At 70.4% G+C, this 112,375-nt stretch carries 108 protein-coding genes (2 of these 108 cut by a window edge); 68 read left to right on the plus strand and 40 right to left on the minus strand.

Annotation, left to right across the window (positions count from 1 at the left end; translation table 11 throughout):
• The 9 genes from ACFWYW_RS26670 to truA form a co-directional block, all read left to right on the plus strand.
• Window positions 1-117, plus strand: partial view of a class F sortase gene (locus tag ACFWYW_RS26670; RefSeq protein WP_379614511.1) — the 3' end only. 492 nt of this gene lie to the left of the window's left edge; the window shows 117 of its 609 coding nt (coding positions 493-609); its start codon lies beyond the left edge, outside the window; it ends in the stop codon at window positions 115-117.
• A 195-nt stretch (window positions 118-312) separates the two neighbouring features.
• The gene (gene infA / locus ACFWYW_RS26675) at window positions 313-534 is read left to right on the plus strand and encodes a translation initiation factor IF-1 (protein WP_012887858.1); all 222 of its coding nucleotides are present in this window, start codon (window positions 313-315) and stop codon (window positions 532-534) included.
• 88 nt (window positions 535-622) lie between these two features.
• Window positions 623-736, plus strand: coding sequence for a 50S ribosomal protein L36 (gene rpmJ, locus ACFWYW_RS26680; protein ID WP_003956441.1), 114 nt, complete (start codon window positions 623-625; stop codon window positions 734-736).
• Window positions 737-929: 193 nt separating this feature from the next.
• On the plus strand, window positions 930-1,310 hold the full coding sequence (gene rpsM / locus ACFWYW_RS26685) for a 30S ribosomal protein S13 (protein ID WP_379614509.1): 381 nt from the start codon (window positions 930-932) through the stop codon (window positions 1,308-1,310).
• Window positions 1,311-1,354: 44 nt separating this feature from the next.
• Window positions 1,355-1,759 carry a 30S ribosomal protein S11 gene (rpsK, locus tag ACFWYW_RS26690; protein WP_020542285.1) on the plus strand — a complete coding sequence of 135 codons (405 nt, stop codon included), beginning with the start codon at window positions 1,355-1,357 and terminating at the stop codon, window positions 1,757-1,759.
• Between the two features lie 20 nt (window positions 1,760-1,779).
• Window positions 1,780-2,406: a 30S ribosomal protein S4 gene (gene rpsD, locus ACFWYW_RS26695; RefSeq protein ID WP_379614507.1), complete on the plus strand. Its 627-nt coding sequence runs from the start codon at window positions 1,780-1,782 to the stop codon at window positions 2,404-2,406.
• 101 nt (window positions 2,407-2,507) lie between these two features.
• A complete protein-coding gene (locus ACFWYW_RS26700) occupies window positions 2,508-3,524 on the plus strand; it encodes a DNA-directed RNA polymerase subunit alpha (RefSeq protein WP_184958053.1) in 1,017 nt (338 codons plus the stop codon).
• Between the two features lie 134 nt (window positions 3,525-3,658).
• Entirely contained in the window at window positions 3,659-4,207 is a 549-nt protein-coding gene (rplQ, locus tag ACFWYW_RS26705; RefSeq protein ID WP_379614504.1) for a 50S ribosomal protein L17, read from the plus strand.
• A 102-nt stretch (window positions 4,208-4,309) separates the two neighbouring features.
• Window positions 4,310-5,158, plus strand: a complete 849-nt coding sequence (gene truA / locus ACFWYW_RS26710) for a tRNA pseudouridine(38-40) synthase TruA (RefSeq protein ID WP_379614502.1) — start codon at window positions 4,310-4,312, stop codon at window positions 5,156-5,158.
• A gap of 313 nt (window positions 5,159-5,471) precedes the next feature.
• Here truA and ACFWYW_RS26715 read toward each other — a convergent pair whose 3' ends face one another.
• From ACFWYW_RS26715 to ACFWYW_RS26725, 3 genes are all read right to left on the minus strand, one after another.
• On the minus strand, window positions 5,472-7,811 hold the full coding sequence (locus tag ACFWYW_RS26715; RefSeq protein ID WP_379614500.1) for a hypothetical protein: 2,340 nt from the start codon (window positions 7,809-7,811) through the stop codon (window positions 5,472-5,474).
• 103 nt (window positions 7,812-7,914) lie between these two features.
• Window positions 7,915-8,730 (minus strand): hypothetical protein, encoded by an 816-nt coding sequence (locus ACFWYW_RS26720; RefSeq protein ID WP_379614498.1) that lies wholly within the window; start codon window positions 8,728-8,730, stop codon window positions 7,915-7,917.
• 17 nt (window positions 8,731-8,747) lie between these two features.
• A complete protein-coding gene (locus tag ACFWYW_RS26725) occupies window positions 8,748-9,488 on the minus strand; it encodes a CAP domain-containing protein (protein ID WP_379614496.1) in 741 nt (246 codons plus the stop codon).
• Between the two features lie 311 nt (window positions 9,489-9,799).
• Here ACFWYW_RS26725 and rplM point away from each other — a divergent pair, with 311 nt between their 5' ends.
• The 3 genes from rplM to glmM are packed head-to-tail and all read left to right on the plus strand — an operon-like array spanning window position 9,800 to window position 12,144.
• Window positions 9,800-10,243 (plus strand): 50S ribosomal protein L13, encoded by a 444-nt coding sequence (gene rplM, locus ACFWYW_RS26730; RefSeq protein WP_184958047.1) that lies wholly within the window; start codon window positions 9,800-9,802, stop codon window positions 10,241-10,243.
• A gap of 26 nt (window positions 10,244-10,269) precedes the next feature.
• The gene (gene rpsI / locus ACFWYW_RS26735) at window positions 10,270-10,794 is read left to right on the plus strand and encodes a 30S ribosomal protein S9 (protein WP_379614493.1); all 525 of its coding nucleotides are present in this window, start codon (window positions 10,270-10,272) and stop codon (window positions 10,792-10,794) included.
• The gene (gene glmM, locus ACFWYW_RS26740) at window positions 10,795-12,144 is read left to right on the plus strand and encodes a phosphoglucosamine mutase (protein WP_379614491.1); all 1,350 of its coding nucleotides are present in this window, start codon (window positions 10,795-10,797) and stop codon (window positions 12,142-12,144) included.
• Window positions 12,145-12,184: 40 nt separating this feature from the next.
• On the opposite strand, the gene ACFWYW_RS26745 is transcribed toward glmM, so the two are convergent.
• From ACFWYW_RS26745 to ACFWYW_RS26775, 7 genes are read right to left on the minus strand one after another with little or no spacing between them, the layout of a single operon-like run.
• Complete coding sequence (locus tag ACFWYW_RS26745; RefSeq protein WP_379614489.1) at window positions 12,185-13,396, minus strand: hypothetical protein; 1,212 nt, start codon at window positions 13,394-13,396, stop codon at window positions 12,185-12,187.
• The gene (locus ACFWYW_RS26750; protein WP_379641088.1) at window positions 13,311-15,248 is read right to left on the minus strand and encodes an NACHT domain-containing protein; all 1,938 of its coding nucleotides are present in this window, start codon (window positions 15,246-15,248) and stop codon (window positions 13,311-13,313) included. Before ACFWYW_RS26750 ends, ACFWYW_RS26745 begins: the two co-directional genes overlap by 86 nt.
• Before the next feature lie 13 nt (window positions 15,249-15,261).
• Window positions 15,262-15,981 (minus strand): ABC transporter permease subunit, encoded by a 720-nt coding sequence (locus tag ACFWYW_RS26755; protein ID WP_379614485.1) that lies wholly within the window; start codon window positions 15,979-15,981, stop codon window positions 15,262-15,264.
• Complete coding sequence (locus ACFWYW_RS26760; protein ID WP_379614483.1) at window positions 15,981-16,895, minus strand: ABC transporter ATP-binding protein; 915 nt, start codon at window positions 16,893-16,895, stop codon at window positions 15,981-15,983. The genes ACFWYW_RS26755 and ACFWYW_RS26760 overlap by 1 nt, the downstream gene beginning before the upstream one ends.
• On the minus strand, window positions 16,892-17,749 hold the full coding sequence (locus ACFWYW_RS26765; RefSeq protein WP_379614481.1) for an ABC transporter permease subunit: 858 nt from the start codon (window positions 17,747-17,749) through the stop codon (window positions 16,892-16,894). The genes ACFWYW_RS26760 and ACFWYW_RS26765 overlap by 4 nt, the downstream gene beginning before the upstream one ends.
• Entirely contained in the window at window positions 17,739-18,650 is a 912-nt protein-coding gene (locus ACFWYW_RS26770) for an ABC transporter ATP-binding protein (protein WP_379614479.1), read from the minus strand. Before ACFWYW_RS26770 ends, ACFWYW_RS26765 begins: the two co-directional genes overlap by 11 nt.
• Window positions 18,651-18,690: 40 nt before the next feature.
• The gene (locus ACFWYW_RS26775; protein WP_379614477.1) at window positions 18,691-19,617 is read right to left on the minus strand and encodes a DUF389 domain-containing protein; all 927 of its coding nucleotides are present in this window, start codon (window positions 19,615-19,617) and stop codon (window positions 18,691-18,693) included.
• Window positions 19,618-19,679: 62 nt separating this feature from the next.
• Here ACFWYW_RS26775 and ACFWYW_RS26780 point away from each other — a divergent pair, with 62 nt between their 5' ends.
• Window positions 19,680-19,826: a hypothetical protein gene (locus tag ACFWYW_RS26780; RefSeq protein ID WP_379614475.1), complete on the plus strand. Its 147-nt coding sequence runs from the start codon at window positions 19,680-19,682 to the stop codon at window positions 19,824-19,826.
• Here ACFWYW_RS26780 and coaA read toward each other — a convergent pair.
• Window positions 19,798-20,700 (minus strand): type I pantothenate kinase, encoded by a 903-nt coding sequence (gene coaA, locus ACFWYW_RS26785; protein WP_379614714.1) that lies wholly within the window; start codon window positions 20,698-20,700, stop codon window positions 19,798-19,800. The two genes, ACFWYW_RS26780 and coaA, sit on opposite strands and share 29 nt — an antisense overlap.
• A gap of 211 nt (window positions 20,701-20,911) precedes the next feature.
• Here coaA and ACFWYW_RS26790 point away from each other — a divergent pair, with 211 nt between their 5' ends.
• The 13 genes from ACFWYW_RS26790 (at window position 20,912) to tsaD (ending at window position 32,083) form a co-directional block, all read left to right on the plus strand.
• Window positions 20,912-22,321, plus strand: a complete 1,410-nt coding sequence (locus ACFWYW_RS26790) for an alkaline phosphatase PhoX (RefSeq protein ID WP_379614473.1) — start codon at window positions 20,912-20,914, stop codon at window positions 22,319-22,321.
• Between the two features lie 86 nt (window positions 22,322-22,407).
• On the plus strand, window positions 22,408-23,133 hold the full coding sequence (locus tag ACFWYW_RS26795; RefSeq protein ID WP_379614471.1) for a TetR/AcrR family transcriptional regulator: 726 nt from the start codon (window positions 22,408-22,410) through the stop codon (window positions 23,131-23,133).
• Between the two features lie 9 nt (window positions 23,134-23,142).
• Window positions 23,143-23,496 (plus strand): holo-ACP synthase, encoded by a 354-nt coding sequence (locus ACFWYW_RS26800; RefSeq protein WP_379614469.1) that lies wholly within the window; start codon window positions 23,143-23,145, stop codon window positions 23,494-23,496.
• Between the two features lie 9 nt (window positions 23,497-23,505).
• Window positions 23,506-24,945, plus strand: coding sequence for an NAD(P)H-hydrate dehydratase (locus ACFWYW_RS26805; protein WP_379614467.1), 1,440 nt, complete (start codon window positions 23,506-23,508; stop codon window positions 24,943-24,945).
• A gap of 71 nt (window positions 24,946-25,016) precedes the next feature.
• A complete protein-coding gene (alr, locus tag ACFWYW_RS26810) occupies window positions 25,017-26,141 on the plus strand; it encodes an alanine racemase (protein WP_379614465.1) in 1,125 nt (374 codons plus the stop codon).
• Window positions 26,138-27,181 carry an alpha/beta fold hydrolase gene (locus ACFWYW_RS26815; protein ID WP_379614463.1) on the plus strand — a complete coding sequence of 348 codons (1,044 nt, stop codon included), beginning with the start codon at window positions 26,138-26,140 and terminating at the stop codon, window positions 27,179-27,181. The genes alr and ACFWYW_RS26815 overlap by 4 nt, the downstream gene beginning before the upstream one ends.
• Complete coding sequence (gene tsaE, locus ACFWYW_RS26820) at window positions 27,181-27,642, plus strand: tRNA (adenosine(37)-N6)-threonylcarbamoyltransferase complex ATPase subunit type 1 TsaE (protein WP_379614461.1); 462 nt, start codon at window positions 27,181-27,183, stop codon at window positions 27,640-27,642. Before ACFWYW_RS26815 ends, tsaE begins: the two co-directional genes overlap by 1 nt.
• A 207-nt stretch (window positions 27,643-27,849) precedes the next feature.
• On the plus strand, window positions 27,850-28,485 hold the full coding sequence (locus ACFWYW_RS26825) for a hypothetical protein (RefSeq protein ID WP_379614459.1): 636 nt from the start codon (window positions 27,850-27,852) through the stop codon (window positions 28,483-28,485).
• A 2-nt stretch (window positions 28,486-28,487) separates the two neighbouring features.
• Window positions 28,488-29,015, plus strand: a complete 528-nt coding sequence (locus ACFWYW_RS26830) for a class F sortase (protein ID WP_379614457.1) — start codon at window positions 28,488-28,490, stop codon at window positions 29,013-29,015.
• Window positions 29,016-29,046: 31 nt separating this feature from the next.
• Complete coding sequence (locus tag ACFWYW_RS26835) at window positions 29,047-29,922, plus strand: phosphotransferase family protein (protein WP_379614455.1); 876 nt, start codon at window positions 29,047-29,049, stop codon at window positions 29,920-29,922.
• Between the two features lie 25 nt (window positions 29,923-29,947).
• Window positions 29,948-30,619 (plus strand): tRNA (adenosine(37)-N6)-threonylcarbamoyltransferase complex dimerization subunit type 1 TsaB, encoded by a 672-nt coding sequence (gene tsaB / locus ACFWYW_RS26840; RefSeq protein ID WP_379614453.1) that lies wholly within the window; start codon window positions 29,948-29,950, stop codon window positions 30,617-30,619.
• Between the two features lie 11 nt (window positions 30,620-30,630).
• On the plus strand, window positions 30,631-31,065 hold the full coding sequence (gene rimI, locus ACFWYW_RS26845; RefSeq protein WP_379614711.1) for a ribosomal protein S18-alanine N-acetyltransferase: 435 nt from the start codon (window positions 30,631-30,633) through the stop codon (window positions 31,063-31,065).
• Window positions 31,058-32,083: a tRNA (adenosine(37)-N6)-threonylcarbamoyltransferase complex transferase subunit TsaD gene (tsaD, locus tag ACFWYW_RS26850; RefSeq protein ID WP_379614451.1), complete on the plus strand. Its 1,026-nt coding sequence runs from the start codon at window positions 31,058-31,060 to the stop codon at window positions 32,081-32,083. The genes rimI and tsaD overlap by 8 nt, the downstream gene beginning before the upstream one ends.
• 497 nt (window positions 32,084-32,580) lie before the next feature.
• Here the strand turns inward: tsaD and ACFWYW_RS26855 are convergent, their stop codons facing one another.
• The 4 genes from ACFWYW_RS26855 to ACFWYW_RS26870 all read right to left on the minus strand — a co-directional run bounded on the left by ACFWYW_RS26855 (window position 32,581) and on the right by ACFWYW_RS26870 (window position 36,638).
• Window positions 32,581-34,137, minus strand: a complete 1,557-nt coding sequence (locus ACFWYW_RS26855) for a hypothetical protein (protein ID WP_379614449.1) — start codon at window positions 34,135-34,137, stop codon at window positions 32,581-32,583.
• A gap of 173 nt (window positions 34,138-34,310) precedes the next feature.
• Complete coding sequence (locus tag ACFWYW_RS26860; RefSeq protein ID WP_379614447.1) at window positions 34,311-35,483, minus strand: methyltransferase domain-containing protein; 1,173 nt, start codon at window positions 35,481-35,483, stop codon at window positions 34,311-34,313.
• Between the two features lie 24 nt (window positions 35,484-35,507).
• Window positions 35,508-36,107, minus strand: a complete 600-nt coding sequence (locus ACFWYW_RS26865; protein ID WP_379614445.1) for a Uma2 family endonuclease — start codon at window positions 36,105-36,107, stop codon at window positions 35,508-35,510.
• Window positions 36,108-36,140: 33 nt separating this feature from the next.
• Window positions 36,141-36,638 (minus strand): MarR family winged helix-turn-helix transcriptional regulator, encoded by a 498-nt coding sequence (locus tag ACFWYW_RS26870; RefSeq protein WP_379614443.1) that lies wholly within the window; start codon window positions 36,636-36,638, stop codon window positions 36,141-36,143.
• Between the two features lie 105 nt (window positions 36,639-36,743).
• Between ACFWYW_RS26870 and ACFWYW_RS26875 the strand changes: the two genes are divergently transcribed.
• The 4 genes from ACFWYW_RS26875 to ACFWYW_RS26890 all read left to right on the plus strand — a co-directional run bounded on the left by ACFWYW_RS26875 (window position 36,744) and on the right by ACFWYW_RS26890 (window position 41,188).
• On the plus strand, window positions 36,744-37,604 hold the full coding sequence (locus ACFWYW_RS26875; protein WP_379614441.1) for an NAD-dependent epimerase/dehydratase family protein: 861 nt from the start codon (window positions 36,744-36,746) through the stop codon (window positions 37,602-37,604).
• Window positions 37,605-37,762: 158 nt separating this feature from the next.
• On the plus strand, window positions 37,763-38,077 hold the full coding sequence (gene groES, locus ACFWYW_RS26880; RefSeq protein WP_197093639.1) for a co-chaperone GroES: 315 nt from the start codon (window positions 37,763-37,765) through the stop codon (window positions 38,075-38,077).
• A gap of 81 nt (window positions 38,078-38,158) precedes the next feature.
• On the plus strand, window positions 38,159-39,778 hold the full coding sequence (gene groL / locus ACFWYW_RS26885) for a chaperonin GroEL (RefSeq protein WP_379614439.1): 1,620 nt from the start codon (window positions 38,159-38,161) through the stop codon (window positions 39,776-39,778).
• 774 nt (window positions 39,779-40,552) lie between these two features.
• Complete coding sequence (locus tag ACFWYW_RS26890; RefSeq protein ID WP_184958018.1) at window positions 40,553-41,188, plus strand: sigma-70 family RNA polymerase sigma factor; 636 nt, start codon at window positions 40,553-40,555, stop codon at window positions 41,186-41,188.
• Between the two features lie 520 nt (window positions 41,189-41,708).
• On the opposite strand, the gene ACFWYW_RS26895 is transcribed toward ACFWYW_RS26890, so the two are convergent.
• Complete coding sequence (locus tag ACFWYW_RS26895; protein WP_379614437.1) at window positions 41,709-42,086, minus strand: DUF5319 domain-containing protein; 378 nt, start codon at window positions 42,084-42,086, stop codon at window positions 41,709-41,711.
• A 236-nt stretch (window positions 42,087-42,322) separates the two neighbouring features.
• Here ACFWYW_RS26895 and ACFWYW_RS26900 point away from each other — a divergent pair, with 236 nt between their 5' ends.
• A complete protein-coding gene (locus ACFWYW_RS26900; protein WP_379614435.1) occupies window positions 42,323-42,487 on the plus strand; it encodes a hypothetical protein in 165 nt (54 codons plus the stop codon).
• 79 nt (window positions 42,488-42,566) lie between these two features.
• On the opposite strand, the gene ACFWYW_RS26905 is transcribed toward ACFWYW_RS26900, so the two are convergent.
• A complete protein-coding gene (locus ACFWYW_RS26905) occupies window positions 42,567-43,577 on the minus strand; it encodes a helix-turn-helix domain-containing protein (RefSeq protein ID WP_379614433.1) in 1,011 nt (336 codons plus the stop codon).
• A 450-nt stretch (window positions 43,578-44,027) separates the two neighbouring features.
• Here ACFWYW_RS26905 and guaB point away from each other — a divergent pair, with 450 nt between their 5' ends.
• Window positions 44,028-45,509 (plus strand): IMP dehydrogenase, encoded by a 1,482-nt coding sequence (gene guaB, locus ACFWYW_RS26910; RefSeq protein WP_379614431.1) that lies wholly within the window; start codon window positions 44,028-44,030, stop codon window positions 45,507-45,509.
• A 3-nt stretch (window positions 45,510-45,512) separates the two neighbouring features.
• Window positions 45,513-46,631: a GuaB3 family IMP dehydrogenase-related protein gene (locus tag ACFWYW_RS26915; RefSeq protein ID WP_379614429.1), complete on the plus strand. Its 1,119-nt coding sequence runs from the start codon at window positions 45,513-45,515 to the stop codon at window positions 46,629-46,631.
• 56 nt (window positions 46,632-46,687) lie between these two features.
• On the opposite strand, the gene ACFWYW_RS26920 is transcribed toward ACFWYW_RS26915, so the two are convergent.
• Window positions 46,688-47,263, minus strand: coding sequence for a dihydrofolate reductase family protein (locus ACFWYW_RS26920; protein WP_379614427.1), 576 nt, complete (start codon window positions 47,261-47,263; stop codon window positions 46,688-46,690).
• 69 nt (window positions 47,264-47,332) lie between these two features.
• Here ACFWYW_RS26920 and ACFWYW_RS26925 point away from each other — a divergent pair, with 69 nt between their 5' ends.
• Window positions 47,333-47,905: a TetR/AcrR family transcriptional regulator gene (locus ACFWYW_RS26925; protein ID WP_379614425.1), complete on the plus strand. Its 573-nt coding sequence runs from the start codon at window positions 47,333-47,335 to the stop codon at window positions 47,903-47,905.
• 30 nt (window positions 47,906-47,935) lie between these two features.
• Entirely contained in the window at window positions 47,936-48,319 is a 384-nt protein-coding gene (locus ACFWYW_RS26930; protein WP_379614423.1) for a hypothetical protein, read from the plus strand.
• Here the strand turns inward: ACFWYW_RS26930 and ACFWYW_RS26935 are convergent.
• Window positions 48,297-49,388, minus strand: coding sequence for a sensor histidine kinase (locus tag ACFWYW_RS26935; RefSeq protein ID WP_379614421.1), 1,092 nt, complete (start codon window positions 49,386-49,388; stop codon window positions 48,297-48,299). The two genes, ACFWYW_RS26930 and ACFWYW_RS26935, sit on opposite strands and share 23 nt — an antisense overlap.
• Window positions 49,385-50,038 (minus strand): response regulator transcription factor, encoded by a 654-nt coding sequence (locus ACFWYW_RS26940; protein ID WP_379614419.1) that lies wholly within the window; start codon window positions 50,036-50,038, stop codon window positions 49,385-49,387. Before ACFWYW_RS26940 ends, ACFWYW_RS26935 begins: the two co-directional genes overlap by 4 nt.
• Window positions 50,039-50,149: 111 nt before the next feature.
• On the opposite strand from ACFWYW_RS26940, the gene ACFWYW_RS26945 reads away from it, so the two are divergent.
• Complete coding sequence (locus ACFWYW_RS26945; RefSeq protein WP_379614417.1) at window positions 50,150-50,347, plus strand: hypothetical protein; 198 nt, start codon at window positions 50,150-50,152, stop codon at window positions 50,345-50,347.
• A gap of 228 nt (window positions 50,348-50,575) precedes the next feature.
• Here the strand turns inward: ACFWYW_RS26945 and ACFWYW_RS26950 are convergent, their stop codons facing one another.
• Window positions 50,576-51,346 (minus strand): DeoR/GlpR family DNA-binding transcription regulator, encoded by a 771-nt coding sequence (locus ACFWYW_RS26950; protein ID WP_379614415.1) that lies wholly within the window; start codon window positions 51,344-51,346, stop codon window positions 50,576-50,578.
• Window positions 51,347-51,475: 129 nt separating this feature from the next.
• Between ACFWYW_RS26950 and ACFWYW_RS26955 the strand changes: the two genes are divergently transcribed.
• From ACFWYW_RS26955 to ACFWYW_RS26970, 4 genes are all read left to right on the plus strand, one after another.
• Window positions 51,476-52,351 (plus strand): SIS domain-containing protein, encoded by an 876-nt coding sequence (locus ACFWYW_RS26955; protein ID WP_379614413.1) that lies wholly within the window; start codon window positions 51,476-51,478, stop codon window positions 52,349-52,351.
• A complete protein-coding gene (gene nagA, locus ACFWYW_RS26960; protein ID WP_379614411.1) occupies window positions 52,348-53,493 on the plus strand; it encodes an N-acetylglucosamine-6-phosphate deacetylase in 1,146 nt (381 codons plus the stop codon). The genes ACFWYW_RS26955 and nagA overlap by 4 nt, the downstream gene beginning before the upstream one ends.
• Window positions 53,493-54,503: a 1-phosphofructokinase family hexose kinase gene (locus ACFWYW_RS26965; RefSeq protein WP_379614409.1), complete on the plus strand. Its 1,011-nt coding sequence runs from the start codon at window positions 53,493-53,495 to the stop codon at window positions 54,501-54,503. Before nagA ends, ACFWYW_RS26965 begins: the two co-directional genes overlap by 1 nt.
• Window positions 54,504-54,577: 74 nt before the next feature.
• Window positions 54,578-55,408, plus strand: a complete 831-nt coding sequence (locus tag ACFWYW_RS26970) for a ketose-bisphosphate aldolase (RefSeq protein WP_379614407.1) — start codon at window positions 54,578-54,580, stop codon at window positions 55,406-55,408.
• Here the strand turns inward: ACFWYW_RS26970 and ACFWYW_RS26975 are convergent.
• Window positions 55,392-56,228: an alpha/beta fold hydrolase gene (locus ACFWYW_RS26975; protein ID WP_379614405.1), complete on the minus strand. Its 837-nt coding sequence runs from the start codon at window positions 56,226-56,228 to the stop codon at window positions 55,392-55,394. The genes ACFWYW_RS26970 and ACFWYW_RS26975 overlap by 17 nt on opposite strands.
• A 133-nt stretch (window positions 56,229-56,361) precedes the next feature.
• Between ACFWYW_RS26975 and ACFWYW_RS26980 the strand changes: the two genes are divergently transcribed.
• The 3 genes from ACFWYW_RS26980 (at window position 56,362) to ACFWYW_RS26990 (ending at window position 61,531) form a co-directional block, all read left to right on the plus strand.
• Window positions 56,362-58,083: a glycerol-3-phosphate dehydrogenase/oxidase gene (locus ACFWYW_RS26980; protein ID WP_379614403.1), complete on the plus strand. Its 1,722-nt coding sequence runs from the start codon at window positions 56,362-56,364 to the stop codon at window positions 58,081-58,083.
• The gene (locus ACFWYW_RS26985; RefSeq protein ID WP_379614401.1) at window positions 58,080-58,580 is read left to right on the plus strand and encodes a DinB family protein; all 501 of its coding nucleotides are present in this window, start codon (window positions 58,080-58,082) and stop codon (window positions 58,578-58,580) included. Before ACFWYW_RS26980 ends, ACFWYW_RS26985 begins: the two co-directional genes overlap by 4 nt.
• A gap of 86 nt (window positions 58,581-58,666) precedes the next feature.
• A complete protein-coding gene (locus tag ACFWYW_RS26990; protein ID WP_379614399.1) occupies window positions 58,667-61,531 on the plus strand; it encodes a M36 family metallopeptidase in 2,865 nt (954 codons plus the stop codon).
• 43 nt (window positions 61,532-61,574) lie between these two features.
• Here ACFWYW_RS26990 and ACFWYW_RS26995 read toward each other — a convergent pair whose 3' ends face one another.
• The 3 genes from ACFWYW_RS26995 to ACFWYW_RS27005 all read right to left on the minus strand — a co-directional run bounded on the left by ACFWYW_RS26995 (window position 61,575) and on the right by ACFWYW_RS27005 (window position 67,146).
• Complete coding sequence (locus ACFWYW_RS26995) at window positions 61,575-62,759, minus strand: AAA family ATPase (protein WP_379614397.1); 1,185 nt, start codon at window positions 62,757-62,759, stop codon at window positions 61,575-61,577.
• Window positions 62,760-62,824: 65 nt separating this feature from the next.
• Window positions 62,825-64,918, minus strand: a complete 2,094-nt coding sequence (locus ACFWYW_RS27000; protein WP_379614395.1) for a beta-propeller domain-containing protein — start codon at window positions 64,916-64,918, stop codon at window positions 62,825-62,827.
• A 32-nt stretch (window positions 64,919-64,950) separates the two neighbouring features.
• On the minus strand, window positions 64,951-67,146 hold the full coding sequence (locus ACFWYW_RS27005) for a protein kinase (protein WP_379641090.1): 2,196 nt from the start codon (window positions 67,144-67,146) through the stop codon (window positions 64,951-64,953).
• A 75-nt stretch (window positions 67,147-67,221) separates the two neighbouring features.
• Here ACFWYW_RS27005 and ACFWYW_RS27010 point away from each other — a divergent pair, with 75 nt between their 5' ends.
• The 3 genes from ACFWYW_RS27010 to ACFWYW_RS27020 are packed head-to-tail and all read left to right on the plus strand — an operon-like array spanning window position 67,222 to window position 71,135.
• Window positions 67,222-68,712: a succinic semialdehyde dehydrogenase gene (locus tag ACFWYW_RS27010; protein WP_379614391.1), complete on the plus strand. Its 1,491-nt coding sequence runs from the start codon at window positions 67,222-67,224 to the stop codon at window positions 68,710-68,712.
• Window positions 68,709-70,391 carry an FAD-dependent oxidoreductase gene (locus tag ACFWYW_RS27015; protein WP_379614389.1) on the plus strand — a complete coding sequence of 561 codons (1,683 nt, stop codon included), beginning with the start codon at window positions 68,709-68,711 and terminating at the stop codon, window positions 70,389-70,391. The genes ACFWYW_RS27010 and ACFWYW_RS27015 overlap by 4 nt, the downstream gene beginning before the upstream one ends.
• Before the next feature lie 6 nt (window positions 70,392-70,397).
• Window positions 70,398-71,135, plus strand: a complete 738-nt coding sequence (locus ACFWYW_RS27020; protein ID WP_379614387.1) for an MBL fold metallo-hydrolase — start codon at window positions 70,398-70,400, stop codon at window positions 71,133-71,135.
• On the opposite strand, the gene ACFWYW_RS27025 is transcribed toward ACFWYW_RS27020, so the two are convergent.
• The 3 genes from ACFWYW_RS27025 to ACFWYW_RS27035 form a co-directional block, all read right to left on the minus strand.
• Window positions 71,119-72,609, minus strand: coding sequence for a DUF885 family protein (locus ACFWYW_RS27025; protein WP_379614385.1), 1,491 nt, complete (start codon window positions 72,607-72,609; stop codon window positions 71,119-71,121). The two genes, ACFWYW_RS27020 and ACFWYW_RS27025, sit on opposite strands and share 17 nt — an antisense overlap.
• 10 nt (window positions 72,610-72,619) lie before the next feature.
• Entirely contained in the window at window positions 72,620-73,873 is a 1,254-nt protein-coding gene (locus ACFWYW_RS27030) for an MFS transporter (protein WP_379614383.1), read from the minus strand.
• Between the two features lie 98 nt (window positions 73,874-73,971).
• Complete coding sequence (locus tag ACFWYW_RS27035; RefSeq protein ID WP_379614381.1) at window positions 73,972-74,961, minus strand: LacI family DNA-binding transcriptional regulator; 990 nt, start codon at window positions 74,959-74,961, stop codon at window positions 73,972-73,974.
• 68 nt (window positions 74,962-75,029) lie between these two features.
• Here ACFWYW_RS27035 and ACFWYW_RS27040 point away from each other — a divergent pair, with 68 nt between their 5' ends.
• On the plus strand, window positions 75,030-75,728 hold the full coding sequence (locus ACFWYW_RS27040; RefSeq protein WP_379614379.1) for an alpha/beta fold hydrolase: 699 nt from the start codon (window positions 75,030-75,032) through the stop codon (window positions 75,726-75,728).
• A gap of 240 nt (window positions 75,729-75,968) precedes the next feature.
• On the opposite strand, the gene ACFWYW_RS27045 is transcribed toward ACFWYW_RS27040, so the two are convergent.
• Window positions 75,969-77,297 (minus strand): pyridoxal phosphate-dependent decarboxylase family protein, encoded by a 1,329-nt coding sequence (locus tag ACFWYW_RS27045; RefSeq protein ID WP_379614377.1) that lies wholly within the window; start codon window positions 77,295-77,297, stop codon window positions 75,969-75,971.
• A 91-nt stretch (window positions 77,298-77,388) separates the two neighbouring features.
• Between ACFWYW_RS27045 and ACFWYW_RS27050 the strand changes: the two genes are divergently transcribed.
• The 4 genes from ACFWYW_RS27050 to guaA all read left to right on the plus strand — a co-directional run bounded on the left by ACFWYW_RS27050 (window position 77,389) and on the right by guaA (window position 81,128).
• Window positions 77,389-77,877, plus strand: a complete 489-nt coding sequence (locus tag ACFWYW_RS27050) for an Lrp/AsnC family transcriptional regulator (protein WP_379614375.1) — start codon at window positions 77,389-77,391, stop codon at window positions 77,875-77,877.
• An 11-nt stretch (window positions 77,878-77,888) separates the two neighbouring features.
• Complete coding sequence (locus ACFWYW_RS27055; RefSeq protein WP_379614373.1) at window positions 77,889-78,629, plus strand: N-acetyltransferase; 741 nt, start codon at window positions 77,889-77,891, stop codon at window positions 78,627-78,629.
• A 39-nt stretch (window positions 78,630-78,668) separates the two neighbouring features.
• Complete coding sequence (locus ACFWYW_RS27060) at window positions 78,669-79,499, plus strand: SDR family NAD(P)-dependent oxidoreductase (RefSeq protein WP_379614371.1); 831 nt, start codon at window positions 78,669-78,671, stop codon at window positions 79,497-79,499.
• An 81-nt stretch (window positions 79,500-79,580) separates the two neighbouring features.
• Window positions 79,581-81,128 (plus strand): glutamine-hydrolyzing GMP synthase, encoded by a 1,548-nt coding sequence (guaA, locus tag ACFWYW_RS27065; protein ID WP_379614369.1) that lies wholly within the window; start codon window positions 79,581-79,583, stop codon window positions 81,126-81,128.
• Between the two features lie 439 nt (window positions 81,129-81,567).
• On the opposite strand, the gene ACFWYW_RS27070 is transcribed toward guaA, so the two are convergent.
• A complete protein-coding gene (locus ACFWYW_RS27070; protein WP_379614367.1) occupies window positions 81,568-82,680 on the minus strand; it encodes a DUF6461 domain-containing protein in 1,113 nt (370 codons plus the stop codon).
• A gap of 555 nt (window positions 82,681-83,235) precedes the next feature.
• Here ACFWYW_RS27070 and ACFWYW_RS27075 point away from each other — a divergent pair.
• Together ACFWYW_RS27075 and ACFWYW_RS27080 are read left to right on the plus strand one after the other, a co-directional pair.
• Window positions 83,236-84,645, plus strand: a complete 1,410-nt coding sequence (locus ACFWYW_RS27075) for an FAD-dependent oxidoreductase (protein WP_379614365.1) — start codon at window positions 83,236-83,238, stop codon at window positions 84,643-84,645.
• A gap of 44 nt (window positions 84,646-84,689) precedes the next feature.
• A complete protein-coding gene (locus ACFWYW_RS27080; RefSeq protein WP_379614363.1) occupies window positions 84,690-85,076 on the plus strand; it encodes a metalloregulator ArsR/SmtB family transcription factor in 387 nt (128 codons plus the stop codon).
• A gap of 55 nt (window positions 85,077-85,131) precedes the next feature.
• Here the strand turns inward: ACFWYW_RS27080 and ACFWYW_RS27085 are convergent, their stop codons facing one another.
• Genes ACFWYW_RS27085 through ACFWYW_RS27095 form a run of 3 tightly spaced genes read right to left on the minus strand, consistent with a single transcriptional unit; the run spans window position 85,132 to window position 86,933 of the window.
• Complete coding sequence (locus tag ACFWYW_RS27085; RefSeq protein ID WP_379614361.1) at window positions 85,132-85,527, minus strand: arsenate reductase ArsC; 396 nt, start codon at window positions 85,525-85,527, stop codon at window positions 85,132-85,134.
• Window positions 85,520-86,587 (minus strand): ACR3 family arsenite efflux transporter, encoded by a 1,068-nt coding sequence (arsB, locus tag ACFWYW_RS27090; RefSeq protein WP_379614359.1) that lies wholly within the window; start codon window positions 86,585-86,587, stop codon window positions 85,520-85,522. The genes ACFWYW_RS27085 and arsB overlap by 8 nt, the downstream gene beginning before the upstream one ends.
• Before the next feature lie 4 nt (window positions 86,588-86,591).
• Window positions 86,592-86,933 carry an ArsR/SmtB family transcription factor gene (locus tag ACFWYW_RS27095; RefSeq protein WP_379614357.1) on the minus strand — a complete coding sequence of 114 codons (342 nt, stop codon included), beginning with the start codon at window positions 86,931-86,933 and terminating at the stop codon, window positions 86,592-86,594.
• A gap of 187 nt (window positions 86,934-87,120) precedes the next feature.
• Between ACFWYW_RS27095 and ACFWYW_RS27100 the strand changes: the two genes are divergently transcribed.
• Window positions 87,121-87,882: a DinB family protein gene (locus ACFWYW_RS27100; protein ID WP_379614355.1), complete on the plus strand. Its 762-nt coding sequence runs from the start codon at window positions 87,121-87,123 to the stop codon at window positions 87,880-87,882.
• Window positions 87,883-88,101: 219 nt separating this feature from the next.
• Here the strand turns inward: ACFWYW_RS27100 and ACFWYW_RS27105 are convergent, their stop codons facing one another.
• Together ACFWYW_RS27105 and ACFWYW_RS27110 are read right to left on the minus strand one after the other, a co-directional pair.
• Window positions 88,102-89,334: a GNAT family N-acetyltransferase gene (locus ACFWYW_RS27105; RefSeq protein WP_379614354.1), complete on the minus strand. Its 1,233-nt coding sequence runs from the start codon at window positions 89,332-89,334 to the stop codon at window positions 88,102-88,104.
• 8 nt (window positions 89,335-89,342) lie between these two features.
• Window positions 89,343-89,672, minus strand: a complete 330-nt coding sequence (locus ACFWYW_RS27110; protein ID WP_379614353.1) for an ArsR/SmtB family transcription factor — start codon at window positions 89,670-89,672, stop codon at window positions 89,343-89,345.
• Window positions 89,673-89,786: 114 nt separating this feature from the next.
• Here ACFWYW_RS27110 and ACFWYW_RS27115 point away from each other — a divergent pair, with 114 nt between their 5' ends.
• From ACFWYW_RS27115 to ACFWYW_RS27125, 3 genes are all read left to right on the plus strand, one after another.
• Entirely contained in the window at window positions 89,787-90,290 is a 504-nt protein-coding gene (locus tag ACFWYW_RS27115; RefSeq protein WP_379614352.1) for a VOC family protein, read from the plus strand.
• A gap of 130 nt (window positions 90,291-90,420) precedes the next feature.
• Entirely contained in the window at window positions 90,421-91,386 is a 966-nt protein-coding gene (locus ACFWYW_RS27120; protein WP_379614351.1) for a fibronectin type III domain-containing protein, read from the plus strand.
• A 150-nt stretch (window positions 91,387-91,536) separates the two neighbouring features.
• Window positions 91,537-92,775: an SGNH/GDSL hydrolase family protein gene (locus tag ACFWYW_RS27125; protein WP_379641091.1), complete on the plus strand. Its 1,239-nt coding sequence runs from the start codon at window positions 91,537-91,539 to the stop codon at window positions 92,773-92,775.
• A gap of 39 nt (window positions 92,776-92,814) precedes the next feature.
• Here the strand turns inward: ACFWYW_RS27125 and ACFWYW_RS27130 are convergent, their stop codons facing one another.
• Entirely contained in the window at window positions 92,815-93,669 is an 855-nt protein-coding gene (locus ACFWYW_RS27130) for a haloalkane dehalogenase (protein WP_379625160.1), read from the minus strand.
• An 82-nt stretch (window positions 93,670-93,751) separates the two neighbouring features.
• Here ACFWYW_RS27130 and ACFWYW_RS27135 point away from each other — a divergent pair, with 82 nt between their 5' ends.
• Window positions 93,752-94,183 carry a MarR family winged helix-turn-helix transcriptional regulator gene (locus ACFWYW_RS27135; RefSeq protein WP_379625158.1) on the plus strand — a complete coding sequence of 144 codons (432 nt, stop codon included), beginning with the start codon at window positions 93,752-93,754 and terminating at the stop codon, window positions 94,181-94,183.
• Here ACFWYW_RS27135 and ACFWYW_RS27140 read toward each other — a convergent pair.
• A complete protein-coding gene (locus ACFWYW_RS27140) occupies window positions 94,161-95,546 on the minus strand; it encodes an MFS transporter (protein ID WP_379625156.1) in 1,386 nt (461 codons plus the stop codon). The two genes, ACFWYW_RS27135 and ACFWYW_RS27140, sit on opposite strands and share 23 nt — an antisense overlap.
• Before the next feature lie 77 nt (window positions 95,547-95,623).
• Here ACFWYW_RS27140 and ACFWYW_RS27145 point away from each other — a divergent pair, with 77 nt between their 5' ends.
• The gene (locus ACFWYW_RS27145; protein ID WP_379625154.1) at window positions 95,624-96,094 is read left to right on the plus strand and encodes a winged helix-turn-helix transcriptional regulator; all 471 of its coding nucleotides are present in this window, start codon (window positions 95,624-95,626) and stop codon (window positions 96,092-96,094) included.
• Here the strand turns inward: ACFWYW_RS27145 and ACFWYW_RS27150 are convergent.
• Both ACFWYW_RS27150 and ACFWYW_RS27155 read right to left on the minus strand, forming a co-directional pair.
• Window positions 96,019-97,386: a hypothetical protein gene (locus ACFWYW_RS27150; RefSeq protein ID WP_379625152.1), complete on the minus strand. Its 1,368-nt coding sequence runs from the start codon at window positions 97,384-97,386 to the stop codon at window positions 96,019-96,021. The two genes, ACFWYW_RS27145 and ACFWYW_RS27150, sit on opposite strands and share 76 nt — an antisense overlap.
• Window positions 97,387-97,437: 51 nt before the next feature.
• Window positions 97,438-98,136 (minus strand): polysaccharide deacetylase family protein, encoded by a 699-nt coding sequence (locus ACFWYW_RS27155; protein ID WP_379625150.1) that lies wholly within the window; start codon window positions 98,134-98,136, stop codon window positions 97,438-97,440.
• Between the two features lie 194 nt (window positions 98,137-98,330).
• Between ACFWYW_RS27155 and ACFWYW_RS27160 the strand changes: the two genes are divergently transcribed.
• From ACFWYW_RS27160 to ACFWYW_RS27200, 9 genes are all read left to right on the plus strand, one after another.
• A complete protein-coding gene (locus ACFWYW_RS27160) occupies window positions 98,331-100,268 on the plus strand; it encodes an arabinofuranosyltransferase (RefSeq protein ID WP_379625148.1) in 1,938 nt (645 codons plus the stop codon).
• 16 nt (window positions 100,269-100,284) lie between these two features.
• Window positions 100,285-101,022, plus strand: a complete 738-nt coding sequence (locus tag ACFWYW_RS27165) for a glycosyltransferase family 2 protein (protein WP_379625146.1) — start codon at window positions 100,285-100,287, stop codon at window positions 101,020-101,022.
• The gene (locus tag ACFWYW_RS27170) at window positions 101,019-101,357 is read left to right on the plus strand and encodes a DUF2304 domain-containing protein (RefSeq protein ID WP_379625144.1); all 339 of its coding nucleotides are present in this window, start codon (window positions 101,019-101,021) and stop codon (window positions 101,355-101,357) included. The genes ACFWYW_RS27165 and ACFWYW_RS27170 overlap by 4 nt, the downstream gene beginning before the upstream one ends.
• Window positions 101,358-101,359: 2 nt before the next feature.
• Window positions 101,360-101,785: a GtrA family protein gene (locus ACFWYW_RS27175; RefSeq protein WP_379625142.1), complete on the plus strand. Its 426-nt coding sequence runs from the start codon at window positions 101,360-101,362 to the stop codon at window positions 101,783-101,785.
• Window positions 101,748-103,208 (plus strand): hypothetical protein, encoded by a 1,461-nt coding sequence (locus tag ACFWYW_RS27180; RefSeq protein ID WP_379625140.1) that lies wholly within the window; start codon window positions 101,748-101,750, stop codon window positions 103,206-103,208. Before ACFWYW_RS27175 ends, ACFWYW_RS27180 begins: the two co-directional genes overlap by 38 nt.
• 100 nt (window positions 103,209-103,308) lie before the next feature.
• The gene (locus ACFWYW_RS27185; RefSeq protein WP_379625138.1) at window positions 103,309-106,683 is read left to right on the plus strand and encodes a CDP-glycerol glycerophosphotransferase family protein; all 3,375 of its coding nucleotides are present in this window, start codon (window positions 103,309-103,311) and stop codon (window positions 106,681-106,683) included.
• Window positions 106,684-106,764: 81 nt separating this feature from the next.
• Window positions 106,765-110,259, plus strand: a complete 3,495-nt coding sequence (locus tag ACFWYW_RS27190; RefSeq protein WP_379641092.1) for a CDP-glycerol glycerophosphotransferase family protein — start codon at window positions 106,765-106,767, stop codon at window positions 110,257-110,259.
• A 35-nt stretch (window positions 110,260-110,294) separates the two neighbouring features.
• Window positions 110,295-111,089, plus strand: a complete 795-nt coding sequence (locus tag ACFWYW_RS27195) for a CDP-alcohol phosphatidyltransferase family protein (protein WP_379625134.1) — start codon at window positions 110,295-110,297, stop codon at window positions 111,087-111,089.
• A 21-nt stretch (window positions 111,090-111,110) separates the two neighbouring features.
• The gene (locus ACFWYW_RS27200) at window positions 111,111-112,154 is read left to right on the plus strand and encodes a sulfotransferase family protein (protein WP_379625132.1); all 1,044 of its coding nucleotides are present in this window, start codon (window positions 111,111-111,113) and stop codon (window positions 112,152-112,154) included.
• 39 nt (window positions 112,155-112,193) lie between these two features.
• Here the strand turns inward: ACFWYW_RS27200 and ACFWYW_RS27205 are convergent, their stop codons facing one another.
• On the minus strand, window positions 112,194-112,375 hold the 3' end of the coding sequence (locus ACFWYW_RS27205) for a Uma2 family endonuclease (RefSeq protein ID WP_379625130.1). It continues 439 nt past the right edge of the window; 182 of the gene's 621 nt are visible here — the last part of the coding sequence; its start codon lies beyond the right edge, outside the window; it ends in the stop codon at window positions 112,194-112,196.

Below are 112,375 nucleotides of genomic sequence, written 5' to 3' on the forward strand. Positions count from 1 at the left end.
TGGTTGCGCCTGGTGACCTGTGGAGGCAGCTTCGACCGGGTGCGGCGTACCTATAGCGACAACGTGATCGTGCACGCGCGCTTCCGAGCGGCGTACGCGAGCGCGGACTTGCGCTAAACTGGCGCATGGTTGTGTCAGGACACCTGGCACGCGTTTCGCGTTTTTAGCTCAGGTGTCGTACACTCCTTAGTCGGCTCACTTTGACTGTCACGCGTCGGCGATCCTTGCCGGTCGCCGCTCTCTTCGAAGCGTGATGTCGCGGCTGCAGTGAACCGAAACCTCAGACGACCGATCAGTGAAACGCGAGGGATTTTGGCCAAGAAAGACGGCGCCATCGAGATCGAGGGCACTGTGGTTGAGTCGCTCCCGAACGCCATGTTCCGGGTGCAGCTCGACAACGGCCATAAGGTCCTGGCCCACATCAGCGGCCGGATGCGGATGCACTACATCCGAATCCTGCCTGACGACCGGGTAGTCGTTGAACTGAGCCCCTACGACCTCAGTCGTGGGCGGATCGTCTACCGATACAAGTAACGACGGAACCCGCCGCTCCGCGGGGATGTTCCGGCGTTAGGCGCGGGTTTCGGCCCGCGAGGAAACACGTCTGAGGATACGAAGGACAATGAAGGTTAAGCCGAGCGTCAAGAAGATCTGCGACAAGTGCAAGGTGATTCGCCGGCACGGTCGCGTCATGGTGATCTGCGACAACCTGCGCCACAAGCAGCGTCAGGGCTAGTCGCGGTAAGGCTTCTCCGAGTCCGACACCCGTCAAGGGGTGGCGGGCTCGACGCATGAGCAGCCTGAAGTAATCGCGTGCCACACCCACATCAGTGGGACACCCTCGGTCGGAGGCCGAGGCCCTCACCCCGGGCATGGGGAGGGGCAGTGGAGCGCAAGACCTCCGCCACAGAGAAGGAGAATGCCCGACCATGGCTCGCCTGGTTGGCGTCGATCTCCCCCGCGAAAAGCGGCTGGAGATCGCTCTCACCTACATTTTCGGAATCGGCCGCACCCGGGCCCTTGAGATCCTCAAGGCCACCGGCGTCAGCGGCGACCTTCGCGTGCACCAGCTCTCCGACGCTGAGCTCGTCCCGATGCGTGACTACATCGAGTCGAACTACAAGATCGAGGGTGACCTGCGCCGCGAGGTCCAGGCCGACATCCGTCGCAAGATCGAGATCGGTTGCTACCAGGGCATCCGTCACCGCAAGGGTCTTCCCGTCCACGGCCAGCGCACGCAGACCAACGCGCGCACCCGTAAGGGCAAGAAGAAGACCGTCGCCGGTAAGAAGAAGCCCGGTAAGAAGTAGTTCGCGCAGCCGCGGACCGAAGACCTCAGGAGTAATGGCTAACAATGCCTCCTAAGAGCCGTCAGGGCGCACCGAAGAAGGTGCGCCGCAAGGAAAAGAAGAACGTCGCTCACGGGCACGCCCACATCAAGAGCACGTTCAACAACACGATCGTCTCGATCACCGACCCCAACGGGAACGTGATCTCCTGGGCCAGCGCCGGCCACGTGGGTTTCAAGGGCTCCCGTAAGTCCACCCCGTTCGCCGCCCAGATGGCCGCCGAGAACGCCGCCCGCCGCGCCATGGAGCACGGTATGCGCAAGGTCGACGTCTTCGTGAAGGGCCCCGGCTCCGGCCGTGAGACCGCGATCCGTTCGCTGCAGGCGACCGGGCTCGAGGTCGGCTCCATCCAGGACGTGACCCCGGTTCCGCACAACGGCTGCCGTCCGCCGAAGCGCCGCCGCGTCTGACACCCAGGAGATATTGAGAAATGGCTCGTTACACGGGCGCGGACTGCAAGCTCTGCCGTCGGGAGAAGACCAAGCTCTTCCTCAAGGGCAGCAAGTGCGAATCCGCCAAGTGCCCCATCGAGATCCGTCCTTACCCGCCGGGTGAGCACGGTCGCGGTCGTCCCAAGGAGTCTGAGTACCAGCTCCAGCTTCGTGAGAAGCAGAAGACCCGCCGCATCTACGGCGTCCTCGAGAAGCAGTTCCGCAACTACTACGAGGAAGCCAGCGCCAAGACCGGCAAGTCCGGTGAGGTGCTTCTCCAGATTCTGGAGAGCCGTCTCGACAACGTCGTCTTCCGCGCCGGGTTCGCCCAGTCGCGTGACGCCGCCCGCCAGCAGGTGCGCCACGGCCACATCCTGGTGAACGGCAAGAAGGTCGACATCCCGTCGTACCGCGTTCGCGAGCACGACATCGTCGAGGTCCGCGAGAACAAGCGCAACCTGATGCCGTACGAGGTGGCCCGCGCCACCGCCGGCGAGCGCACCGTTCCGCCGTGGCTCGGCGTCGTGCCGGAGAAGCTCCGCGTCCTGGTTCACCAGCTGCCCGTCCGCGGTCAGATTGACACCCAGGTCCAGGAGCAGCTGATCGTCGAGTACTACTCCAAGTAGTCACTCGCCTCTAAGTGGAGTACGGCCTGCCGTACTCCACTTAAGCTGTTATGGAGAGCGGCGTCATATAGCGGTCGCCGCACTACAAGGGGAGATCCCACATGCTGATCGCTCAGCGTCCGACTCTTCTCGAAGAGTCGCTCGACGAGACCCGGTCCCGATTCGTCATCGAGCCGCTGGAGCCGGGTTTCGGCTACACCATCGGCAACGCGGTGCGGCGTACGCTGCTGTCGTCCATTCCGGGCGCGGCCGTCACCAGCATCCGCATCGAGGGCGTGCTCCACGAGTTCTCGACCGTGCCGGGGGTCAAGGAGGATGTCACCGACATCATCCTGAACCTCAAGGAACTGGTCGTCTCCTCCGAGCACGACGAGCCGGTCGTCATGTACCTGCGCAAGCAGGGCCCGGGTGAGGTCACCGCCGCCGACATCGCGCCTCCGGCCGGTGTCGAGGTGCACAACCCCGAACTGCGCATCGCCACCCTCAACGGCAAGGCGAAGCTGGAGATGGAGCTGACCGTCGAGCGCGGTCGCGGCTACGTCTCCGCCGCGCAGAACAAGCAGCCCGGCCAGGAGATCGGCCGCATTCCGATCGACTCGATCTACTCGCCGGTCCTCAAGGTCACCTACAAGGTCGAGGCGACCCGAGTCGAGCAGCGTACCGACTTCGACCGTCTGATCCTGGACGTCGAGACCAAGGCCGCCATGAAGCCGCGCGACGCCGTGGCGTCGGCCGGCAAGACGCTGGTCGAGCTGTTCGGCCTGGCCCGCGAGCTGAACGTCGAGGCCGAGGGCATCGACATCGGCCCGTCGCCGACCGACGCGGCCCTGGCCGCCGACCTCGCGCTGCCGATCGAGGAGCTGAACCTCACGGTTCGTTCCTACAACTGCCTCAAGCGCGAGGGCATCCACACTGTGGGCGAGCTAGTCGCCCGCAGCGAGCAGGACTTGCTCGATATAAGGAATTTCGGCGCCAAGTCCATCGAAGAGGTCAAGCAGAAGCTCCACGAGATGACGCTTGCTCTCAAGGACTCCCCGCCCGGGTTCGACCCGAGCGCGGTGGCCGGCGGCGGTTACGACGACGACGACTCCGCGTACGTCGAGACCGAGCAGTACTGAGCACGTCCCCGGCGCCCCTCTCGGGGTGACCGGGGTTCGCACTGGTTGATCGCGGGCGCCCCTGCGGGGGCGTCTGGCGGCCCGACTCCGGTACCTCGTACGGCCGTGGCGGGTTCATTCTCAAGGAGAACGTAATGCCCAAGCCCACCAAGGGTGCACGTCTTGGCGGCAGCCCGGCTCACGAGCGGCTGATCCTGGCGAACCTCGCCACCGATCTGTTCCGCTACGGCCGGCTCACCACCACCGTGACCAAGGCCAAGCGCGTCCGCCCGCTGGCGGAGCGCCTGATCACCAAGGCCAAGAAGGGCGACATTCACAACCGTCGCCAGGTGCTGACCGTCGTCAAGGACAAGGGCGTCGTCCACCACCTGTTCACCGAGATCGCCGTGACCTTCGCGGAGCGTCCCGGTGGCTACACCCGGATCACCAAGATCGGTAACCGTAAGGGCGACAACGCGCCCATGGCGGTCATCGAGCTGGTCACCGAGCAGCTGAACCCGGTCACCGTCTCGCGTACCACCCCGGCCGCCGAGGCTGCCGCCGCTCCCGCGGCCGCCGCCGAGGTCGTCGAGGACGTCGCTGAGGAGACCGCCGAGGCCGAGACCACTGAGGCCGAGGCCCCCGAGGCCGCCGACGACGAGGCTCCCGCCAAGGAGACCGAGGCGAAGAAGGACGAGGCCTGATCTTTCAGGCCGTCAACGGGCCCGGACCCCTCTTGCGGGGGTGCGGGCCCGTTGCGCATTCAGGAGATGACATTCAGGAGATGACATTTAGGAGATGACATCGTGGTACGGCTCCGCCTCGACCTCGGCTACGACGGCACCGACTTCTCCGGATGGGCGCGTCAGCCGGGGCGGCGTACGGTGCAGGGCGAGATCGAGGAAGCGCTGACGCGGATCCTGCGGCTGCCGGAGCCGGCCTCGCTGACGGTCGCCGGGCGGACGGATGCCGGGGTGCATGCCCGGGGGCAGGTGGCGCACGTCGACCTGGACGAGGAGTCGCTGGGGCAGCTGGATCCCCGGGGCGGCACGCCTGCGGGACGGGCTGAGAGGCTTGCTGCGCTTGTGCGGAGGTTGGCAGGGATCCTGGCGGCAGATGTACGGATATTTCGCGTCTCGGTGGCTCCTGAGGGCTTTGACGCGCGATTTTCGGCTATGTCCCGGCGGTATGCGTACCGGGTTTGCGACGCTCCGGGGGGAGTGGACCCGTTGGTGCGGCGGGAGGTGGTCTGGCACGCCAGACCGCTGGACGTCGAAGCCATGAACGCCGCGGCCGCGCGGTTGCTGGGTGAGCACGACTTCGCGGCGTTCTGCAAGAAGCGCGAAGGCGCCACGACGATTCGGGAACTGCAGCGGCTCGAGTGGGTGCGGGACGGACGGGGGCTGCTGGTCGCCACCGTGGTCGCGGACGCGTTCTGCCATTCCATGGTCCGGGCGCTGGTCGGGTCGTTGATGGCGGCAGGGGACGGGCGCCGGCCGGTGGAGTGGCCGGGGGAGGTGCTGGCGGCAGCCGTACGGGATTCGGGGGTGCATGTGGCGCCCGCCCACGGGCTGTGCCTGGAGGAGGTCACCTACCCGGAGCCCGCAGACCTCGCCACAAGAGCAGCCACCACCCGCCGCATCCGGACCCTCTAGTTCACCCCATCTGGCGGTACGGCTCGCGCCCACCCATGCCACGCGGCGCCCCGTCTCGGGCCGCCGCGCGACGGGCCCCGGGGCCAGCCGGTCGTGCCCGCACCCGCGGCTCGGGGTGGCGTCATGCGCGGAGCCACACCCGCACGCGCGCCTGCCGGTCCGGGCCATGCCGGGAGCCATGCCGGGAGCCACGCCCGCACGCGGGCCCGCGGCTTCGGCAGGTGTCTTGCCTGGAGTCGCACCCACACCCCCAGCGTTATGGCCGGACCATGCGATGGCATGGGTTTCCGTTGGCGGCGACGTCCTATGCGGGTCAGCTGGCGGCGATTCGGCGTTCCAGGACCTTGGCGGTTTGGTCGCGGAAGCCGCCGCTGATCTTGCCCAGGCCGGTTTCCTTTTCGGTCGGGGTGTGGCCGTCGGCGTAGGTGGCGTAGCTGAAGACGATGTAGCGGCCCCAGACCAGGCCGGCCGCGTAGCCGCCGGCGATGTGGATGCGGTCGCCGCCGCTGCCCGCCGAGCCGGGCAGGGCGCGGAACCAGAGGTTGCGGCTCAGGTTCTTGGCCTGGTCGGCTTCGACGGCCGCCTCCTTCGTGGGCAGGACCGCGAGGCCGGTGGTGACGGCGTAGCGGCGCTTGCTGTCGACGTAGGTGGCGCGCAGGACGCGGCTGCAGTCCTGCTTGCGCAGCGCGTCGGCGAACGGGCCCGCGGCGACCTTCTCGCAGTTCTCGGCCATGCTGGTCTTGACCCTGGTGAACGACCTGCCGCCGATCTTGATCTTCTTGGCGGGGAAGGCCTCGGTGAGGGCGAGCTTCTTGGGGTCGGTCTGCTCGGAGTTCAGGACCGAGGCGCCCGCGGTGTCGTCCGGGGGGTCGGTGGTGGCGGAGGTGGGGGGCTGCGAGGTGGCCGGGGGTTGTGAGGCTGCCGCGTCGGCGGGCTTGGAGCTGTTGATCGACCGGTAGGCGAAGAACGCGCCGGTCGCCACGCCTGCCAGGACCAGCACGCCCAGCGCGGCCAGGAGGACCTTCTTGCCCTTGGCCGGTGGCTGCGGGGGCCCTGGTTGTGGGGGCGCGGTGGGGCCGCCCGGGGTGAACAGGCTGCCCGGCTGGGTGTGCGCCTGCTGGCCTGCGAAGGGCTGGTTGCCGAAGGCCTGGCGGGCCGGGGGCTGGAAGTTGGTCGGCGGGGCTGGTACCGGTGCCGGTGGGCGTGCGGCGTCCGGGTGGGGGCTGTCCGTCGCCGGAGGGCGGGGGCCGGGGAAGGCGGGGATGCCGTGGGGTGGGGTGTCCGAGTCGGCCGGGGGCAGCGCCATGGGCTGCCTCGGCGCGGGCAGCGCGGGCTTCGGGCCCCAGACCTCCGGTGGGAACGGGAGCTCGGGCAGCTGGTGCGGGCCGGTGTCGTCGGACTGCTTCATCGGCCACACCGGGATGTCACCGGGCTCGGCCTGGCGAGCCACCGGAAGGGTGAGGCCGGGGTCGGACGGCTGGCCCGGTCCGGCGCCCTGGTGTCCGGGCTGCTGGTGTGGGGCGGTGCTTTGGTGTCCGGGTGGATGGAGCGGGCTGCCAGGGGGCTGGGGTGGGTTGCTTTGAGGGGCCGTGGCGGGGTGCTGGACGTCCTGGGGGTTTGCGGGTACGGCGGGCGTACCCGGCCACGGCGCCGGGGGTTCCAGGGCGTCGTAGTCGGCGCCGGGGATGGGTTCGCCGGTCGCCGCGGGCCACGGGGGTACCGCCGGGTCGGTCACCGGGGACGGCCACACCTGCATGCCTGCCGCCGCGGCGGTGAAGCCGGGCGGGGGTTCCCACGTGGGCTCGCCGGGAGGCGGGGTGTCGGACGGGAGTTCCGGCTTGGGCCAGGAGGTCCGGGTGAGCTGGGGGTCGTCGGGCTCGGGGTCGGCGAACCAGTCGTACTCGGCTTCCTCGCCGGGGACCTCCCACGGCTTCGCGCCCGGGAAGGCGGGCAGCTCGGGCAGGTCAGACAGCTCGGCGGTGGGCACGGGCTCGGGGGCCGGGGCCGCAACGTTCCACGGCTGAACGTCGGCCCCTGGCAAGGGGTTGGCCGGGTTGGTGTCGGCGGCGCCGAAGTCCGGGACGGGACCGGGCGGTGGTGGGTACCCGAGCGCGTCCGTCGGCGGCGGCTGAGGGCCGCTGTCGAGCGGGTGTCCGGGCATCGGCCTGGTGGGGTCGTGGCGGGGGTCCGGGGTGGTGGCGCGGGGGGCCTCGGGCCAGGACGGGGGCTGGGGCAGGGAGGACTGGCCCGGCAAGAGTGGCTGGCCCGGCGGGGGTGGTTGCCCCGGCAGGGGTGGCTGGTCCGGCAGAGGTGGTTGGCCCAGCAGGGGTGGGTCGCCGGGCAGAGGGGGCTGGCCCGGCAGAGGGGGCTGGGTCGGGAGGGGTGGCTCGGGGAGCGGGAGGTTGGGGGGCGGGCCCGGGTAGACGGGGATGGGGGCGCCGCCGGCACTTGGCCACGGCAGGCGCTCCGCCGTCTCCTGCTGGTCGCCCTCGCCACCATCCTGTACGGCGTCGCCGTACAGGATGGGCGGGGTTGTTGGGTCGTCGGCGGGTGAGAGGAGCTGGCCGAAGCTCGGCGGCGGTGTCGTCGCCGGAGCGACCGAGCTGTCGGTCTCGGCGCGCTCGTGCTCGGACCCGGGTTCCTGGCCACGCATAAGGGGGAGCCTAGCGAGAAGGTCGAGATCGTCATGCCGGTATGGGCGTTCCCGGCCGGATCGACCGCCTTGTTTGTCCGCTTATGGGGGTTTTTGGGGTGGTTCAGTTTCCGGGGTATCCGCTGAGCGAGCGGGCGTCCAGGGCCTTGAAGGCGGTCGTCTTCGCGATGTCGTCGGCTGCCTGGGCGAGGACCTTGGAGGTCTTCTTGGTCGGTTCCGAGCCGTCCTTGTTCTGGAACCAGACCATGATCGCGTAGTGGCCGTGGACCCAGATCTCGGCGGCGCCGGAGCCCGATCCGATGTACTTGGTGACCGCGTCCTTGCCGGGCAGCGCCTTCACGTACACCGAACGCTTGTCCTTGCCGCCCGCGGCGGCGACCTTCTTGGCCGAGCCGGTGGTGTTGAGGTTCGCGACGCCGACGGTGCCGATGACCTTGCCGGCCTTGTCGCGGAAGCTGGCGCGGACCACCTGGTTGCACTTGCCGGACTTCAGGGCCTTCGCGAGCTTGTCGCCGTTGGCGGCGTCACCGCACTTCTTGTCGTGCTTGGTGATGGTCATCTCGTAGGAGCGCCCGTCCACCGTGAACTTCTTCTGGGGGAAGAGCTCCTTGACCGACAGCGGTTCCGGGTCGGTCTTGCGCTCGCCGGCGAAGCCGAACTCGCCGGGCGGCGCCGACGGCAGCGGCGCGGAGGTACGGCGCGCCGTCTCGGCCTGGCCGGGAGTCTCGGTGTTCCACATGATGACGAGGCCGCCGGCGAGCAGTCCGAGCACGGCCAGCCCGCCCAGGGCGAACCACAGCGGCCCCCGGGAGCGCGGTCCCTCGTCATAGGGGCTCCACATGGTGCTCTGCCGTGTGGTCTCGGTCGTGGCCGAGGCCTCGTCTTCGCCGCCGGTCGATCGCTTTTTGGGGAAACCCATGCCGGGAGATTACCGCGTCAGCGGTAGCCGAAGTCCTGGGTCCACCACAGGCCGGTCGGCCCGTTGGCGACTCCGACGCCGATGGCCACGATGTCGCAGTTGAGGATGTTGCCGCGGTGGGAACGGTTGGTCAGCCACCCGCTGACCGCCTCGCCGGGGGTGGTGTAGCCGCTGCCGATGTTCTCGGCGGCGCCCTGGCGGTAGCCCGCGCGCTCCATCCGCTCCCAAGGTGAGGAACCGTCGGGCGAGACGTGGTCGAGCTTGCCCTCGGTGGCCATCTCCATCGAGTGGGCGCGGGCCGATCGGGTCAGGCGCGTGTCGACCCGCAGCGGCCGGCAGCCCTTCTTGACCCTGGCGCTGTTGGTGAGGACGACCACGCGACGGGCGAACTCGGGCTCCAGCCGTACCACCGGATCGCCGAGGATCTGCGTGGGGTGGTCCTGCGGGAAGAAGCCGGAGATCTCGCTCGACGGCGAGGGCAGCGGCTTGGCGGTCGCGCGGCCGTGCGGCTGCGACGGGGTGGTCTCGCGCGGGATCGGGGCCGCGAACGGCTGCTTCTTTGGCGTCGGTACGGCTGTCGCCGCCGCGGGCGGCACGCTTTCGTTGAGGTAGAGCTGCTCGGCCGGCGGCTCGGCGTCGGTCAGGCGGCCGATCAGCACACCGGCGAAGACCGCGGCAGAGAGGCACGCCAGCACCCCCAGGTGGTTCCGGCGCCGGAAAGTCCGCTGGGTCAGCCGGGTGTGAATGCTCTGCCACATGCCGGAGCCAACGATAGGGATGAGCGGTGGTGGTAAAGAAGGGATTGCCGGGAAACGAAATAGAACCGTTCTGTGTCGGGTAGACTCGGCGCTGGTTACCGGTAGCTCTTGAAGTGAGGTAGCCTAGTCAATCGTTGTGTGCATAGGTCCAGAGCGACCGATGCGCGGCGCGTCCGGCGTCATCTCCCATGAAGCCTGCTGAGGCAGGGAGACGGAAGGTCCGGGCTGTCGTGCGCCCGCACCGACCGACAAAGGCGCTGACCGATTCCGGCAGCGGTAAGAAGACGCCGAGCAAGATAAGGCTAACGACCGTGCGCACGTACTCACCGAAGCCCGCTGACGTCGAACGTCAGTGGTACGTCATCGACGCGACCGATGTCGTGCTGGGCCGGCTGGCCAGCCACGTCGCGACCCTGCTCCGCGGCAAGCACAAGCCGATCTTCGCCAACCACGTCGACACCGGTGACTTCGTCATCGTCATCAACGCGGAGAAGATCGCGCTGAGCGGTAACAAGCTTGAGCAGAAGAAGGCTTACCGCCACTCGGGCTACCCGGGCGGTCTGCGTTCCGTGACCTACGGCGAGCTCATGGAGAAGCGCCCCGACAGGGCGGTCGAGAAGGCCGTCAAGGGCATGCTCCCCAAGAACTCCCTCGGCCGGAAGATGGCGAAGAAGCTCAAGGTCTACGCGGGTTCCGAGCACCCGCACCAGGCCCAGCAGCCCGTGCCGTTCGAGATCACCCAGATCGCCCAGTAGTAGTTCGAAAGATTTAGAGGAGAACCGTGGCTGAGCCCACCGGTGTCGAGACGGCCGTCGTCGAGGCCGAGCAGGAGGACTTCTCCACCGAGGAGTTCCCGTCCGAGTACACCACCGAATCCGCCGCCAGCGCCGACGCCCCCGTGCGTAAGCCCGTCACCACGGGCAACTCGTACGGCACCGGCCGCCGCAAGGAGGCGATCGCCCGCGTGCGCATCGTCCCCGGCACCGGCAAGTGGACGATCAACGGTCGTTCGCTGGATGCCTACTTCCCCAACAAGGTCCACCAGCAGATCGTCAACGAGCCCTTCGTGGTGCTCGGTGCCGAGGAGGCCTTCGACGTCATCGCCCGCATCGACGGTGGCGGCGTGACCGGCCAGGCCGGTGCCCTGCGCATGGGCCTGTCCCGCGCGCTGGCGGTCCTGGACGTCGAGAACAACCGTCCGCCGCTGAAGAAGGCCGGCTTCCTCACCCGTGACGCCCGCGCCACGGAGCGGAAGAAGTACGGCCTCAAGAAGGCCCGCAAGGCTCCGCAGTACAGCAAGCGCTAAGTGGGGCGCCTTTTCGGCACCGACGGGGTACGTGGGGTCGCGGGTCGCGACCTCACGGCCGAGCTCGCCATGGACCTTTCGGTCGCGGCGGCTCACGTCCTCGGCGATGCAGGCGCGTTCGCCGCGACCGGCCACAAGAGGCCTGTCGCGGTCGTAGGCCGGGACCCCCGGGCTTCAGGTGAATTCCTGGAGGCCGCGGTGGTCGCCGGCCTCGCGTCGTCCGGAGTGGATGTGCTGCGCCTCGGCGTGCTGCCCACCCCGGCCGTCGCCCACCTCACGGCCGCGCTCGGCGCCGACATCGGCGTCATGCTGTCGGCTTCGCACAACCCGGCGCCGGACAACGGCATCAAGTTCCTGGCCAAGGGCGGCTTCAAGCTGTCCGACGCGGTCGAGGACGAGATCCAGCGGCGGCTCGGTGAGGCGTGGAACAGGCCCGTCGGCTCGGCCGTCGGCCGGGTCAGAGACGCCTACGGCGAGGCCGACCGCTACATCTCCCACCTGCTGACCACCGTCCAGGGCAGCCTTGACGGGCTGAACGTGGTGGTCGACTGCGCGCACGGCGCGGCGCACATGGTGGCGCCGGAAGCGCTCGTACGCGCGGGCGCCCGGGTGGAGGCGATCGGCGCCAGGCCCGACGGGCTCAACATCAACAACGGCTACGGCTCGACCCACCTGGACAAGCTCCAGCAGGTGGTCATCTCGCGCGGCGCCGACCTCGGGGTCGCCTACGACGGCGACGCCGACCGCTGCCTCGCGGTCGACCACACCGGCGCGATCGTCGACGGCGACCGCATCATGGCGGTGCTGGCCAGGGCGATGCACGACGAGGGCACGCTGGCCCACGACACCGTGGTCGCGACCGTGATGTCGAACCTCGGCTTCAAGCTGGCCATGCGTGAGGCCGGGATCAACGTGATCGAGACCGCGGTGGGCGACCGCTACGTTCTCGAGCGCATGAAGGCCAACGGCTACAACCTCGGCGGTGAGCAGTCGGGCCACGTCATCATGCTCGACCACGCCACCACCGGCGACGGCCTGCTGACCTCGCTCCACCTGCTGTCGGTGGTCGCGCGGACCGGCAAGACGTTGCGCGAACTGTCCTCGGCGATGACGGCGCTGCCGCAGATCCTCATCAACGTCAAGGACGTCGACAAGGGCAAGGCGTCGGTGCCGGAACTGGTCGCCGCCGTGGCCGCGGCGGAGGCGGAACTGGGCGAGACCGGCCGGGTGCTCATCCGGCCGAGCGGCACGGAGCCGATGATCCGGGTCATGGTCGAGGCCTCATCGGAGGACCAGGCCTCGCAGGTCGCGGGCCGCCTGGCCGATGTGGTGCGCACGTCCTGCTCGTAGAGGTTTTCAAGGGGGTACGGCGGTGCCGTGCCCCCTTTCTTCATTCCACGCGCCCGTCGGGATAGACGCGCACCTGGGCGCGTCTGCTCACCTCGGCCAGCGCCTCCGTCGCGGCGTCGGGGTCCCAGGCGAGGCCGGGCTCTTCGATGACCTTCAGGAGCTCGTGCACGGTCTCCACGTCCTCGCCCACCTCGCCGATCCGGGTGGTCAACCCTCGCGTGTCGTCGATGGCCCAGCGGGGGAGGTTCACCGCCCGGACGCGGCGGAGCATCTCGGCGGTGAGCGAGGCGGGCAGAGCGATCGCGAGGTTGTCCACCACGCTGCGGTAGTACAGCTCGCCGGTGATGCGGGGCAGGCTTTCGATCAGGGCGGCCAGGCGCCGGCTGATCTGTTCCGGGGCGATTTCGATGAGGGCGTCGACCAGGTCGTCGCACTCCTCGGGGAGACTGGGGTCGTTGGGTGTGGGTGGTGTCTGCGCGGCGAGCTGGTCGAAGCGGGAGAACAGCGCCTGGATCGCGGCCGGGTCGCCGGTTTTGGCCAGGCAGGTGTACACCCGTCTACGTAGCAGGGTCCGGCGACGGAGAATGGCGAGCCGGTGGCCCGGATAGGCGGATGTGGGCGATTGGGCGACTCCGTGGGGCACCATCGCGAGCAGCAGCGGGACCCCTTCGCGGTGGCCGTTGTCGGCGAGCGTGGCCGCGGCTCCGGCTCTGACCATGGGGTGAACTCCCTTGTCGGCGAGCACGTTGAGGAGTTCGGAGTCGGCGGCGGCGAGCAGTTCGGTCAGCAGCCAGCGGATTGGCCAGGCGATTTTCTCGTCGCGCAGATGGCCGATCACGGGCGCGACGAGCGCCTTGGCCAGACTTCCTCGCAGGTTGGCGGCGACTCGCAGGTTGGCAGCGAACTGCGAGTGGTTTCCGGTCTCCGTGCGCGGGTCGAGGAGCGCGTTCAGCCAGCGGTCTTGGTCGCTGACCTGCACGAGCAGGTTGACGAGATCGGGGTCGCGTCCGCTCAGTGCGAGTGCCTCCCACAGTTCGTCCTCGGTGATCTCGCCCAGTTCGAGCAGCGCGTGGCGGCAGTCGTTGAGCGCGTGGTCGGCCCGGGAGTCCTCCCTGCCCAGGTCGTGGAGCTTCCACAACACCGGGACGGCGGCGTGGACCTCCAGCTCACGTGCCTTGTCGACGAGAAGCTCCAGCGGCTTCTCGCTGTCGGGATGGGTGGCGTGCGGGGTCAGGCGTTCCAGCCACTCCACGATGAGCGCCGGTTCGTGCGGGACCTCTGTCCAGTCCTTGAGGAAGTCGGGGGGGCGTGCTGAGGTCGGCCAGGCCCAGGGTTTTGGCGACGGCCTTGCGGTGGCTGGGGTCGAGGTCCTTCAGGCGGGGTTCGATCTGGGAGATCCTCGTCGCCCCGATCTCCTTGAACAGCTCGGTCGCCGACTCGTCCGGCGCGGCCAGCACGAGCTCGCCTATCTCCTCGACGATCCGGCCCCGCAGCCACGCGGCCTTGATCCGCGGCGTGCTGACCAGGCAGCGTCCGGCCAGCAGCAGGTCGTTGTGGAACATGTCGTCGTCGCGGGCCACCGGCCCCTCGATGGCGGCGGTGTCCTGGTCGTGGCCGAGCACGGCCAGCAGCAGCGGTGTCGCGTCGTGGAGCCGGCCGGCGAGCAGCAGGATGACCTCCTCCCACCACGGGTCGTGGCGGACCTTGGCGATCTCCGCGATGGCCGGGGCGCCGATCCTGGCGGCGACCTCGGCGGCGAAGTACTCCTGGATGGTCAGGTGCAGGAAGCCGTACACCTCCTGCGCCTGCTCCTTGAGCATCCCGTAGTGCTCGCAGATCTCGCCGAGGATGGCGGGGGCGTCGGCGGGGTCGAGGTCGACGGTGGGCAGGAAGCCGGCGATCACGCCGAGCAGCTCGTCCTTGGCGAAGTAGGCCAGGCCGGCGCGCTGGTAGTGCCAGGCGATCTCTTCCAGGAGGTCGCGTTTGCGGTCGGCGGTGAAGCGGGGGAAGCGCTTGATGTCGCGCTTGCTGTCCCACTCCGTCAGCAGGACCTCGATGGTGCGGGCGTAGAGCTTGGAGCGGCGTTCGGGCAGTTCGAGGTCGGACTCGAAGACGATGGCGATGAGGGAGAGCAGCAGGGGGTTGGCGCTCAGGGTCTGGATGCGGCTGCTGCGGCGTAACGCGGCGGTGAGCTTGTCGCGCTTGTCGTGGTCGTCCTGGAACCAGTTGCCGACGAACTCCTCGATCTGGGAGTCGTCGAAGTCGAGCACCTCCAGCGTCCTGAAGGCGGGCAACTGGCCGCGCCAGCCCGCGCGGCGGCAGGTGACGGCGATGCGGGCGCCGGGGTAGCGGGCGGCCAGGCGGTCGATCTCCTGGATGACGCGCTGGTAGGTGGCGTCGGCCTCGTCGGCGCTCTCGCCGCCCAGGACCTCGTCGAGGCCGTCGATCAGCAGGACCGCGCTGCCGGTGGTGAGGGCGTGGTCGATGAGGTCGGCGGCCTGGAGTTCGCCGTAGCGCTCGGCCCAGCGGGTGCTGACGTAGTCCAGGAGGCCGCCTTCGGCGCGTACCAGGCGGCGCAGTTCGACGAAGACGGGCAGGATCTCGTCGGTGGCGGCCTTGAAACCCAGGTAGCGCAGCATCGTGGTCTTGCCCGCGCCGGGGTCGCCCAGGACGACCATGCGGCGGAAACGGGTGAAGGCCTCTTCCGGGGTGAGGATCTCGGCCTGCTGGTCCTTCTTGCGGGCTCTGGTGAGTCTGACGAGGTCGCCCGGGGCGCGGCCGCGTAGTTCCTGGAGTTCCTCGTGGTGCATGAAGCGCAGCGGCTGCTGGTCGTGGACGCGCAGCTGCACGTACAGGCTCTCGATGTTGAGGGGTTTGGGGTGGTTGAGGAGGTTGATGTGGCGCATGTCGTCGGTCAGCCGGTCGAGCAGGCCGCTGCGGCGGCGGCCGAGCGCCTTCTCCTCGGAGCGGGAGAGTTTGCCCGGCGGGGGCGGGCCCGGGGTGGTCGCGGCCTGGTGGCTCTTGCGCCATTGGTAAAAGCCGAGGCCGGCGGTCAGCAGACCGCCGGCCAGGCTGATCAACGCGACGATGATCTCCGTCCCCATGCAGGGGAGTGTCTCACTCGTCCCCGGTGAGGGAGAAGGCGCGCAGCCGCAGCCCCGCCCAGACGACCGCGCCGACCGTGACGATCGCGATCGCCGGTATGGCCCAGCCGATCGTCACCGCGGTCTGGTCGATGAACGCCGAGGTGGAGATCTGGTCGGCGATGGCCTGGGCCCACTGCTGGATGGAGAAGTTCTGGGCGCCCTTGACGAAGCTGCCGACCATGCCTTCCCAGATCAGCGCGTAGATGATGCCGATCGTGACCGCGTGGCGGGTGAGGACGCCCAGCAGCAGGAAGAGCGCCGCGTACGCGATGCCGCCGAACAGGGAGCCCAGGGCGAACCCGAAGGCGATGCCGTCCTCGTTGCGCACCAGCAGCCAGGCGGCGAGGTAGGTGGGGACGGCGGCGAAGACGGCCAGCATGGAGGCGGCCACGAGGAACTTCGTTTGGGCGATCACCGGCCGGGAGATCGGCTTGGACATCAGATGGATGATGGTGCCGTCGTCGATCTCGGGTGCGATGACGCCGGTGCCGGCGATCAGGCCGAGCAGCGGCAGCATGGTGGCGATCGCGAAGTTCTGCATGAGCAGGATGGCCGAGCGCTGGTCGGCGCCGCCGGTCAGGCGCAGCAGGACGGCCAGCCCGATGAGCGCGAGCGGCAGCAGGAGCAGCAGCAGGATGCGCCGCCTGCCGAGCAGCGCGCGGTAGGTGATCCCGGCAACCACGGTGTTCATCAGGTGCTCCGGTTGATCAGGTAGGAGAAGACGCTCTCCAGGTCCTCGTCGACGGGGGAGACCTGGTGCAGGTTGATGCCCTCGGCGCGGGCGACGCGCGGCAGCAGCCAGGCGAAGCGGCGGAACTCCACCGCCTGCACCTCCAGGCCGTCGGGGCCGAGCGTGACGCCGCCGGAGGAGGCGTCCACGATGAGCGCGGCGGCCAGCTTCCTGTCGTCGCTGGACTTGATGCGGAACAGGTGGGGGCGGTCGGTCATCAGGCGGCGGATCTGCCGGAAGTCGCCGGAGGCCGCGTGTCGACCGGCGACCAGCACCTCGATGTGCTGGGCGACCCGCTCGACCTCTTCGAGGATGTGCGAGCTGAACAGGATGGTCTTTCCGGCGGTGCCCATGGCGCGGATGAGGTCCATCAGGTGCATGCGCTGGCGCGGGTCCATCCCGTTGAACGGCTCGTCGAGCAGCAGCACCTCGGGGTCGTGGACGAGCGCGGCGGCGACCTTGACGCGCTGGCGCATGCCCTTGGAGTAGGTCTCGACGCGGCGGTCCTTCGGCCCTTCCATCTCGACCGTGGCCAGCGCTTTCTGGGCGGCGCTCACGGGGTCGGACAGGCCGTGGAGCTTGGCGGCCGACAGCACGAACTGCCAGCCGGTGAGGAAGCCGTACACGCCCTCGCGCTCGGGCACCAGACCGATGTTGCGGTAGATGTGGTGGTTCTTCCACACCTTGGTGCCGTCGAGCGTGACGCTGCCTCCCGACGGGCCCAGGAACCCGGCCATCAGGTGCAGGAGCGTCGACTTGCCCGCGCCGTTGGGCCCGAGCAGGCCGGTCACGCCGGGCCCGATCGTCATGGTGACGTCGTTGACCGCCACCACGTTGCCGTACCAGCGCGAGACCTGGGAGAGCTCGAGTTTCATTGGGCCGCCGCCTTCCGGTAGCGCAGGGCCAGCACGCCGAGGGCGAAGGCGATCAGCGCGAGCGTGATCAGCGCGGGCGCGGGGCCCGGCGGGTATCCGCCCTCGGAGTTGGGCGTGGTGCCGAACAGCCACACCTGGACCGCGTCCACCAGCCAGAACGGGTTGAGCAGCCACGCCCACTTGGCCGCGGCCTCCTCGTTCAGCGACAACAGCGTGCTGTAGATGACCGGTACGGCGGCCAGTGACAGCAGGTAGACGGCGATGACCGAGGCCACGCCGAGCCCGCGCCGGGGCGTGAGCGAGGCCAGCGCCAGGCCGAACGCGGTCAGCAGCACCGCCAGCAGCAGCGCCATGGCCATCGCGCCCAGGTACTCCTTGGTCTGCGGCGGCCCCGGCAGGTCGATGAGCAGCTCGCCGGCGTAGATGAGCGTGAGCGGCACCGCCACCAGCATGAACAGCGCGACCGTCATCGAGATGACCTTGGCGCTGACGTACTGCGCGACCGCGACCGGCCGCGAGAGGTAGAGCGGCAGCACGCGGTAGCGCAGGTCGGGGGCGACCACGGTGGGCGCCTGCGCGGCCAGGAAGATGGCGATCACCGCCTGCATGATCACCGCGAACGCGCTGTAGGCCATGCCGCGCTGCTGGAGCAGGGCCATCATGGCGATGCTCACGACCGCGGGCAGCAGCATGATGATGGCGAGCAGGAACGGCATGATCTTGCTGCGGGCCGTACGGCCGAGGCCGAAGATGCCGCGCAGGCTGTGCAGCGTCAGCGCCCGCGTCGCGTAGCCGGGGCCCAGTCGCGGCCCGTCGTAGTGGCGGTAGCCGATGTCATAGATCTCAGACGACATCCGCGGCCTCCTCCCTGAAGACGTCCTCGATGCGGTGGCGGCCCTGCTCCATCCGGATGAGGCACAGGTCGAGGTCGACCACGGCGTCGCGGATGGCGTCGAACGTCTCCGGGCCGCTCACCTTGACCAGCAGCAGGCGGCCGTGCTGGGTGACCTGCTGGCCGTGCTCCGCCAGCCGTTCCGCCAAGGGCTGGACGCCCTCCTCGACCTCGACGGTGAGGCTCTGCGTGGCCTGGGTGAACTCGGTGATGGCGGAGGAGCGCAGCAGGCGGCCGGCGTCGATGACGATCACGTGGTCGCAGATGCGCTCCAGCTCGCCGAGCAGGTGGCTGGTGACCAGGACGCTGATACCGAACTCGGTGCCGATGCGGCGGATCAGCGCGAGCATCTCGTCGCGCCCGCGCGGGTCGAGGCCGTTGGTGGGCTCGTCGAGGAAGATCATTTTGGGATCGTGTACGAGCGCCTGCGCCAGCTTGACCCGCTGCTTCATGCCGGTGGAGTAGCCGCCCATGGCACGGTAGCGCTCTTCGGCCAGTCCCACGTGGCGCAGGACGTCGGCGGCGCGTTCGCGGGCGGCCGTGCGCGGCAGCCCGGACATCTGGGCGAGGTGGACGACGAACTCGGTGGCCGACACGTCGGGCGGCAGGCAGTCGTGCTCGGGCATGTAGCCGACGAGGCGGCGAATCTGCGTGCCCTGCGTGGTCACGTCGAGATCGAGCACCTTGGCGCCGCCCGCGGTGGGCGGCAGCAGGCCCAGGAGGATCTTGATCAGTGTCGACTTGCCCGCGCCGTTGGCGCCGACCAGGCCGGTGACGCCGGTTCCGACGTCCACCGTGAGCCGGTCGAGCGCGGTGACGGTCGGGAAGCGTTTGGTCAGCCCCTCGGTAGCGAGGATGTGCATGATCCGGACACTACCCTCCGTGGCCGCCGGGTGGCCTCCTTCAATGGGAGGAGGGGCGTCCTACTTGAGGCCAGACTCTGCGCTGGATCAGGAGGGTGACGGTCCCGGCGAGGACCATGCCGAAGATGTTGACCGCGAGCTGCCAGACCGGCCCCGCCACCTCCGCCCAGTCACCCACCGCGAGCGCCACGGCCAGGTACCCGGCGGCGGGGATGGTGGTGACCGAGATGAAGACGCCGATCAGCGCCGAGGACTTGCCTGAGGTGATCGACAGCACGCCCGCGACTCCGGCCAGCAGCGCGACGATGAACGACCAGCGGTCCGGCTTCACGATGAACTTCACCTCGTCGTTGATCTTGAGGTTCTCGATGTCGATCCAGCCGAGCCAGTGGGAGACCAGCGCGCAGGCGAAGGTGATCGCGATCGCGATGGTGAAGCCGATGAACAACGTCCGCAGCGCCTCGATCACCAGGCGCCATCGCCGGCGCAGGAGCCCGAAGCAGATCGCCGCGACCGCCCCGAACTCCGGCCCGAGCACCATCGCGCCGACGATGAGGATGGGCGAGTTCTGCAGGGCGCCGATGCCCGCGAGCTGCGTGGCGATGGCCAGGAAGGCCACGTACGCCCAGGTGATGCGGGAGTCGTTGTGCACCCGGTGGGCCAGTTCCTCCCACACCACGGCGTCGTCGGGGTCGCCCGGCGCCTCCTCGATCGCCTCCGTGGCGACCTTCGACAGGGCCAGGTCGATGTGCTCGATCGCGATCGACCCCTCGTCCTCCAGCCACTTGAGCTTGGACAGGGTCTCGTTGGCCGACTCCCGCGCGGTGTCGCAGAAGACGAGGTCGCCGGCGGGTTCGCGGGCGGCGCCGGGCAGCACCACGATGTTGGTGATGCCCGGACACTCTTCCAGCACCGTCAGCACTTCGTCCGTGCGGCCGGGAGGGCAGATCAATCGAAGATGTAGCACGGGGCCATTGTCGTAGATTCGACGTTGACGTTCTGTTGAACGGGTCCCTTCAGGCTGTGGCCATGTCAATACGCATCTGCCACGTCGACGGCGAGGACTGCTGGTTCGCCGACATCGACGACCAGGGCTGCCAGGGCCGCTTCGCCGTCTACGTGCTGGGGGAGAGCGGGGGCGGGGATCTCACGTACGGCGCAGCCGTACCCGCCTGATCGAGTGGTCGGCGCCCTTCTGCAGGACCAGGTCGGCGCGGCCGCGGGTGGGGGCGATGTTCTCCACCAGGTTCCGCTCGTTGATGTCGCGCCAGACGTTGACGGCGAAGTCGGTGGCCTCTTCGTAGGAGAGTTCGGCGATGTACTTGAAGTAGGACTTGGGGTCTTCGAAGGCGGTTCTGCGCAGTTTGTGGAAGCGGTCGACGTACCAGGACCTGATGTCCTCGACCTTCGCGTCCACGTAGATGGAGTAGTCGAAGTAGTCGTTGACCGCCAGCGAGGTCGGGGGAGCGGGCTGCAGGACGTTCAGCCCTTCGATGATCAAGATATCGGGGTTTTTCACGATCTGGTGGGCCCCGGGGACGATGTCGTACTCAAGGTGGCTGTAGACGGGGGCGCGTACCTCGCCCATGCCCGCCTTCACCTCGGCCACGAACCGCACCAGCGCCCGCCGGTCGTAGCTCTCCGGGAAGCCCTTGCGGTGCATGATGCCCTTGGCTTCGAGGACTTTGTTGGGGTAGAGGAAACTGTCGGTGGTCAGCAGCCCGACGTTGGGGTGCTCCGGCCAGCGGGCCAGCAGCGTGTGCAGCAGCCGCGCCGTCGTCGACTTGCCGACCGCGACGCTTCCGGCGATCCCCAGCACGTACGGCACGCGCGGCCCCGGTTTGCCGAGGAAGGAGCTCAGCACGTTGCTGCGCTCCTGGGACCCGGTGTAGTGCAGGTTGAGCAGCCGGGTGAGGGGGAGGTAGATGTCGGTGACCTCGGCGAGGTCGATGGGATCATCGACGCCGCGAAGGGCTTCCAGCTCGTCTGCGGTGAGAGTCAAGGGCGTGTTTCTGCGGAGATCGCTCCACTGCTCCCTGCTCAGTTCCACGTAGCCGTTGTTCACGTTGGCAGCGTAGCGACGGCGTACAAACCGGGTCCCCAGGGGTGCCCGCGAATCACTCCACAGCCTGTGGACAAAACACGGGGATTACCGGAGCTTGGCGCGGGGAATGATGTACTGCCTTGGCGAGGTCTGACATAGGCCACGATCTTCCGCGCACCTTAACATCCGGTGAACAACGTCACGGAAGGTCAGCACCATGGATCGACGTCGCTTTCTCACCGGAGCGGGAGCCGTCGCGGCGGGTGTCGCCGGGCCGTTCGCCGGAGTCGCCGAGGCCGGCGCCCGGGGCGGCGTACGGCCGGTGCCCGGGTACGGCCCGCTCAGGCCGGTGCCCGACGCCCGGGACGGCCAGGTGCGGCTCTTCCTGCCGGACGGCTTCCGCTACCGCTCGTTCAACGCGGCGGGCGAGACGTTCTCCGACGGCAGCGGGGTGCCGGGCAGGCACGACGGCATGGCCGCCTTCCGCGGCCCGCGCGGCAGCACGATCCTGGTCCGCAACCACGAGGTCAACGGGCCCGTCGGCGCGTTCGGCGATCCGGCCAAGGCCTACGACCCGGCCGCCGGCGGTGGCACCGCGACCCTGCGGGTGACCCCGTACGGGGAGGTGCTGGCCAGTGGGCCCTCGCTCAACGGCACCATGATGAACTGCTCGGGCGGCCCGATGCCGTGGGGCGCCTGGGTGACCTGCGAGGAGACGGTCAACGGCCCCGACGTGGGCAACGACTTCTCCGGCGGCGACAACTCCAAGCTCACCCAGAAGCACGGTTACGTGTTCGAGGTGCCGATCACCGGTGTCGCGCGGCCGGTGCCGATCCGGTCGGCGGGGCGATTCGCGCACGAGTCCGCGGCCTTCGACCCGGTCAGCGGGGCCCTGTACCTCACCGAGGACAACTTCGGCTTCCCGTCCGGCTTCTACCGCTACCTTCCGCCGAGGCATCCGCTCAAGGCCGGGCGCATCCTGGACGGCGGGCGGCTGGAGATGCTGGCCGTACGGGATGAGGACGGGAAGGATCTGTCGGCGGGCCAGCCCGCCGGCGCCGTCTACCGGACTCGATGGGTGGAGATCGCCGAGCCCGACCCGCGGTTCACCGGCAGGCCGGACAACGACACGGCGATACGGGCGGTGAGCCGGCAGGGGCTCGACCAGGGCGCGGCGATCTTCTCCAGGCTGGAGGGCGCCGTCCACCACCACGGCACCGTCTACTTCGTCTCCACCCAGGGTGGCGCCACCGGCGACACGCCGCCGTCCGGGTTCGGAAAGGGCCGCGGGCAGGTCTGGGCCTACGAGACGTGGAGCGGGCGGCTGAGGCTCGCCTACGAGTCGCCCGGCTCGACCGTCCTGGACCTGCCCGACAACGTCACCGTCAGCCCGCGCGGCACGCTGGTGCTGTGCGAGGACGGCGGCGGCGACAACTTCCTGCGCGGCCTGACCAGGCGCGGTGAGATCTTCGACTTCGCCCGGCTGGCGCCCGTGGCCGGCGACCCGGGTGCGGAGTTCGCCGGTTCGACCTTCGGCCCCGGCGGGCGGACCCTCTACGTCAACATCCAGTCGACCCAGGGCGTGTCGTTCGCCATCTGGGGGCCCTGGCATCGGGGCGGCTTCTGACGTGAACGACGTGCGCGGGCATCCGGAATGTTCGCATTTCGCGTACGTCGTGCGCTATGCTGGCGGGCACGTGAGAGGAGCTTCGCATGCCCGCCCAGAAGCAGCCCATTCCCTCGGTGTGGACCCGTCCGCGCCGCCAGCAGCAGCAACCCGCCCTCAGCCGTGAGCGCATCGTCGCCGAGGCCGTGAAGCTCCTCGACGAAGAGGGCATGGACAACCTCAGCATGCGCACGCTCGGCACCCGGCTCAACGCGGGCGCCACCTCCCTGTACCGCCACGTCGCCAACAAGGACGAGCTCATCGAGCTCGTCGTCGACGAGGTGTACGGCGAACTGCGCGTGCCCGAGGCGGAAGGCGACTGGCGGGCGGCGGCGACCGAGTGCGCCGGCAGCCTGCGCTCGATGATCCTGCGCCACCCGTGGGTGGCCTCGGTCCTGGGCCAGGTCGGCCTGGCCGAGCTCGGCCCCAACCTGATGCGCCAGACCGACCGCATGCTGGCCATCTTCACCCTGGCCGGATTCGAGCTCGACGAGGCCAGCCAGGCCATGAGCACGCTCATCTCCTACGTCATCGGCATGTCGACCTCCGAGGCGGCGCTGCTGTCGATGCTGTCCAGGCTCGGCCAGACCGAGGAGGAGCTGGAAGCCCAGATCCGCGCCGCTGCCGCGGAGACCAACCGGGAGCTGCCCCGGCTCCAGGCGCTCGACGAGCACATCCTGAAGAGCGGCGGCGGCCCCGCGGCGATGCGCGACCGGGACTTCCGCTACGGCGTGGACCGCATCCTCGACGGCCTCGCGACCCGCCTGCCCTAGCCTGGGGACATGATCCTGGGCATCGGCGTGGACGTGGTCGACGTCAAGCGGTTCGCGGCGGCCTTGGAGCGCACCCCGGGGCTGCGCGGCAGGCTGTTCACCGAGGACGAGCAGGAAGGCCGGGCCGTCCACTCCCTGGCCGCGCGCTTCGCCGCCAAGGAGGCCGTCGCCAAGGCGCTCGGCGCGCCGCCCGGCCTCGGTCACCTGGAGGCCGAGGTCGTCTGCGACGAGAACGGCCGGCCCGAGCTCCGCGTGCGCGGCAAGGCCGCCGACGTCGCCTACGGCCTGGGCGTCAAGCGCTGGCACCTCTCGCTCTCGCACGACGCGGGTGTGGCGATGGCCTACGTGATCGCGGAGGGATAGCTTCTGATCATGCTTACCGCCTACACCGCCGATCAGATCAGGGCCGCCGAGCAGGCGCTCATGGCGCGCCTGCCCGACGGGACGCTGATGGAGCGCGCCGCCGCCGGGCTGGCCGCCTGCTGCGCCGCGATGCTCGGGCGCGTCTACGGGGCGCGGGTGGTCCTGCTCGTCGGCAGCGGCGACAACGGCGGTGACGCCCTCTATGCCGGCGTACGGCTGGCGCGGCGCGGCGCCCAGGTCGAGGCGGTCCTGGCGGGCAGCAGGGTGCACGAGGCCGGGCTGGCGGCCCTGCGGCAGGCCGGCGGGCGGGTGCGCGGCATCGAGGCCGTGGACCGGGCGGACCTGGTCGTCGACGGGCTGGTCGGGATCGGGGTGGCGGGGGCGCTGCGGGAGCCGTACGCGCGGGCCGTGGCGCGGGTGAACCAGGGGCCGGGGCTGGTGGTCGCCGTGGACGTGCCGTCCGGGGTCGACGCGAGCACGGGACGGGTGCCGGGGCCCGCGGTACGCGCGCAGGTGACGGTCACGATGGGCGCCTGCAAGACCGGGCTGCTGATCGACCCCGGCGCCGGTCACACCGGGCGGCTGGAACTGGTCGACATCGGGCTGGGCGCGTACCTGCCGGATCCGGACGTCGCGGCGCTCACCGACGGGGACGTCGCCGATCTGCTGCCGGAGCCGGGCGCGGAGTCCGACAAGTACCGGAGAGGCGTGGTGGGCGTGGCCGCGGGCAGCGAGGAGTACACCGGGGCCGCGGTGCTGGCCGTCGGCGGGGCGCTGCACGCCGGGGCCGGCATGGTGCGCTACGCCGGCACCGCCGCGCCGGTGGCGCAGGTGCGCTCCCACTGGCCAGAGGCGGTCATCACCGAACTGCGCGAGCCCTCGCTCGACGGCGTCGGCCGCGTGCAGGCCTGGGTGCTCGGCCCCGGGCTCGGCACCGGCGACTTCGCCCACGAGCTGGCCAGGAGGGTGCTGGCCAGCGACGTGCCCGTGCTGGTGGACGCCGACGCGCTCACGCTGGTCTCGCGCGACGCCACGCTGCTGCGCCGCAGCGCGCCCGTGCTGATCACGCCGCACGCCGGGGAACTGGCGCGGCTGATGCGGGTCCCGCGCGAGCGGGTCGAGGCGGGCAGGCTGGAGCACGCCCGCAGGGCGGCGGCCGACCTCGGCGTGACGGTGCTGCTCAAGGGCTCAACGACGCTGGTGGCCGAGCAGGACAGGCCGGTGCGGGTCAACCGTACGGGCACCGCGCGGCTGGCCACGGGCGGCACCGGCGACGTGCTGGCCGGGGTCGCGGGGGCGCTGCTGGCCCAGGGGCTGAGCTGCTACGACGCCGGGTCGTGCGGGGCGTACCTGCACGGGCTGGCCGGACGGCTGGCCGCCGACGGGGCGCCGCTGGTCACCGCGGACGTGGCCGCCGCGATCCCGGCGGCGATCAGGTCGCTGTCGTAGCCGCCCCCGGCTGCAAGCGGGCTGCTATCGAACCTCGCTCAAGCATCGAGTCCAGCTGACACACTGGAAAGATGACATCTCCGGCCGAGGCCCGCATCGATCTGTCCGCCATCAGGCACAACGTCGCCGTGCTCACCGAGCGCGCCGACGGCGCCGCGTTGATGGGCGTGGTCAAGGCGGACGCCTACGGGCACGGGCTGGTGCGGGTGTCGCGGACCCTGCTCGACGCGGGGGTGAGCCGGTTGGGCACCGCCACGCTGAGCGAGGGGCTGGCGTTGCGGGCCGCGGGGATCACCGCTCCGGTCACGTCGTGGCTGCTGACGCGGGGCGGGCCGTACGAGGAGGCGTTGCGCGCGGACGTCGAGCTGTCGGCGGCGGAGACGGGGCTGCTGGGGGAGATCGCCACCGCGGCGCGCGCCACCGGCGTCACCGCGAAGGTGCACCTGGAGGCCGACACGGGCATGAGCAGGGGCGGCGCGCCACTCGCCGCCTGGCCCGAGTTGCTGGCCACCGCGGCGGCGCTGCAGGCCGAGGGCGCCGTCGAGGTCGTGGGCCTGTGGTCCCACTTCGCCTGTGCCGACATCCCCGGCCACCCCTCGATCGAGGCGCAGCTCGACGCCTTCGACCAGGCGCTCAAGATGGCCGACCAGGCCGGCCTCAGCGGGTCCCACGTGATCAGGCACATCGCCAACTCCGCCGCGCTGGTCAACGTGCCGCGCGCCCGCTTCGATCTGGTACGGCCGGGCATCGCCCTCTACGGCCTGAGCCCGATCCCCGAGCTGGGTGATTTCGGTCTGCGCCAGGCGATGACCCTCGTGGCCAGGCTCGCCCTGGTCAAGCGCATGCCGGAGAATTCCGGAGTGTCCTATGGGCACCTTTATGTCACAGATCGCGAGACAACGCTTGGCCTGGTTCCCCTCGGGTACGCCGACGGGATCCTCAGACACGCGACGGGGCGGGTCGAGGTGCTGGCAGGAGGCCGCCGCAGGGCGATCGCCGGCCGGGTGTGCATGGATCAGTTCATGATCGACGTCGATGACGACGTCATCGACGCAGGGGACGAGGTCGTCCTGTTCGGTCCTGGCAAGGACGGCGAGGCCACCTTGCAGGAATGGGCGGATAACCTCGGCACGATCACGCATGAGATCGTGACGAAGATCGGCGCACGCGTGCCGAGAGTTTATGAGGGGACATGACGACGACAACACGGCGGAAGGTTGGGATCGCCGGCGCGATCGTCGGCGCCGCTTCGGCGGGCGTCGCGGGGCTGGCCCTGGCCAAGCGCCTGGCGGTGGGCCGGATCAGGCTGCGCCCCGACTCCGAGGCCAGCGAGCCCTTCGGCGAGCTACGCGGCAGGGAGCGCACCCACACCACCTCCGACGGCATCGACCTGCACGTGCAGATCGACGGCCCCGAGGACGCGCCGCTGACGATCGTGCTGTGTCACGGCTACTGCCTCAACCTGGAGTCCTGGCACTACCAGCGCCGCGACCTGCGCGAGGACTACCGCCTGGTGCTGTGGGACCAGCGCTCCCACGGCCGCTCGCAGCGCGCCGCCCCCGAGGACAGCACGATCGACCGGCTCGGCGATGACCTGGCCGAGGTGCTGGAGCGCTTCGTGCCTGGCCCGTGCGTGCTGGTGGGCCACTCGATGGGCGGCATGACCATCATGGCGCTGGCCGACCGCCACCCCGAGCTCTTCGGCGACAAGATCCGCGCCGTCTCGCTCATGGCCACGAGTGCCGGAAAGCTGGCCGAGCTGACGCTGGGCCTGCCCGCGATGGTCTCCAAGGCGGTCCACAAGATCGCACCGGGCACGATCTCCCTGCTCGGCAAGCGGGGCTCCCTGGTGGACAAGACCCGCCACGCCGGCAGCGACATCGCCTTCCTGATCACTCGCTTCGTCGGCTTCGGCGACTCCAAGAACGTCAGCCCGACCCTGGTCGACTTCGCCGAGTCGATGATCCGCGCCACCCCGACCGAGGTGTTCGCGAACTTCTACCCGGCGCTCATGGACCACGACAAGCTCTCGGCGCTGCACGTGCTCGACCCGGTGCCGACCGCGATCCTCGTGGGCGACAAGGACTGGCTCACCCCGCCCGAGCACGGCAGGGCGATGGCCGAGGCCCTGCCCAGGGCGAGCTTCACCGAGGTGCCCGACACCTCGCACCTCATCCAGTTGGAGCGCCCGGCCGTGGTCAACGAGGCGCTGCGCGATCTGATCAAGGAGATCTAGTGGAAAGGCTCGCCACCGCCGAGGACATGCGCGCGTACGGCACGCGGCTGGCGACCCGGCTGCGCGCGGGAGACCTGCTGGTGCTGTCCGGCCCGCTGGGCGCCGGGAAGACCACGATGGTCCAGGGAATCGCCGAAGGTCTGAAGGTCCGCGGCCCGATCACCTCGCCCACGTTCGTCATCGCCCGCGTGCATCCGTCGCTGTGCGAGGGTCCGCCGCTCGTGCACGCGGACGCGTACCGGCTGGGTGGGGATCTGGAGGTCGACGACCTCGACCTGGACGCCTCGCTGGAGGAGTCGGTCACGGTCGTCGAGTGGGGCGAGGGCCTGGTGGAGGGCCTGTCGGAGGACCGCCTGGAGATCCACATCGACCGGGAGGGCGGCGACGACGTCCGCCTGGTCACCCTGCGCGGGGTCGGCGAGCGCTGGGCCGACACGCCGTCTGATCGCGTAGAAGAGTAAAACGCTCCTCAGGCCCCGGCAACCCTGGCACCCTTGACGAGTATCGACATTGGCGTAAATCATGATCATTGGTCATGGATTTACCTAGATTTTCTGGGTATCAGGTGGGGCGGTATCCGCAATTCTGGTGGATGCTGAGGGAAGTCGGCGGAGTGGGGTGCGGCCGTGCTCAGGGTCAGGCAAGTCGCGTACGCAGGTGCCATCGTCATGATCGGAGTCGTCGGCTGCACAGCCGACGCCTCGACCGATCCCACGGCGACGCCCTCGGCGAGCCTCACGAGCCCCACGACGACCGCGACCACCTCACCACAGGCCACCGCGAGCGCCACCCGGGCGCCCATCGACGTCCAGCTCAACCCCGACCGCGTCACCGCGGGCGAGACCTCCAAGGTCTGGATCCTGGCCAACTGCCCGGTGCCCACCGGCGGCCCCGCGCACGTCGGCACCGCCTCCTCCAACGCGTTCCTGTCCGGCGTCACGCTCAACCCGGTGCCGCCCGCCACACCGTCGGCCACCCCGGCCAACGCCACGGCCACCCCCGCGCCCGTCCCCTGGGTACGCGGGCAGGCGTCGGTCTCCGGCACCGTCAAACGCGGCAACTACACCGTCGACGTCAAGTGCGACGGCACCAGCCACACCGGCAAGGCCACGCTGCGCGTGGTCAGGGCCACCGACGACACGCCCACCGGCGTGCCCACCAAGGCGCCCAGGGCGGGCGGCGGCGGCACGTTCGGCCAGGACGCCGGTGACGACTCCTCGATGCCGATCGGCCCCGTAGGCGTGATCATCGGCCTGGCCCTGGCGGGCGGCGCCGTACTGATCCTCAAGCGCCGCCGGGCCTGAGCATGGCCCGTGCGGGACGGATCGTGCTGGCGGGCGCGATCACCGGCCTGGTGCTGGTGGCGTTCGGCAAGACCGTGGAGAAGAAGGCCGAGGCCGTCGTCCCGGAGAGCATCGGCATCCCCTCGATCGACGTGGACGCCCCGCTGATGAAGCTCGGGCTGACGAAGGACGGCGAGGTCGAGCTGCCGCCGTACGAGAAACCCAAGCTGGCCGGCTGGTACGAGAAGAGCGCCGTCCCGGGGGAGAAGGGCGCCTCCGTCATCGTCGGCCACGTGGACACCAAGACCGCGCCGGCCGTCTTCTACAAGCTGCGGCACCTGCGCAAGGGCCAGCTCGTCCGCGTGGAGCGCAGCGACGGCAAGACCGTGGAGTACAAGGTCGACTCGGTCGAGCAGGTGCACAAGAACGACTTCCCGGCCAAGCGCGTCTACGTCGAGGACGGGCTCAAGCTGGTCACCTGCGGCGGAAAATTCGATTACGCCAAGGGCGAGTACGACGATAACGTCATCGTCTATGCCTCCCCCGCCTGATGCCTCCGGAGTAAGAGTTCCCTGGTCGGACGTGGCCGCGCCGGTGCGCGCCCGGGTCGAGGACCTGCTCGGCGGGCACGTGACCGAGGCCGTCACCCAGACCGGCGGCTTCTCGCCCGCCACCGCCGCGCGGCTGCTGCTCGACACCGGCCGCCGCGCCTTCGTGAAGGCGGTCGGCCCCGGCGTCAACGACCGCGCCACCGCCCTCTACCGCGACGAGGCCCGCGTGGCCGCCGCGCTGCCGCCCAGCGTCCCCGCGCCGCGCATGCTCACCTCCTTCGAGCAGGACGGCTGGGTGGTGCTGCTCTTCGAGGACGTCGACGGCCGCCCGCCGGCGATGCCGTGGCGGCGCGACGAGCTCGACCGCGTCCTGGCCGCCGCCGACGAACTCGCCGCCTCGCTCACCCCCGCGCCCATCGACGCGCCGCCCATCGCCGAGCTCTTCGGCCAGATGTTCCGCGGCTGGCGCCGGCTGCTCGAAGAGGACCACGACGGGCTCGACCCGTGGATCGCCGGCAACCTCGGCGCCCTGGCCGAGCTGGAGTCCGGCTGGGAGCGCGCCGCCGCCGGCGACACGCTCGTCCACGCCGACCTGCGCGCCGACAACGTCCTGCTCACCGACGAACGCGTCTACGTCGTCGACTGGCCCTACGCCTGCCTGGGCGCCGCCTGGTTCGACCGGCTGGCCATGCTGCCGTCCGTCGCCATGCAGGGCGGCCCCCGCCCCGGTGAGCTGCTCGCCGACCCCGACCCGGCCCTGACCTGCGTCATCGCCGCACTGGCCGGCTATTTCGTACGGCAGAGCCGCCAGCCGCCGCCACCCGGCATCCCCACCGTCAGAGCCTTCCAGGCGGCGCAGGGCGAGGTCGCCGTCGACTGGCTTCGCGAACGGACAGGATGGTCATGACGCGGGGCCGGTAGGCTCATTGTTCGTGCTGGTCCTGGCTTTCGATACCGCGACACCCGCCGTCACCGCCGCTCTCCACGACGGTGACCGCGTGCTCGCCGAGTCCACCACGGTCGACGCGCGCCGCCACGGCGAGCTGCTCGTGCCCACCATCGAGAAGGTGCTGGCCGAGGCTCGGGTACGGCTGCGCGACGTGACCGCCATCGTCGCCGGCACCGGCCCCGGCCCCTACACCGGGCTGCGGGTCGGGCTGATGACCGCCCAGGGGCTCGGCACCGCGCTCGGGCTGGCCGAGGTCTACGGCGTCTGCACGCTCGACGCCCTCGCCTACGGCACCCGCAGGGACGAGCCCTTCCTCGTGGTGACCGACGCGCGACGCAAGGAACTGTTCTGGGCCCGCTACGACGACGCGCGCACGCGGGCCGAGGGGCCGTTCGTGGACAAGCCGGCCGACATCCCGCGCGACGGGCTGCCGGTCGCCGGGGCCGACCTCTACCCGGAGGTGCTGGGGGCGGCGGTGGCGCCGCCGTACCCCTTGGCGGGGTTCGTGGCCGCGCTGGCGGCCGAGCGCATCGCGGCGGGGCAGCCGCTCGACGAGCCGCGCCCCATCTACCTGCGGCGGCCCGACGCGGTCGAGCCCAAGGCGCCCAAGAAGGTGACCGACAGGGAGCCCAGGCGGACCAGGGAGCGGGCGTGAGACTGCGGCAGATGACCGACGCGGACCTGCCCGCGGTCATGGCCATCGAGCGCGCGACGTTCCCGCTGGACGCGTGGAGCGAGGGGATGATGCGCGGCGAGCTGGCCGACCAGCCGCGTACCCGGCACTATGTCGTCGCTTTGCGCGACGACGGCGAGATCGTCGGCTACGCGGGGCTCGCCGCGGCCGGCGACCAGGCCGACGTGCAGACCATCGCGGTACTACAGGACCACCAGAGCCGCGGCATCGGCGGCGCGATGCTGACCGAACTGCTCGGCGAGGCGCGCCGGCGCGGGGCCAGGGAGATCTTCCTGGAGGTCAGGTCCGACAACCCGCGGGCCAAGGCGGTCTACGAACGGTTCGGTTTCGAGGAGATCGGCCTGCGCCGGCGCTACTACGACGACGGCACCGACGCGGTCATGATGAGAAGGAAGCTGGATGGCTGACAAGCACGAACCCCTGGTGCTCGGCATCGAGACCTCGTGCGACGAGACCGGGGTGGGGATCGTACGCGGGCACACGCTGCTGGCCAACACGATCGCGTCCAGCATGCACGAGCACGCCAGGTTCGGCGGCGTGGTGCCGGAGGTGGCCTCGCGGGCGCACCTGGAGGCGATGACGCCGGTCGTGGAGGGGGCGCTGGCCGAGGCGGGCCTGACGTTCTCCGACATCGACGCGATCGCGGTCACCGCCGGTCCGGGGCTGGCCGGGGCGCTGCTGGTGGGCGTGGCCGCCGCCAAGTCCTACTCGCTGGGCCTGGGCGTCCCCCTCTACGGCGTCAACCACCTGGCCGCCCACGTCGCCGTCGACCAGCTCGAACACGGGCCGCTGCCCAAACCCTGCATCGCCATGCTGGTGTCCGGCGGTCACTCGTCGCTTCTCCTGGTCCCCGACGTGGCCCAGGACGTGATCTCCCTCGGCTCCACCGTCGACGACGCCGCCGGTGAGGCCTTCGACAAGGTCGCCCGGGTCCTCGGCCTGCCCTTCCCCGGCGGCCCCCACATCGACCGCGCCGCCCGCGAAGGCTCCGCCACCGCGATCGGCTTCCCCCGCGGCAAGATGGACGACGGCACCCTCGACTTCTCCTTCTCCGGCCTGAAGACCGCCGTGGCCCGCTGGGTCGAGGCCCAGGAGTCGATCCACGTGCCCGACGTCGCCGCCTCCTTCCAGGAGGCCGTGGTGGACGTGCTGACCCGCAAGGCCCTTCAGGCGTGCAAGAAGTACGACGTGAAGGACCTGCTCATCGGCGGCGGCGTCGCGGCCAACTCACGGCTGCGCGCGCTGGCCCAGGAGCGTTGCGACAAGGCGGGTGTACGGCTGCGCGTGCCCCGCCCCGGGCTCTGCACCGACAACGGGGCCATGGTCGCCGCGCTGGGTTCTGACCTGGTGGCGGCCGGGATCACCCCGTCGGCGCTGGACATCCCCGCCGACTCGTCACTGCCCATCACGACCGTCCACGTGTAAGGCGACCCCCACTCCACACACCGCTTCCCACCACCTGCGCGCCCCGGGCCTCCGCGTGTTGTGAGGTTCCGGGTTCCCAGGCGTGCCGCGTTGCTGGGTTTCAGGCGCCGATTCCCTCCGGGGCTTTAGGTGTGATGCCAGGCCCGGGGGTTTCGGGTGTGACGGTCCCGGGGGCCTCAGGTGTGATGCCGGGCCCGGGGGTTTCGGGTGTGACGGTCCCCCGGGGTTTCAGGTGTGATGCCGGGTCCGGGGTTTCGGTGTGGCGGTCCCCGGGTTTTTCCGGCGCCGCGCGGTGGGGTGTTGGGCGGTGGGGTTCGGCGCCGCGCTGGACGGCGGCCAGCGCGGCGCACGGAACCCGGTCAAGAGCGGAGTTGTTACGGCGAGCACCCCGTGAGCCCTCACGACCATCGCTCGACGGACGGTCAGGGGTATGGCGGGGCGGGTAGGTGGGCTCTGCCGTAACGGCTCCGGGAGCTTTTGAGGTTTGAAAAGAGCAATCAGTCCTTGGATCGGGTGGGGCGGAGGAGCGCCTCGGCGAGGGCGAGCATGGTCTCCTCCAGGGCGCCGAGGCGCTTGGTGAGGTCGGTGGAGGCGTCGGTGACGGACTGGGTCAGCTCGTCGCGGTCCGGGCGGGCCTCGATCGTGGCCGAGAGTTCGGCGGCGGCGGTGGCCAGGCGTTCGTCGATGGCGTCGAAGCGCTTGACCTGCTCGGTCGTCTGCGAGTCGAGCAGTTCGCCCACCCGCTCGGCGATCGCCAGCGTCGCGGGGAGCTGGCCGACGCGCTGGTTGACCGCCTCGACCCGGTCGTCGACGCCCTCCAGTTGCTCGGTGCCGCGGGTGAGCTGCGTGTCGACGCCGTCGAAGCGGGCGACCACGTGCTCCTCGACCTCGCCGAGGCGCTCGTCGAGGGATTCGAAGGCGTTGTCGAGCTTGTTGAAGCGGCCTTCGGTGCGCGTGGCGGTGTCGGAGCGGTGCTGGTCGGCGGTGGCCAGCCACTCGTCGACGATGGTGACCCGCCCGTCGAGCGTCTCGAAGCGGGCCTCGACCCGGCCGTCGAGGTCGCCGATGCGCTTGCCCATGTGGTTGTCGAGGTCGCCGATGTGGGTGTCGAGCTCGCCGACGCGCTTGTCGAGGCCGACGAGACGGCTGTCGACGCCGCCGACCCTGCCGTCGATGCCGTCGAGGCGGGTGTCGATGTCGGCCAGGCACTCGTCGGCGGTCTCGATGCGGCCGTCGACGCTGGTGAGCCGGCCGTCGACGGCGATGAGGCGGCCGTCGACCCGGTCGACCCGGCTGTCGAGGCCGTCGAGGCGGCCGGACAGGCGCTCCTCCGCCGTCTCGACCCTCGCGCCGACCTGCTCGACGGCGCCCTTGAGCTCCTCGCCGACCGCGCCGATGCGGGCGGTGAGGGTGCCGGACAGGTCGGCCATGCCGCCCTCGACCCGCTCGGTGCGGCCCGTGAGCTCGCCGATGGACTTGTCGAGCCTGGTGAAGCGGTTGGCCGCCGCCTCCATGCTGGCGTTGAGCTGGCCGAGCTTCCCGGCGAAGTCGCCGAGCCGCTTGGCGATGCCCTCGGTGCCGTCGAGCACCGTCTGCAGCCGCTTGAGCGCCTCGTCGACGCTCTCGCCGACCGTGCCGACGTCCGCCCACAGGCTGGGCAGCTCGATGACGGGGCTGACGCGCTGGCTGACGTTCTCGACGCGGGCGTCGACGTTGCCGATCTGCTCGCCGACGGCGTCGACGTGGTCGCGTACCGCCTCCACGTGCTGGGCGAGCCCTTCGGCCCAGGTCGGCGGCTTGGCGGAGATGTCGTCGAGGCGGCCGCTCACGGACTCGAGCGTGCCGCTCAGCCCGCCGAGCTCGCGCTCGCGCACCTCGCGCAGCAGCCACTCCATGCCTTCGAGCCGCTGGCGGATCTCGTCGAGTACGGCCCCTTGGGTGCGCTGCTCGTAGACGTGGTCCTGGGCGGCGCGCGCGAGTAGTTCCCGCATCCTGTCGGATATGGCGGTCTGGCCGCCTGCCTGCAAAAGGGTGGTGTGATTGGAATGATCCACCGAAAGCTCCTTCACTCGCCGACGGAGTGCCGCGCAGCGGTGGGATAGGTCCGGTATGCAATGACTGAAGGAGAACGCGGTAATCCGCTATAGGGGGGAGAACTCCCGCGCGTCCACCTTAGCCTTTGGATCAAGGTCCGTCGGGGTGACTGGAAAAGATCCTGTTTTGTCATTTATGCAGGTGGGAGCCCCAGGCAGATGAGAACAAAAGGTTGGTTCATAATCCGCGTGAGGATGATTACTCCGGACTTGTCACCGGAAAGTCTCAGGTCTCGCCGCAATCGTTCGATGTCCACGGCGGAGCCGCGCTTCTTGATGGTGACATTTCCTATTTCGCGGGCCCGGAGTGCCGCCCGCAGCCGCTTCAGCGAGAACGGCAGCGCCTCGTCCACCTCGTACCTGGCCGCCCAGGGCGTGTCCACCGGCTCGTCCCCGGTGATATAGGCGATCATCGGATCCGCCAGCCGCCCGCCCACCATCTCGGCCACCTCGCCCACCAGATGGGCCCGGATCGCCGCCCCGTCCGGCTCGTAGACGTACCGCCCGAGTTCACCCACCGCGGCATGCACGCCCGTGGGCGTGAGCGTCTGCCCGCCCGGCAGCAGCGTCGCCCTGCGTCCCGCCTGCCCGGGAGTCCAGAGCGCCGCCTCCTTGACCTCCCCCTTGTACGAAACCCACTCGGCCTCGGCCGCCTCCGGTATGTACTCGTACGGAATCCCCGGCGCCACCTTCAGACACGACCCCCGGGCCCGCCCCGCCAGATCCATGACCACCGGCCAGGGCGGCGAGTAGGCCTGCGGGTCGAACGTCCTCCCCCTGGCGGTACGGCGGGCCGGATCGGCGAACAACGCGTCGTACTCCTCCGGGGCCACCTCCGCCGCGTCCCCCACCCGCACGCGTACCCGCTCCGCGACCCCCAGCGCCTCCGCGTTGGCCCGCGCGACGGCGGCGGTGAGCGGATCGAGCTCGACGGCGTCCACGTGATGTCCGGCCCGCGCGAGCTCCAGCGCGTCCCCGCCGATCCCGCAGCAGGCGTCCACCACCCGCGCGGGCCCGTGGGTCATCGAAGTCAGCCGCCGCGCCCGATGCGCCGCTACCTCGGCCCGGGTGGACTGCTCCAGCCCGTGCGGCGTGAAGTACATGAGCCGGGCGTCGTCCCCGAACTTCGCCACCGCCCGCGCCCTGAGCCCGGCCTGGGTGAGGGCGGCCGAGGTGAGCGCGCTGTCGTAGGTCTTCCTGAGCCGCGTGGCCGCCTTGACCGGATCGCTCCCGCTCAGCTCGACCGCCTCGTCCAGAGCTTTGCGGCCACGGGGGGTCAGCAGGTCGAGAAAGGCGTCGAGGTCCACGTCATCCGACGTTAGTGCACGCGGTCAGTCCAGCAGGTCGGCGAAGTCGACCTCGACGGGGAACGGGGACTTGGCGGCAAGCTTGCCGTGGTGGGTGGCGTCGGCGCGGTAGAAGTGCGTGACCTCGTCAAGCACGTAGCTGTGGATGACGGGTTTGCCTTCCTCTTCTTCGACCAGCCAGAAGTGTTTGATGCCGGCGTCGGCGTAGATCCGGGGCTTGACCTTCCGGTCCCGATGCTCGGACTCGGGGGAGACCACCTCGACGACCAGATGGACCGCCTCCTTGGGGTAGGAGGTGGCGTTGTAGTCGTCGGACGCGTCGATCACCACGAGATCGGGACAGGGGCGCTGGTGCTTGGCGATCTTGACGTCCATATGTGTGGCCACGGCCAAGGACTCGGGAGCCTGTGCCTTGAGGACGGAGTGCAGGTTCGAGATGACGCATCCGTGGAAGCGACGCTGGAGGGACCTGAGGATGAGGGTTCCGTCAATGAGTTCGACACGCTTGAAGAGGTCCAGTTCGCCGTTGGGCCCGTCCTCAGGCAGGAGATCGAGGTCGTCGGCCGTCCAGCCTCCGTCAGGTGGGTACGGCCAGTTGGCCAGAACGTCTCGCGTGGCGGTCACGTCACTCACTGTAGCGTTCGTGGTGGTAGGAAATCACAGCTCCGTGTCGCCCAGGGAGACCAGGAGTTTGCGGAGGGTTTCGGCCAGGGTCTTCTGGTCGGCGGGGGTGAGGGCGGACAGGAGCCTCGCCTCGTTGGCGACGTGGAGGGCCAGGAGGTCGCCGGCCAGGCGTTCGCCCTCCTCGGTCAGCGCCACCAGGACCATGCGGCGGTTGCTCTCCAGCGGCCAGCGCCGTACCAGGCCGCGCTCCACCAGACGGTCCATGCGGTTGGTCAGGGCGCCGGGGCTGACCAGGGCGGAGGCGGCCAGGTCCTTCATGCACATGGTGTGCTCCGGGTTGCCGCGCAGCAATGTGGCGAGCATGTCGAACTCCCACGGCTCCAGCCCGTGCTCGGCGAAGAACTCCTTGATGCCCCGCTCCAGCAGGCGCGAGGCACGGGACAGGCGGCCCACCACGCCCATCGGGCTCACGTCCACGTCGGGGCGGGTGGCGGCCCACTGCTTCGTGATCGCGTCCACTGCGTCTCGCATGGTGCGCACACTATCAAAAATTTCGAGGTTGAAATGTTCGAGGGTCCGGGCTACTGTCCACCACGTCGAAAGTTTCGATGTCGAAGTGTTTGGGGTGGAAGAGCGATGAAGGTTCTGGTGCTGGGCGCGACGGGGTACGTCGGGGGCGCGCTCGTCGAGGAGCTCGCCGGGCGCGGTCACGAGGTCGTGGCCCTGGTACGGCCGGCCGCCGACGGGGGCAGGCGGCTGCCCGCCGTACCGGAGGAGAGGTATGGGGACCTGTCCGACGCGGCGTCGATCACCGCGGCCGTGACGCCGGACGTCGACGCGGTCGTGCACGCGGCGCAGCTCACCGGCGACGAGGGGACCGACCTTCAGGTGATCGGGGCGCTGCTCGGCGCGGGCAGGCCGGTGGTGTACGTGAGCGGCGTGTGGGTCCTCGGCGCGACCGAGGACGGGCACGAGGAGAGCGCGGCCGACCCGATCCCGATCGTGGGGTACCGGCCGAAGGTGGAGGATCTGGTGCTCGGCGCGGGCGGCGTGGTGGTACGGCCGGGGCTGGTGCACGGGCGCGGCGGCGGGATCCCGGCGATGTTGCGCGGCTGGGCGGCCGAGCGCGGGAGCGGGGTGCACGTGGGCGAGGGCGGGGAAGGATCGTCGTTCGTGCACGTGGACGACCTGGCCGAGCTGATCGCGACGGCGGTGGAGAAGGGGCGGCCCGGCGCGGTCTACCACGGGATCGCCGAGGAGCACGTGCCGCTGGCGCGGGTGGCCTCCGCCGCGGCGTGGTCGGTGGGGGTCGGCGAGGGCGTGGACGTGCTGTCATGGCCGGTGGCGGAGGCGGCGGGGGTCGTGGGCCTGCCGTTCGCCGAAGCGCTCGCGCTCAGCCAGCGTGTCAGCTCTGCGCGAACCCGTGCGGCGCTCGGATGGGCCCCCAGCAGGCCGGGTATCGTCTCCGAGCTGCGGGAAGGCTCTTACGCGCGCTGAGCCGGTTCGTGTTGACTGTCAAGCCCCTCTTGCATATGTTTCGTGTTGGCACTCTCCCCTTGAGAGTGCCAACGTGCGACGAGGCAGGTCTACCACCCGCGACGGCAGGCCCCGCTGGTCGCCTCTTCTAGATCATTCAAATCTGAAGGGGAGGTCCGATCGTGACGACCGCCACTAAGGTTCCCGTTAAGCCGCTCGGCGACCGCATTGTGGTCCAGCCGCTTGAGGCCGAGCAGACCACCGCTTCCGGCCTGGTCATCCCAGACACCGCCAAGGAGAAGCCGCAAGAGGGCAAGGTCCTCGCGGTGGGCCCGGGCAACTGGGACGAGGACGGCGACAAGCGGATTCCGCTTGACGTCTCCGAGGGCGACATCGTCCTCTACAGCAAGTACGGCGGCACTGAGGTCAAGTACGGCGGCGAGGAGTACCTCGTGCTCTCCGCCCGCGACGTTCTCGCGATCATCGAGAAGTAAGCCGGTATGTGTCGGGCCCCGGACGCAGCTCTCAGCAGAGGCGACCGGGGCTTTCGACGCTAGGAGAGGACTTTCAACCAAATGGCGAAGATCCTGGAGTTCGACGAGGACGCGCGGCGCGCTCTTGAGCGCGGCGTCAACGCCCTCGCGGACGCCGTGAAGGTAACCCTCGGCCCGCGTGGCCGTAACGTCGTCATCGACAAGAAGTTCGGTGCTCCGACGATCACGAACGACGGCGTGACCATCGCTCGCGAGGTCGAGCTGGAAGACCGCTACGAGAACCTCGGCGCCCAGCTCGCCAAGGAAGTGGCCACCAAGACCAACGACATCGCGGGTGACGGCACCACCACCGCGACCGTCCTGGCCCAGGCCATGGTCCGCGAAGGTCTGCGCAACGTCGCCGCCGGCGCCTCGCCGCTGTCGCTGAAGCGCGGGATCGACAAGGCCGCCAAGGCCATCAGCGACAAGCTGATCGCCAGCGCCCGCGAGGTCGGCGACAAGAAGGAGATCGCCAACGTCGCGACGATCTCCGCCCAGGACGCCAAGATCGGCGATCTCATCGCCGAGGCGTTCGACAAGGTGGGCAAGGACGGCGTCCTCACGGTCGAAGAGTCCAACGCCATGGGCATGGAGCTCGAGTTCACCGAGGGCATGCAGTTCGACAAGGGCTACCTGTCGCAGTACATGGTGACCGACCCCGAGCGCATGGAGGCCGTCCTGGAGGACGCCTACGTGCTGCTCACCCAGAGCAAGATCGCCTCCATCGCGGACTTCCTGCCGCTGCTGGAGCAGGTCGCGCAGACCAAGAAGCCGCTGTTCGTGGTCGCCGAGGACGTCGAGGGCGAGGCCCTGGCCGTCCTGGTCACCAACAAGATCCGCGGCACGTTCACCTCCGTGGCCGTCAAGGCCCCGGGCTTCGGTGACCGTCGCAAGGCGATGCTCCAGGACATGGCCATCCTCACCGGCGGCCAGGTCGTCGCCGAGGAGGTCGGGCTCAAGCTGGAGCACGTCGGTCTCGAGGTGCTCGGCACGGCCCGCCGCATCGTCGTCACCAAGGACGCCACCACCATCGTGGACGGCGCCGGCGACGCGCAGGCGATCGAGGACCGGGTCAAGGAGATCAAGCTCGCCATCGAGCAGTCCGACTCAGACTGGGACCGCGAGAAGCTGCAGGAGCGCCTGGCCAAGCTGGCCGGCGGTGTGTGCGTGCTGCGTGTCGGCGCCGCCACCGAGGTCGAGCTCAAGGAGAAGAAGCACCGTCTCGAGGACGCGATCTCCGCGACGCGCGCCGCGATCGAGGAGGGCATCGTCTCCGGCGGCGGCACCGCGCTGATCCACGTCGGCAAGGAGCTGGACGACCTCGGCCTCACCGGCGACGAGGCCACTGGCGTGGGCGTCGTCCGCCGCGCGCTGGTCGAGCCGACCCGCTGGATCGCCGAGAACGCCGGCCTCGAGGGCTACGTCGTCACCCACAAGGTGGCGGAGCTGGCCGCCGGCCACGGCCTCAACGCCGCGACCGGCGAGTACGGCAACCTGATCGACCAGGGCGTCATCGACCCCGTCAAGGTCACCCGCTCGGCGGTGCAGAATGCGGCGTCCATCGCCGGCATGCTGCTCACGACGGAGGCCCTGGTGGTCGAGAAGCCCGAGGAGGAGGCCCCCGCCGCCGCCGGCGGGCACGGTCACGGCCACGGCCACTGATCGTTTCTCCTGGATCGTCACCTCCCGAGGCCGCCAAGGCCCGCTGAGGTCGCCACGGCCCGCACCGCTCGCCGGTGCGGGCCGTTTCGCGTCCGTGGGTGCCGTTTCCCGTGTGCGGGTTGTCTTCGTGCGTGCCGTTTCGCGTCCGTGCGGTCCTCTGTGCGTGTCGTCTTCTGTGCGTGCGGTCTTTCAGGGCTTGGGTCCGTCTTCTTGCGGGTCCGTTTCGAGGGTGCGTCGGCGGCGGGGGCGATCGTTCGGGCTGAGGGGCGGGTTCTCGGGGGTGGGCGTCTGTGCTGGGGACGCCCCTGGCGGGGCTGGGGTGCGTTCTGCGGCCCTTCCGTTACGGCCCAGCCGTCCTACCCCCACCCGCCGCACAGGGCCGGGCTCCGTCCAGGGTGACGCTCCTCCGGTGATGCGGGGCCGGGCGCCGTTACGCGCGCATCGTGCCCGCCTGGGTGGTTTATGCCTTTGTGCGAGTTTTTATGGGCATGAGGCGTATGTAGCGCATGAGGTCCGGTGGGCGATCTCATGCGTAGGGGCGGCGACCGGTGGATGTCCAGATGTGGAAAGTTGGGTTATTGCGGTAAACCAACCTATGGAGTAAAGCGTCTCGCGCCCGTGACAATTTTCGCGCATTTCGGGGAATCTGGTGAAATATTCCGACTCCATAGAAAGGCTTAGTGTGGTCGTCCGATTACGGGTAGTTATCGTCTCTTCAATGTGACCAATCCGTAGCCGTTCGCCATGACGACAGGCCGGACCAGGGCGGGCATCATGCCTAACGTGAGCGAGGGAAGCGTCGCCGACGCCAAAATTGGGGTAAGGCTCGCGTCGAGACTTCCGGCACGGACGGATGACTCCGACCTAAGAGAACTGACGAGCCTCGCCGTTGCGGGCGATCGTTCTGCGATCGAATCCCTGCTCGGCGAGTTGCGGCCGATGGTGGTGCGCTATTGCCGCGCCCGGCTGGGCCGGGTTTCCGGGCAATATCACATTGCAGATGACGTGGCCCAGGAGGTCTGCATCGCGGTGCTGTCCGCACTGCCGCGCTACCGGGACATGGGCCGGCCCTTCGCCTCCTTCGTCTTCGGCATCGCCTCGCACAAGGTGGCCGACGCGTTGCGGAGTTCGGTGCGCTCCGCCGTACCCACGCAGGATCTTCCTGACGGGCCCGACGAGGGCCCGGGGCCGGAAGAGACCGTGGTCCGCTACATCGAGGTCGAGCACGCGCGCAGGCTGCTGGCCCGGCTGCCCGCCAACCAGCGCGAACTCCTGCTGCTGCGGGTGGTGTCAGGACTGTCGGCCGAAGAGACCGGTAATGTACTCGGCATGTCACCAGGAGCGGTCCGCGTCGCCCAGCATCGGGCGCTGGCCAGGTTGCGGCAGATGGCCGAGCTGGAGTCGGCTTGACGCCGGAGGAACACGTGGAGGGCGCGGTCGCGTACGGCGACCGGACGCCCCCGAGCTCAACCGGCCCGTCGCCCCACGTCCCGGCCGATCCGTCATCCGGCGGCTCGGCCCGTGTGACGGCTGACGGACCTTCACCCAAGCTCTCGGATGGTCCTGTGCCCGAGGGCTGGTCGGTACGTGGGGGTTCGGCGGCTGAGGATTCCGCTGCGGCCGGCAGGTCTTCTGGGCCGGAGGAGTCCGTCTTGCCGGGGGCCGAGCCCTGTGGGGCGGTGGCCGACGAGGGGGCATCCGGGGCGCCGGCGGTCGGGGAGCGGGTGTCTCGTGCTCTGGCGGATTCCGTGGAGTCGGCGGCACGGGAACGGCAGCCTGGCAGGGCGGTGGGCGGGGAGTGGGAGCTTCAAGGGTTGACGGCTGAGGAGCAGACGGACGCGTTTCTGGATGCTCTGGCGCTCGGGTATCAGCCTGACGCGACGGATCCGGCGCTACGGCTGCTGGCGGCGTTGCGGCACGACCTCGACGATCAGCGGCGCTCTTCGGTGTCCATGACGCCGTCGACGTAGCCCCTCGCGTACTCCCAGGTCACGTAGTCGGCGGGGTCGGGGTGGAAGGCGGGCTCGTGTACCTGCGGGCGGCCCTTGTCGATCATCTGGCGGAGGTTGCCGCGGAGCAGTTCCCAGTCGAAGAAGTGCTGTTCGCCGCATTCCGGACAGTCGAGGACCAGTCCGAGGACGCCCTGAGGCTCCAGCAGCGAGCGAAAGACTTCCACGTCGGCGAGGTCGGTGATGGCCTCGTCGCGCTCGGCCGCCGTCAGCGGCTCCGGGTCGTCGAATTCGCCCATGGCCGAGGAAGGATCGTTCGGATCGTCCGCGAACGGGTCGCGGGGGACGTCTTCCAGCACCTTTCCACCATAGTGACCTAACGCAGCCTGGGCACTAATAAGCACCGCACCGACCCCTTGTGCCGCATTCACCCCGGGACCACAGCTCCCGAAATACCGGCAAACTCCCTGCCAAAACCCTGGCCAGGCCCCGGGTCCACCTTCCCGACCACGCTCAGGTCCGCTGGTTCGCCCCTCCGGGTTCGGGGCCCGCCGCCTTGGGTCGGCCGGCTCGGGTCGGCTGCTCGGATCGGGCTGTGCTCGGGCTGCTTGTCGGACGGCACTTCGAGGTGGCCGCCTCGGGTTGGTCGGCCGGAGTGGGGCTGCGCTCGGGTGGGGCTGTGCTCGGCCGCTTGCCGGACGGTGCCTGGGAGCGCACCGCGCGGCCCCGGGGCCGCTGCTTCGCCGCGTGGGTGCGCTGAGGTGTGCCGGCCGGGGTCCGGGACGGTGGCGCGGGTGATACCGGGGGGTGAGGGGCGGGGCCGTACCGGAAAGGTGGGGTTAGCCGAGCCAGCCGCGGCGGGAGGCTTCGACGCCGGCGTGGAAGCGGGACTGTGCCCCCAGTTCGGCCATCGCGTCGGCGAAGCGGGCGCGGACGGTGCGGACCGAGACGCCGAGGTGGCGGGCGATCGAGTCGTCGCACATGCCCTGCGCGGCCAGCCGCAGCACCTGGACCATGCCGTCGCCCCGCCGCCCCCACGGCAGGGGTACGGAGCGGCTCCACAGTTCCTCGAAGAGCGAGCGCAGGACGCCGACCACGATGGGCGCGCGGACGAGGTAGAAGTTGTAGGCGTGGTCGGGCAGGCCGCCGCCCCACAGCGCGGGCAGGCCGGCGGCTTCGGGGCCCGCGGTCATGAACCAGCTGGGCACCCGGTCGAGCGTGCGGACCCTTCCGCCGGACTCCAGCAGGCGCGTGAGCTGGTCGCGGACGCCTGGCAGGGCCAGGGTGGTCACCGGGATCACCGCGCGCATGCTGAGCAGGCGGCGTCGCTGGGCGTCGATCCAGGGGTCGGCGAACTTGTGGACGAAGTCGGTCATGGTGCGTTCGTCGGGGATGGCGATCAGCAACTCCAGCGGAGGAGCCTGTACGGCCATGCCGACCACGCTCTCGTAGAGCACGTCGGCCCCGCTGACCAGTTCGACCGGGAAGGGGCCGCTCTGGTAGTGGCGGCCGGCGTCGTAGTCGTGGATGAGGCCGCGGATCGAGCCCAGGGCGGAGTCGATGCGCCGGCTCTCCTCGGCCAGCCGGTCCAGTCGTTCGGCGATCAGCCGGCCGAGGGCGGCGGCCGGGTGCCGGGCGAGGTACTCGCCGGACCGCTCGTCCACCACGCCCAGCCGGACGAGGTCCTCAAGCTGCCTGCCGACCCTGTCGGCGGGGCCGTCCATGGCCTCGGCGAGCTCGGCCAGCGTGGCGCGGTGCAGGCGTAGGACCGCGGTGTACAGCGCGGTCTGTGCCGGGTCGAGGCCCAGCGTCTCGAGTGGATCGGAAACGGTGGTGGGCTCGTTACGCATGTGGGGGGCTCCGTAGGGGGGACACGGGCGTGCGGCGAGGATAACCCGGCACCGGACCTCTGTCCGGGTGTTGCTCTGACTCCTTCGGCGGGGGTGCAACTTCGTGCAATTGCACGTTTTCACATTGCGGTGTGCCCATGAGTAACGCAGGCTTAACCCAGCGTCGGCATCAAGGGTCGGGCGACGCGGCCATCAGGACGCGGAGGGGGGTTCGGTGGCGTAGAGCGCGTCCGACCAGATGCCGGTGGCCGGAGGAACCGGGCGGATCACCGACCGGCCGGTTCCTCCGGCACTTTTGTGCCTCTCCGGGGGCGCCGGGGAGACGGCGGTCCGTGGGGGTCATCGTCCCCCCGGCGCATTCTCACCCCCATCTTGCGGACCCGCGCGGTTCCGTTTGCAGGCAGGCCCTAAACTTGTCGCATCAGCGCATAGGCAGGAGGGGGCCGCAGCATGTCCAAATTCACCCAAACGGGGTTGACCTTCGATGACGTGCTGCTCGTGCCGGGATATTCGGATCTCCAACCGGGGGAAGCGGAGACCGTCACACAGCTGTCGCGCAACATCACGCTCGCCATCCCGCTGGTCTCCGCGGCCATGGACACGGTGACAGAAGCGCGCATGGCGGTGGCCATGGCCCGGCAGGGCGGCATCGGCATCCTGCACCGCAACCTGTCGATCGAGGAGCAGGCCCAGCAGGTCGACCTGGTCAAGCGGTCGGAGGCCGGGATGGTGACGAATCCGGTCACCTGTACTCCGGACGACACACTGGCCGACGTCGAGAGGCTGTGCGCGACGTACCGGATCTCGGGCGTGCCCGTGACCGACCGCGACGGCATCCTCGTCGGCATCGTCACCAACCGTGACATGCGCTTCGAGACCGACCAGAGCCGCCCGGTGCGCGAGGTCATGACGCCGATGCCGCTGGTGACCGCGCCGGTGGGCGTGTCGCGTGACGACGCCTTCTCGCTCCTGCGCAACAACAAGATCGAGAAGCTGCCGCTGATCGACGGCGACGGCCGGTTGCGCGGGCTCATCACGGTCAAGGACTTCACCAAGAGCGAGCAGTACCCGCTGGCTACCAAGGACGCGGGCGGCCGCCTGGTCGTGGGCGCGGCCGTGGGCGTGGGCCCCGACGCAGAGCTGCGGGTCAAGGCGCTGATCGAGGCCGGAGTCGACGTCGTCGTGGTGGACGTGGCCCACGGCCACTCCAAGGGGCTGGCCGACATGATCGCCACGGTCAAGGCCAACAGCAAGGTCGACGTGATCGGCGGCAACATCGCCACCAGGGCGGGCGCGCAGATGCTCGTCGACGCGGGCGCCGACGCGGTCAAGGTGGGCGTGGGCCCCGGCTCGATCTGCACCACCCGCGTCGTGGCCGGGGTGGGCGCGCCGCAGGTCACCGCGATCCATCAGGCCTCGCTTGCCTGTGGTCCCGCGGGGGTTCCGGTGATCGGCGACGGCGGCCTGCAGTACTCGGGCGACATCAGCAAGGCCATCGCGGCGGGTGCCGACGCGGTCATGCTGGGTTCGCTCCTGGCCGGGTGCGAGGAGTCCCCGGGCGAGCTGATCTTCATCAATGGCAAGCAGTTCAAGTCCTACCGCGGCATGGGTTCCCTCGGCGCGGTCCGCAACCGCGAGCGCGGCGGCATGTCCTTCAGCAAGGACCGCTACGCGCAGGCGGACGTGGGCGGCGAGGACAAGTACATCCCCGAGGGCATCGAGGGCCAGGTGCCCTACCGCGGCCCGGTCTCGGCGGTGGCCCACCAGCTGGTGGGCGGTTTGCGCCAGGGTATGTGGTACTCAGGATGCCGCACGATCGCGCAGATGCACTCCGACTGCGAGCTCATGCCGATCACCGCGGCGGGCCTCAAGGAGAGCCACCCGCACGACATCCAGATGACCGTTGAGGCTCCCAACTACCACAGAAGGTAAAACATGACTCAGGTGGAGATCGGCCGGGGCAAGACGGGCCGCCGGGCGTACGCGCTCGACGAGATCGGCCTCGTGCCCTCGCGGCGTACCCGTGACCCGGAAGAGGTCTCGATCGCCTGGCAGATCGACGCTTACCGGTTCGAGCTGCCTGTCGTGGTCGCGCCCATGGACAGTGTCGTCTCGCCGGCGACCGCGATCGAGATCGGCCGCCTCGGCGGCCTGGCGCCGCTCGACCTCGAAGGGCTCTGGACTCGTTACGAGGACCCGTCGCCGCTGCTGGAGGAGTGCGCCGCGCTCGACTCGGCCGCGGCCACCAAGCGGCTCCAGGAGATCTACGCGGCGCCGATCAAGGAAGAGCTGATCGGCCGGCGTATCGAGGAGATCCGCGCCTCGGGCGTCACCGCCGCCGTGCGCCTGTCGCCGCAGCGCACCGTGCAGTACCACAAGACGGTCATCGACGCGGGCGTCGACATCTTCGTCATCCGCGGCACCACCGTCTCGGCCGAGCACGTCTCGGGCAAGGCCGAGCCGCTCAACCTCAAGCAGTTCATCTACGAGCTCGACGTCCCGGTGATCGTCGGCGGCTGCGCCACCCACACGGCGGCGCTGCACCTCATGCGGACCGGCGCGGCCGGCGTGCTGGTCGGCTTCGGCGGCGGCGCCTCCCACACCACCCGCAACGTGCTGGGCGTGGCGGTGCCGATGGCCACGGCCATCTCCGACGTGGCCGCCGCCCGCCGCGACTACATGGACGAGTCCGGCGGCCGGTACGTGCACGTGATCGCCGACGGCGGCATGGGCACCTCCGGTGACATCGCCAAGGCGATCGCCTGCGGCGCCGACGCGGTCATGGTGGGTTCGCCGCTGGCCAGGGCGGCCGAGGCGCCGGGCCACGGGTTCCACTGGGGCTCGGAGGCCCACCACCCCGACCTGCCGCGCGGGCGGCGGGTGGAGTTCGGCACGGTGGGCACGTTGGAGCAGATCCTCCACGGTCCCTCCAGCGTGGCCGACGGCTCGATGAACCTCATGGGCGCGCTGAAGCGCACGATGGCCTCCACCGGCTACTCCGACATCAAGGAGTTCCAGCGCGTGGAGGTCGTGGTCGCGCCGGTGCAGCGCTGACGTCCGCGACACGAAGGACCCGCCCCCTCGGGGTGCGGGTCCTTTTCCGTGTACGGCTAGCCACGGGTGAACCAGGTGACCTGGGCCCCGTTGTCGAAGCTCTCGCGATGGGTGGGCGTGAACAGCGTCGGGTCGAAGCCGCCGGAGAAGGCGGCCACGCCGTCGCCGGCCACGACCGGGTAGCTCTTGATGATCAGCTCGTCGATCTCCGGGAGCACGCTGGCCGCGATCTTGCCGCCGCCGGCCAGCCAGACGTCCATTCCGGTGTCCTCGGCCTTGAGGCGCCTGACCAGCCCGATGGGGTCCTCGGTGACCAGCTCGACGGTGGGGTCGTCGATCTTTCCCAGGGTGGTGGAGACGACGTACTGGCGCAGGTGGGCGTACGGGCTGGTGACATTGATCTCCAGGGCGGGGTCGTAGGTGCCGCGGCCCATCACGAGGGTGTCGAAGCGCTGGTTGGGTGTGCCTTCGAGGCCGACGTGGGCGCGTACGTGCGTGGGCAGGGTCTCGGGGTAGCGGGCGTTGATCCAGGCCGACATCTGGTCGGAGAGCGGGTAGAAGTCCCACTGGTTGGCGGGGCCGGCGATGTAGCCGTCGATGGAGACGCCGACGTAGTAGACAAGCTTTCGCATCTTTAACTCCGTGTGTAGTACTCTGTTTGAAGTGGTTTCAACGTAGTACTACAGATGGAGTGGTGTCAAGTGCGGAAGAATCCGGAGCGGCGGCAGGCGTTGGTCGACGCCGCCATCGAGGTGCTGGCCAAGGAGGGGGCGCGCGGGCTGACGTTCCGCGCGGTCGACGCGGCGGCCGAGGTGCCGACGGGCACCGCGTCCAACTACTTCAGCAGCCGCGACGACCTGCTGACCCAGGCCGGCGGGCGCATCTACGAGCGGCTGCTGCCCGACGACGAGACCATGGCCCTGGCCGACGTGGGGGGCCAGGATCGCGCGCACTTCGCCCGGCTCATGCACGAGCTGGTCGACCGGGTCATGGCCTTCAACACCGGCTTCCTGGCGCTGCTCGAACTGCGCCTGGAGTCCACGCGCCGCCCCGAACTGCGCGAGGTCGTCACCAAGCGCATCCGCGCCGACGTGGATCAGAACATCGCCAATCACGTGGCCTCCGGCCTGCCGGGCGACTCCATGACGGTGGTGACGCTGATGCTCGCGCTCAACTGGCTGATCATGGAACGGCTGACGCTGCCCGAACTCTTCTCCGAGCAGGAGGCGCACGAGCTGGTCGACGTGCTCGTGGAGCGCCTGATCGGCCGTTGACAGTTTATTGGATAGTGCTACTATCTAATCATGATGACTCCTTGGGTGCCGGGACCCGCTGCCGGTCACACGGGCGACGTGCAGGTGATGGCCTCCCGGTTCGAGCTGAAGAGCCTGGCCCAGGTGCCCGGGTTCCTGCTCCAGGCGATGCGGATGCTGTTGCAGGCCCGGCGTAGCGCGGGGGCGGTGGGGGCCACGTTGAAGGCGGCGCCGTTCAGGAAGACCTTCTGGACGTTGTCGGCGTGGACGGACCGCGCGGCGCTCGGCGCGTTCGCCGGGGCGCAACCACATCGCGGCATCGTCCAGGCGTACAAGAGCGGCATGGCGGCATCGACGTTCGAGTTCTGGACGGCCGCCGCCCCCGCCGGTTGGGACGAGGCGCACGAACGCCTCAAGGACGAAGTGGCAGGGTGACGCGCACGCTCAGGCCGCCCTCGGGCGGCGCGCTGAGGTCGAGCGTGCCCTGGTGGGCCTCGACGATGGCGGCCACGATCGACAGGCCGAGACCGAGGCCGTCGCCCGAGGCCCGCCGCCCCGGCTCCAGCCGCCGGAACGGCTGCACCAGCATCGGAACCTGCTCGGACGGGATCACCGCGCCGGAGTTCGTGACGCGGAGGGTGGCAGCGGCGCCGTTCGCGCCGGTCTCCACCGTGATCCGGCCACCCGGCCCGGTGTACGTCACGGCGTTGCCGACCAGGTTCGCGACCAGGCGTTCCAGGAGGGCGCGGTCACCGGAGACCGGCGCGGGAGCCAGGGTCGCGCGGACGCCCGGATGGCCCAGGAACGGCTCCGCGACGGCGGCCAGGTCGAGCGGCTCCCGCCGCCCAAGGCCCTGCTGGCCGCGGGCCAGTGTCAGGAGCGCCTCGATGAGCCGCTCCTGGTGCCGTCCCGCGGCCAGCAGCCTTTCCAGTACGGCCCGCAGCGCCACCACGTCGGCGTCCGGATCGGCCAGCGCCACCTCGGCCATCGCGCGCTGAAGGGTCAGCGGCGTGCGCAGCTCGTGCGAGGCGTTGGCCACGAAGCGGCGCTGCGCGGTGAAAGCCGCGTCGAGCCGGTCGAGAAGCTCGTCGAAGGTGTCGGCCAGCTCCCTGAGCTCGTCGTCTGGTCCGGTCGCCGACAGGCGGCGGTCCAGCCGGTCGGCGGTGATGCGGCGTACCGTCGCGGTCATCACCCCCAGCGGCCGCAACGCCCGCCCGGCGACCAGCCACCCCAGCCAGAGGGAGGCCACGGCCATGGCGCCCAGCGCGATCAGCGAGTTGACCAGCAGGCGCTTGGACATGACCGGTTCCCGGAGGACGCCCAGCGCCGGTTCCCGGACGGTCACGGCCGCCGAGACCCCGCCGACCGGCAGGACGGGGGCGGCCGGTGGGCTGGGGAAGGGAGAGTGCTCGACCAGGAGATAGGTGAGCCCGACCAGAAGCGCCCCGGCCAGGACGAACAGGCCGCTGTAGAGCGCGGTCAGGCGGAATCGCACGGTCCTCATATGCGGTATCCGGCCTGGGGGATGGTTTCGATCAGCGGAGGGTCGCCGAGTTTGCGGCGCAGGCGGCTGATCGTCACCTTCACCGTCTGCGTGAACGGGTCGGCGAACTCGTCCCAGCCGCGCTCCAGCAACTGCTCCGCCGAGACGACCGCGCCCTGCGCGGCCAGCAGCAGCTCCAGCACCGCGAACTCCTTCGGGCTCAGCGTCAGCCGGCGTCCGTCGCGAGTGGCGACCCGCGTGGACGGATCCAGCCTGAGCCCACCGCGAACCAGCACTGGCGGCAACGCGGGCCACGCCCGCCTGGCAAGCGCGCGTACCCGGGCGACCAGCTCGGCGAAGGCGAACGGCTTCGGCAGGTAGTCGTCGGCGCCGATGCCCAGGCCGGTGACGCGGTCGGAGATCGTTCCCGCCGCGGTGAGCATGAGCACCCGCGCGGGCGAGCCGCCGTCCGCGAGCGTCCTGCAAACCTCGTCGCCGTGTACGCCGGGCAGGTCGCGATCCAGGACCACCACGTCATAGGCGTTGGCCGCCGCGCGTTCCAGCGCCGCGTGGCCGTCGAAGACCACGTCCACGGCCATGCCCTCGCGCCGCAGCCCGGCGGCGACCGTCAGGGCCAGTTCCTCGTGGTCCTCGACCATCAGCACCCGCATGATGCCCCAGAATGCCCCGCATCCGGTTACAGCCGGGTAACCGCGGAGGTTCCCGCCCCGCAACCGCCGCTCCGGTTGCCTGGTGCCAGCGCAACCGAACCGGAGGACACCATGCTGGGATCCACCCTGAAAGTCGTGGCCGTGACCGCGGCCGTGATCGCCACCACCGTGGCCGCGCCCCGGCCCCCCGCCGTCGCCCCGCCCGCTCACGACGGGGTGAAGGCGTTCACGGAGTGCGTGCGCTCGCAAGGCCTGCCCGAGTTCCCCGAGGTCATCGTCTCGGAGGAGGAGCTGGTCACAAGCCGGTGAGAACCCGGCTGGGGTGCACGCCACAGACGTCGCCGGGCAAGGGTGGGCCGGTTTCGGGGGCCAAGAATTCGGGTCTCAGGGGGACGACGTGGGCCGTTGCGGTGGGGACCACGTCCGACGTGAGAAGCGATCACCACGATCGGGGCGCGCGCACGACGGCGGGTGGCGGTGGGGCGGCTTGCCGTAACGGATAGGCGCTTGAAGAGAGGGAGGGGCGTGCGCCCAGACTCAGGCGCGGATGACTTTGACGCCCGCTTCGGAGAGTTGGTCGAAGAGCGCGTCGGAGAGTTGTTCGTCGGTGACGAGGGTGTCGATCTCGGACAGGGGGCAGATGCGGGCGAAGGCGCGTTTGCCGATCTTGGATGAGTCGGCGACCACCACCACCTGGGCGGCGCGGCTGGCGAGCAGGTGGTTGACGCTGGCCTCGCCCTCGTGGTGGGCAGAGGCGCCGAGTTCGGCGTCGAGCGCGTCCACGCCGAGGAACGCCGCGTCGAGGGTGACCTGGTCGAGGACGCCTCCGGCCAGCGGGCCGATGAGTTCGTAGGACTGCTGGCGGGCCACTCCGCCGGTCACCACGATCTTGACGTGCTGGCGGACGGTCAGTTCCGAGGCGATGTTCAGCGCGTTGGTGACGATGGTGAAGCCCGACTCCAGCGTCGAACGGGTGGCCAGCGTGCGGGCCAGTTCCGAGGTGGTGGTGCCGCCGTTGAGGCCGATGACGGCGCCGGGGTTGACGAGTTCGGCGGCGGCCGCGGCTATGCGGTGCTTCTCGTCGGCGTGCCGGGCGGTCTTGTAGCGCAGCGGCAGGTCGTAGCTGACGCTCTGGGCTACGGCCCCGCCCCGCGTGCGCATGAGCATCTGCTGCTGCGCGAGCTGGTCGAAGTCGCGGCGGATGGTGGCGGTGGAGACCTCGAGCGCCTGGGCGGCTTCCTCTACGGAGAGACGGCCCTCCTGGGCGAGCAATTCGAGAATCGCGTTCCATCTGTCATACCTGGACACGATTTGCCTCCTGGGTGATCCGTCAGGAGCAAGCGTGGCACAACCAGGGAGGTCAGAGCGAACAGTGCAGTTTCCTGCTCCATTCTGGTATAAAAAACGCAGAAACAATCAACTCTGGGGAGGTAAGTGGTGACCACCCACACCGAGGCAGAGATCGCATCTCAGCCCGACTGCTGGCGCCGTGCCGTCGAGAACGTTCCCGTCGACGCGCTGCCGCGACCGGGAGAGCGCGTCGCCGTCGTCGGCTGCGGGACCTCCTGGTTCATCGCGATGGCCTACGCCACGCTGCGCGAGCGGGCCGGGCTGGGCGAGACGGACGCGTTCGCCGCCTCCGAGGCGCCCACGGGACGCCGCTACGACCGCGTGCTCGCCCTCACCCGCTCCGGCACCACCACCGAGGTGCTTGAGCTGCTCGGCAAGCTCGGCGACACCAGGACCACGGCGATCACCGCCGACCCGAACACCCCGATCATGAGCGCGGCCGAGCAGGTGATCGTGCTCGACTACGCCGACGAGAAGTCCGTCGTGCAGACCCGCTTCGCCACCACCCAGCTCGCCATGCTCCGCGCGAGCCTCGGCGAGGACCTCACGAAGGCGATCGCCGACGTCGCGGAGGCGGTCGCCGCGCCGCTGCCCGATCAACTGGTCGAGGCCGAGCAGTTCAGCTTCCTCGGTTCCGGCTGGTCGGTGGGCCTGGCCCAGGAGGCGGCGCTGAAGATGCGCGAGGCGTCGCGGTCGTGGACCGAGGCGTACCCGGCCATGGAGTACCGCCACGGCCCGATCAGCATCGCCGGGCCCGGCCGGGTCACCTGGATGCTCGGCGCCGCCCCGGAAGGGCTGCGTGAGCAGGTCGAGGCCACCGGCGGCGGGTTCTTCGAGTCCGAGCTGGACCCGATGGCCGAACTCGTCCGCGCCCAGCGCGTGGCCGTCGCGCGCGCCTTCGCCCGTGGGCTCAACCCGGACGAGCCCCTGCACCTCACGCGATCTGTGATCCTTTCTTCATGAGCATCACAGCATCCGTCACTCTCTCCGACGCCCGCATCGTGAGCCCCGAGGGGGTTCACGACGGGTGGCTGACCATCGAGGACGGCCGGGTCACGCACGTCGGCCAGGGTCCGGCTCCGCGTGACGGTCACAGTCTTGGCGGACGCCACGTCGTGCCCGGGTTCGTGGACATCCACAACCACGGCGGTGCGGGCGGCTCCTTCCCGACCGGCGACCAGGAGACCGCGCGCGACGCGATCGCCCTGCACGGGAAGCACGGCACCACCACGATGGTGGCGAGCCTGGTCAGCGGGCCTGTGGCCGGTCTCGCCGCCGCGGCCGCCTCGCTGGCCGACCTGTGTGACGACGGGCTGCTGGCCGGGATCCACTTCGAGGGTCCCTACATCTCCAAGGACCGCTGCGGCGCGCATGACCCGGCCGCGCTGCGCGACCCGTCGCCGGGGGAGTTCGCCGGGCTGGTGAAGGCCGGGCGCGGGCATGTGCGCATGGTCACCATCGCCGCGGAACTGCCCGGCGCGCTCGACACCATCCGCGAGGCCGTCGGCTCCGGCGTGATCGCCGCCATCGGGCACAGCGACGCGACGTTCGAGCAGACGCAGGCCGGGATCGAGGCGGGCGGCAGCGTCGCCACCCACCTGTACAACGCGATGCCCGCGCTGGGCCACCGCGCCCCCGGGCCGATCGCCGCGCTGCTGGAGGACGAGCGGGTGACCGTCGAGCTGATCAACGACGGGGTGCACGTGCACCCGGCGATGATCAAGCTGGCCTTCGACGTCGCGGGGCCGGGCCGTACCGCGCTCATCACCGACGCCATGATGGCCACCGGCCTGTCCGACGGCGTCTACAAGCTCGGCAACATGGACGTCAACGTGGCCGGTGGCGTGGCCCGGCTGGCCACCGACGGCACGATCGCGGGCAGCACGCTCACCATGGACGTCGCCTTCCGGCGCGCGGTACGGATGGCCGGGCTCACGTTGCCCGAGGCGGTGAGCGTGACCTCGGCGACCCCGGCGCGCGTGCTCGGACTGTCGGACCGGCTCGGCACGATCGCCGCGGGCAAGTTCGCCGACCTGGTGGTGCTCTCCTCCGACCTTGAGGTGGAGGGCGTGATGCGGCGCGGAATCTGGATCACGGAGCCCTGATGATCGTCACTGTCACCCTCAACGCCGCCCTGGACACCACCTACCGGGTCGGGGCCGTGGACTGGGACGGCGTCAACCGCGTCTCGGCGGTTCACCGGCGGGCGGGTGGCAAGGGCGTCAACGTGGCCCGCGTGCTGGCCGCCCTCGGTCACGACGTGCTGGCGGTGGGCCTCGCGGGCGGCCCGACCGGCCAGGCCGTCCTGTCCGACCTGGACTCCGCCGGGCTCGCGCACGCCTTCACGCCGATCGCGGGCGAGTCCCGCGCCACACTGGTCATCTCCGCCCACCCCGCCTATCCGCCTGCCGCGGAAGATCCGTCGGGCGGGGGAGATCCGTCGAGTGCGGGTGGTCTGTCGGGTGCGGGAGGTTTTGCGGGTACGGCGGTGCCCGCCGCGGGCCGGACGGCGTTGTTCAACGAGCCGGGGCCCGAGGTGACACCCGACGAGCTGCGAAATTTCGTGATGTCGTATGAAGCGCGGGTCAAAGCGGCCGATGCGGTCGTGATCTCGGGGAGTCTGCCCCGAGGTGTGCCTGCCGACTTCTATGCCACGCTGGCTCTGATCGCCGCCCGCCACGGCGTGCCCGCCATCGTCGACGCCGACGGTGAGCCGCTGCGCCACGCCCCCACCGGACGGCCCACGATCGTCAAGCCCAACCACGAGGAGCTGGCCAGGGCGGTACCCGGCGGCACCCCGGCCGAAGGCGCCCAGGCCCTGCGCTCCCGTGGCGCCGAGTCGGTGGTCGTCTCCATGGGCAAGGACGGGCTGCTGGCCGTCACGCCGGAGGGGGACTTCCGGGCCCGCATGCCGTACACGGTGGCGGGGAATCCGACGGGCGCGGGCGACGCGCTCGTGGCCGGGCTGGCACTGGGTTTGGTCGAGGCGGCCGCCTGGCCGGAACGACTGCGCCGAGCCGCTGCCCTCGGCGCCGCCGCGGTCGCCGCCCCGGTAGCAGGCGACTTCGACCACAACGTCTACACCGACATCCACCCAAAAATCGACATTTCCTAACCCACACCCGCCCCGCACGACCCAGCAAACGGCCCCGGTTCCTGCCGGGACATCCCGATCTGAAGGAGCCCGTCATGCCCCTCGCCGGAATCGGCGACATCATCGCCAGCTCCCCCGCCGGCGTCGGCGCGTTCAACGTGATCCAGCTGGAGCACGCCACCGCCATCGTGGCCGGCGCCGAGGCCCTGGGCCTGCCGGTGGTCCTGCAGATCAGCGAGAACTGCGTCCGCTACCACGGCGCCCTCGCGCCCATCGCCCGCGCCTCGCTGGCCGTGGCCGAGCTGGCCAAGGTGCCGGTGGCCGTTCACCTGGACCATGCCACGCGGCGTGACCTGGTGGAGGAGGCGGTGGAGCTGGGGATCGGGTCGGTGATGTTCGACGCCTCGGCGCTGCCCGACGAGGAGAACGTGCGGGTCACGGCCGAGGTGGCGGCGTACTGCCATGAGCGGGGTGTCTGGGTGGAGGCCGAGCTCGGCGAGGTCGGTGGCAAGGACGGCGTGCACGCGCCCGGCGCGCGCACCAAGCCGCACGAGGCGGTCGACTACGTGGCCCGTACCGGCGTGGACGCCCTGGCCGTCGCGGTCGGCAGCTCGCACGCCATGACCACGAAGGACGCCGTCCTCGACCTGGGCCTGATCGCCGAGCTGCGCGCGGCGGTGCCGGTCCCGCTGGTGCTGCACGGCTCGTCGGGCGTGCCCGACGAGACCCTGAGCGCGGCGGTACGGCAGGGCATGAAGAAGATCAACATAGCCACGCACCTCAACAAGGCGTTCACCGGCGCGGTCCGCGACTACCTGGCCGGCGACGAGAAGGTGGTCGACTCCCGCAAGTACCTCAAGGCCGGCCGCGAGGCGGTGGCCCGCGAGGTGACGCACCTGCTGAGGGTGCTCACGACTCCCGCATGAACCGGAGGAACTCCTGAGGGTCGTCCAGCCAGGGGAAATGCCCGGCGCCTGGCTGGACGGCCATGACCCCGCGCGGGAACAACCTGGCCAGCTCCCGCACGACCTCGGGCATGGCTCCCATGTCGTACTCACCGGCCAATAGGCGCACCGGCCCCTCGAAGTCGCCCAGGGCGGCCCGCGTGGACGGCGGGTCGAAGGCGTCCTGGCCGTAGACGCGCGCGGCCTCGTCGTTGCGCAGCGCGTCCTCGGCGGCGACGCGGGCACGGGCGGCCTCGTCCCAGCGTCCCCAGGAGAACGGCGCGATGGCCGGCCAGTCGCCGGGCCCGCCGCGGCCTTCGGTGATGTTCACCAGCGCGGCATAGGCGCCGGCGAACCAGGGCTCGTCCCTCCTGAGCATGGCGAACTCGCGCCGCCGCGCCCCCGACGGCATCAATCCGACCGCGTACACGCTGGGCGTGACCAGCGTCAGCGATCGGACGCGCTCGGGGTGGCGGGCGGTGTAGAGGACCGCGAGGTTGGCGCCGGCGGAGTGCGCGAGCAGGTCGAGCCGCTCCAGGCCGAGGTCGCGGCGCAGGGCCTCCACGTCGGGGACGAGCCGGTCACAACGGTAGGTGGAGGTGTCCTCCGGTACTGCGGAGCCGCCGGTGCCGCGCAGATCGAGCATGACCAGGCGCCGCTCCTCCGACAGTCCGCCCAGGTCGCCGAGATAGCCGGAGGCGGACATGGGCCCGCCCGGCAGGCAGACCAGCGGCTCGCCGCGGCCGAGCTCGTGGCGGGCCAGGGTGGTTCCGTCGTCGGCGGTGAAGGTGGTGGCGGTCATGGCCGACAAGCCTGGAGGAACCAGGTCACGAACGAGGCGGCGCCGTACAGCACGGAGAAGGAGGGAATGTCGAAAAGGGGGAATAGGGTCGGGGAGGGACAGCCGACGGCGAGGACGAGCGGCAGGGGGACAGATGTCGGGTAAGGGCGCACTCGGGCCGGATGACCGGACGGCGGCGCTTGCGGCCATGGGGGAGCGCGAGCTCGATCTCGTCGTGGTCGGCGGCGGGGTCGTGGGCGCCGGCGTGGCGCTCGACGCGATCACACGCGGGCTGCGGGTCGGCGTGGTGGAGGCCAGGGACTTCGCGTCCGGCACCTCCTCGCGCTCGTCGAAGCTGATCCACGGCGGCCTGCGCTACCTGGAGCAGCTCAACTTCGAACTGGTCCGCGAGGCACTGCAGGAGCGGGCGCTGTTGCTGCAGCGGATCGCGCCGCACCTGGTACGGCCGGTGCCGTTCCTGTTCCCGATGACGCACTTCGGGTGGGAACGGCCCTACGTGGGCGCCGGCGTGGCCCTGTACGACACGCTCGGCCTCGCCTCCGGCCAGAACAGGGGCGTACCGGGCCACCGGCACCTGTCGCGCAGCCGCGCGCTGCGCCTGGCGCCGGCGCTGAAGAAGTCCTCGTTCACCGGCGCCGTGCAGTACTGGGACGCGCAGGTCGACGACGCGCGCTACGTGATGACGCTGCTGCGCACGGCCGCCTCCTACGGCGCGCACGTGGCCCAGCGCGCCCAGGTGGTCGGCTTCCTGCGGGAGGGCGAGCGCGTCACCGGGGTCCGGGTACGCGACCTGGAGAGCGGGGCCGAGCTGGACGTACGCGCCCAGCAGGTGGTCAACGCCACCGGCGTCTGGACCGACGACATCCAGGAACTCGTCGGCGGACGCGGCCAGATCCACGTACGCGCCTCCAAGGGCATCCACCTGGTCGTCCCCAGGGACCGCATCCACTCGCGCACCGGCATCATCCTGCGCACGGAGAAGTCGGTGCTCTTCGTCATCCCGTGGGGCCGCCACTGGATCATCGGCACCACCGACACCGAGTGGACGCTCGACAAGGCGCACCCGGCCGCCTCCCGCGTGGACATCGACTACCTGCTCGACCACGTCAACGCGGTGCTGTCGGTGCCGCTGACGCGCGACGACGTGGAGGGCGTCTACGCGGGGCTGCGCCCGCTGCTGTCGGGCGAGTCGGAGGAGACCTCCAAACTGTCGCGCGAGCACGTCGTCGCCCACCCGGTGCCGGGACTGGTGATGATCGCCGGGGGCAAGTACACGACCTACCGGGTGATGGCCAAGGACGCCGTCGACGCCGTGGCGCACGGCCTCGACCAGCGGGTGCCGCGCTCGTGCACCGACCGCATCCCGCTCGTGGGCGCCGAGGGCTACCAGGCGCTCTGGAACGGCCGCCAGCGCCTGGCCGCCGAGTCCGGCCTGCACGTGGCCAGGATCGAGCACCTGCTCCAGCGGTACGGCTCGCTCATCCACGAGGTCCTGGCCCTGATCGAAGCCGACCCGTCGCTGGGCGGCCCGCTCAACGGCGCCGACGACTACCTGCGCGCCGAGATCGTCTACGCCGCCACCCACGAGGGCGCCAGGCATCTCAACGACGTGCTGACCAGGCGTACCCACATCTCGATCGAGACCTTCCACCGCGGCCTGGCCGTCGCGCACGAGGCGGCAGAACTGCTCGCCGGGCCGCTCGGCTGGGACGACGAGCAGGTCAAGCGCGAGGTGGAGTACTACACCAAGCGGGTCGAGGCCGAGCGCCTGTCGCAGGAGCAGGACTCCGACCAGGCGGCCGACGCCATCCGGCTGGGCGCGCCGGAGATCGTCCCGGTCCCGGAGCGGTCATGAGCGAACCGTCCCAGCGGCTGTCCGACCCGCGCGAGCTCTTCCTGGGCTACCTCGACTGGTACCGCGAGGTGGTGCTGCGCAAGCTCGACGGCCTGCCCCAGGAGGAGCTGCGCGGCAGCCGCCTGCCTTCTGGGTGGTCGCCGCTGGAGATGGTCAAGCATCTGGCGTACATGGAGCGGCGCTGGATCCGGTGGGGCTTCTGCGGCGAGCCGGTCGAGGACCCGTGGGGCGACCACGAGGACGGCCGCTGGGCGCTGGCGCCGGAGGACACCCTGGAGAGCCTGCGCGCCTTCCTCCTCGAACAGGGCGAGCACACCCGGCGCGCCGTATCGTCCGCCGACCTGGTACGGCAGGCGCCGCCCGGACCCCGGTTCCGGGAGGGCGCGCCGCCTCCGGCGCTGAGCTGGATTCTTTTCCACGTGCTGCAGGAGTACGCGCGCCACGCGGGGCATCTGGACGTCGTTCGGGAGCTGGCCGACGGCGTGGTGGGTGAGTAAGTATTCGCATTACGTAGGTCCTACGTATAGGCGTCGCCCCTGATCGTGATCGATGTTGGCTGTTGATCCCGATCAGGAGGACCTTCATGCGACGACGCATCCCGGTACTCGCCTTACTCGCCGGCGCCCTTGCCTTATCCGGCGCGGGCGTCGCCTCCGGTGAACAGGCCCAGCAGGCCCCGCCGGCGACGCCCGCCGTACACGGCGACGACCACGGCAAGCCGGACATCGACAACAGGAAGGGCGAGGTCAGCCCGCCCGCACAGGCCAGGAGAAGCGGCAAGGAGACCGTCCGCTGGAACGCTCTTGGCACCGCCTCCGTGGTCACGGCCGACACGCCGCTGGCCGAGGGGCTCTCGTCCGATCCGGAGCAGGCGGCCCGCGCCTATCTGGCGGCCAACCCGCAGCTCTTCGGCGAGGCTCTCGGCTCGCTGGAGAAGGTGGCGATCAACCCCATCGGCTCCGGCTTCGCCGTCATGCTGCGGCAGAAGTTCGGCGACCTGCCCGCAGGAGCGGACGGGATGGTCGTGGTCGGCGTCCAGGGCGGCAAGGCCGTCTACGCCTCCTCCTCGCTGTCACGCTCCACGGCCGTGCCTCCCGCGGCCGCGATCACCGAGCAGCGGGCGCTGGAGATCGCCGCCCAGGACGCCGAGATCGACCTGGCCTCGGCGACGACCAAGCAGGTCACCGCGGTGGCGGTGCCCGCGGGCGAGAACGTGCACAGGGCGTTCCAGGTCGTGCTCATCGGCAAGGACGTCGGGTACACGACCCACGTCGACGCCGTCAGCGGCACGATCCTGCTGCGCGAGAACCTGGCCGACCAGTTCGACCCGGAGTGGTCGGTGTTCCCGGCCAACCCGCCGTCCGACTACTCCTCGACCGACAACCGCCAGCGCTGGTGCGCCACCCCCGGTCCCGGCTGCGCCCTCGTGGTCGGCGGCGACCCGGCCACCGGCAAGGCGTGGGACGTGGACCACGCGACGGACACGCCCACGAACACCAGCCTCGGCAACGCGGCCCGCACGTTCGAGAACCGCGCCAGCGGCGACCCGTTCACGGTCGGCACCCGCAGCAACGTCCTGACGCCGAGCCGCAAGTACGTCTACCCGTGGACGAACGCCTGGTACAAGGCGTCGTGCAACCCGGCCGTGCTCGACCAGCCGGGCGAGGCCGACCTCGAGGCGGCGATCTCGAACCTGGGCGCGATGCACAACCGCATGCACGACTGGTCCTACCGGCTCGGCTTCACCGAGACCGCGTGGAACATGCAGGTCAGCAACGGCGACCGCGGCGGCCTCGGCGGCGACCCCGAGCAGGGCAACGCCCAGGCGGGCGCGAAGGTCCTGAGCGTGCGCGACAACGCCAACCAGATCACCGGTCCCGACGGGGTCGCGCCGATCACGAACATGTACATGTGGCAGCCGATCGCCGGCTCCTTCTACTCGCCGTGTGTCGACGGTGACTACGACATGTCGGTCATCGGGCACGAGTACACGCACGCCATCTCCAACCGCATGGTCGCCGGCCCCAACGCCGGCCTCAGCGGCGCGCAGGCGGGTGCGATGGGCGAGAGCATGTCCGACCTGTTCGCGATGGAGTACCTCTACGAGAACGGCTTCCGCCCGCGCGGCAACACCCCGTACGTCACCGGCGGTTACGCCACCGGCGACGCCGAGCGCGGCATCCGCAACTACGACATGTCCAAGTCGGACCTGAACTACAGCAACATCGCCTACGACCTGGTCGGCCAGCAGGTTCACGCCGACGGCGAGATCTGGTCCTCGACCCAGTTCGACGTCCGCAAGGCCTTCCTCAAGAGGTACGGCGACGCCTCCACCCGCGTCCAGCGCGACTGCGCCGAAGGCCGCAGGGCCATCGACAAGTGCCCGGGCAACCGCCGCTGGATCCAGCTCCACTTCGACGCGTTCCTGCTCACGGCCGTCGGCACGCTCAGCTACGTCGACATGCGCGACGCGATGCTGGCCGCCGACCGGCTGCGCTTCGACGGCAAGAACCAGGACATCATGTGGAACGCCTTCGCCGAGCACGGCCTCGGTGACGGCGCCACCAGCAACGGCACCGCCGACCCCGACCCGGTGCCCAGCTTCGTCTCCCCGCACGCCAAGAACGCCACGTTCACGCTGAAGCCGGTCGGCGAGGCGAAGGACGCGGCGGTCCGCCTGTACGTGGGCGACTACGAGGGCCGCGTGGTGCCGGTGGCCGACACCGACCCGGCCACCGCGATCGACGAGACCTTCCAGATCGTGCCCGGCAAGTACGACTTCGTGGCGGTCGCGCCGGGCTTCGGCCACAAGCGCTTCTCGCTGCCGGTACTGCCCGGTCTGAAGCTGCCGCTGCCGTTGCCGCTCAGCCGTAACCACGCCTCCGCCGCGGCGGGCGCGACGGCTTCCGGCGACGGCGTCAACCAGGCCAAGCTCATCGACGAGACGGAGGCCACGAACTGGGCCTCGCTGACCGGCCCCGTGGCCGGCAAGAACGTCATCGTCGACCTGGCCGGGACCGAGCCGGTGCGCGTGGGCCGGGTCCAGGTCAGCGCCATGCTCCGGCCGAACATCGGCGACCCGGCCGACCCGGGCACGCAGAACCGCTTCTCGGCGCTGCGCTCGTTCGAGATCCTGGCGTGCGACGCCTCCACCGGGGCCGACTGCGCCAACCCGGCGAGCTTCCGCAAGGTCTACACCAGCCCGTCCGACGCGTTCCAGACGGCCAGGCCCCGCCCGCGCGGCGCCGACCTGCTGATCGAGTCGTTCCGGGTGCGGTCGTCGAAGGCCACCCACCTCATCCTGCGTACGGTGTCCAGCCAGTGCACCGGCAACCCGGTCTACGCCGGTGAGCAGGACCAGGACCCCAACTCCGCCACCGACTGCACCACCGCCAGCCCGCTGGCCGGCCAGATCAGGGCCGCCGAACTGCAGGCGTTCACGCACTAGGAAACAGCATGACCCTGGCCCCGCCGCACGCCGTGCGGCGGGGCTAGCCGCTGCTTCCCGGCAGTTGCCTGCGCGAGGTCAGGCCGAGTTTGCGCAGCGCGTTGGCCACGTGCACCTCGACGGTCCTGGGCGACAGGAAGAGGCTCTCGGCGATCTCCCGGTTGGTCAGCCCCTGGGCGGCCAGGCCGATCACCTGCTCCTCGCGCGGCGACACGGCGCCCTTCGCCTCGGCCGGCGCCTCCACCCTGCGGTGCAGCCTGCGCCGGATGCCGGGCGTGATCGAGTCGTAGACCGCCTGTCTGGTCAGGGGCTGGCGCAGGCCGTACCGGCCGGGGGCGGGCTGGTGGAGCAGGCCGCGCCGTACCGCCTCGGCGAGGCCGCGCTCGCTCTGCTCGGGCGGGAGGCCGGCGATGGCGGCGAGCGACCGCTCGCTCGCCGGCTCGTCGAGCACCGCGGCCGCCTGCACGATGCGCCGCGCCGCGACCGGCAGCGCCTCGATCTTCAGCAGTACGGCGTCGCGCAACGCCGGCGGTGTCCCGGAGCTCCGGCCTTCGGCCAGCATGCGGGCCAGTTCCTCGATCGCGAACGGCACCCCGAGCGTCAGCGGCCACAGATCCGGCGGGTCGGGCAGCAGATGCTTGGCCAGCAGCGCGGTCTCCTCGGCGTCCAGCGGCGCGAGGGACAGCTGGGAGTGCCGGATGTGCGGCGGCAGGTGCGAGCGGAACGCGGCGACGGGGAAGGTGGCGTCCTCCGGGCGGAAGGTCAGCAGGAGGTTGGCCTCGGCGGGCAGGCAGCGGGTGAGGAAGGCCAGCAGTTCGCGGCTGTCGGGATCGATCCAGTGCACGTCCTCGACGACCAGCGTGATCGGCTGGAGCGCCTCGATCAGCGACAGCACGGCCCGGAACAAACGATGCCGCTCGACCTGCGGGTCCTGGACAGGAGGCGGGTCGAGCGGCAGGAGGTGGGAGAACTCCGGTAACAGGGGGCGTAACGCCCCGGTGACCGGGTTGAGGCCGGGCGGGAGTTCGGCGTCGCGCAGGGCTTCCACGATCGGGCCGAACGGGAAGCGCATGGGGTGGCAGTTGCCGACCAGCAGGGGGCTGGACAGTTCGTGGAGCAGGCGCGTCTTGCCCACGCCCGCCTCGCCGTCGATCAGGACGACCGCGGGTGGGCGGGCGAGAACGGCCGACACCTGGTCGAGTTCTCGCTCTCGTCCCACGAAAGGCATCCGCACCCCCAACATCACGGTGTCAGTGGATTTTTCACCATTAGTTGGGGACTGTCCAGATCCGTTTACGTCACCGGGATCCACGCCTTCTCGGCGAGCGTGGCGGCGTCGTTGACCTGGACGCCTTCGTAGGAGACGGTCCAGAGCTCGTCGCCGATCACCATCGCCCGCTGGATGCCGGGCTGGTAGGAGTACTCCTTCTGCGTCTGCTTCGGGTGCTTGACCATGCCGAGCTTGCTGACGCCGCTCTGGTCCACCTTCATCACCATGGCGCCGGTGGTGTTGTCCTTGTAGCCGGACAGCGGGATCACCGTCAGGCCGGTCTTCGGCCAGTACAGGAAGGCGTGCGGGTCCCACTCGGCCTCGGAGCCGGAGTCCTTCTGGAACATCTGCGACAGGCGGCGCGGGCTCGCCGGGTCGCTGACGTCGAACAACGACAACTGGGTGCCCAGCGTGCGGCCCTTGTCGCTGGCCTCCTGGCCGACGCCGATGAGCCGGCCGTCGCCCGCCGGGTGCAGGTAGGCGGAGTAGCCGGTGATCTTCAGCTCGCCGGTCACGCGCGGGGCGGCCGGGTCGCGCAGGTCCAGGGTGTAGAGCGGGTCGACCTGGCGGAAGGTGACCACGTAGCCGACCGGGCCGATGAAGCGCACCGAGTAGATGCGCTCGCCCTTGCCCAGGCCGCCGACCTCGCCGACCTTGGCCAGGGTGTCGGCCTTGAGCACGTAGACGCTGCTGGAGCTGGTCTTCTGGTCGGACTGCGTGGTGGCCACGCGCAGGTTGCCCTCGAACTCCGACAGCGAGTACTGGTTCAGCAGGCGGCCGGGCACCTTGCCGGAGGATACGTACCTCGGCGCGCCGGCCTGGCCGACGTCGAAGCGGTGGAGCTCGGTCTCCTCGGGCGGGATCACCGGGGTGGGCCGGGCCGGCTCGGTGGGGTCTACTGGCGGCGCGTCGCTCGGGGTGGCGCTGGGAGTGGCGATGGCGGTCGGGGTGGGCGTGGTCGTGGGGGTGGGCTCGGTCGGGGAGGGCTCCTCGGCGGGCGCCTGGGCGGTCGAGGCGGTGTCCGGGGTGGTGGAGGCGGTGCCCGGGGAGGCGGCCGGGGTGGGTGGCGGCTCGACCGGGGTGTCCTCCAGCATCACCGGCCCGCTCGGCCACCACCAGCGCGGGTTGCTCGCCACGTACAGCGACTGGCCGGTGCCGTAGACGGTGTCGCCGTCGGCGGCCAGGCTGATCGGGTCGGTCCCGGCGGCCGTCACGCCCTGGGCCAGGTCGAGGCTGTGCACGGTCAGCAGCGAGGTGCCGGTGTAGTCGGCCGGGTGGCTGACCCGCTCGCAGGCCACCGAGTCCTTCTTGACCGTGCCGTTCTCGTCGGTGATCTCGATCTTGGGCAGCCAGGCTTCGACGGGGGCCTGCCGTACGACCTCTTGGTTGATCTTCTTGAGCTGTTCCTCGCCGATGCGGTCCTTCGGCTGCGGGAACTTGATGTCCGGCTGGCTGCGGGTCACGATGCGGACCGTCGAGCCGACCATGCGGGCGTCCACGTGCTCACCCTGGGGGCGTACGGTGCTGAGCACCTTGGGCTTGCCGGACAGGTCGACCAGGATGTACGCGGTCTGCATCTGGGGGGCGAAGCTCTTTTCCAGCATCGCCATGCCGCCGCGGTAGATCACCAGCACGCGGTCGCCGGAGATGAGCAGGTCGCCGCTCATGAAGCCGCCCGGCTGGTCCTGCTTGACCAGTTCGAGCTCGGCGGTCACCTTCTTGGTCGCGGTGTCGATCACGCGCAGCTTGCCGTTCGTGACCGTGAAGACGCGGTTGCCGTCGGTCTTGACCAGGTCGGGCTCGTCCACGCCGGCCTCGTGCACGTTCGTCGTGGAGTGCTCGGGCGTGGCCTTCGCCGTCATGGCGGTGTCCGACTGCACCATCTCGCGCGCGCCGAACGGCTGGATCCCCGGGCCGAACCCCCACGGGCCGACGTTCTCCGCCGCCTTCTGGCGCAGCCCGGCGAGCATGTCGTCGCAGCTGGAGTAGGCGACCAGGCGCACGTCCTTGCTCAGGTCCAGCGGCGCCGGCTCCGGCGTCTGGGCGGTGGAGGTGCAGGCGGCGGTGGCCGTCGCCAGGGCGGCGACGGTCAGTGCCGTGCGGATCAGCGTCTTCATGTCCTCCATGACGGATGACCGGGCGAAGCGGTTCAGGAGCCTCGTGTCGGATTGATGGTGAAACTCGGGCTGAACTCCACGTCGTCGGAGACGTCCAGCAGCTTGCGGCTGAGTTTGCCGTCGAAGCCGACCACCTGGATCTCGTCGCGCGGCGCGTCGTCCTGCTCCCAGCAGAACAGGTTCGTGTTGTCGTACCAGCCGAGCACCTTGTCGCAGGCGGAGGTGAACCTGCGTACCTGCTTGCCGGTGTCCGCGTTCCACAGGCAGTGGTCACCGTCGTCGCCGCCCGGGCAGTTGGTGACGAACGTGCCGCCGTCGGGGGAGAAGACGTCCTGCGTGCCCGAGGGCAGCTCGCCCACCCCGGCGAAGTCGCGCACGGCCTTGCCCGAAGGGCCGAAGAGGCGCAGCCCGGCGTCCTTGCCGTAGACGGCGATCACGCCCTTCTCCTGGGCGTCCCATCCGTAGCCGGACTCGCGGACCTGCGCGTCGCTGACCTTGCTCATGCGGGCCTTGCCGCTCGCCACGTCGACGATCGCGAAGCCGAGGTAGATCCAGTCGCCGCCGATCTTCTTCTCAAGGTTGAGCAGGATCCGCTTGCTGTCCTTCGACCAGCTCGCGATGCTGCTGATCTCGGGGCGGCGCACGGTCTTGACCGTGGTCCTGCCACCGCCGGCCCGGTCGGTGATCACGATGTAGTCGTAGCCGTCGGAGGTGTAGTTCTGGCCCCGGCTGGCCATCATCGTGCCGTCGGGCGACAGCAGGGTCTCCTCGTTGTCGCCGTACTTCTGGAATCTGCCGTCGAGGCCGTCCCTGGCGTAGTCGACCCAGTTCTTCGCGCCCTTGTCGTAGATCTCGTAGGAGGTCAGCGTGATCGGGTCGGTGGTGCTCTCGTACAGGTAGAGGCTGGCGCCGGGCAGCTTCGCCCGCTTGATCTCGGCGGGGGGCGTGCTCTTGGTGCTCGGGCGCTTCTTGGCGCTCGGCGTCGGTGACGGCGAGGACGCGGTCGTCCCGCCCTGACTCCACGGTACGGCCAGCGCCACGCCCCCCAGAAGCAGGAGCGCCACGCCGATGGAGATCCCGATGAGCAGCGGCGCCCGCCGCTTCCGCCTGGACTCGTTGGTCGGCGCCGCCCCCCAGTGCGGCGGCCCGCCCATGCCCGGGGCGCCCATGCCCGGGGAGCCCATGCCCGGCCCGCCCATGCTCGGGGCGCCCATGTTCTGGGCGGCCTGGCCCGGCGCCGACTGGCTCGGCGCCGCCCAGCTCTGTCCGGGACTTCCCGGCCCGGTGGCGAAAGGCCCCTGGCTTCCGGAACCCTGGCTGCCGTGACCCTGGCTTCCTGGACCCGTCGGGTAGGGCGGCTGCTGGGGGTGGATGGTGGCCGCCGCCGCGCCCTGCGCCAGCATGCCACCGGCCGACGGCACCGGATGTTGCAGCAGCCGCATCATGACCTGCTCGGCGGTGGGCCGCAGCGCGGGGTCCTTCTGCAGGCAGGCGCCCACCACCTCACGCAGTGCCCCGTCCAGCGCCCCGAGGTCGGGCGGCTGGTTGAGCACCCGGTTGATGACCGCAGGCATCGTGTCGTTGCCGAACGGCGGCCGGCCCGTGGCGGCGTAGACCATCGTCGCGCCCCACGCGAACAGGTCGGCGGAAGGCCCGACGGGCTGCCCCATGAACTGCTCGGGCGGCATGTACGACGGCGTCCCCACCGCCATGCTGGTCAGGGTCGAGGTGGCGTTCAACGCGCGGGCGATGCCGAAGTCGATCACCCGCGGCCCGTCCGAGCCGATGATGACGTTGGCCGGTTTGAAGTCGCGGTGGACGATCCCGGCCTGGTGGATGGCGGCAAGCGCGGTGGCGGTGCCGATGGCCAGGCGGTGCAGCGCCGACCCGGCGCGCGGTCCCTGCTCCTGGACGATCCGGTGCAGCGACGGCCCGTCGATGAACTCGCTGACGATGTAGGGCCGCTCGTTCTCGACGCCCTTGGCCAGGACCGTGGCGGTGCAGAAGGGGGCGACCTGCTCGGCGACCTGCACCTCGCGCATGAACCGCTCGATGCTGACGGAGTCGCCGGCCAGCTCGGAGCGTAACCACTTGACGGCCACGTGCGTGCCGGCCGGGTCGTTGGCGAGGTAGACGACACCCTGCCCGCCCTCGCCCAACCGGCCCAGCAACCGGTACGGTCCCAACCCTTCTGGGTCCCCTGGTCTGAGCGGCGAGAAAGACGGCATGATTCGAATTCTGGCCTCATATGGGGATGGACGACAAAACTACCGGCCAGTAGCTATCCGGAATATCATTCGGTCATGCATGTGACCCGGCAGATCACCGCCCCTTTCACCGGCGAGCAGATCGCCGAACTTCCCATCTCCGACGGCGACCACGTACGCGCCGCCTACGAGAAGGCGAGGCAGGCGCAGACGGCGTGGGCCGCGCTGCCGGTCGCCGAGCGCGCCCGCCCGTTCCTGCGCCTGCACGACGAGATACTCAACCGCCGCGACGAGATCCTCGACATCGTCCAGAACGAGACGGGCAAGGCCAGGAAGCACGCGTTCGAGGAGGTCCTCGACGTGGCCGGCTGCGCGCTGCACTACGCCCGCCGCGCCGCCCGCCTGCTGGCGCCCAAGAGCCGCAAGGGCATCTTCCCCGTGGCCACCCAGGTCACCGAGCTGCGCCAGCCCAAGGGCGTCGTCGCCCTGATCACCCCGTGGAACTACCCGCTCTCGCTGGGCGTGACCGACGCCGTCCCGGCGCTGCTGGCCGGCAACGCGCTCGTCCACAAGCCCGACACCCAGACCGCGCTGTCCACGCTGTGGACCGTCGACCTGCTGGCCGAGCTCGGCATGCCGCGCGAGATCTGGCAGATCGTGCTCGGCGAGCCGGCCGACATCGGCGACGCGTTGCTCGACGGCGCCGACTACGTGGCGTTCACCGGCTCCACCCGCGGTGGCCGCAAGATCGCCGAGGAGGCGGCCAAGCGGCTCATCGGCTGCTCGCTGGAGCTCGGCGGCAAGAACCCCATGATCGTGCTCGACGACGCCGACCTCGACGTGGCCGCGCACGGCGCGGTCCGCGCCTGCTTCACCAACGCGGGCCAGCTCTGCCTGTCGATCGAACGCCTCTACGTGCACGAGTCGCGCTTCGACGACTTCGCCGGGCGCTTCGCCAAGCAGACCAAGAACCTCAAGCTCGGCGCCGGCTTCGACTGGTCGGTCCAAATGGGCTCGCTCACCTCCCGCCGCCAGCTCGACACGGTCAGCGCGCACGTGGACGACGCGATCGTCAAGGGCGCGACCCTCCTTGCCGGCGGCAGGGCCCGTCCCGACCTGGGCCCGTTCTTCTACGAGCCGACCATCCTCACCGGCGTCAGCGAGAAGATGGAGCTGTGCGCCAACGAGACCTTCGGCCCCGTCGTCGCCCTCTACCCGTTCACGAGTGACGAGCACGCCGTGGCCCTGGCCAACGACACCGTCTACGGGCTCAACGCCTCCGTCTGGACCCGCGACCTGGCCAGGGGCCGATCGGTCGCCGCCCGGCTGAAGGCCGGCACGGTCAACATCAACGAGGGCTACGCCTCCGCGTACGCCTCCTACGACGCGCCCATGGGCGGCATGAAGACCTCCGGCCTCGGCCGCAGGCACGGCGCCGAGGGCCTGCTGCGCTACACCGAGGCGCAGACCGTGGCCTCCCAGAGCACGCTGCTGGGCTTCGAGGCGCCCTTCGGCCTCGGCAACGACACCTGGGCCGAGATCATGGCCACCGCGCTCAAGACCATGCGGAGGCTGCGGCTCAAATGAGCGACTTCGACGTCCTGGTCATCGGCTCCGGCTTCGGCGGCAGCGTCTCGGCGCTGCGGCTCACCGAGAAGGGCTACACGGTCGGCGTGCTGGAGGCGGGCCGCCGCTTCACCGCCGCCACGCTGCCCAAGACCTCCTGGCGGGTACGCGACTTCCTGTGGGCGCCGTGGCTCGGGCTCAAGGGCATCCAGCGCATCCACCTACTCGGCGGCGACCGGGGCAACCGCGTGATGGTGCTGGCCGGGGCGGGGGTGGGCGGCGGTTCGCTGGTCTACGCCAACACCCTCTACGAGCCGCTCGGCCCTTTCTTCGCCGACGCGCAGTGGGCCGGCATCACCGACTGGAAGGCCGAGCTCGCGCCCCACTACGACCAGGCCAAGCGGATGCTCGGCGTCGTCGTCAACCCGACCACGACCCGCGCCGACGAGATCATGAAGAAGGTCGCCGCCCGGATGGGCGTGGCCGACACCTTCCATCTCGCCCCCGTCGGCGTCTACTTCGGCGAGGACGGCGTCGACCCCTATTTCGGCGGCGCCGGCCCCGCGCGCAACGGCTGCGTGGAGTGCGGCGAGTGCATGACCGGCTGCCGCCACGGCGCCAAGAACATGCTCACCGAGAACTACCTCCACCTCGCCGAGAAGGCCGGGGCCCGGGTCTACCCGGAGTGCACGGTCACCTCCGTCCGTCCGCGCCCCTCCGGCGGTTACGTGGTGGAGGTCCGCAAGACGGGTTCCGTACGGCTCCGCCGTACCTTCACCGCCCGGCAGGTGATCTTCGCAGCCGGTACCTATGGCACCCAGCGGTTGCTTCACAAGCTGCGCGACAACGGCGCGCTGCCCCGGATCTCCGCCCGGCTCGGTGTGCTGACCAGGACGAACTCCGAGGCGCTGCTCGGCTTCGAACGCCTGGCCGCGCACGGCGAGAAGCTCAACGGCGGCGTGGCCATCACCTCCTCGATCCACCCCGACGCCGAGACGCACATCGAGCCGGTGCGCTACGGCAACGGTTCCAACGCCATGGCGCTGCTGCGCACGCTGCTCGTGGACGGCGGCCAGAACCGGTGGCGGGTCTTCGGCCGTGAGCTGGCCGCGCAGCCGCTCAAGGCGCTGCGCCTGCTCAACCTGCGGCGCTGGTCGGAGCGGAGCCTCATCGCCCTGGTCATGCAGGCCAAGGACAACTCGATCTCGGTGACCCGCACCCGCTGGGGGCTGCGCGCCGCGCCGGGACACGGCGAGCCGAACCCCACGTGGATCCCCGCGGGCCACGACGCGGTACGCCACGCGGCCGAGGAGATCGGCGGCCTGCCCGGCGGCTCCTGGCTGGACCTGTTCGACATCCCGGCCACCGCGCACTTCCTGGGCGGCTGCGCGATCGGCGCCTCTGCCGAGCACGGTGTGATCGACGCCTACCACCGCCTGTACGGCCACGAGGGGCTGCACGTGATCGACGGCTCCGCGATCTCCGCCAACCCGGGCGTCAACCCGTCGCTGACCATCACCGCCCAGGCCGAGCGGGCGATCGCGCTCTGGCCGAACGCCGGTGAGCCGGACGCCAGGCCGCCTTTGGGCGCGCCGTACACGCGGCTGGAGCCCGTCGCGCCGCGCGCTCCCGCGGTGCCCGCCACCGCCCCGGCCGCGCTACGCCTGTACGGAATATCCAGGCGGCCCGGCATGTCGTAACGCGGTATGCGGATCCAATACGTGGGCGGCCCGACCGCCATTCTGGAGCTCGGCGGGCTGCGCCTGCTGACCGATCCGACCTTCGACCCGCCCGGCCACTATCCCGTCGGTAGCGGGCTGACCAAGACCGACGGTCCCGGCGTGGCGGTCTCGGAGATCGGCGCGATCGACGCCGTCCTGCTCTCCCACGATCAGCATCCCGACAATCTCGACACCTCCGGACGCGAGCTGCTCGCGTCGGCGCCGCTCGTGCTGTCCACGCCGAGCGCCGCCACGCGGATCGCCGCCCAGGCGCTGCCCAACTGGAGCGAGGTGGAGCTGGGGCCGCTGACGATCACCGGCGTGCCCGCCCAGCACGGGCCCGACGGCACCGAGCACCTGGTCGGCGAGGTCACCGGGTTCGTACTCAGGGGCGACGGCCTGCCCACCGTCTACGTCAGCGGCGACAACGCCTCACTCGACGTCGTACGAGAGATCGCCGGGCGGATCGGCGAGGTGGACGTGGCGGTGCTGTTCGCCGGGGCCGCGCGCACCCCGCTCATCCCCGACGCCGACCTCACCCTCGGCAGCCGCGACGCCGCCGAGGCCGCCCGCATCCTGGGCGCGAAGCACGTGGTGCCGCTGCACTTCGAGCACTGGGCGCACTTCTCGCAGGGGCGGGCGACGCTGGCCGGGGCGTTCGCTGACGTGGACGGCGTGCAAGTGCTCGCCCCCGGAGAGTGGGCCGTCACAGGATCGTCTTGAGCAGCCCCAGCGGCGGCGAACCGAGGTCGAGCATGGCCTTGTGGAAGCGCTGCAGCGTGAAGGCCGGGCCCCACTCCTTGCGCGCCTGCTCGCGCAGGTCGAGGATGAGCAGCTTGCCCCACGTGTAGCGGCCGTAGGTGGGATCGAAGGACGCGCGGCGGGCCTCCGACAGCGCGGCGGGCCCGGACAGGTGGGTGTCGGCGGCGAAGCGGCGGGCACCCTCCTCCACCGTCATCTGCCCGGTGTGCACGCCGATCGCGCAGGCCAGCCGGGTCACCCGTACCAGAGCCTCCAGCCAGACGCCGATCTCGAAGCGCGGGTCACCGGCCTCGAAACCCTCCTCGACGCAGACCTCCTCGACGTAGTGGGCCCAGCCCTCGGCGAACGCCATCGACTGCAGCAGCCTGCGCACGTCGCCCTTCGCATGACGCAGCGCCCGGCCGTGGGAGAAGTGGCCGGACGCGACCTCGTGCACGTTGATCGCGGGCAGCGTGGTGTGGCTGAACACCTCCAGCCACTCCTCCTGCTCCTCGACCGGCCACGCGGCGTCGGGCGGGGTGATGTAGTACCAGCTCGGCCCCTCGGGCTCGCCGGGGGAGTTCCAGCACATCATCGCCATCGCCCAGCGGCGCGACTCGGGCGCGAGGCCGACCAGGCACTCGCCGTCGTGGTAGGGCACGAGGTCCTTCTCGCGGGTGAACGCGATGGCCTTCTCGGTGCCGATCCTGGCGGCCTCGATGACGCCGTCGGCGCCGGGGTGCTGCCTGACCAGCTCGCGGGCGACGTCCAGCGGCCTGCCGTTCCCGCCCAGCTTGGCGACGGCCTCGGCCAGCAGCGTGTGGAGGCGGTCGCGCTCGGCGTCGGCGCGCTCGGCCAGCCGTCCCAGGTCGACGTCGATGCCCTCGGTGCTGCCCATCAGCCGGGCCAGCGCGGGCCCGCCCAGCGAGGCGTCGGGGTCGCCGACGGCGGCGGCACGCTCGACGTGCGCGACCAGCAGCCGGTGGGCGTCGAGCGCGGCCGCGTCGGTGACGCCCGCGGCCAGGCCCTTGACCGCTCCGGCCAGCGCGGTGGCGACCGGGGCGCTGACCTGGTCGAGCGCGGCGATCGCGCCATGAACCGCCGCCGGCCACTCCGCCAGGTGAGCGGCCCTGGCGGCGGCGCGTTCCGCCTCCGGGGCGTAGTCGCGGTCGTAGCAGGCCAGGTCGAGGTTGGACAGGTGCGGCAGCGGGTTGCGGCGATGGAGCTCAAGCTCGCCGAACTGCACGCGCAGCCCGGTCTCGAAGACCGCGAGGTGTTCGGCGTCGTAGGGGTCGTCGGGCGGCGTGCCCTCGCCCAGGCGGGCCAGGCCGGACCGGACGCCCTCGGGGGAGAGGTCCTGAATCCGGCCGTCGTACTCGTGCCTGCCGCCCATCTCGCGGGCCTCGGCCATGATCAGATCGGTGACAGCGCGGAGCCGGGGATCGAGTTCGGTCATGAACTCGACGCTAACGCACACCCTTGATCTTCAGTACGGCCAGCGAGGCGATCAGCGAGACCACGATCCCGACCAGGAAGAGCGTGGTGTAGCCGCCCATGGTCACCAGGAAGGCGGCGAGGGCGGGGGCGGCGATCTGCGGGCCGGCGTTGGCGATGTTGAGCACGCCCATGTCCTTGCCGACCTCTTCCTTGTTCGGCAGCACCTTGGTCACCAAGGCCATGTCCACGGCCATGAAGATGCCGAAGGCGACGCCGTGCAGGACGTTGTAGACGAGCATGCCCTCGAAGGACGGCATGAGCAGCGGGATGCCCAGCGTGATCGCCGAGGCCAGGCCGGCGATCAGCGCGAACATCCGGAACCGCGCCACCTTGTCCGACAGCGGGCCGATCAGCACCACCGCCAGGAACGTCGCGACCTGGCCGACGAGCATGAGCATGCCCATCTTGGAGACGACCTCGGTCTTCGGGATCTTGATGAAGTCCTCGAGCAGGAAGAGGTTGAAGGTGAAGATCATCATGTAGCCGAGCATGATCCCGAAGCGCCCGACGAACGCCCACAGGAAGTCCCGGTGGCGCAGCGGCCGCACGAACGCCGCGACGAACTCACCCAGGTTGAACGGCTGGCGCGGCAGTTCCGTCGACGAGCGGTCGGGGCTGGCCAGCACGATGAGCAGGGCCGCGGCGACCAGAACCCCCATGACCACGTAGTACGCGCCGCCGTCGGCCAGTTGCGGCATGCTCATGAACATCAGGGCGGCGGCGATCGTGGCCACCGGCGTGCCGAGGCCGAACAACGCGGAGAAGGTGCCGTAGCGGCGGGCCGGGACCCGGTCGGGCAGGATCGCGGTGATCGCGGCCTGGTAGCCGTTCATGATGAGCTGCACGCCGGCCCAGCTGATGCCGAGCATGAGCACGCTGGCCGCGTTGGCCTGCAGCAGCAGCGCGAGGACGCCGATCGCGACGCAGCCGAGGATCCAGGGGGAGCGGCGGCCGAACCGGGAGCGGGTCCGGTCGGAGATCTGGCCGAAGATGGGGTTGGCGATGGTGGCCATGAGCGGGCCGATCGAGTTGGCCAGCCCGAGCGCGGCCACGTCGTTGGTTCCCGTGATCAGCTGGACGTGGCGGGGCAGCAGGAACGCGCCCACTCCGATCCAGAGGAACATGACCGCGACGTTGGCGAGGGGGAGCGTGAGATAGAGCGGGCCGAGACGGAATCCGCGATCCTCATCTGCCGTGGGGGCTTTGCCCTGAACATGGGTCATCGACCAGGACCTTTCCAGCTGTGGTGATACGTATCACCGACGATTGCTCTGGACTGTAGGTCGCCGGTCCCCGCGTGACAAGACGCGCGGCCAAGTTGTTACGAGCTGGATCTGACGATCAGGCGGGGGCCGTAGATGCTGATGACCGTCCCGGGCTCCGCGGTGCGGTCGCCGCGGACCAGCTCATCGATGTAGGCGGCCATTCCGGCCGGGGTCGCCGTGGTGTCGAAGTGGACGCTCGTCAGGCGGGGGCGTACCAGGGAGGCGAGCAGCAGATCGTCCGCGCCGACGATCGCCACGTCCTCCGGGACCCGCACGCCGGCGTCCTGCAGCGCGCTCATCAGCAGCAGCGCGTACTCGTCGTTGTAGGCGAAGATCCCGTCGGGCAGGTCGTGCCTGGTGGCGACCGCGCGGGCGGCCTCCTCGGTGAAGGCCAGGTCGATGCGCTCGGCGCCGGGCGCCACCTGGCGTACGCCGCGCAGGCGGCCCATGCCCATGAGGTCGACGCCCTCCTCGCGGGGGACGATCGCGGCCAGCCGACCGCGTCCGCGTTCGGCCAGGTGGCGGGCGGCGCAGGCGCCCACCGCCTCGTGGTCCATGACCACCGCGGGCACCAGCGGGGACGGGCCGTCGGCGAAGCCGATCACGGTCCGCGTGCCCGAGGCGCGCAGCAGGTCCACCGAGGCCTTGGTGAGCCGGTCGGCCTCGACGATGACCGCCGTCGGGCGCAGCCCGGCCCACACCTTGGCCGCCGGGACGCCCTTGAGGTGGCGCTCGCCGTACTGGACGAGGGTGTAGCCGCGCGGCCGGAGCTCCTCGCCGAGGTCGTCGAGCAGATCGCGGACGAGCCCGCCCGTGCGGGCGGGGGACAGCGGGACCAGCACGATGCCGCTGCGGCCGGTGCGCAGGGTGCGGGCGCTGGCGTCGGGCACGTACCCGAGCCGGGCGGCGGCGTCGCGCACACGCTGCCTGGTCTCCTCGCTCACCCTGGCGTTGGGGTTGTCGTTGAGCACGTAGGAGACGGTGGCCTGCGAGACGCCGGCGGCCCTGGCCACGTCCACGCTGGTCGGCGGTCGGTTTGCGGTCACACTCTTGTCCCGTCCATCGGTCGGATGCTATCAAGCGCTTATACGTATAACTATCCGGCGAGGCGAGTATGAAGCTGCACACGCGCGAATGGGGCACCGGCGACCGGGTCGCCCTGTTGATCCATGGCATCATGGCCGACTCCCGGTGCTGGTGGCGAGTCGGGCCAGCGCTGGCCGAGCGCGGGTACCGGGTCGTCGCCGTCGACCTGCCCGGCCACGGCGCCAGCCCCAGGGCCGAGCACTACACGCCCGAGTCGCTGGCCGCCGCCGTCCTGGAATCGGCCCCTCTCCGGCCCGCGCTCGCCATCGGCCACTCGCTCGGCGGCCTCACGCTCGGCGCCGCCGTCGACCGCCTCATGCCCGGCCGGGCGATCTACTCCGACCCCGCCTTCCGGCTGCCCGTGCTGGAGGGCGGCATCCCGATGACCGACCTGATGGCACAGGCGTCCAACGCGACGGCCGAGGAGATCGCGGCCACGCACCCGGGCTTCTCGGTCGAGGAGGTGTCCGTCGAGGTCGAGATGCTCAAGGGCTGGGACCCGCAGACGGCACTGTCCTTGAGCGGGCTCGCCGGTACGGACTTCACGCCTGGGCCGGTGGTGCCGTCGCTGGTGCAGGTGGCTGATCCGTCGTTTTTGGTGTCACCGGAGTTCCAGGAGGAGCTGGTGGGGAAGGGATTCGAGGTGAGGGTGGTCAAGGGCGCCGAACACACGATCCACCGGCACCTGTTCGAGGACTTCTTGACGGGGTTGGACGGCTGGCTCTGAAACTCCCGGCAGCGCGGAACCCGGAGCCCGCGCTGCCGGGCCCCGCTCCGCCATCCGCACCGCGTCGTATCTCCCGGGGCCGCACGGTCTCAGCCTCCGCCACCCGCCCACCCCGCTCCCACCGCGCCGCACTTCCCGGGCCGCACGGTCTTTCGGGGAGTCGCCCTCACGTGGCCCTTCCCGTCGCCGGCTCGGTTTGTGGTCCCGCTCCCGTGGGTCTCACCCCGCTTCGGCTGCCGCTTAGTCCTGCGCGTTGGGTGGGGTTAGGCGGGTGATCTCGTCCAAGAGGTGTTCCAGGTGGCTGTCGTCGGTGGCCGGGTTCATGACGGTGACGCGGAGGTGGCGGATGCCGTTCAGGATGGTTGAGGTCAGGTAGAAGGTGCCGTCGGCCATCATGCGTTCGCGGATCTCGGCCGGGTCGGCCGTGCCGTACCGGAAGCAGACGATGTTGCTTTCCGGCTCGTACGGCAGGGCGAACCCCGGTCGGCGGCGAGCCAGCTCCCAGAAGCGGTGGGCGGTGGCGTAGCGGCCGGCCACGAAGTCGCCGAGGCCGCGCTCGCCCCGCCAGGCGAGGTTCAGGAAGATCTTGAGGCCGAGCTCGGCCTTGGTGCACTCGACGGTCCTGCCGATCAGGTCGAAGCCCTGGTCGCCGTAGAAGATGTAGCTGGCGTCCTGCTGGAAGGCGGCGTCCAGGGCGCCTTCGCGGCGGACCAGGACGGCGGCGGCCAGGGAGGACGTGCGGAGCATTTTGTGGGCGTCCCAGATGAGGGAGTCGGCCAGTTCGACGCCGTCGAGCAGGTGGCGGTGAGCGGGGCTGAGGAGGGCGGAGGCGCCGTGGGCGCCGTCCACGTGGAACCAGATGTCCCGGTCGCGGCACCATTGTCCGACCGCGCGCAGGTCGTCGTGCAGGCCGGTGCTGGTGGCGCAGGCGGACGCCACCAGTGCGATCGGCCGTTGTCCGGATATTTCGGGGAATCGCCCTACGGCCAGGCGGCCCAACTCGTCGGTCGGGAGCTCCACCACCGCCTTCTGGCCCATGCCCATGATCGAGGCGGCCCGCGAGACCGAGTAGTGCGCCGACGGCGGAGCCAGGATCACCAGGTCGGCGGGGGTACCGTTCGCCCACGCCTCGGGTGCGGCGTGCGCGCGGGCGGCCAGCAGGGCGGTGAGGTTGGCCAGTGAGCCTCCGTGGGTCAGCACGCCGGCGCCGCGCGGGAAGCCGGCCTTCTCCAGCATCCACCGGATCACCTCGAACTCCACCGTGGCCGCCGCCGCGCCCATCTCGTAGATGGCCATGGGGTTGTTCGTGGCGCCGTGGATGAAATCGGCCAGCGCGGCGGGAAAGTCGGGAGAGGCGACCTGATGGGCGAGATAGGCGGGGTGGTGGAGTCGTGTCCCCTCGCTCAGGAAGGCGTGAAGGAAGTCCTGGTACGTCTCCGTGCTCAGCCCGCCCTCCCGGATGAGCTCGGCCAGGCGGAGCTTCCCGGCGATCTCCGCCGGCGGCCGCTGCCGGACCACGGGCACCTGGCCGCGCTGGCTCTCCTCGACGTAGGCGGCGAGTTCACTCACGGTGACGGCGGCAGCTTTGGTAAAAGCCTCAACATCCCACATAACTCGAAATATCCGCGCTCAGCTGGACGTGTGGCTAGATTTACCGAATATGAGGGACCAATCGGGGCATGTGGCCGAACTCGATTCGATCGACCTGGCCATTCTGGCCGAGTTGCAGAACGACGCTCGGCTGCCCAACAAGGACCTGGCCGAAAAGCTCGGCGTGGCACCCTCCACAGCCCTGGAGCGGGTACGCGCGCTGCGCCGCCGTGGCGTGATCACCGCCTTCCGCGCCGACGTCGACATCGCCCGCCTCGGCCGCCCGCTTGAGGCCCTGCTGGCGCTGCGCGTACGCCCGCACACCGCCCAGCTCGCCGACCCGCTGCGCCGGTTCGTCCTGAGCCTGCCGGAGACCATCACGCTGTTCAACGTCGCCGGCCCCGAGGACTTCCTCGTGCACGTGGCGGTCGCCGACGCCACCAGCCTGCACCGGCTCGTCCTGGAGAAGTTCCTGGTCCGGCCGGAGATCGTGCACCTGCAGACCACCTTGATCTTCAAGACCGAAAAACAGGCGGTGCAACGGCCCTCCGAACTGTGAGAATGTCCGCCATGTCCCTCCGGATCACCACGCTGGCCGAGCGTCCCGAGTTCGCCGAGTCGTTGTGGGACATGGACACGGCCTGGCCGGAGTTCATGTTCAACGACCCGATCGCGGACCTCTTCTACGCGGTCGCCACCACCCACTACGCCGAGTACATCCTGGTCGCCGACGACTCCGACGAGCCCGGCCGGATGGTGGCGCGCGGCTGCATGATCCCGTTCAACTCCCGCGACGGCGAACTGCCCGAGGACGGCTGGGACGCGGTCATCAGGCGCGGCTGGCTGACCAGGGACAGGGGCACGAAGCCCGACGCCGTCTCCGCCCTGGAGATCACGATCAGGAAGGACCTGCTCGGCGCCGGGCTGTCCCGTCACATGGTCGCCGCGATGCGCGAGCGGGCCGCGCGCCTGGGCTACTCCGAACTGCTCGCGCCGGTCAGACCCAGCCAGAAGCACCTGGAACCGCGCACCCCCGCCACCGAGTACGCCTTCCGCACCCGCGAGGACGGCCTGCCGTACGACGCCTGGCTGCGCGTGCACGTCCGCGCCGGCGCGACGGTGGAGAAGGTCGCCCACCGCTCGATGACGATCTCCGGCACGCTCGGCGAGTGGCGGGAGTGGACCGGCCTGCCGTTCGACGCCGAAGGCCCGGTCGAGGTGCCGGGGGCGCTCGTTCCGGTGCACTGCGATGTCACCCACGATCACGCGGTTTACGTCGAACCGAACATCTGGGTGCGCCATTCGCTCTGATAACGTTCTTGGTGCCAAGCGAGCGCTCGGGAGGCTGGCGTGCGGGAACTCTCCGGCAAGGTCGCAGTGGTCACCGGCGCGGCGAGCGGCATCGGCCGCGCCCTCGCGGTCCGCCTGGCCGAAGAGGGCATGAGCCTGATGCTCGCCGACGTCGACCCGGGCGGGCTGGCCGAGACCGCCGCGCTGGCCGGGCGCGGCAGGGTGCTCACGCAGATCACCGACGTCTCCGACGACGCCGCCGTCCAGCACCTGGCCGCGCGCACGTTCGGCGAACTCGGCGCCGTCCACGTGCTGTGCAACAACGCCGGCGTCTTCCAGGGCGGCCACATCTGGAACCGCACCACCGAGGACTTCGCCTGGCTCCTGGGCGTGAACCTCTGGGGAGTGCTCCACGGCATCCAGGCCTTCGTCCCCCGCATGATCGAACAGGACACCGAAGGCCACATCGTCAACACCGTCTCGGTGGCGGGGTTGTTCGCCGCGCCGTACACGGCGGGCTATGCCGTCAGCAAGTACGCGGCGTTCGCCGCGTCGCAGACCCTCGCCCAGGACCTCGCGATCACCGGCTCCAAGCTGAAGGTGACCGCGCTGTGCCCCGGCGCGGTGCGCACCCAGATCAACACCTCCGAGCGGGTACGGCCCGCCGACCTCCTCGTCGGCCGCACCCGCGACGACTACGCCGCCCAGGGCATCATCGACGCCATCATGGAGCGGGGCATCGACCCCGCGGACGTGGCCAGGCAGGTGGTCGAGGCGATCCGCGAGGAGCGTTTCCTCCTGCTGACGCACCCCGAGTACGCCAAGGGGCTGCGTGACCAGCTCGAAGCCCTGCTCGACGGCGCCCTTCCGCCGCTGCCCGGCTACGAGTGACCGCCGCGCCGTCCGCAGCGGGGCGGGGTGTGGGGGCCGATACACTGGGTGTACCGCATTCGCTGTTGGAGGGTCTGTCTCGTGTCTGAGTTCGACACTGTGCTCGTGGTCGACTTCGGTGCGCAGTATGCGCAGCTCATCGCCCGCCGCGTGCGCGAATGCCACGTCTACTCGGAAATCGTCCCCTCGTCGATGCCTGTCGAGGAGATGCTGGCCAAGAAGCCCAAGGCGATCATCCTGTCGGGCGGGCCTTCTTCGGTCTATGCCGACGGGGCGCCGGCCGTACCGGATGGGCTGTTTGAGACGGGTGTGCCGACGTTCGGCATTTGCTATGGCTTCCAGGCGATGGCACGTTCCCTCGGCGGCGACGTCGCCCGCACGGGCGTGGCCGAATACGGCGGCACCGCGCTCGACGTGCTCAGGGAGGGCGTGCTCTTCGCGGGCCTGCCCGACAAGCAGAAGGTGTGGATGTCCCACGGCGACAGCGTGGCCGCCGCGCCCGCCGGTTTCGTGGTGACCGCCTCGACGTCCGAGACCCCCGTCGCCGCGTTCGAGGACACCCTCCGCGGCCTGTACGGCGTGCAGTTCCACCCCGAGGTCCTCCACTCCGAGCACGGGCAGGCGGTGCTCAAGCACTTCCTCGACGCGGCCGGATGCCGTCCGAGCTGGACCATGCTCAACATCGTCGAAGACGCCGTCGAAGCGGTACGCCAGCAGGTCGGCGAGGGCCGCGCCATCTGCGCGCTGTCCGGCGGCGTCGACTCCGCCGTGGCGGCCGCCATCGTGCAGCGCGCCATCGGCGACCGGCTGACCTGCGTCTTCGTTGACCACGGCCTGCTGCGCAAGGGCGAGGCCGAGCAGGTGGAACGCGACTTCGTGGCCGTCACCGGGGTGAAGCTGCGCGTGGTGGACGCCGCCGACCGCTTCCTGAAGGCGCTGGACGGCGTGACCGACCCGGAGGAGAAGCGCAAGATCATCGGCCGCGAGTTCATCCGCGTTTTCGAGGACGAGCAGCGGGCCATCATGGCGGACGGTCCCGTTGACTTCCTGGTGCAGGGGACGCTGTACCCGGACGTGGTCGAGTCGGGCGGCGGCACCGGCACCGCCAACATCAAGTCGCACCACAACGTCGGCGGGCTCCCCGACGACCTGCAGTTCCAGCTCGTGGAGCCGCTGCGGACCCTGTTCAAGGACGAGGTACGGCGGGCGGGCGAAGAGCTCGGACTGCCGTCGGCGATGGTGTGGCGGCAGCCGTTCCCGGGGCCCGGGCTGGGGATCCGGATCATCGGGGCGGTGACCAAGGAGCGGCTGGACCTTCTGCGCGAGGCCGACGCGATCGCCCGCGAAGAGCTGTCGCGGGCCGGGCTGGATCGGGAGATCTGGCAGTGCCCGGTGGTGCTGCTGGCCGACGTACGGTCGGTGGGGGTGCAGGGGGACGGGCGCACCTACGGCCACCCGGTGGTGCTGCGACCGGTCACCTCCGAGGACGCGATGACCGCGGACTGGGCCAAGGTGCCTTACGACGTGCTGTCGCGTATTTCTACCCGGATCACGAACGAGGTCCGCGAGGTCAACCGGGTGGTGGTCGACGTGACCAGCAAGCCCCCGGGCACCATCGAGTGGGAGTAGGGGCCAAAAGCGAGGTGCTCGCGTAGCTCGCGCGCTTGTCCAAAAGCATGGTGCTCGCGTGGCTCGCGCGTCTGGTCAAGGGCAAGGTGCTCGCTGCGCTCGCGCGTCTTCCTGAGGCCCCACCCGTTGCCCAGTTGGGGTGTTGACCGGCTGGACCCCACCCTGGCCAGAGGTGCTCGCGTAGCTCGCGCGCCTTCCTAAGCCCCCCACCCGCTGCCCCGCAGGGTGTTGGGCGCGAACGAGCACTGAAATTCCAGCCCCAGATAGGCAAGGCCCGGCCGGATGAGGGACATTCCGTCCTGATGTACGGGCAGGCCATGCTCCTCCAGGGCGCCGAGTGGCGTCAGGTAGCCGGAGCGCTGGTTGGGTGGGCTTCAGCTGCCAACCACTTGGCTTGCACGGCGTCTTCAGCTGATCCTGGTTGCCGGGGCAGTGGGCACTACGGGCTATAGCCCTTGAAGACATAGAAGGCGAGGGTCTCCAGGAGCCCTACCATCCGGTAGTCGTCGTTTTGCTTGCGTGTCGGCGCGGTGGCGACTCTCGCGTGCCGGATCGCCAGGGTAACCCCCTCATACGGGTCCTCGGTGAAGGCGCTGATCAGCGTCTTCACCGCGTTGTGCTTGATGAGCAGCCTCCCCCACGCCGCATCCGGGTTCGGGTGATCATGGTCTGCGCCTGCGGGCATCTCCTGGGAAGCCTGTCCGGCGAATCGGTCGGCCACCATGTTCAAATCCGCCTGAAGCGCATGAACTGCGATCCCCCTGTGGCCCGCTGCGATGGCGGCCAGCGCTTCGTCAAGTAGCGATCGCTCTCCCTGATCCCATGGCTCTGCCGCCCGAAGCGCCAACTGCGCCACGATTACGGTCCCCTCGGAAAACGCCTCAACGGGCAGAGCAGCTGCGAGCGCGGCAACCTGTGGATGGCGGGCAAGCAGTTCTTGCTGCGCCGGACGCAGCGTCAATGGAGGCCTTGCTTCAGGGTCCTTCTCCGCCTCTTCGATCCTCAAGATGAGGTGCGGCCCATCTTTCCATGCCTGGTCCACGCGGACGCCCGTGATGGTCTCCGCGATGGTGAACGCGGCCGCCCGCCAATCCTCCTGCCACTGCGCTCGAGTGATGCCATACCTGCTGGACCACTCCACGTACTCGGCTTCGTACGCATCCGTCATTTGACGAACCGGATCGAAGGAGACGTCCAACCGCCCGCCGGAGGCATACGTGAACACCGCGTCGAGTTCGCCGGTCCATGCCAGAGTCAAGGCTTCGCCACCCGCCGACAGGCCCCGCAGAGTATCCCGTCCCGCTCCCCGGTATCTCGTCAGTTCAACTGCCAAGATCCAGTCTTCTACCGGTGATATGAGGACGACGCCCTCGTCGGCCGCCATCTCATAGGAGTCGTACACCTCGTCATAGGGGCCCTCGTTGAGCTGATCTGGGCGCCCGCCGAAGGACCGCACGACGCCGTCGACATCGTTGCCGCGCACCCACGTGAGACAAGCCGGCACCTCGAATAACGACCCGATGAGGCCACGGTATGTGAAAAAGACGGACATCTCTAAACTCCTCGCACTCGGCCATGGGTGGTCCGATGGTGTCGACTTCGCCCACGAGGAACGAATAGCAGAGGTGAACGAACCTGTGTATGCCACTGCGAGCCCACGCGCGGGCGGGCGGATGTGCTTGCAGCCGGCAGTGCTCATGTGTGCGTAGGGGAACTTCTTCGCTGCGGCAACTGCCGCGTCTGACCGCTTGGAGGTCGTCTTCGTCGCCGCGCTCGGAGGTGTTGCGGTGGCGGCGCCGTTAAGAATGCAGACCTGGGGTTGCCTACCATGTTGGCGCCGAGGTTCATGGGCCCGGTCGCGTTCCAGCCTGGGAAGCCTGAGATAGAGGGCCACCTCGTTGGCAGAGCTGTCGTAGACGCCGACGAGATGGAACCACTCGTTAACCGGCGGCTGGATGCCCGCTGCCCCGGCACCGTCGCTGATTCGACGGCCAGCTAATTTGACATCTCTCTAATCAGAGGCGCACGATATGCACTGATTCGACATACTTCTAAACAAGGGCAGCCGGCAACCCGACACCCTTCGCCTCCTGAGGAGAGCCCTGTCATGAGCAACAGCTGCTGCGGCACCACCACCGCGCTCGAACTCGAGCAGATCGTGCACAGCCCCGACGCGGCAGGTCTGCCGGTCGTGGTCATCGGCGCCGGCCCGGTCGGCCTGGCCGCCGCCGCCCACCTGGCAGAACGCGGCCAGCCGTTCCTGGTGCTGGAGGCAGGTGAGCAGGTCGCCGCCTCCGTCGCCCGATGGGGACACGTGCGGGTGTTCAGCCCGTGGAAGTACAACATCGACGCCGCCGCCCGCCGCCTCCTTCACGCCGACGGCTGGAGCGCCCCGGACGACGAATGGCTGCCCACCGGCGCCGAGCTCATCGACGACTACCTCGCCCCGCTGGCCAAGCTTTTCGGCGAGCGCGTACGGCTCGGCGCCAAGGTCGAGGCGATCAGCCGTGAAGGCTACGACCGGGTCCGCACCAACGGCCGCGACGGCGTGCCGTTCCTGATCCGCCTGGAAAGCGGCGAAGAGCTCCAGGCCCGCGCGATCATCGACGCCTCCGGCACCTACGAGACCCCGAACGTCCTGGGCGCCAGCGGCCTGCCCGCCCACGGCGAGCAGCAGGCCGTCACTGATCAACGGATCGACCACGCCCTGCCCGACGTGCTCGGCGCGGACCGCGACCACTACGAGGGCAAGCACATCCTGGTCGTCGGCGCCGGCCACTCGGCCGCCACCACCCTGCTCGCCCTCGCCCAGCTCTCGGCCGGCACCCGCATCACCTGGGCCATCCGAGCCGGCGGCGCGAGCCGTACCTACGGTGGCGGCGACGCCGACGCCCTCCCGGCCCGCGGCGCACTCGGCACCCGCCTGCGCGCGCACGTCGACTCCGGCCGTATCCAGCTCGTCACCGGCTTCTTCACCCACCGCGTCGAGCGCGACGGCGACGAGATCACGGTGATCAGCCGTGACGCGTCGGGCCACGAGCGGAACCTGGCCGCCGACCGGGTCGTCGCGGCGACCGGCTACCGCCCCGACCACACCATCGCCAGCGAACTCCGCCTCGACCTGGACCCGATCCTGGGCTCCACCCGGCGGCTCGCCCCGCTGATCGACCCCAACCAGCACTCCTGCGGCACCGTCCCCGCGCACGGCGTCGACGAACTCGCCCACCCCGAACCCGGCTACTACGCCGTCGGCGTCAAGTCCTACGGCCGCGCACCGACCTTCCTCATGGCCACCGGCTACGAGCAGGTCCGCTCCGTCATCGCCGCCCTCGCAGGCGACTGGGCGGCCGCCCGGGACGTCCAGCTCAACCTGCCCGAGACCGGCGTGTGCTCCTCCAACCTGGCCGAAGCCCAGGAACAGCGGGTGGGCCCGGCCACCGGCATCAGCGGCGGCCTGCTCAGCACTCCGCTCCCCCTCGCTGTTTCGGCCGAGAGCGGCGGGAACTGCTGCGGCTGACCACCGCCTATAGTTAGATTGACGTCGAACCAAGGAGTCGTGCCATGGCCGCCCCCGCAAGCGTCGCCTGCTGCGCGCCGATCGCCCGCGAGCCGATCTCCGAGAGCGACGCGGCCGAGGCGGCAGTGCTGCTCAAAGCGGTCGCCGATCCGGTACGGCTGCGCCTGCTGTCGATGATCGGCTCCCACGCGGGCGGCGAAGCGTGCGTATGCGACCTGACACCCGTCTTCGACCTGACCGCCCCCACGATCTCCCACCACCTGAAGATCCTGCGCACCGCCGGGCTCATCGACGGCGAACGCCGCGGCACCTGGGTCTACTACCGCATCATCCCCGAGACCGTGAACAAACTCGGCGCCCTGTTCGCGCCCCTGGGCGAGGTCGCGCCCGCTTCCAGCGGCACCGTCGACATGGAGTTCGTCTCGCTCTGATCAGGCGGGGGCGGGATCTCCAGCGCACTCCTGGAACGGGTCGAGGAGGTGGCCGTCAGGCCGGCAGCAGGTCGGCCAGGAGTTTCTCGACGCGGTTCTTGATCTCGTCGCGGATCGCCCGCACGGCGTCGATACCCTGGCCGGCGGGGTCGGAGAGTTTCCAGTCCTCGTAGCGTTTGCCGGGGAAGATGGGGCAGGCGTCGCCGCAGCCCATGGTGATCACGACGTCGGACGCCGCGACCGTGTCCGTGGTGAGCACCTTGGGCTGTTCGGCGGTGATGTCGATGCCGGCCTCGCGCATGGCCTCGACGGCGACCGGGTTGATCTGGTCGGCCGGTGCGGACCCGGCCGAGCGGACTTCGATCCGGTCTCCGGCCAGTTCGCGGAGCCATCCGGCGGCCATCTGGGAACGTCCGGCGTTGTGCACGCAGACGAACAGCACACTAGGCATTCGCAGGCTCCTTAAACAGTTTTCGGCCCCAGAGGCTGACGTAGACCAAGGCGACCAGGACGGGCACCTCGATGAGCGGTCCCACCACTCCGGCCAGGGCCTGGCCGGAGGTGACGCCGAACACGCCGACCGCCACCGCGATGGCCAGCTCGAAGTTGTTGCCCGCCGCGGTGAAGGCGAGCGTGGTTGTTCTGTCGTACGGCAGGCCGATCGCCCAGCCGGCCAGGAACGAGCCACCCCACATCAGCGCGAAGTAGGCCAGCAGCGGCAGCGCGATCCGGGCCACGTCCCACGGGCGCCCGCTGATCGTGTGGCCTTGGAGGGCGAACAGGATGACGATGGTGAACAGCAGGCCGTACAGCGCGATGGGGCCGATCTTCGGCAGGAACCGCCGCTCGTACCAGTCGCGGCCTCGGGTGCGCTCGCCGAGCCGGCGGGAGGTGTAGCCGGCGGCCAGCGGGATGCCGAGGAAGATGAGGACGTACTGCGCGATGTCCCAGGCGGAGACGTCCAGGGTGCTGCCCGCCAGGCCGAGCCAGCCGGGCAGTAGTTCCAGGTAGAACCAGCCCAGGGCGCCGAAGGCGATCACCTGGAAGACCGAGTTCAGGGCGACCAGGACGGCGGCGGCTTCGCGGTCGCCGCAGGCCAGGTCGTTCCAGATGAGGACCATGGCGATGCAGCGGGCCAGGCCGACGATGATCAGGCCGGTGCGGTATTCGGGCAGGTCCGGCAGCAGCGCCCAGGCCAGCGCGAACATCAGCGCGGGCCCGAGTACCCAGTTGAGCACCAGCGAGGACAGCAGCAGGCGGCGGTCGCCGGTGACGGTGCCGAGGCGGTCGTAGTGGACCTTGGCCAGCACCGGGTACATCATCAGCAGCAGACCCAGCGCGATCGGCAGCGAGATCTCGCCGATCTTCACTGCTTCCAGGGCGCCGTCCAGGCCAGGGAGCAGGCGGCCGAGCAGCAGTCCGGCGGCCATCGCGGCGCCGATCCACACCGGCAGGAATCGGTCCAGCGTGGACAGGCCGGCGATCACACCCGGGCTCGGTCCAGGCGTCATGGTGCTACGCCGCAGCCGGGGCGCCGAGGATCGCCGACAGCTCGCCCAGCGTCTCGGGGACGAGGCGATAGTAGACCCAGGAGGCGCGCCGCTCGGAGGTGAGCAGGCCGACGTCCTTGAGGACCTTGAGGTGGTGGCTGATGGTCGGCTGGGACAGCTCGAAGGCGCCGGTGATGTCGCACACGCACACCTCGCCGCCCTCGCGGCTGGCCACGATCGACAGGATGCGTAGCCGTACCGGATCACCCAGCGCCTTGAACACCCGCGCGACACCCGCGGCCTGCTCGGCGTCCAGCGGCTCGCGCGCCAGCGGCGGGCTGCACTCCAAGATCTGCAGCAGCTCCATGCGCTCTTCCTTATAGATGACCATCGATATTGATCAATGTCTATGCTACAGGTCGGCCAGCAGGGCGCGCACCCGGCCGGCATTTCGGGACGCCCGCTGTCACATTTATGCACGGGCGGGTGAACAGCCCTCTCCTGCTCGGGGGCAAGAGTGGCGCGGGCGGGACGCGGTGCGGAAGACTGCGTCGATGGCCGCTGAGTACACCCAGAGCGATCAGTTCCGTGGTGCCCGCATCCACCTGTGCGACCTTGCCGGTCTCGAGATCCGCGACTGCGAGGTCACCGGCCTGAAGATCGTCGACTGTTATGGGAGCGACGTCTACCTCGGTGGCGCCTTCGAGCGTCTCGTCGTCAACGACGTCGACGTGACCGCCTACGTCGAGGCCGAGCTCGACCGGCGGAACCCCGCGCGGGTGCTGGCGCGTGACGCCGCGTCCCCCGGCGACTACCGGGCCGCGTGGGACGCCATCGAGGCGCTGTGGACGGCGACGCTCGACCGCGCCAGGCTGTTGCCCGAGGCCAAGCTGCACGAGCGGGTCGACGGCGAGTGGTCGCTGGTCGAGACCCAGCGGCACCTGCTGTTCGCCGCCGATGCCTGGCTCGGCAATGCCGTTCTGGAGGAGGAGGCGCCGTACCACCCGCTGGGCTTCCCCTACAGCGGGATGCCGGCCGACGCGACGGCGCAGCTCGGTCTCACCCTCGAAGCCGACCCGACGCTCGACGAGGTGCTCGCGCCGCGGCTGGCCCGCATGGCCACGATGCGGCGGGTCGTCGACGGGCTCACCGAGGCCGAACTCGACCGGGTATGCGGTCGCAAGCCGGCGGACCCGTATCCCGACCAGGAGTACGTCGTGCGCCGCTGCCTCAAGGTGGTGCTGAAGGAGGAGGCAGAGCATCACCGTTACGCGGTGCGCGACCTTGCCGTGATCGAGGCCGGCTCGATCGGCTGACGTTCGAGGCGGGGATGGCGAAGGCCCCGGCGTCCTGCGACGGCCGGGGCCTTCCACGTGTGCGTACCGGTGTGCGTGTCGCCTCTCGGCGAAAGGCTCAACGCGGCTCCAGCCGAACGGTAGTCCGCGAAGGCGAAAGGTGAGGCCCGGGGACACTGGGCACACCGGCCACGAGAGGTGTAACCACCTGGCGCCTGCCGATGTTCCCTGACCCGGGATTCAGGTTCCGGTCACGGTGCTGCGGCGTTCGATCAGCAGCACGTCCCGCCACAGGCCGTGGTGGCGGCCGACGCGTTCGCGGGTGCCCACGACGCGGAAGCCGAGCGCCTGGTGCAGCGACAGGCTGGCGGCGTTGTCCGGGAAGACGCCCGACTGGATCGTCCACACGCCCGCGTCCTCTGCCGCGGCGATGAACGCGGTCAGCAGGGCCCGGCCGATGCCGTGGGCCTGGCAGCCCGGGTGCACGTACACGCTGTGCTCGACCACGCCGGCGTACACCGGCCTGCTCGACACCGCGGAAGCCGCGACCCAGCCGACGACCTCGCCGGTCTCGGTGTCGACGGCGACGAAGCGCGGGTGCGGCAGCTTGCCGGCCTCGAACCCCTCCCACGAGGGCGCCACGGTCTCGAAGCTCGCCTGCCCGGTGTCGAGCCCGGCCTGGTAGATGGCCAGCACCTGGGCCGCGTCGCCGGCGCGCATCGGCCGGATCTCCAGGCCGGGCCCGACGGCCGGCTTGACCGCCTGGACGATCGCCGAGTGCACGCCGTCGCCGTGGCCGGCCGTGAGCGTGATGGCCACTCGCACGAACCCGGCCGCCGCGAGCAGGGCGCGGTAGGTGCCGATGCCGAGCGCTCCGGCGGCGCAGCCGATCCGCTGCTCGGCCGCCGCCTGCCGTACCGGATCGGCGGTGTTGTCGACGACCACGTCGCTCACCCCGAACAGGCCGCCGGGGCGCAGCACCCGGAAGGCCTCGGCCAGCACGGCGGCCTTGTCGTCGGACAGGTTGATCACGCAGTTGGAGATGACCACGTCCACGCTGCGGCCGGGCAACGGGATCCGCTCGATGCCGCCGTGCAGGAACTCCACGTTCTCCACTCCGGCCTGCTCGGCGTTGCGGCGCGACAGCTCGACCATGTCCGCGCTGGCATCCAGCCCGTACGCCTTGCCGTACGGGCCGACGCGGCGGGCCGACAGCAGTACGTCGATGCCGCCACCAGAGCCCAGGTCCAGCACCGTCTGCCCGGCGCGCAGCTCGGCGACCGCGACCGGGTTGCCGCAGCCCAGGCTCGCCAGCAGCGCGCCGTCCGGCAGGCCGGCCAGGTCGTCGTAGCCGGCGGTGCCGAAGCCGCCGTCGGCGAAGGCCCGCGGGCCGCAGTCGAGGGCGGGCTCACCGTTCATGGCCTGGCGGGCCAGGCCGGAGTAGCGCTGAACGATCTCCTCGTCGGCCATCATCGGCTCCTTCACTCGCACATGGGTGGTTCGGGGACGGGCTTGCCCATGACCACGTCGGCCGCGGTCGGGAAACAGCTCACGCAGTTCTCGTTGATCCGGTACAGGCCGGCGGTGCCCCGACGCTCCACCAGCACGAAGCGCACCTCGGCCAGGATCTTCAGGTGGTGGGAGACCGTCGACTGGCCCACCCCGGACGCCTCGACGATCTCGCCGACCGTCATCGGCTCCCGCCGCCGGGCCAGCAACGACACGAGCTGGATCCGGGTGGCGTCGGCGAGCGCCTTGAACCAGCTCGCGTACTCCTCGGCCTCGGCCCGGCCCAAGGGCTTCTCATTCATCGTTAATCGACGATAGTCGATTATTCAAGCCTTCGCCAGCCTGCCGCGCGCGAGGGTGTCCACTGGGCCCTATTGCGGCAGGAAGCTGGCCGCGATCGTCTCTAGCCTCGCCGCATGGAGATGACCAAGCAAGATCCCGAACCCCAGGGCGAGAACACCGTCAACGGGTTCGTCGTCGTTGACGGAGCCGCGCCGTTCATCGACTTCCTCGTCGCGGTCTTCGATGCGACCGAGCGGACCGAAGCCCGCGCCCCCGACTTCTACGCCGGAGACGGAACGCTGATCCACGCCGAAGTCAAAATCGGCAACTCGTTGCTCATGGTCGCTGACCGTAAGGCCGGCTGGCCGTTCACTCCGGCCCTGACCCAGGTGTACGTCGCCGACCCCGAGGAGACGATGCGCAGAGCCGTCGAACGCGGTGCGACCGTCGTCACCCCGGTGTCTCCCTTCTACGGCGGGTACGGCATCGCCCGGTTCCTCGACCCGTGGCGCAACCTGTGGTGGCTGTTCTTCCCGGCGGCCGGGGAAGAGCCGGACTGGGAGGAATCCGCTGAACCCAGCCCCGTGTACACGACGCTGCTCGACACGATGGTCACGCTGGCCGACCCCAAGGGCTGAGGCACAGACGCACAAATCCCGGACGGGTGCGTTCAGGCTCCTTCGCCAACGCGGGTCAGGCGGGGGCGAATCCAACGTGTGGTGTGCGGACGTATTACGGGCAGGTGCCGCCCACGAAGGGAAACCAGAGATGATCAAGCGCCTGTCCAGGTTCGCCGCCATCCTCGCCGCCGTGGCGGTGGCCGCGGTGATGTCGTCCCCTCCGAGCACGGCGGCCGTCGCCCTGTCCGCGCCGGAGCCGCTGCGGGTCGACACCGTCACCGCGACGCAGATCTCCTTCCACTGGTCGCAGAACACGTCGGGGAGCGTGGGCATCCTTCGAGGCCGGGTCTATCAGAACGGGGCCCTGGTCGCGACCACGCGGCTGCAGCGCTACACCGCTTCCGGGCTGGTTCCGGGCGCCACGTACTCCTTCCAGGTGATCGCCGCCGATGACGCCGGGAACACCTCGCCGCCGAGCCGTACACTGACGATCACCACGCGCGGACCGGGTGTGGTTCCGCCAGGACCGGCGAACCTGCGGGCAACCGAGGTGGCCTCCGCGCGGGTCGGGCTCGCCTTCGAACAGCCCGACGACAGCTGGGACATCAGCTATTACGAGGTTCTCGACGGGGGCGCGGTCGTCGCCACCATCCCCGCCGGGCCCTTCGACGGGATCGAGACGATCGGCCTGGCGGTGCGGGGGCTCACCGCGCAGTCGTCGCACGCGTACGTGGCGCGGGCGGTTCGCGGGGCCATAGGCGTGTCGCCCTCGTCGAACACCCTGACGCTCGACACGCTTCCGCGTACGGACCCGGCCGCGCCGTCGGCTCCCACCGGGCTGGTGGCGAAGACGGCCAGGTACGCCTGCTTCACCGTCGATCTGACCTGGAACCAGTCGAGCGACAACGCCGATCCGCAGCCGGCGATCGACTACGAGGTCCTGGTCAACGGCACGCACGACGGCTGGGTGCGCGGTGCAGGCGCGTACACCATCGGCATCGTGCCCGTGGGGGACAACACGATCGCGGTCCGGGCCGTGGACAGCTCCGGCAACGCCTCCGCCGCCGCCACGACCACGTTCGTGCGTTCGCCCAGTTGCGGCGACGACGCCTGACACCAACCGTGGGCTGCTCCCTACGTCGTAGTGCCTGGCGGGAATCTGCGTTGAACGTGGTAGCCGGACGAGCGCCCGCAGGGCGATGATCGCGGGCGGCGCCGCGGCGATGATTTCCCCACATGCACGACTTTCGTGAGGAGACATCCATTGCGTGTCCTGTCCCGAAGAATCGCATCCACGCTGGCCCTCGTGCTCGCCGCGGTGACAGCCGGTTCCGGAGCGGCGCTGGCCGAGTCCGCGGCGGGCGGCCCTCGCGGCTGGGCCGCCACCTGGGCCGCCTCGCCGCAGCGGCCGGGCGTGAACTACACGCCGAACTGGTCGCGGGAGGGCTTCTCCCAGCAGACGGTCCGCCAGGTGGTCCGGGTCAGCGTGGGCGGGGTGGCGGCGCGGGTGCGGCTGTCCAACGTCTACGGGACCACGCCGCTGAAGGTCGCGGGGGCCACGGTCGCGCGTACCGCGGACGGCGCCGCCGTCCGGCGTGGGTCGGTCCGGCATCTCACCGTGAACGGGGCGAGGGCCTTCACGGTCCCGGCCGGGGCCGAGATCGCGAGTGATCTGGTGCCGCTGCCCGTGGAGGCCTTGGGTTCGCTCACGGTCACGCTCTATCTCGCGGAGCCGACCGGTCCGGCGACCTACCACGCCCAGGCCATCGCGCCCAGCTACCGCGCGAGCGGCGACCACCGGGCCGACGTGGGCGGCGCGGCGTTCACCGAGACGACCGTGTCCTGGTACTACCTGAGCGGCGTTGACGTCATCGGCGGTACGCATCGCCGTGGCGTGGTCGCCTTCGGAGACTCGCTGACCGACGGCTACGGGTCCACGCCGGGCGCCGACAACCGCTATCCCGACGAGCTGGCCGAGCGGCTGGCCGCCGCGGGCCGGCCGCGTGCCGTACTGAACCAGGGGATCGGCGGGAACCGGGTGACGGTCGACTCGGCGCAGCTCGGTGACAAGGGCACGTCCCGGTTCCGGCGCGATGCCCTGGGCCAGCCCGGCGTGGGCACGGTCATCGTCCTGGAGGGCATCAACGACATCGGGATGAGCCGGACGTCCACCGACGTCTCCGCGCGGCAGGTCATCGCCGGGCACCGTGAGCTGATCCGGCAGGCGCGGGCCGGGGGTGTGCGGGTCATCGGCGCGACGCTGCCGCCGATGAAGGGTTCGCAGTACTACGACGCGGTCAGCGAGGCCAAGCGGGACGAGGTCAACGCCTGGATCCGCACGTCGGGTGAGTACGACGCGGTGGTCGACCTCGACCGGGTCCTCGCCTCGTCCTCCGACGGGGACCAGCTCGACCCCGCCTACGACTCCGGTGACCATCTGCACCTCAACGACGCCGGGTATCGCGCGGTGGCGTACGCCGTCGATCCCGCCGACCTGCGCTGACGCGACCCCCGCCGGGGGCGCGCGGCCGCTCGTGGAGACTCAGCGGAGCCGGTTGCGGTCGGCCCAGGCGGCGATCGCCGCCGCGATCCGCTCCGGCTGGTCTTCCGCGGCGTGGTGGCCCGCGGCGCCGGCGTACTCGATCTCCAGCGCCGCCACCGCGGACCTGCTCCACTCGGCCACCTCGGGCGTGATGAGCAGGACGGGCGAGCCGTCGAAGGTGAGCAGGAGCTTGGGGGTCTCGTGGCTGGCCGTGAGCCACTTTCCGTAGTCGGCGATGCGGCCGGCCACGTCGGCGGGTTCGCCGTCCAGCGGGATGGACCGGGCCCAGGCCAGGATCGGGCGGCGGCTCTCGGGGGTGGGGAACGGCGCGAGGTAGGCCGCCTTCTCCTCCTCGCTCACCGGGGTGAGTACGCCGCCGGTGTAGGCGGTCTGGATGAAGTAGTCGGTGCTCAGCACCAGTTCTTCGCCCTTCGGGGAGCGGATGGCCTCGGAGCGGGCGCGTGGGCCCTCGCCCAGTTCGGCCCAGGACAGGGGGCGCAGGAAGGTTTCGAAGACGGCGACGCCGCGTACCTTGCCGGGGTGGCGGGCGGCCCGGTCGAGGGCGAGCGCGCCGCCCCAGTCGTGGCCGACGAGCACGACGTCCTCCAGGCCGAGCGCGTCGAACCAGGCGTCCAGGTAGCGCGCGTGGTCGGCGAAGGTGTAGCCGATGCCGGGCTTGCCAGAGCGGCCCATGCCGATCAGGTCGGGCGCCAGCAACCGGCCCTCGCCGACCAGCGGGAGCACCTTGCGCCACATGTGGGAGGAGGCGGGGTTGCCGTGGAGGAAGACGATCGGGGTGCCGGAGCCGGTCTCTTCGTAGTGGATGGTCGAGCCGAGAACCTCGATGGCGGGCATCGCGTACTCCGTTAGTCAGATAAACGTTAGTTACACGAACGAAATTACATCGTTAGTGCCACTAACGCAATAGCCTTGGCTCATGGAGAACACCCCGGCCCGCCTCAGAAGGGTGCCGAGCAGACTGCTTGGCCTGGCCGCCGCCCAAGCCGACCGGGTGGTGACCTCCAGGTTCGCCGAGCTGGGCGCGCGCAAGTGGCACTACAGCGCCCTGGTCGCCCTGCACGACTCCGGGCCGGCCAGCCAGGCCGAGCTGAGCGACCGGACCGGGATCTATCGCAGCGATCTGGTCGCCGTCATCAACGAGCTGGCCGAGCGTGGGCTGGTCGAGCGTACGCCGGACCCGGACGACCGGCGGCGCAACGTCATCTCGCTGACGGAGGCGGGGCGGGAGCAGTTCGTCCGGCTGGAGGCCGCGCTTGCCATCATGCACGAGGAGTTCCTCGCCCCGCTGACCGAGGCCGAGCGAGAGCAGCTCGTCGACCTGCTGGTCAAGCTCGTGTTCCCGCAGTAGGTCGCGCCGCCGTTCCCTTCGCGGCCCGGCGCGGCAGCATCACGATCGCCGCCAGCAGACCCACCACCCCGATCCCCGCCGAAGCCATGATCGCCGCCTGGTATCCGGAGGTCAGCGCCTCCGGTGAGGGGTTGGGGCCGGAGACGGTGGTGGCCAGGGAGACGAGGGCGGCGACGCCGATGGAGATGCCCACCTGCGGGGTCACGTTGAACAGGCCGGAGGCCAGCCCCGCCTCCTCCGGAGTGGCCTCCGCCGTGGCGGCGATGGTGACGGCCACCACCAGCAGGCCGAAGCCGATGCCGGTCAGCAACTCGGGGGCGAGGAGCGCGCCGAGGAAGGTGCTGGTGGGGGTGATGCGGAGGTACGCGACGGCTCCGGCGGTGATCAACGCCATCCCGGTGACGGCGGTGGCGCGGATGCCGAACCGGCTGACGAAGCGGCCGCCCACGGTCGAGGCGGTCAGGGCGATCGCTATGGAGATGGCGACGACCGACAGGCCGGCTTCGGTGGCGGAGTAGCCGAGGACGTACTGCGTGTAGAGGGTGAGGATGACGAACAACGGCTGGGCGGCGGCGGCGACCAGGAACATGATCGCGTTGCCCGCGCGCAGCAACGGCTTGCGGAAGATCGAGAGCGGCATCAGCGGGTTCTTGGAGCGCGACTCGATGACCAGGAACAACGCCAGGACGACGACGGCCAGTCCGCCCAGGGGCAGGGACGACTCCACGACCGCGTACATGAGCAGGCCGAGGCCGGCCGTCGAGGTGACCGCGCCCAGCACGTCGAAGCCGCGGGCGCCGGAGGGCGCGACCTGGGGGAGCAGGCTGAGCGCGAGGACGGCGACGACCACGCCCACCGGGACGTTGACATAGAAGACCGAACGCCAGCCGAGCCAGTCGGTCAGCACGCCGCCGAGCACGACGCCGGTCGAGGCGCCCACGCCGCCGACCGCGCCCCACAGGCCCATGGCCCGGTCGCGGTCGGGGTCGCCGTTGAAGATGGTCATCACCAGCGACAGCGCGGCGGGCGCGACAAGAGCCGCGGCCATCCCCTGTACGGCCCGCATCGCCACGACCAGCACCCCGCCGGAGGCGAGCCCGCCGAGCAACGAGGCGAGCGCGAACAACAACATCCCGGCGACGAACACCCGCCGCCGGCCGAAGAAGTCGGAAAGGCGCCCGCCGAGCAGCAGCAGGCCGCCGAACACGAGCGAGTAGGCCGTGTGCACCCACGACAACTGCTCCTGGCCCATGCGCAGGTCCTGGCCGAGGAGCGGCAGCGCGATGCCGACGATGGTGGAGTCAAGGATGAGGACGAACTGGGTGGTGGTGAGGAGGGCGAGGGCTGTCCACTTGTTCTTCACGATGCTTCCTTAGGGAACGACTTGTAACAGTGGACATCGTGTGTGACTATCAGGGTCCTACGGAAGAAGGCACTTTCATGTCCCAGGGGAACACCGCTGTACCAGACCAGCTCAAGACGCTGGCGGACGCTCAGGCGCTCATCGACTCGGGCCAGTGCCCGATCCCGCCGCGCGAGATCCTCGACCGGATCGCCGGCAAGTGGGCGATCCAGATCATCGTGGTCGCCTCACGGGGCCCGGTCAGGTTCACGGAGCTGGAGCGCACGGTCGAGGGCGTCAGCAGGCGCATGCTGACGCTGACCCTGCGCAACCTGGAGCGCGACGGCATGCTGGAGCGCACGGTGTATCCGACGGTGCCGCCGAAGGTGGAGTACCAGACCACGCCGATGGCTTTGGAGCTGTATGAGGCGCTGCTGACGGTGACCAACTGGTCGCGCAAGCACAGCGCCTGCGTCGCGCGGGCGCGCGAGAACTACGACCGGCGCCTGAACGAAGAGGCCAGCAGTGGCAGCAGCATGACGCCGACGAAGATCGGCGTGGCCATGTAGCGGAAGTCCTGGGCGGAGATGTTGGCCAGAATGGCTAGTTGCTGGCCGAGGACGATGGCGGCGACGCCGAGCACGTACCGGTTGCGCAGCGACCAGGCGGCCAGCGCGAGCGCGAGGTAGGACAGGTACGACCAGAGGGCGCCCCGCCACAACATCCAGTCGACGGCCTTGTCGAGCGTGACGTCCAGCCAGGTGCCGGCCAGCGTGTTCAGGCCCTCGTTGAGCGGGCGCAGGGTGAAGACCTCGCGGCCCCGGTAGTCGGGCACCTGGTCCTCGCCGATGTAGGAGTCGGCGTTGGGGCGGCGGGAGAAGCGGTAGGTGTCGCCGCCGGTCTCCTCGTCGTCGGCCCAGAGCTGCCAGGCGATCGCGCCCCTGCACAGACGGGTGTCCACGACCAGGCCGGGCTCCTTGATCAGCAGCCGCTTCCACAGGTCGAGCAGTTCGGTGGCGTGGGCGTCGGCCTGCGGCCAGCTGAAGTCGCCGCGCCAGATCAGCGGGTTGATCGTGTGGCAGGTGCCGCCCTTGTCCCAGCGTTTGAGCGGCGCGATCGTGGCGAGCATGGCCCGGTCGCTGTTGTCGAACAGGTCGGGACGCTCGTGGAAGGCGACCGCGATGTCGCCGAAGGCGGTGTGGTAGACGTACGTCTTGCTCGGCGCCGAGATCCCGACCAGCGGGAAGATCAGGTTGCTGAGCAGCAGGGGGATGGCGGCCGCCGCGGTGCCGAGCAGCGCCAGCCGTACCCGCAGAAGGGGCACGACCAGCAGGAGCGCGGCCACGGCGATCGCCACGACCAGGAACCCGTTGGCGCGGAAGAGGCCCAGCAGCGTGAACAGGGCCGACAGCGCGGCCAGGCGGCCGTTGGTGAGGTCGCGGTCGGCGGCCACGCGCGCGCAGACGCCGGCGATCGCGACCGCGCAGATCGTGAACGGCACGTCCTTCCACAGCGCGACGGAGAACGCGCCGAGCGGCGGCAGGAACGCCAGCAGGATCGCCATGGCGTTGGTCCAGCGCGGCGGCGCCCCGAGCGCGATCAGCGCCCGCGCGAGGAACGTGAGCGTGAGGGCCATCGCGGTCGTCTGCAGCAGCGTCACCGCGCCGAGATCGCCGGTGAGCCGCATGCTGAGCCACAGCACGGAGTCGTAGAGGACCGAGTGGTCGCTGATCCACGGTCCGGCCAGGGTGTGGCTCAGATAGAGGACGGAGTCACGGCTGAACAGGCCGGGGTAGAAGGCCGCCCACCAGCAGAGCAGCACGATCTGGATGGGCAGAAACGTGGAACGGAGAACGCGCATGAGTCCTGAGGCCGGGGAGGGTGCACCTTGGGGGCACACCCTACCCGCCCATTACGGATATACCATTCCCGGCGCCAGTTTCTTGGCCCCGGCAAGCTGGGGCACGGTGACGAGCGTGTAGCCGCGCTTCTTGAGCTCCTTGATGATCTCCGGCATCGCCCGCACGGTCTGCGGGACGGTCTCGTGCATCAGGATGACCCCGTCGCGCCTGGCCAGCCGCAGCACCGCCGCCTTGATCTTCTTGACGTCGCGCGACTGCCAGTCGAGTGTGGTGCCGGTCCACATGACCTGAGACATGCCCTCCTGCGCGGCCAGCTCCACGATGCGCTCGTCGGTGTGCCCGTACGGCGGGCGGAACATCTTCGGCGTGATCCCCGCCACCCGCTCGACGATCTCCTGCGTGAGCCGCAGTTCGGTCGTGACCTGCTCGTCCATGAGCGAGGGCAGCGACGGGTGCCCGTAGGTGTGGTTGCCGATCGCGTGCCCGTCAGCGACGGTCTTCTTCAATACGGCCGGCCGCCGCTCCACCTGCTTGCCCATGACGAAGAACGTCGCCTTGACCTTCGCCTTCTTGAGCACCTTGAGCAGCTCGGGCGTCGTCTTGCCCGGTCCGTCGTCGAACGTCAGGGCCAGGCACTTGGCCTTCGCGCAGTTGACCTTCGCCGCCTGCGCGGGGATCGCCGGAAGGACCGTTCCCGCCACGAGTCCCGCCACGAGCCCTGCCAGCACCGCCACTCCACGCCCGACCACCGGGCACCACCTCCCCTTCGCGAACCCCCGGCAAGTGTGGCATATCCGCGATATCCATCTTTCGCATCGTGCGACGGAATCACCTCCGGGGGAATTGATTGCCCCACCATTGGTATGTCGGGAGGTCAATCCGCGGCGCACCGGCGCCGATCGGCGAGAGGGTCGAGGGCGTGCGCCTGCTCACTCCTCGCATCTTGCCGGTCGCAACCGCCGCGGAGCCCGCGGTCCGGGCAGGGAGGGCGGCGCTGGTCGCCTTCGGCGTGTACACGGTGCTCCTGCCGCCGGCGCTCCTGGTGCCCGCTCTGGTCGGCGCCGACCCGTTCACGCTGCGCGGCACCCTGTTCCCGCTGGCCGTGGGCTTCATGCTGGCCGTACCGCTGCTCGCGGTGGCGCTCATGTGGCGGCGCCCGGCCGTCTACGACGTGGCCGCCGCCGCGTTCGCCGCGTGGACGGCGCTGGCCATGCGCGTGGCCCTGCACGGCACGCCGTTCGGCTTCGACGGGCTGTCCGGCGACATGGCCAGGATGGCCTCGATGGCCACCAGGTTCAGCGTGGTCACGGCCAGCAGCGACGGCATCGTCGAGGGCGTCGCCGCCGAGTACCCGCCGCTCTACCCCTGGCTGATCGGCCGCGCCGCCGCGCTCACCGGCATCCCCGCCTGGCAGCTGCTGGCGGAAGCGGAGATCGTCTGGACCTCCGCCGCCGTCGTCGCCGCCTACGCCCTGTGGCGCCGCACCACCACCGCCCCCGTCGCGCTGGCGCTCGCCGTCTTCAGCCTGGTCGCGTTCTCCTACCCGTGGAAGGCCTACGAGGTCTTCGCGCTGGCCGTCTTCATCCCCTGGGCGCTCGGCACGCTGGCCGCCCGTCCGGGCGGGCGGATGCACTGGCTCGGCTCCGGGCTGCTGCTCGGCCTCATCGTCCAGCTCTACCTGGGTTTCTTCCTGTACGGCATAGCCGGCCTGCTGGCCCTGGTCGGCTACGCCTTCTGGCAGAGCGCCGACCGGTGGGGGCTGCTGTGGTACTTCACCAGGGTCGTGGCCATCGGACTGGCCGTCTCGGCCTGGTACGTGGCGCCGTACCTGGTCACCCTGGCCACGACCGGCGGCCAGAACGTCGCGGACCTGTACGCGACCCCGGCCGTCGCCGCCTCCTCCTTCCCGTTCATGCAGCCGTCCTTCCTGGGCGCGGTCGAGGCCGCCGGCCTGGTCGGCACGGTCGCGCTGCGCAACCGGACCTGGTGGGGCCTGCCGATGGCGCTGCTCATCGCCGGCACCTACGCCTACCAGGGCGCCTACGCCGTCGGCTTCGTGTTCACCGGGCACACCGGGATGGCGCACCACTCCATGCACCTGCTGCACGGCCTGCTGCTCGCCTCCGGCGTGCTGTCGCTGACCTGGCTCGTGCCGAAGCTGCCGGTGAAGCCATGGGCGCAGGTCGCGCTGGCCGTCTGCGTCGTCTGGTCCGGCAGCTACCTGTGGCGCGCCTGGTCGCCGGTGCCGGTGGGCTCGGCCGCCGCCTCGCACGCCGAGGGCGTGCACGCCGCGAGGGCGCACGCCGAGCCGTTGCCCGACGGCAGGATGCCCGCCACCGGCGCGGCCGGGCAGGAGGAACTGCGCCAGCTCGGCGCGGCCCAGCCCTGGGCCTTCCCCGTCGCCGAGATCCGCCGCGCCGTCCGCGAGCACTACGGCCCGCACGCCCGCCCGCGCACGCTGGCCGTCGACGAACGCCTCTACTCCTACCTGCCCTGGCCCGGCTACCTGCCCGTGGTCAGGACCGCCGCCCTCAGCGTCGTGCGCTGGGACGACAGGTACGCCGAGCTCCAGCGGCTGGCCGCCATCACCGACCCGGAGCGGTTCGCCGCGGCCACGCGGGCGAGCAGGTTCGGCGGGATCGACGTCTTCGTGCTGTGGGCGCGCAAGGCCGCCTGGACGTGGCGGCCCGTGCTGGCCGACGGCAGTACGGCGCAGTTCTCCCCGGTCCAGTTCTCGCCCCGGCACTTCGCGGTCGTGCGCGACCTGCCCGGCGGGATCGTCGTCGCGATCAGGCTGCCCGATCGTCAAGTCTCGGCAAGGAGTGAGCCAGGACCCTGCCGAGGCGCAGCGTGTGCGGCCCTGGACGCCCATGCTTCCTGACAGGGAGGGGGAAGCGATGCGGGTACTGATCATCATTCCTGCGTACAACGAGGAACAGTCGATCCGGCTGGTCATCGACGAGCTGGAATCGGCCTGCGGGTACGCCGACATCCTGGTCGTGGACGACGGGTCCGCGGACTCCACCGCGGCGCTGGCCGAAGCGAGCGGCGTGGCCGTGCTCCGCCTTCCCTACAACCTCGGCGTCGGCGGCGCCATGCGCGCGGGCTACCGCTACGCGCTGGACCGCGGCTACGACGTGGCGCTTCAGGTCGACGCCGACGGCCAGCACGACACGCGCTACATCGGCAAGCTGGTCGCCGCCGTGGAGTCGGCGGACATCGTGATCGGATCGCGCTTCGCGGGGGCGGGCACGTACACGAGCGCGAAGTTCGCCAGGCGCCTGGCGATGCGGCTGCTGGCCATGGTCGTCTCCGGCCTGGCCAGGACCAGGCTGACCGACGTGACCAGCGGTTTCAGGGCCGCCAACCGGAAGGCGATGGCGATCTTCGCCGTCCACTACCCGGTGGAGTACCTGGGCGACACCGTGGAGTCGCTGGTCATCGCGGTCCGCAGCGGCTGCGTGATCAGGCAGATCCCGGTCAAGATGCGGCCCCGCGAGTACGGCACGGCCAGCCAGTCGAGCCTTCGCGCGCTCGTCTACCTGGTCAGGGCCGGTGTGGCACTGGGCCTGGCGCTGATCAGGCGCTGGGAACCGGTCGCCGCGGCCGAGGTTCCGGAGAGGGCCGGAGTATGAGCGTCTACATGCTGGGCCTGGTCGGTGCCGTCGTCACGGTCTCGATCGTCTTCGAGATGCTGCGCCGCAGGAAACTGCGCGAGAAGTACGCCACGTTCTGGGTGCTGCTCGCCGGGGTGATCGTGGTGATCGCGTTGTTCCCCGACGTCCTGGCCGGCGCCGCCGCGATGCTCGGCGTGCAGGTGCCGGCGAACCTGCTGTTCTTCCTCGGCAGCCTCGTGCTGCTCGGGGTGAACGTGCAGCTCAGCTCGGAACTCGGCCGCCTGGAGGAGCGTACGCGGACGCTGGCCGAGGAGGTCGCCCTGCTGCGACTGTCCGGCCGCGAGCACCGCTGAGCATGACCACGCTCAGGAGCCTGCTGCGCTTCCTGCTGGTCGGCGGGCTGAGCTACACCGTCGACCTCGGCGCCCTGTACCTGCTGCACAGCGTCCTGGCCGTCGGCCTGGCCCCGGCCACCCTCCTGGCGTTCCTGCTCGCGCTCGTCGTCAACTTCGCGCTCAACCGGTCGGTGTCCTTCGCCGCCGCGCCCGGCCGGATGCGCCGCCAGTTTCTGCGCTACTGCACGCTGTGCGCCGTCAACTACGGTCTCACCCTGGTCGGCGTGCTCGGGCTGGTCGAACACGGCACGCACTACCTGGTCGCGAAGACCGCCATGGTCGGCGTGGGCGTGGCCGTCAATTTCGTCCTCTGCCGCTACTGGGTCTTCCCCGCGGTGAGCCATCGGAGTGAGCGACCTGACTACCATCCAAGCGTCCCCGTCTGAGCGGACCACGATCGCGGCGAAGCCGTACCGGATCGACCGGCTGCCCGCCCTCGTCTTCACCGGCTGCCTGGCCGTCTACCTGCTGTGGTGGGCGGCCTTCTATCCCGGCCTGATGAGCTGGGACTCCATCACCTACGTGTGGCAGGTGACGACCGGCAACTGGCGCGCCGACCACTCGGTCCTCTACGACGCGCTGGTGTGGCTGTCGCTGGCCGCGACCGGCGACCTGGCCGCGCTCACCCTCGTCCAGGCCGCCGCCGCCGCGCTCACGCTGGCCGTGCTCGCGTGCGTGGTGCGCGACTTCGGCGTCCCGTGGGCGTGGTGCCTGGCCGCCGCCCTCGCGGTGGCCGCGCTGCCCGCCACCGGCACGTTCGTGGTCACGGTGTGGAAGGACGTGCCGTTCGCGCTGGTCCTGGTGCTCATGACGGCGACGCTGGGCCGCCTGGCGCTGCGCCGCCGCTCGTGGCCGCTCATCGCCGCGCTGGGCGTGGAAGTGCTGGTGCTGTGCCTGTTGCGCAACAACGGCTTCCTGTTCGCCGCCATCGCGATCGCCCTCGCCGTCATCCTGCTTCCGGGGACGCGGGTACGGCTGGCCGGCGCCGCCGCCGTCCCCCTGGCGACCGTCTACCTGGTCACCGCCTACGCCTACCCCGCGATGAGCGTGGACCCGGTCCGCCCCTGGCTGAGCTACGCCACGGCCTACTCCGACATCGCCGTCACCTACGCCCGCCGTCCCGGCGCCTTCCAGGAACGCGACCTGACGCTGATGGCGCGGATCGCGCCCCTGGAACACTGGAAGTCCAACGCCAACTGCCTCAACGCCGACACCACCCTCAGCGCTGGCTTCGACGTCGCCCGCGCCGACCGGCACTACAAGAAGCTCGTCGGCCTGTGGGTGCGGCTGATCAAGCGCGCCCCCGATGTGGTCACCGCCGCCCGGCTCTGCCGCGGCTCCGTGGCCTGGGTGGCCTTCCCCGCCCAGCCGGGCGAGCGCGTGCTCGTCGGCATGCCCAACGTCCCCGAAGACCTGTACGGCTGGCGCGCCTCCGGCCAGACGATGGCGGCCAGCCCGTACCGGCCGATCCTGGCCACGCGCCCCCTCTCGCAGACGCTGCACGACGCCGCGGTCTTCGTCAGGGGCCTGTCGCTGACCGAGCAGTTCGAGTGGCTGCTGTGGCGCGGCGCGACCTGGTGTTACCTCGTCTACGCCGCGGCGGCCGCGCTGGCCTGGGCCGGACGGCGGCAGGCGGCGCTCGTGCTGGCGGCGGTCGTGGCGGGGCACCAGCTCGCGGTGACGGCGGCCATCCCGGCGCAGCTGTTCAGGTACATGGCCGCGCCCATCATGATCGGGATCATGTTGCTGCCGATCCTGGTGGCGGTGCTGTCCAAGCGGCTGCGGAGACCGGCCGGCGAAGGTCAATAGATCGCCTGGTTTTCCTCTGCTCCCCACCAAGCGACCCGGTGATCGTGTCGCTTTTGGCCATGCTGACATGCGGTTTGCACGTCGATCGGGAGGAAGCTTCGTGACGCCTGTGCTCAGCGTCGTCGTACCGTTCCACAACGTCGAGCCCTACCTGGAGCACTGCCTGTCCTCGCTGGCGGCCCAGGAGTTCCCGGATCTCGAGGTGATCTGCGTCGACGACGGGTCGAGCGACCTCAGCCCGGTGATCGCCAAGGACTTCGCTGGCCGCGACCGCCGCTTCACGCTGCTCCAGCAGCAGCACAGCGGCCCCGGCCCTGCCCGCAACGCCGGGATCGCGCTGGCCTCGGGCCGCCTGCTGGCCTTCGCCGACGGCGACGACTACGTGCCGCCGGAGGCGTACGCCACGCTGATCGAGAGCCTCGAACGCACCGGCTCCGACCTGGCCTGCGGCAACGTCTGCTGCTTCGACTCGGTGACCACGTGGCGCTCGCCGCTGCACGCCGACATGTTCGCCGCGACCGTCGAGCGCACCCACGTCAGCCGCATGCCCGTGCTCATGACCGACAGGACCGTGTGGAACAAGGTCTACCGGCGCGCGTTCTGGGACGCCGCCGAGCTGGCCTTCCCCGCCGGCTACTACGAGGACACGCCGGTCGCGGTCCCCGCGCACGTGCTGGCCGACACGGTCGACGTCCTCAGCACCGTGGTCTACCACTGGCGCCAGCGCGACTCCGGCACCCGCTCGATCACGCAGAGCCGGCGCGAGCGCGGCCATCTGGAGGACCGCGTCTCCACGATCGAGACCATGCGCGACTTCCTGCGCCGCGACCACCCGGCGCTGCTGCCGCTCTACGACGAGCACGTGCTGCGCAGCGACCTCGTGCCGTTCCTGAAGGCGTTCGAGTTCACCGACGGCGGCCGCGACGACTACCGGCGGCGCTTCTTCGACCGGCTGGAGCCGCTGCTGGCCGCGATCCCGCGCGACGTCTCCATGTCCCTGCCGTGGCTGGAGCGGCTCGCCTACCACCTGGTGCGTACGCGCGAGGCGGACGAGCTGACCCGGCTGCTGACCGACCGCCGCACGGGCCGGGCGTTCGCCGTCCGGCGGCGCTGGCCCAACTTCTACGTCGACCATCCGCTGCGCCGTAAGGGCGGGGTGCCCGCGCGGCTGTTCCGCGTACGGCCGGCCGAGGTGACCCTGCTCGCGCAGGCCGACCGGGTCATCGAGGCGGGCGCCGGATTCCGGGTCGGCGGGCACGCGTACTTCGAGGGGCTGGACGCCGCGGGCTCCAAGATCCGGATGTGGCTGCAGCCCGGTGAAGGCCGCCGCGTGGAGGTGCCGGTCCGCAGGGTGAGCAGGCCGGACGTCAGCGAGGCCCACGGCTGCGAGCCAGGCGTCTACGACGACTCGGGTTTCGAGGCCGACCTCGACGTGACCGGCCTCTGGACGCCGGCGAGCTCGGCCACCACCTGGGAGGTACTGGTCGAGGTGCGCAACGGCCGCGCGCACGCCGAACTGCCGCTGCCCCTGCCCGCCCGCGTGCTGCCCGCCCAGTCGCTCAACCGCTGGCTGTCGCGCTCGGCCAAGGTCGAGACCATCAGGAGCAAGGGCCACCTGGTGGTGCGGGCCAGGTCGGTGCGGGTCGTGGCCGAGTCCTGCGCGGACCTGCCCGGCGGGCTCGAACTGCGGGGCCGCGTCTTCACCGCCGTCCGTACCGGGGAGCTGACCTCGGCAGACACTACGACCCGGCTGCCGGTGGAGTTCCTGCGCGGCAAGGACGGGACCGCCTTCCGCGTCCTCATCCCGCACGACGCCGGATTCTCCGGCGCGGTGTGGCTGGAGAGCGGCAAGGAACGCTTCAAGATCTACACCGCCGAGCACTGGGCCGACGGCTCCGGCGCCACCCCCGGCGGCGAACGCTGGCTGAGCGCCACCCGGACCGGCGCGCTCACCGCGACGAGCAGGGAGCGGCGGCCCGCCGTACTGTCGGCTGAATGGACCGACGCGCGCTCGCTCACGCTGCGCGGCCACGACCGGGGTACGGCCAGGCCCGCCTCCTTCCGGCTGGAGCGCTCCGGCGGTGGCGGCGTCCACGAACTGCCGGTGACGTGGGAGGGCCAGAACTTCACCGTGGAGCTCGACCCGGCCGCCATGCCGGTCTTCGGGCAGAGCCTCCCGCTGGCCCCGGGAACCTGGCAGCTCACGGCGGCGACGGACGCCGGACGGGCCGCGATCGGGCTCACCAACAGCGCGCTGCGCGAGGCGGGGGCCGAGATCACCGTGGGCGCGCACGACCTGCGCCTGCAGTCGGACGCGGAGGACGTCGCCGAGCTGCGGGTCCGCGCCCTCGCGGCCACGGGCAGGGCCGCGCTGCGGCGCGCCCTGGACAAGGACTATCCGCGCCTGCGCGCCATGCCCGCCCTCGACCTGGCCGTCTTCGAATCCTGGGAGGGCCGCCAGTACTCCGACAACCCCCGCGCGATCTTCGAGGAGCTGCGCCGCAGGGGCGACGCGCGCGAGTGCGTCTGGGTCACCGCGGACGGCCGGTTCGAGCCGCCCGCCGGCGTGCGCACGGTGCTCAGCGGCAGCGCCGCGCATGTCGACGCGCTGGCCAGGGCGGCGCTCATCGTCTCCAACGACTGCGCGCCTGAGTGGTACGTCGCCCGCGAGGGCCAGAAATACGTCCAGACCTGGCACGGGACCCCGCTGAAGACGATCGGGCACGACGCCAGGCGGCACCCGTTCCCCGCCGCCATCGACTACGCCAGGCGCCTGGCCGGCGACGTCGCCAGGTGGGACCTGCTGCTGTCGCCCAGCCCGTACTGCAGCGAGATCTTCCGCCGCGCCTTCGGCTACCGGGGCGAGATCGCCGAGGTCGGCCAGCCCCGCAACGACGTGCTGCGCCGCCCGCCCGCCGAGGGCCTGCGCGAGCGGCTCGGCATCCCGCCGGGCAAGAAGACCGTCCTGTACGCGCCCACGTGGCGCGACGACGAGATCGGCCGGGGCGACCTTTACCGGATGAACCTCATGCTGGACCTGGCCGAGCTGCGTGAAGGGCTGGGCGAGGACCACGTGCTCCTGGTCCGCGCCCACTCCAGGGCCGCGGGCGCCATGCAGCCGCTCGGCGAGCCCGGCTTCGCGATCGACGTCAGCGCCTACCCGGAGATGGCCCACCTGCTGGGCCTGGCCGACGTGTTCGTGACCGACTACTCGGCCGCCCTGTTCGACTTCGCGGTGACCGGCAGGCCCATGGTCTTCTTCGCGCCCGACCTGGCCAACTACCGCGACCACGTACGCGGCCTCTACCTCGACTACGCCGCGGGGACGCCGGGCCCGGTGGCCGCCACCACACGGGAACTGGTCGCGGCGGTCAGGGCGGCCGAGATCGGATACGACGCCGCCTTCCTGGAGAAGTACTGCCCCCTGGATGACGGCCACGCCGCGGCCAGGGCGGTGGACCGGATTCTCGGCTGAGACGCCAAATCTCGGCAACGGGAGCCCCGGCTGATCGCGATGCCGGCGCCACGCCCGGGACGTCCTCAGGATGCTGGATCCATGGGTTGCCCGAAGATCAGTATTGTCGTCCCCTTCTACAACGTGGAGCGATACCTCCGGCCCTGCCTGGACTCGCTCGCCCGGCAGACGCTGACCGACGTCGAGGTCGTCATGGTCGACGACGGCTCGCCCGACGGCAGCGCCGTCATCGCCAAGGAGTACGCCGCCCGCGACCCCCGCTTCCGCCTCATCCAGCAGGAGAACCAGGGGCTCGGGCCGGCGCGCAACGCCGGGGCGCGCCAGGCGCGCGGTCAGTACCTCGCCTTCGCCGACAGCGACGACCTCCTGCCGCCCCAGGCCTACGACCTGCTGGTCGGCTCGCTGGAGAGCACCGGCTCCGACCTGGCCTCCGGCGACGTGCGCACGTTCGGCACGACCGGCGTGCACCGCTCGTGGCTGCCACGCGGGCTGTTCCACGCCGACCGCCCCCGCACCCACGTGCGCAGGGACAACCGCCTGCTGTGGGACCGCTCGGCCTGGAACAAGGTGTTCCGCCGGACCTTCTGGGACGCCGGCGGCTTCGCCTTCCCGCCGGGCCTGTACGAGGACGTGCCGGTCACCATGCGCGCCCACGTCGCGGCCGGGACCGCCGACGTGGTCAGGGACGTCGTCTACTACTACCGTCAGCGCGACGGGGCCGGCGCGCCGTCCATCACCCAGCGCGACGGCGAACTGGCCAACCTGCGCAGCCGCGTCGGCGGCCTGCACGAGGTGGCCGGCTTCTTCGCCGCCGAGGCGCCCGAGCTGAAGAACGCCTTCGACCGGACCGTCCTCATCGGCGACGTCCGCCGGGTGATCGAGGCGCTGCCCGCCGCCTCGCCCGAGGACCGCGGCACCTTGCTGGACCTCGCCACCGGATACCTGAACCAGGTGGACGACGCCGCCATCGCCGAGCTCGGCCCCACCCACCGGCTGAAGTACTCGCTGGCCGCCGACGGCGACCTGGACGCGCTGCTCAGGGCGCTGGAGGCCGAGCGCCGCGCCAAGGAGCCCGCCGGCATCGTACGCCGGGGCCTGCTGCGCCGCCGCCTGCTCCACGACCTGCCCGAGGCCGGCGGACGGGTGCCCGAGCCGCTCCTGCGCGCCGAGCGCGACCTGTCACTGCGCGCCAAGGTCGACGCGGCCGCCTGGCACGGCGAGACCCTTCGCATCCGCGGCCACGCCTACATCGAGCGGCTGGAGATGGCCGAGCGCGACGGGCTGCGCGCGTGGCTGCAGGACACCCGCTCCGGCACCCGGGTCACGCTCAAGCTCACGCGCGAGCGGCGGCCCGACGTCACCGCCGCCTCCGGGCAGTCGCACGTCTGCCTCGACTGGGCGGGATTCACGGCCGAGGTGCCCGCCGGCGTACTGAAGACGGGGGAGCGCTGGGCTCCCGGCACGTGGGAGTTGCGCGTCGCCGTCACCGCCGGGGGACAGGCCAGGGAGGGCCTGGCCGGTCTGTCACCCGACGTCGCCGAGCGCCGCCCGGCCGCCCGCGCGGTGGGCGATCGCTGCTGGGTACGCCCGCTGTTCACCGAGGCGGGACGCTTCCAGATCCGGGTCCGCAAGCCGAAGGCGGTCGTCACCGCCTGCCGTACGGCCGAGGACGGGCTGCTCGTCGAAGGCTGGATCAGGCGCCTGGCCAGCGCGCAGCCGCCGGTCCTCGTGGCCACCAGGCGGCGCGACGGGGCCGAGGTGCGCCGCCCGGCCGCCTTCACCCCCGAGGACGACCGCCACCAGGCCTTCACCGTGACGATCCCCGCCGCCGAGTTCGCCGACCCGCCGAGGAGCCCGCTCGCCGACCCCATGTTGTGGGAGGGCGAGGACAGCCGCTGGAGCCTGTCCTTCGAGGCGGGCGAGGAACAACTCCCGCTCGCCGCCGACGACCTGCCGCCCGTCCGCGTGCGCGCCGGCGAGCAGGAAGCGGTCCTCACCCAGACCGGGTACGGCTCCGCCGACCTCGTCCTGCGCCCCCACCGCCCCGTCCTGGCCGAAGCCCACTGGACGGCCGCCGGCGAACTGGTCGTCACCGGACACCACTTCGGCGGTCCCACCGGGCTGCGGGCCGGCCGGCGGATCGAGGGCGACGCCCACCCGTTCGAGGTCACCTGGGACGAGGACCGCTTCCGCGCCGTGCTGAACCCGGCCGGGATGCTGCCCGGAGCCTGGGAACTCCTCGACGACCGCGGCGGCCCGGTCGTCACGGACGGGGCCGCGCCCCTGCCCGCCGTCCGGGTGCACGACGACCTGGAGTTCGCGCCGCGCTCGTCCGGCACCGGCGCGCTCCTGCTCAACGTCAGGCAGGCGCTCGCCGACGACGAACGCGGCCGGTACGCCCGCCGCCTCCTGGAGCAGGATGTCTACCCGGCGCTGCGCCGCGAGCCGGTGCGCGAGTGCGTCGTGTTCGACAGCTGGGAGGGCAAGCAGTGCTCCGACAGCCCGCGGGCCGTCTTCGAGGCGCTGGCCGGGAGCGGTCTCGACCTCGTCTGGGTGCGCAGGGAGGGACGCTTCGCCGTACCGGTGGGGGCGCGGTCCGTGGTGCGTAACAGCAGGGAGCACGTCGAGGCGCTGGCCACGGCCCGCTACATCGTGGCCAACAGCACGATGCCCGGCTGGTTCCGCAAACGGCCGGGACAGATCTACGCGCAGACCTGGCACGGGACGCCGCTCAAGCGCATCGGTTTCGACATGGACGCCGTGCTCAGCGCGGAGGGCGCCGCCTATCTGGAGCGCTTCGCCGCCGACGTGCGCCAGTGGGACCTGCTGGTCTCGCCCAACGCCTTCAGCACGCCCATCATGCGCAGGGCCTTCCGCTTCGAGGGCGAGGTCGTCGAGTCCGGCTACCCGCGCAACGACGCGCTGCTCTCGCCCGGCGCCGACGAGCGCGGCAGGGCGGTGCGCAGGGCGCTCGGCGTGCCCGACGGCAAGCGGGCCGTGCTCTACGCGCCGACCTGGCGCGACGACGAGCACGCGCACGGCCGCTACCGCTTCGACCTGCGCATCGACCTCGACCGGGCCAGGGCGGAGCTGGGCGCGGACACGGTGCTGCTGGTGCGCGGGCACAGCAACGTCACCGCCGGCATCCCGGCCGGCGACGGGTTCGTGGTGGACGTGACTCGCCACCCCGACGTCGCCGAGCTCTACCTGGCCGCCGACGCGCTGGTCACCGACTATTCCTCGGTGATGTTCGACTTCGCCGTCACCGGCAAGCCCATGGTCTTCTTCACCTACGACCTGGAGCGTTACCGGGACGAGCTGCGCGGGTTCTACTTCGACCTGGAAGCCGGTGCGCCGGGGCCGCTGGTGCGCGACTCCGAGGCGCTGATCGGGGCGCTGGCCGACCTCGACGGCGTCGCGGCCGGGTACGCGGCGGCGTACCGGGGCTTCCGTGAGCGGTTCTGCGAACTCGACGACGGCGGCGCGACGGCGCGCGTGGTGAGCCGGATCTTCGGCCGAGTCCTCCGGGATGGTCAAGAAGCGGCATGGACATTCTCCAGTAGTTCCAGAGAGTAATCGGTTCCCGACCCTGGGTCGCCATGCTGGAATCCATGAGGACCTATTCGCTCGATGACGTCTACGCGACACGCAAGCGGAGAGACTCCTGGTGGACCGTGTACTTCGTGGACCCGGTCGCCTGCCGGGTCGCGCTGATCGTCGCCAACCGCACGAGCGTCACACCCAACGCGCTCACGGTCTTCTCGCTGGTCCTCGGCCTGGTGTCGGCGGCCTGCTTCGCGGTTGACGAACTGGCCGCGGGGGCGGTCGTGTTCTACCTCAGCTTCATGATCGACTGCGTCGACGGGAAGATCGCCCGGCTGAAGGGCACGGGGACGCCGTTCGGCCTGTGGCTCGACTACGTGGGGGACCGGGTCCGGGTGGTGTTCTGCGCCACCGGGCTGGCCATCGGGCAGTACATGCTCACGCACAACGTCGAGTTCATCGTGCTGGGGGCGGCGGTGGCCGTCCTGGATCTGTTCAGGTACGTGAACGCGCCGCAGATGAAGCGAGTCCGTGAGGCGATCAGGGAGGGCATGCCGCCCAAGCCCACGGTTTCCGAGGAGGTTGTCGTCCGGCCCGCGCGCCACCCGTCGTTCATGCGCAGGCTCAACAAGTACCTGGCGCGCAGGCGGGTGCGCTCCCATCTCATCAGCGGAATCGAGTTCCACGCCGCCGTGTTCGTGGTCGCGCCCCTCATCGGAGCGGCGGCGCTCATCCCGGTCTCGGCAGCCGCCAGCGTGCTGCTGCTGGTCAACGAGATCTTCCTGGTGTATCGCATGTGGCTCTTCGCGCGGCGCTTCGCCGTCGTGTCCTCCCAGGAGAGCCGAGAGCACGTTCTCGTCTAAGTTTTCGGGGGTAACGAAGCTATGTCGGATCGGCCGATATTCGTCATCGGGTGTCCACGTTCAGGGACCACGATGCTGCAGCTCATGCTGCATTCGCACCCGCGGATCGCGGTGCCGCCGGAGACCCGCTTCCTGGTGCCGGCCTACTACCGGCGCCGCGTTTTCGGGGACCTGCGGGTCGCCTCGGCGCGGCAGGCGCTGGCGCAGTGGATCGCGACCGACAAGAACACCAAGTTCCGCGAGCTGAAGATCGACAAGGACGACTACGTCCGGGAGTCCGCCGACGGGCCCGGCTCGCTCGGCTCGGTCATCGGCACCGCCTTCCGCATGTACGCCGACCGGTTCGGCAAGGCCCGCTGGGGCGACAAGCGGCCCAGCTACGTCAAGCAGGTCGACCTGCTCCTGCGTCTCTTCCCCGACGCCCAGTTCGTCCACCTCATCAGGGACGGCCGCGACTGCGTGTCGTCGCTGAAGGAGATGCCCTGGTACACGCTGGACTCCTTCCACGCCATCTCCACCTGGGCCGAGGCCATGGACGCCGGGGTCAAGCTGCGCAAGTCGATGCCCGAGGACAGCTACTACGAGCTGCGCTACGAGGACCTCACCGAGGACCCCACCACCGAGATGAAGAAGCTCTGCCACTTCCTTGAGGAGGACTTCGACCAGGCGATGCTCTCGCCGCGCGAGGCCGCCCAGGTGGCGGTTCCCGTCCACAAGGTGTGGCACAGCAACACGCACGGCGAGGTCACCAAGTCCCGCGTGGGCAGTTGGTCCACGCGCCTGGAGGACTGGGAGATCGCGCTGTGCGAGCAGGTGCTCGGCGAGCGCCTGGAGTCCATGGGTTACGAGCTCAGCGGCACCGAGAAGGCGGCCAAGGAGCATGTGCTGGCCTTCCAGAAGACCATGCAGAAGCGCCGGGCCTCGCGCATGCGCAAGGGCATGCGCGACCGCATCAACCGCCTGCGCGAGCCCAGCCCGGTCGCCGCCCTGCTCACCTCGGGCCAGCGCGCCCTGGCCGGCATCCCACAGCAGCGCGCCGAAACCCCACTGACCGAACGCGTCTGACCTTCTCGCCGGTACGGCGGAGCCTCTCCGCCGTACCGGTCAGCCGATGGGCGCGATGTCGAGCTGCAACCAGTCGATGTCGAGAACGAACGGCGTCGTCATGCTCAGCGCCGGCCCGCCCATGTCGCGTTGCGTGACTTTGATCTTGCTGTAGTCAGTGCCGCCTACCAGAGCGTAGTGCTCTATGGAGACGGCACCCTGATCGTCGAACTGGACGATCA

This window comes from Nonomuraea sp. NPDC059023 (genome assembly GCF_042740095.1).
Taxonomy (GTDB): domain Bacteria; phylum Actinomycetota; class Actinomycetes; order Streptosporangiales; family Streptosporangiaceae; genus Nonomuraea.

Coding starts and splice junctions, on each gene's coding strand:
- ACFWYW_RS26990 (WP_379614399.1), top strand. CDS start 58,667: ATGCGACGACGCATCCCGGTACTCGCCTTACTCGCCGGCGCCCTTGCC.
- ACFWYW_RS27100 (WP_379614355.1), top strand. CDS start 87,121: ATGGCCGCTGAGTACACCCAGAGCGATCAGTTCCGTGGTGCCCGCATC.
- arsB (WP_379614359.1), bottom strand. CDS start 86,587: ATGACGCCTGGACCGAGCCCGGGTGTGATCGCCGGCCTGTCCACGCTG.
- ACFWYW_RS26825 (WP_379614459.1), top strand. CDS start 27,850: ATGATCGGAGTCGTCGGCTGCACAGCCGACGCCTCGACCGATCCCACG.
- ACFWYW_RS27015 (WP_379614389.1), top strand. CDS start 68,709: ATGAGCGACTTCGACGTCCTGGTCATCGGCTCCGGCTTCGGCGGCAGC.
- ACFWYW_RS26700 (WP_184958053.1), top strand. CDS start 2,508: ATGCTGATCGCTCAGCGTCCGACTCTTCTCGAAGAGTCGCTCGACGAG.
- ACFWYW_RS26780 (WP_379614475.1), top strand. CDS start 19,680: ATGTCAATACGCATCTGCCACGTCGACGGCGAGGACTGCTGGTTCGCC.
- ACFWYW_RS27010 (WP_379614391.1), top strand. CDS start 67,222: ATGCATGTGACCCGGCAGATCACCGCCCCTTTCACCGGCGAGCAGATC.
- rimI (WP_379614711.1), top strand. CDS start 30,631: ATGACCGACGCGGACCTGCCCGCGGTCATGGCCATCGAGCGCGCGACG.
- ACFWYW_RS26765 (WP_379614481.1), bottom strand. CDS start 17,749: ATGTCGTCTGAGATCTATGACATCGGCTACCGCCACTACGACGGGCCG.
- guaB (WP_379614431.1), top strand. CDS start 44,028: ATGTCCAAATTCACCCAAACGGGGTTGACCTTCGATGACGTGCTGCTC.
- ACFWYW_RS27115 (WP_379614352.1), top strand. CDS start 89,787: ATGGAGATGACCAAGCAAGATCCCGAACCCCAGGGCGAGAACACCGTC.
- ACFWYW_RS26870 (WP_379614443.1), bottom strand. CDS start 36,638: ATGCGAGACGCAGTGGACGCGATCACGAAGCAGTGGGCCGCCACCCGC.
- ACFWYW_RS27050 (WP_379614375.1), top strand. CDS start 77,389: ATGAGGGACCAATCGGGGCATGTGGCCGAACTCGATTCGATCGACCTG.
- ACFWYW_RS26920 (WP_379614427.1), bottom strand. CDS start 47,263: ATGCGAAAGCTTGTCTACTACGTCGGCGTCTCCATCGACGGCTACATC.
- ACFWYW_RS27200 (WP_379625132.1), top strand. CDS start 111,111: ATGTCGGATCGGCCGATATTCGTCATCGGGTGTCCACGTTCAGGGACC.
- ACFWYW_RS26930 (WP_379614423.1), top strand. CDS start 47,936: ATGATGACTCCTTGGGTGCCGGGACCCGCTGCCGGTCACACGGGCGAC.
- ACFWYW_RS26905 (WP_379614433.1), bottom strand. CDS start 43,577: ATGCGTAACGAGCCCACCACCGTTTCCGATCCACTCGAGACGCTGGGC.
- rpsK (WP_020542285.1), top strand. CDS start 1,355: ATGCCTCCTAAGAGCCGTCAGGGCGCACCGAAGAAGGTGCGCCGCAAG.
- ACFWYW_RS26815 (WP_379614463.1), top strand. CDS start 26,138: ATGACGACGACAACACGGCGGAAGGTTGGGATCGCCGGCGCGATCGTC.
- ACFWYW_RS27080 (WP_379614363.1), top strand. CDS start 84,690: ATGGCCGCCCCCGCAAGCGTCGCCTGCTGCGCGCCGATCGCCCGCGAG.
- ACFWYW_RS27070 (WP_379614367.1), bottom strand. CDS start 82,680: ATGTCCGTCTTTTTCACATACCGTGGCCTCATCGGGTCGTTATTCGAG.
- ACFWYW_RS26795 (WP_379614471.1), top strand. CDS start 22,408: ATGCCCGCCCAGAAGCAGCCCATTCCCTCGGTGTGGACCCGTCCGCGC.
- ACFWYW_RS27135 (WP_379625158.1), top strand. CDS start 93,752: ATGGAGAACACCCCGGCCCGCCTCAGAAGGGTGCCGAGCAGACTGCTT.
- ACFWYW_RS27040 (WP_379614379.1), top strand. CDS start 75,030: ATGAAGCTGCACACGCGCGAATGGGGCACCGGCGACCGGGTCGCCCTG.
- ACFWYW_RS27105 (WP_379614354.1), bottom strand. CDS start 89,334: ATGATGGCCGACGAGGAGATCGTTCAGCGCTACTCCGGCCTGGCCCGC.
- ACFWYW_RS26935 (WP_379614421.1), bottom strand. CDS start 49,388: ATGAGGACCGTGCGATTCCGCCTGACCGCGCTCTACAGCGGCCTGTTC.
- ACFWYW_RS26790 (WP_379614473.1), top strand. CDS start 20,912: ATGGATCGACGTCGCTTTCTCACCGGAGCGGGAGCCGTCGCGGCGGGT.
- ACFWYW_RS27170 (WP_379625144.1), top strand. CDS start 101,019: ATGAGCGTCTACATGCTGGGCCTGGTCGGTGCCGTCGTCACGGTCTCG.
- ACFWYW_RS27005 (WP_379641090.1), bottom strand. CDS start 67,146: ATGCCGTCTTTCTCGCCGCTCAGACCAGGGGACCCAGAAGGGTTGGGA.
- ACFWYW_RS27110 (WP_379614353.1), bottom strand. CDS start 89,672: ATGAATGAGAAGCCCTTGGGCCGGGCCGAGGCCGAGGAGTACGCGAGC.
- ACFWYW_RS27195 (WP_379625134.1), top strand. CDS start 110,295: ATGAGGACCTATTCGCTCGATGACGTCTACGCGACACGCAAGCGGAGA.
- ACFWYW_RS26770 (WP_379614479.1), bottom strand. CDS start 18,650: ATGCACATCCTCGCTACCGAGGGGCTGACCAAACGCTTCCCGACCGTC.
- ACFWYW_RS27030 (WP_379614383.1), bottom strand. CDS start 73,873: ATGACCCATGTTCAGGGCAAAGCCCCCACGGCAGATGAGGATCGCGGA.
- ACFWYW_RS26875 (WP_379614441.1), top strand. CDS start 36,744: ATGAAGGTTCTGGTGCTGGGCGCGACGGGGTACGTCGGGGGCGCGCTC.
- ACFWYW_RS26760 (WP_379614483.1), bottom strand. CDS start 16,895: ATGAAACTCGAGCTCTCCCAGGTCTCGCGCTGGTACGGCAACGTGGTG.
- nagA (WP_379614411.1), top strand. CDS start 52,348: ATGAGCATCACAGCATCCGTCACTCTCTCCGACGCCCGCATCGTGAGC.
- ACFWYW_RS26750 (WP_379641088.1), bottom strand. CDS start 15,248: ATGGGGACGGAGATCATCGTCGCGTTGATCAGCCTGGCCGGCGGTCTG.
- ACFWYW_RS27165 (WP_379625146.1), top strand. CDS start 100,285: ATGCGGGTACTGATCATCATTCCTGCGTACAACGAGGAACAGTCGATC.
- groL (WP_379614439.1), top strand. CDS start 38,159: ATGGCGAAGATCCTGGAGTTCGACGAGGACGCGCGGCGCGCTCTTGAG.
- alr (WP_379614465.1), top strand. CDS start 25,017: ATGACATCTCCGGCCGAGGCCCGCATCGATCTGTCCGCCATCAGGCAC.
- ACFWYW_RS26725 (WP_379614496.1), bottom strand. CDS start 9,488: ATGTGGCAGAGCATTCACACCCGGCTGACCCAGCGGACTTTCCGGCGC.
- ACFWYW_RS27020 (WP_379614387.1), top strand. CDS start 70,398: ATGCGGATCCAATACGTGGGCGGCCCGACCGCCATTCTGGAGCTCGGC.
- tsaD (WP_379614451.1), top strand. CDS start 31,058: ATGGCTGACAAGCACGAACCCCTGGTGCTCGGCATCGAGACCTCGTGC.
- ACFWYW_RS26805 (WP_379614467.1), top strand. CDS start 23,506: ATGCTTACCGCCTACACCGCCGATCAGATCAGGGCCGCCGAGCAGGCG.
- ACFWYW_RS27175 (WP_379625142.1), top strand. CDS start 101,360: ATGACCACGCTCAGGAGCCTGCTGCGCTTCCTGCTGGTCGGCGGGCTG.
- ACFWYW_RS26890 (WP_184958018.1), top strand. CDS start 40,553: ATGCCTAACGTGAGCGAGGGAAGCGTCGCCGACGCCAAAATTGGGGTA.
- rpmJ (WP_003956441.1), top strand. CDS start 623: ATGAAGGTTAAGCCGAGCGTCAAGAAGATCTGCGACAAGTGCAAGGTG.
- ACFWYW_RS27190 (WP_379641092.1), top strand. CDS start 106,765: ATGGGTTGCCCGAAGATCAGTATTGTCGTCCCCTTCTACAACGTGGAG.
- ACFWYW_RS26980 (WP_379614403.1), top strand. CDS start 56,362: ATGTCGGGTAAGGGCGCACTCGGGCCGGATGACCGGACGGCGGCGCTT.
- ACFWYW_RS26940 (WP_379614419.1), bottom strand. CDS start 50,038: ATGCGGGTGCTGATGGTCGAGGACCACGAGGAACTGGCCCTGACGGTC.
- ACFWYW_RS27130 (WP_379625160.1), bottom strand. CDS start 93,669: ATGCCCGCCATCGAGGTTCTCGGCTCGACCATCCACTACGAAGAGACC.
- ACFWYW_RS26755 (WP_379614485.1), bottom strand. CDS start 15,981: ATGAACACCGTGGTTGCCGGGATCACCTACCGCGCGCTGCTCGGCAGG.
- ACFWYW_RS26830 (WP_379614457.1), top strand. CDS start 28,488: ATGGCCCGTGCGGGACGGATCGTGCTGGCGGGCGCGATCACCGGCCTG.
- ACFWYW_RS27095 (WP_379614357.1), bottom strand. CDS start 86,933: ATGGAGCTGCTGCAGATCTTGGAGTGCAGCCCGCCGCTGGCGCGCGAG.
- rpsD (WP_379614507.1), top strand. CDS start 1,780: ATGGCTCGTTACACGGGCGCGGACTGCAAGCTCTGCCGTCGGGAGAAG.
- ACFWYW_RS27025 (WP_379614385.1), bottom strand. CDS start 72,609: ATGACCGAACTCGATCCCCGGCTCCGCGCTGTCACCGATCTGATCATG.
- rpsM (WP_379614509.1), top strand. CDS start 930: ATGGCTCGCCTGGTTGGCGTCGATCTCCCCCGCGAAAAGCGGCTGGAG.
- ACFWYW_RS26945 (WP_379614417.1), top strand. CDS start 50,150: ATGCTGGGATCCACCCTGAAAGTCGTGGCCGTGACCGCGGCCGTGATC.
- ACFWYW_RS27075 (WP_379614365.1), top strand. CDS start 83,236: ATGAGCAACAGCTGCTGCGGCACCACCACCGCGCTCGAACTCGAGCAG.
- ACFWYW_RS26995 (WP_379614397.1), bottom strand. CDS start 62,759: ATGCCTTTCGTGGGACGAGAGCGAGAACTCGACCAGGTGTCGGCCGTT.
- ACFWYW_RS27120 (WP_379614351.1), top strand. CDS start 90,421: ATGATCAAGCGCCTGTCCAGGTTCGCCGCCATCCTCGCCGCCGTGGCG.
- ACFWYW_RS27085 (WP_379614361.1), bottom strand. CDS start 85,527: ATGCCTAGTGTGCTGTTCGTCTGCGTGCACAACGCCGGACGTTCCCAG.
- ACFWYW_RS27055 (WP_379614373.1), top strand. CDS start 77,889: ATGTCCCTCCGGATCACCACGCTGGCCGAGCGTCCCGAGTTCGCCGAG.
- ACFWYW_RS27000 (WP_379614395.1), bottom strand. CDS start 64,918: ATGAAGACGCTGATCCGCACGGCACTGACCGTCGCCGCCCTGGCGACG.
- ACFWYW_RS26800 (WP_379614469.1), top strand. CDS start 23,143: ATGATCCTGGGCATCGGCGTGGACGTGGTCGACGTCAAGCGGTTCGCG.
- rplQ (WP_379614504.1), top strand. CDS start 3,659: ATGCCCAAGCCCACCAAGGGTGCACGTCTTGGCGGCAGCCCGGCTCAC.
- ACFWYW_RS26975 (WP_379614405.1), bottom strand. CDS start 56,228: ATGACCGCCACCACCTTCACCGCCGACGACGGAACCACCCTGGCCCGC.
- ACFWYW_RS27150 (WP_379625152.1), bottom strand. CDS start 97,386: ATGCGCGTTCTCCGTTCCACGTTTCTGCCCATCCAGATCGTGCTGCTC.
- ACFWYW_RS26915 (WP_379614429.1), top strand. CDS start 45,513: ATGACTCAGGTGGAGATCGGCCGGGGCAAGACGGGCCGCCGGGCGTAC.
- ACFWYW_RS26985 (WP_379614401.1), top strand. CDS start 58,080: ATGAGCGAACCGTCCCAGCGGCTGTCCGACCCGCGCGAGCTCTTCCTG.
- ACFWYW_RS26970 (WP_379614407.1), top strand. CDS start 54,578: ATGCCCCTCGCCGGAATCGGCGACATCATCGCCAGCTCCCCCGCCGGC.
- ACFWYW_RS26720 (WP_379614498.1), bottom strand. CDS start 8,730: ATGGGTTTCCCCAAAAAGCGATCGACCGGCGGCGAAGACGAGGCCTCG.
- ACFWYW_RS26715 (WP_379614500.1), bottom strand. CDS start 7,811: ATGCGTGGCCAGGAACCCGGGTCCGAGCACGAGCGCGCCGAGACCGAC.
- ACFWYW_RS27145 (WP_379625154.1), top strand. CDS start 95,624: ATGTCCCAGGGGAACACCGCTGTACCAGACCAGCTCAAGACGCTGGCG.
- ACFWYW_RS26965 (WP_379614409.1), top strand. CDS start 53,493: ATGATCGTCACTGTCACCCTCAACGCCGCCCTGGACACCACCTACCGG.